This is a genomic window from Micromonospora sp. NPDC048871, assembly GCF_043198155.1.
Taxonomy (GTDB): domain Bacteria; phylum Actinomycetota; class Actinomycetes; order Mycobacteriales; family Micromonosporaceae; genus Micromonospora.
Genome location: NZ_JBICUM010000012.1, coordinates 1 through 84486, shown reverse-complemented (window position 1 = coordinate 84486; position 84486 = coordinate 1). Strand labels below are relative to the sequence as shown.

The following is an 84486-nucleotide window of genomic DNA, read 5'->3' as shown; positions in this document are numbered from 1 at the left end:
CCAGTCGCCCTTGTCTTCGCCGGGCTTCCAGTCGCCCTTGTCTTCGCCGGGCTTCCAGTCGCCCTTGTCTTCGCCGGGCTTCCAGTCGCCCTTGTCTTCGCCGGGCTTCCAGTCGCCCTTGTCCTTGCCGGGCTTCCAGTCCTTGCCGTTCGAGTCGCCTCGGTCCCACTTGCCGCCGTCGCGGGCCGGCTTAAGCTCGACCTTGCCGGTGACCTTGGACCAGACGAAGGGCTTCTCCTGCGGCTTCTCGCAGATCTCCACCAGCTTGATCTCTTCACCGGGCTTGCCGGCGTGCGGCTTCGCGAAGACCTTGCCCTCGGGCTCATGCGGCGGGCCGTCGGCGAACGCGACTCCCGGCGCGAACACCAGCAGGGAGGCACCGCCTAGCGCAGCGCCTGCCACGACCTTCCCGAGCATTTTCTTAGCCATGACCTGTGTCACTCCATCCCTGATTTGTCCTGCGGCCGGTTGCAACCGCGCCAGAACCGACGTTAGACCGGTTCATGACTTATGCAGGGAAAGATTCGTGTTTTCGCATTAGTCCGATAGGTGCGTCCGGTGGTAGGGATCGATCCCGCCGTGCCGGACTGTCCCCAGGTTGGCCTGGCGTCGCCGTTGAGAGGGTGTTCGCGCCGGTAAGGGGCTTGGGCGGTTTGTCCGCTAGACTTCCGAAAGTATCGAGCCATTGCCATGGAAGCGCTCCCATGCAAGAATCGCTCCACGCGGTTAGCGGAGCCACACCGCGCAGCAGGGAGTCGAGGGCACCGGTCAGACCGGACGACCACCCACTGAAACGACCGGGTCAGCCCCCGATCGTCGCACCACCACCACGCCCGTCCGGGTCGGGCGCTCAACAAGAATCCCGTTGGCACCGGCGGCTGTCCCGCGTAGGACGCCCTGGGGCCACGTGCCGGGCCGTACAGCGGATCCGGTCTCGCCCAAGGAGATCAGTGGCATGAACGTGTGGAGAAAACTGTCCGGCCCTCGCCGGGCGGTCGCGCTGGCCGGCGCGAGCGCGCTGGTCGCGGGCGGTTTGGTGACGTTGCCGGTCTCGGCTGCGTACGCGGCGACGCAATGCGACGTGGCCTACACGACCAACGACTGGCCGGGCGGATTCACCGCCAACATCACGATCAGGAACATCGGCGACCCGATCAACGGGTGGACCCTCGGCTTCACCTTCCCCGACGGCAACCAGCGGGTGCAGAACGGCTGGTCGGCCCGGTGGACCCAGTCGGGCCGCAACGTGACCGCCCAGAACGAGTCCTACAACGGGAACCTTTCCACCGGCGGCACCGCCAGCATCGGCTTCAACGGTGCGTGGAGCGGTAGCAACCCGCGTCCGACCTCGTTCACCATCAACGGCGTGGCCTGCAACGGCGGCAACCCGCCGCCCACGAGCCCTCCGCCGACGAGCCCTCCGCCCACGAGCCCCCCGCCGACCAGCCCGCCGCCCACGAGCCCTCCGCCCACGAGCCCTCCGCCCACGAGCCCCCCGCCCACCAGCCCGCCGCCCCCCGGCACCAAGGTGGACAACCCGTACCTGAACGCCAAGGGCTACGTGAACCCGGAGTGGAAGGCCAGGGCCGAGTCGGTTCCCGGCGGCAACCGGGTCTCCAACATCTCGACCGCCGTCTGGATCGACCGGATCGCGGCCATCGAGGGCACCGAGGACAGCCAGTCCAACGGCCCGATGGGCGTTCGGGACCACCTGGACGAGGCCGTGCGCCAGGGTGCCGACTACATCCAGTTCGTGATCTACAACCTCCCCGGCCGTGACTGCGCGGCGCTCGCCTCCAACGGTGAGCTGGGGCCGAACGAGCTGCCCAAGTACAAGGCCGAGTACATCGACCCGATCGCGGCGATCATGCGCGACACGAAGTACCGCAACGTCCGGATCATCAACGTCATCGAGGTCGACTCGCTGCCGAACCTGGTGACGAACACCTCGAACAACCCGGGTGGCACGGTCATGTGCGACACGGTGAAGGCCAACGGCGCCTACGTGAACGGTGTCGGCTACGCCCTGGCCACCCTGGGCTCGATCCCGAACGTCTACAACTACGTCGACGCCGGACACCACGGCTGGCTGGGCTGGGACAGCAACTTCGTCCCGACCGCCCAGGTCCTGAAGCAGGCCGCTACCGCCTCCGGCAGCACCGTCAACCACGTGCACGGGTTCATCACCAACACCGCGAACTACTCCGCGCTGATCGAGCCGTACGCGAAGATCGACGCCACGGTGAACGGGCAGACCGTCCGCCAGGCCAAGTGGATCGACTGGAACTGGTACAACGACGAGCAGAGCTTCGCTCAGGCCTTCCGGCAGGAACTGGTCCGGCAGGGCTTCCCCAGCGACATCGGCATGACGATCGACACCTCCCGTAACGGCTGGGGCGGCCCGAACCGGCCCACCGCCGCGGGTCCGACGACCAGCGTCGACGCCTTCATCGACGGCGGCCGGGTCGACCGTCGCTTCCACAAGGGCAACTGGTGCAACCAGGCTGGTGCGGGTATGGGCGAGCGCCCGAAGGCCGCGCCGGCGACCGGTATCGACGCGTACGTCTGGGCCAAGCCCCCGGGCGAGTCGGACGGCTCCAGCCGCGAGATCCCGAACAACGACGGCAAGGGCTTCGACCGGATGTGCGACCCGACCTACACCGGTAACGACCGCAACGGCAACAGCCGTAGCGGCGCCCTGCCGGACGCCCCGATCTCGGGCGCCTGGTTCGCCGCGCAGTTCGCCGAGCTGATGGCGAACGCCTACCCGCCGCTGTCCTGACGGTCAGGCACACCCGCCGCCAGCGGTAGGTGAGGCACTGCGGCGGCAGGTTACCCGGGCCCCTGGTCCGACCGCACCGGTCGGACCAGGGGCCCACCCCTGTGCACGGCGAGGAATCCCCGCCCTGGGGTGAGGTCAGGGCACGGTCTTCTCGACCGCCGCCCGACCGGTCTCGGCCAGCTCCCGCCGCGCCCGTTCGATGTTCTCCGGGGTGGGATCCTGGCCCCGGGCCGCCACCAGATCCTCCGGATCCCAGGGTTGTTCCGCCCCCGTGCGGATGTTGTCCTCGGCGGCCCCGGTGCCGGTGCCGGTGGCCCCGGTACCGGCGGCGTACGGATCACCGATGAGCTCGTCGGACGGGTCGTCCCGCCCGCCCGGTTCGGTGAAGGTCGGGGTGTCCGCGTCCGGGCCGCCCCCGGTCATCAGCTGGGGCACCCCGGAGTCGTCATCGACCGCTGCGGCCACCTCGGGGCTCTCCTCAAGCGGTCGTTTCCGCCCACGATCGGTCATCGTCGCCACCTCCCTGTCCGCAGCCGAATCACCTGGCCCCTGCCGGAATACCCGCCAGGTCAGCGGACATGCCGACGGCGGGTGCCCCCACAGGACACCCGCCGTCGGTGGTGGGTCTCAGCGACCGAGAACCCGGTCCAGGAAGTCGCGGTACTCGCGCACGGCGACCCGCAGCTGCTCGGTGTCGGTGGCACCGGCCTCCTGCCAGCTGCCGAGCTTCTCCTTGTGCTGGGTCAATGCGGCCGACAGCGCCTGCATGGCCTCGTCGACCAGGGTCTGGGCCTCACCGGCGGCCCCCCGGGGGTCGTCGACGAAACGCAGCTGGACATCGCGCCAGCGGTCCCGGAATCCCTGGGCCGTACTGTCGTCGAACAGGGTCGCCGCCCCCGCCGGTACGGCGGCGGTGGCACCGTTCGACCCGGCGGTCTCGGTGGTCTGGGTGTCCGGGTCGACCATCGCCGAGGTGGCGCTGCCGTAACCGGCCCCGCCGGCCGCCGCCGCCTTGGTGTCGGTCCCCGGCAGGGTGGACCGGTCCGAGTCCTCGTCGTCGGCGCGGTGGCTGCCCGCGTCGCGGTTGACGTCCTCGGCCTCCCGCACCTCGGCGGGGTCCACCTCGTCGTGACGTCCGTCGAACTCGGCCGTGGGGTCGGCCCGCAGCCCTTCGCCCGTACCGTCGGCGGCACCGTCGCCCGGTCGGGCGGTGCGCTCCGCGCGCGGGTCGGGCTGGTCCTGCGGAAGCGGGCTGGCCAGCGCGGAGGCGGCCACCGCCCCGCCGACCGTGGTCGCGCCGAAGGCCGACGGCACCGGGCCCGGCTCGTGGAACTCGGCCTGCTCGTCGTCGCCCGGTCGGCCGTCCCACGGTCGGTTCCGGTCGGTTTCGGACTCCGCGCGGACGGAACGCTCGTCCGTACCGTCGAACTCGTCCGTGCCGTCGATGTCGTCCCTGCGGTCGAAATCGTCCGTCGCCTGGTCGTCGGGGACCGGCACCGGAGCCGACCGTACGGTCTCGGGGTGGTCGTTGTTTAGCTGCTGTTCTTGCTGCCGCATGGTGGTCTCCTCAGCGGTTGGTGGCGTCGTGGGCGGCGTCAGGCTGGCGCTGTTCCGGCGTCCTGGAGGCCAGTTCCTCACCGAGCAGGTCGGCGAAGAGGGCGCGGTAGTGGACGAGGGCCTGGCGGAGGTCCTCCGTGCCGGCCTCGCCCCGGCTGTTGCGCAGGTGGATCTCGTGGGCGTCCCGGTAGTGGCTCAGGGTGCGGGCGTGCTCGACGGACAGGTGCGCGATCTGGTCGGAGAAGTCACCCGTGGGGTAGCCCCGTTCGGCGATCAGCCGGGTGACCAGTTCGTCGGCCTGTCCGACGGTCTCGGCGGGGGAGTCGACGAAACGGACCTGAAGCTCCTCCCAGGCCTCGGCGTACCGGGCCCGGGCGGCCGGGTCCAGGGGGACCAGCTCGAGTTCGGCGTGCCGGCGCTCGCGCTCGCGCAACTCCCGCTCGGCGGCGCTACGACTGTCCTGTTCGGCGATGACATGGTCGTACTCGGGGCCGAAGCGCTGCCGGAGGGCGCGGCGGCGGCTGGCCACCACCAGGGCCGCGACGACGGCGGCGACGACCAGGATGACGAGGACGGTGACGACTATCTGCGTGGGCGACATGGCTCCTCCTTCGCCTGCAGGTATTCCCTCCGTCCACTGATCGCCAATCCCGTTCCGGAGCACTTTCCTCGCCCAGGTTGCCCATTGCCGGTCCCGGTGCCGTCGGCGAGGGCCTGCACGGAAGACCGGTTCGCACGGATTCGGGCGCAATGGGGGTCAACCGAACGATCGTCAACGTACCGGTCGTCTCGACGGACGGTAGTGCGGCGAGCGCGGATTACGTATCCTGCCCAAGGCGCCCGAGCCGGCGCCCCGGGGGACAACTGGGGTGCATCCGGCAAAGGTGCTGCCCGGCCGTGCCGGAGCCCCTCCAGCCACCCTTCCGGGCGAGGTCCGATTGAACACCCGCGACTGGCCGATCCGCTCCAAGCTGACCGCCCTGGTCGTCGTGCCGGTGACCGCCCTGCTGGCCTTGTGGATCTTCGCCACCACCCTCACCTTCGGACCGGCCCTCGACCTGTTGTCCGCCCGGACCCTGCTCTACGACCTGGGGCGGCCCGGCGAGACCGTGGTGGCCGAGTTGCAGCGCGAGCGGCGGCTGTCCGTGGTGCACCTGGCATCCTCCCGGGCGGACTGCGCCAAGCAGTCGGCCGGGTGCGTGGTGCCGGCCCTGGGCGAGCAGCGGGACCGTACCGACGTCGCGGTGGAGCAACTGCGCCGCCGGGTGGCCGGAGAGAAGTTCCGAGAGGCCGCCGGTGAGTTGCTCGAAGCCCGACTGGACCGGTTGCTCGACAGGTTGGCGGGGCTGCCGGCGGGACGGGCGGCGATCGACCGCCGGGAGTTGGACCGGATCGGCGCGGTAGGCCTCTACAGCGACCTGGTCTCGGCCGCCTTCCACACCTTCGAGGCGTTGGCGAACCTGCCCGACCAGAATCTCAACCGGGAGGCGCGGGCCCTGACGGACCTGGGCCGCTCCCGGGAACTGCTCGGGCAGACCGATGCCCTGCTGGCCGGGGCTTTGGCCGCCGGGGGCTTCGCCAAGGGCGAGCACACCATGCTCGTGCAGAGCATCGGTAACCAGTGGTTTCTCATCCAGTCGGCGGTCGCCGACCTGCCCGGCCCGGAACAGGCCGCCTACCAGCGGCTGGCGGAGCAGGAGGGGTTCGGTCGGCTGCGCGCGATGCAGGACGAGCTGATCGCCGCCGGTCCGGCGGGCCGGATCACGGTCGACGCGCGGGCCTGGCAGTCCGGCTATGACACCGTGCAGCAGTCGTTGCGGGACTTCGAGCTGACCCAGGCCGACGGACTGGCCGACCGGTCGGTGCCGATAGCGGTGAGCATCCTGGCCCGGCTGGCCGGCGCCGGGGTGCTGGGTCTGATCGCCGTGGTGGTGTCGCTGGTGGTGGCCGTGCGGGTAGGCCGGTCGCTGGCCCGGCGGCTGACCCTGGTTCGCGGGCGGCTGACGGAGACCGCGGAGAAGGGCCTGCCGGAGGTGGTGGACCGACTGCGCCGGGGCGAACAGGTCGATGTCGACCGGGAGGCACCCGTGGTCGACGAGGGCACCGACGAGATCGGGCAGGTGGCCCAGGCCTTCACGGAGGTGCAGAAGGCCGCCATCCGGGCCGCCCAGGTCGAGGTCACCCTGCGCCGTGGGCTCAACGAGGTCTTCCTGAACATCGCCCGCCGTAGCCAGGGCCTGGTGCACCGGCAGATCGCCCTGCTGGATCGGCTGGAACGCGACGCGGAGGATCCGGACCATCTGGCCGAGCTGTTCCGGGTCGACCACCTGGCCACCCGGCTGCGCCGGCACGCGGAGGATCTGGTCATCCTGGCCGGGGCCATCCCGGGGCGCGGTTGGCGTGAGCCGGTGGCCATGGTGGATCTGATCCGGGGGGCGATCTCCGAGGTCGAGTCGTACGATCGGGTCGAGATCACCTCCTTGCAGTCCGCCGGCACGGCGGGGCGGGTGGTCGGGGACATCATCCACCTGCTCGCCGAGCTGATCGAGAACGCGACCACTTTCTCCCCGCCGCAGTCGCGGGTGACGGTCTCCGGTGAGCATGTCGCAAACGGGTACGCCCTGTCCGTCTCCGACCAGGGCCTGGGCATGACCGCGGCGGCCATCGAGGAGGCCAACCGCAAGCTGGCCCGGGCGCCGGAGTTCGACCCGGCCGAGACCGCCCGCCTAGGCCTGTTCGTGGTGGCCCGACTCGCCGGCCGGCACGGCATCCGGGTGCGACTGCGCCGGTCGGAGGGCGCCGGGATGACCGCAGTGGTGTTGATCCCCGCCGACCTGATCACCACCGAGCCCTCGCCGCTGCCCGCCCTGGACGCCGCGGACAGCGGCGACGAGGGCGCCATGGAGCAGCGGCGGCTGGCGCGGGCCAGCCGACTGGCCACCGTGCCCCGACCCCGCAGCCGAACGGCTGCTACCTCGAAGGGCTGGCGCTCACCGGCCGCGGAGAGCCGGGGCGGGCCGCGCCAGGCCTCGACCGTGGGGCCGGCCGAGTCCGACGGGCTGCCCCGGCGGATCCGGCGACGTCCGCCGGCCGGAGCCACGACCGGCCCCGGCGCCGAGCCGACGAAGGCCACGGCCGAGGAGGTCTCCGCAACCACGGCCGCACCCCCGCCCGGCACGGACCAGGCCTCCGCCGGGGTGAACTCACCCACCGTGCAACTGCCCGCGCTGGCCCAGCGACCGGCCGACCGGCGGCCGTCGGTGACGGCACCCCACGGCAGCACCGCCCGGGTGGGCGAGCCGACGCCGCGCAGCCCGCAGGAGGCGCGGCGGTTCATGTCCGCCTTGCAGTCCGGCACCGCCCGGGGCCGGCAGGCCGCCGCCGGTACGGCCGAGGGTCGACCGGCCCCGGTCGCCGGGGAGGCGGGAGGGGGCGCCCAGCCCCGATCGGACCAGAGCGCCGCCACCCGCCGGGAATCGACCACCGAGGAGGCTGGACCGTCGACCGGCGGACCGGTCACCGTGCAATCCCCGACCGTTACTGAGAGGGACGCCTGATGCAATCGACGAGGCAGAGTGCCAATCTCGACTGGTTGCTCGACGATCTGGTGGAGCGACTGCCCGCCGCGCGGCGGGCAGTGGTGCTCTCGGCGGATGGGCTGCTGCTCGGCTCCTCCGCCGAACTGGACCGTGCCGACGCCGAACATCTGTGTGCCCTGGCCTCCGGGCTGGCCAGCCTGGCGCGGGGTGCCAGCCGACAGTTGGGCGGTGGGCCGGTGCGGCAGACGGTGGTGGAGATGGAGTCGGCGTACCTGTTCGTGACCGCCGCCGGACAGGGCGCCTGCCTGGCGGTGGCCAGCGACACGGACGCGGACATCGGCCTGGTGGCGTACGAGATGGCCATGCTGGTGACCAGGGTGGGGGAGAACCTCCAGGCACCGGTGCGGGCGTCGATGGGTGCCGCCGATGCGGACTGAGTTGTCCGGGCACCGGCACGAGTGGCTTGACGGGGATGCCGGGCCGGTGGTCCGGCCGTACACCCTGACCGGTGGCCGGGTGCGCTCCTGCGCGGACGGTTTCGACCTGGTCGCGTACGTGTTGGCGAAGCCGAACCCGGATCTGGGGGCGTTCCCGGAACTGCATCCCGAGCACCGGCTGTTGGTGGCCCTGGCGGGCCGGGGCACCCCGGTGGTGGAACTCGCCGCCGACCTTGACCTGGCGGTGGGTGTGGTCCGGGTACTGCTCGGTGATCTGCTGTCCCGGGGACTGGTCGCCGTGCAACAGCCGCCGCGCGCCACGTACCTGCCCGACAACAACATCCTCAAGGCGGTGGTGGATGGACTCCGTGCGCTATGACGCCGATTATCGGGACCCCCGGGTCCCCCTGGCGTTGAAGATCCTCATCGCCGGTGGCTTCGGCGCCGGCAAGACGACCCTGGTCAGCGCGTTGAGTGAGGTGCGGCCGCTGCAGACCGAGGAGATCCTGACCGGGGCCGGCATCGACACCGACGACATCTCCGGGGTGGAGGGCAAGTCGACGACCACGGTGGCGATGGACTTCGGGCGGATCACCATCAACGAGGACCTCCAGCTGTACCTGTTCGGTACCCCGGGGCAGGACCGCTTCCGGTTCCTCTGGGACGAGTTGGCCTTCGGGGCGTTGGGGGCGGTGGTGCTCGCCGACACCCGGCGACTGGCCGACTGCTTTCCCTCGATCGACTACTTCGAGCAGCGGGGGGTGCCGTTCGTCGTCGGGGTCAACTGCTTCGACGGCTCGCAGCGGTTCAGCCTGGAGGCCGTACGCCGAGCCCTGGACCTGGACCCGGAGGTGCCGATGGTGCTCTGCGACGCCCGGGACCGGCAGTCCGGCAAGGCTGTGCTGATCTCCCTGGTCGAGCACGTGGCCCGGCAGCGGGGCGAACCGGTGCCGGCGGCCTGACCCGGCGAAGGCCGGCGGCGGCAGGTCTAACCGCCGGTGTCGGGGGGAAGGGGTCTGATGGGACCTAGGCAGTTCGGCGGAGAGGTGGCACCTGGTGGCAGGTCGAGGCGAGATCGTTCACATCGGCGGGTACACGGCGCACAGCGGCGGGCGGGGCACCGGGATCGTCGCCGCCTCGCGTGACCCGGAAACCGGCGAGCTGACCTCCCTGGGCACGGTCGCGGTCACCGCCTCGCCGTCGTTTCTCACCCGCCATCCCACCCGGCCCGTGCTGTACGCGGTCAACGAGCTGCCCGAGGGCACGATCAGCGCCTGGCGGGTGGGGCCCGAGGGGGACCTGACCGCGATCGGCTCGTGGGCCACCGGCGGAGCCGATCCCTGCCACCTGGCGGTGTCGCCGGAGGGTCGGAACCTGCTCGTGGCCAACTACGGCGGCGGGAGCGTGACGGTCTTCCCGCTGGATCCCGAGGGGGTGCCGGGCGACCGTAGTGACCTGGTGCAGCACACCGGCCACGGCCCGAACCCCGAGCGCCAGGAGGGGCCGCACGCGCACATGGTCGCCCCCGGGGCCGAGGGCCGACCGATCCTCGCGGTGGATCTCGGCACGGACTCCATCTACCGGTACGACCTCGACCCGGCCTCCGGGCGGCTGGTCCCCCGGGCACCCCGGGTGCGTACCCCCGCCGGGGCCGGCCCCCGGCACCTGGCCCGGCATCCCGACGGCCGGCGTTGCTACGTCTGCGGGGAGCTGGACGGCTCGGTGCTGGCCTACGAGCTGACCGAGGAGGGCGGGTGGCACCAGTCGGGGCGGGTCGAGGCCAGCGAACGGGCCGGGCACGTCCAACCGTCGGAGATCGCGGTGGACGCCGAGGGGCGCTTCCTCTACCTGGCCAACCGGGGGGTAGGCACCATCGCCGTCTTCGCGCTGGGGTCTGGGCTGCCGAAACTGGTCGAGGAGGTGGCTACCGGCGGCGAGTGGCCCCGGCATTTCGCGATGGTCGGGGACCATCTGTATGTCGCCGACGAGCGGGCGGACATGGTGCGTACCTTCCGGATCGACCGGGAGAGCGGGGTGCCGGTGGCGGTCGGGGAGCCGCTGACGATTCCCAGCCCTACTTGCGTTCTGCCCTGATCGTGGGTGTTGGACATTGATGAATCCACATTGCGCCGTTGAGTCATCACTCAGAGTTACTAAATCACGGTAAACTGTTTCTCCTCCGTAACTTTCGTCCGAACGGCCATGGCAGTCCCATGGTCAGGTCCGGAAGATGGTCAGCGTGTCAGCAGGCCGCCATCGCATGCGTTCAGGTTTCCACGGCGCCGCCGCCGCAGCCGCGGTCGGCGTGCTCGTCGTCACCGCCGGTGGGTGGGTGGGCTATCGGCAGCTTGCCGGCCCGGACTGCGCTGGCAAGATCGAACTGTCCGTCGCGGTCTCGACCGAACTCGCACCCGCTGTCGACGCGGCGGCCACCGAGTGGGAGCAGAACGGTGCCGCAGTCGACGGGACCTGCATCGACGTGACCGTGGCGGCGGCCGACGCGGTAGAGGTCGCCGCGGTGGTGGCGGCCAAGCACGGGGCCACCCTGGCCGGGGTCGGTCAGGCCAGCGGCACGGCGGTCAGCCCGGACGTCTGGATCCCGGACTCCTCCACCTGGTTGCTGCGGCTGCAGACCGGCGGCGCGGCCGCCTTCGCACCGGGCAACGGTGCCTCCGTCGCCAGCAGCCCGGTGGTGGTCGCCATGCCGGAACCGACCGCCGAGCGGTTGGGCTGGCCGCAGGAGGAAATCGGCTGGACCGAGCTGCTGACCCGGGTCAACAGCGACCGGCCGTTGAAGACCGGCATCGTCGAGCCGACCCGCGACGCCGCCGGCCTGTCCGGACTGCTGTCGCTGATGACGGCGGCCTCCTCCGCCGGGGGTGCGACCGCCGAGCAGGACCGCATCGGCGCCCTGCGGGCGCTGGCCTCCGGTGCCTCGGCCCTGCGCCAGGACCTGCTGGCCAAGTTCCCCACCGCCCCGGACGCCACCACCCTGGCCAGTGCCCTCGGGGCGGCGGCACTGTCCGAAGAGAACGTCATCCGGTACAACGCCAAGAAGCCGCCGGTGCCGCTGGCGGCGCTGTACCTGAAGCCGTCGCCGCTGCCGCTGGACTACCCGTACGCGGTGCTGCCGGGCATCGAACCGGCCAAGGCCTCCGCCGCGCGGGTGCTGTTCGAGGTGCTGACCACCCCCTCGTTCAAGGACCGGCTGGCCGCCCAGGGGCTGCGTGGGCCGGACGGCAACTGGGGCAGTGGCTTCCAGCCCCCGCAGGGCGCACCCAGCCCGGCCAGCGGTGACTCCTCCGCCGCGCCGCCTCCCCAGGGCGGCATCGCCGCCGGTGGCCTGGCCCCGGACGCGGTGGAGCGGGCCGTCTCCAGTTGGTCCATCGCCACCCTCTCCGGCCGGATGCTCTGCATCATCGACGTCTCCGGCTCGATGAAGAAGGCCGTGCCGACCGCCAACGGCGCCACCCGCCAGCAGGTCACCGCAGAAGCCGCCCGGCGGGGCCTGAACCTGTTCGACGATTCCTGGTCGATCGGTCTGTGGGTCTTCTCCACCAACCTGGACGGGGCGCGTGACTACCGGGAGGTCGTGCCGACCGGCCCGCTGTCCCGGCAGCGCAGCTCCCTGGAGCGCAGCCTGGACACGATCACCTCCTCCAGCGGCGACACCGGCCTGTACGACACCCTGCTGGCCGCGTACCAGAACGTGCAGCAGAACTGGGAACCGGGCAAGGTCAACTCGATCGTCCTCTTCACCGACGGCAAGAACGAGGACGCCGACGGTGTCTCGCAGCGGCAACTGCTCGCCGAGCTGAAGCGGATCAAGGACCCGGACCAGCCGATCCAGGTGATCATCATCGGCATCGGCACGGAGGTCAGCAAGGCGGAGCTGGACACCATCGCGCAGAGCGCCGGTGGGGGTGCCTTCATCGCCGCGGACCCGACTAAGATCGGGGACATCTTCCTACGAGCCATCGCCCTGCGGAAGGCGCCCGCCTAAGTCGTGCCTCAGTAAGAACCGTGGTGCGGGGGTGAATCCTATACCACAGACCAATTACGGCTGGTTTGCTGGGGCTGCAAGTGACGGCAATACGTCCGAAGCAATTGCTCGGCATAGTTCTCAGGAGAGGATGTCGTCGTGCACCGGCAGTTCCGGCTTACCGTCGAGCTGGAGCCGTGCCGTCGGCGAGCGAAGTGGGAGGGCTGGTGACCTCGGCGACGCTGTTGACCCCGGCCAGATCTTCAACACACCCTGACGGTACGTCGTCATCGAGCAGCTCGCTGCGCGGTGGGCAGCGGGCGTACGTGCGAACCCTGGTGGTGCTGGACGCCACCGTCCTCACCCTGGCCGTGCTCGCCGGCTACGCGGCCCGCTTCGGTGAGGCCGCCCCACGGGGCACCCACGTGCCCTACGTCCTGGTGGCTCCCGCCCTCGTCCTGGCCTGGTTGCTGTCGCTGAAGGCGATGCGCTGCTACGACGACCGGGTGATCGGCTACGGCGCGGACGAGTACCGGCGGGTCAGCATGGCCAGCCTCCGCCTGGCCGGGGCGGTCGCCATCGCCGGTTACATCGCCGACGTCGGGGTGTCCCGGGGCTTCCTGGCGATCTCGTTCGCGGTCGGGCTGGTCGGCCTTGAGCTGGCCCGGTTCGCCGCCCGCAAGCGCCTGCACCGGGCCCGCTCGACCGGGGCCGGCTGGTCCCGCCGGGTGCTGGTGGTCGGCGACACCGCGCACGTACTGGAACTGGTGCACACCCTGCGCCGGGAACCGTACGCCGGTTATCAGGTGGTCGGTGCCTGCATCCCGGACGCCCTGCTGGCACCGGTGGCCCAGCGACTCGGCGACGTGCCCGTGGTCGGCTCCTTCCGGGGCATCCCGGAGGCCGCCGCCGCGATCGGCGCGGACACGGTCGCCGTCACCGCCAGCGGGGAACTCACCGCCGCCCGCCTGCGTCGGCTGGGTTGGCAGTTGGAGGGCACCGGAATCGACCTGGTGCTGGCCCCGGCGTTGACCGATGTCGCCGGCCCGCGCATCCACACCCGCCCGGTGGCCGGCCTGCCGCTGATCCACGTGGAGGCCCCGGAGTTCCGGGGCACCCGCAAGCTGGTCAAGGGTTTCGTCGACCGGTCCATCTCGCTGGTGGCGGTGGCTCTGCTGTTGCCCCTGCTGGTGTTCATCGCTCTGGCCATCAAGCTGGACAGCCGGGGGCCGGTGCTGTTCCGGCAGACCCGGGTCGGGCAGGGGGGCGAGGAGTTCGGGGTCTTCAAGTTCCGGACCATGGTGGTCAACGCCGACGTCCTGCTGGCCGAGCTGGCCGCGCGCAACGAGACCGACGGCCTGATGTTCAAGATGCGCGACGACCCCCGGGTGACCCGGGTCGGGCGGCTGCTGCGCAAGTGGTCGCTGGACGAGCTGCCGCAACTGGTCAATGTGCTGCTGGGGCAGATGAGTCTGGTCGGGCCGCGTCCTCCGCTGCCCTCCGAGGTGGCCCGCTACGACGGCGATGTGGCCCGCCGACTGCTGGTCAAGCCCGGCATGACCGGTCTCTGGCAGGTCAGCGGCCGGTCGGATCTGAGTTGGGAGGACGGCATCCGGCTGGATCTCTACTACGTGGAGAACTGGTCGCTGGCGGCCGACCTGACGATCCTGTGGAAGACCTTCGGCGCGGTGGTCAACAGCCGGGGCGCCTACTGAGCCGTGGCGCTCACGGCTGGGGCCCGTACCAGTCCAGGCAGACGATCACCGCGTCGTCGGTGAGATCGGCCGAGACGAAGGCCCGCAGGTCCCCCAGGAGGGCCCGGACCGCGTCCAGCGGGCTCATCGGGGCGGTACGACGCAGCATCCGATCCAGCGCGCTCTGCCCGTAACGGACCTCCTGCCCGGTGGCGTCGAGCACCCCGTCGCTGATCATGAAGAGGCGGTCACCGGGCTCCAGTTGGAGGTGCTGCTCGCGATAGTGCGACCCCTCGAACATGCCCAGCGGGAACTGCTCCTCCAACGACTGCACCCTGACCTCGCCGGCCCGGAGCAGGACGAGCCGGGGAGAGCCCGCGTCGACCGCGGTGAGCAGTCCACTGTGCAGATCCACCTCGATCAGCAGGGTGGCCAGGTACTGCTCGCCCCGGTGCAGGGCGTAGATCGCCTGGTCGGCCAGGGCGGCCTGATCGGCCAGGGAGATGCCGGCCCGGCGGGCGTTGCGCAGGGCGCAGGTGGCCAGGGTGGTGAGCATCGAGGCGGCGACCCCCGAGCCCATGCCGTTGATGGTGGCGGTCCACACCCGGTTGCCGTCGTCGGACCAGTCGAAGCTGTCCCCGCGCACCGCGTACGCCGGTTCCAACTGCCCGGCCAGGCTGAAGGAGGGCCGCATCCGGCTGCGGCCCGGCAGCAGTTCCCACTGCATCTCGGCGGCGAGGGTGAGCCGCCGGGTACGCCGGGCGATGCGGTAGACGTCCGTGCCGGGGTCCACCGCGGTCAGCTCGTGGGCCAGGGCGGTGCCGATCTCGGCCAGCTCCGGCAGCAGGCTCTCGTCCGCGACCGGCCGCACCCGCAGCACGCCACGTCGTTCGCCGCGCATGCTGACCGGCAGATAGGCCGTGCCCTCGACGTACATCGGGCTCTGGTGGTCGAAGCACCGCCAGGCCGGGTGGCCCGGTTCGGTCACCGCCTCCCCGGCGGTGAGCGGCAGCAGGGCGGCCAGCCGGTAGTCGACCTGGAGCAGGTCGACCTCCACCATGCCGTACCGCTGGTCGAGCAGCTCTCTGATCCGGCTCAGCAGGAGATCCGCGGGGGCGGCGGTGAGCACGGTGCGGGCTTGATCGACCGGATCGCTCATGGGGCATCTCCTTGATCACAAGCCCATCGACCGACAGAATCGGAGTACGCTCAGGCGCACGATGGCGGAACTGCATGGTTTTCCAGGATCCGAGATGAGTATGGCTGCCGAGGTGGATGTCGCGGCGGGCGCCCTGCTGACCGTCTGGGACGGTGCCCGGGAGCGCACAGCGAACCGCATCTCCACCGCCCAGCTTCGTGCCGTGATGCTCGTCGAGCGGCAGGACGGGATCAACCTTCGCCGGCTGGCGGCCGGGTTGGACATGTTACTTTCCTCGGCCAGTCGCCTCTGCGACCGGCTGGTCGCCGCCGGGATGCTGGAGCGTGAGCCCGGCCGGGCGGACCGGCGGGAGATCTCCCTGCACCTGACCGCCGAGGCCCGCAGCCTCCTGACCGAGCTGCGCGAGGACCGTCGGCAGCACCTGGCCGCGATCCTGGGCGACATGACCCCGGAGGGGCGTACGGCCCTGCTGCGAGGTCTCCAGGAGTTCGACGAGGTGGCCCGGGCGCGGGTGGTCCGGCCGGTGTCCTCGCTGGTGCCGCAGCCGGAGGAGCCGGGCTCCGCGCACTGCGGGGAGGTCCGCGAGGTCGTCGACACTCCGCTGAGCTGGTCGAACGGGGACACCCCGGTCTCCCGTACGGCCTGACGCCCCCGCTGCTCGCGCGGCCTGACCCGCCCTGGCCGGGGGTCAGTCGGGCTTTCGGGGGGTCACCGCCAGCATCGCCACGTCGTCGTGCCGTTGCCCGGCGGACCATTCGTCGACCAGGCGCAGCACCCGCTCGACCAGGGCGCTGGGCGGCAGCCCGGCACCGGAGGCGAGGGCCTGGTGCAGCCGTCGCTCGCCGAACATCTCCGCACCGTGCGGCCCGCCGCGCGCCTCGGTGACCCCGTCGGTGTGGGTGAACAGCACCGCACCGGGCGGCAGCCGCAGTTCGACCTCGGTGAACCGGGCCTCCGGCAGGGCCCCCACCGGCATTCCACCCACCGGTACCCGGGTCACCGTGCCGTCGGGGTCGACCACCAGGGGCGCCGGATGCCCGCCCCCGGCGACCCGGACCCGCAGGCCGCCCTCGGGATCCTGGCTCAGGCTGCCCAGCAGCAGGGTGGTGAACTGGCTGCGTCGGGCGGCGTCCGGCATGTCCAGCAGGGCCCGGTCGAGCAGCCGCAGCAGCTTCAACGGCTGCTGTTCCACCAGCCGCAGGGTCTGCAGGGACTGCCGTACCCGGCCGGTCAGCACGGCCGCGCCGACCCCCTTGCCGCAGACGTCACCCAGGGCGAACAACACCCCGCCCTCGGAGGGTAGGAGGTCGTAGAAGTCGCCCCCGATCCGCAGGCTGTCCCCGGCGGCACGGTAACCCCCCGCGACCTCCAGCCCGGCCACCCGGGGCAGCTCCGGCGGCAGCAGGCTGTTCTGCAGCACCCGGGCCAGGTGGGCCTGCTCGTCGTACAACTCGGCCATGGTCAGGGCGGCGCCCGCCCGGGCGGCGAACTCACGGGCCAGCTCGACATCCCGGGGGTCGAAGCCGGTACGCCCGGGGTGTCGCAGCAGCACCAGGGCCCCGACCGTCCGGCCGGCCCCCGGCATCGGGCTGACCAGCAGGGTCGCCTCCCGGTCGAGGTCGGCGGCGAAGACCGGGTCCAGGTCCTGCTGCGCCGCCACCGACCAGGGGCCGGGCGCTGGGCATCCGCCGTCCAGGGCCTCGGCGAGCCCGGGTAGGGCTGCGGTCAGACTCCAGTCGGACTCCCCGGTCACCGGACCGGGCTGCCCCTCGGCGTACCGGATCCAGTGCGGCCGTTGCTCGGCGGGAACGGGCGGCAGGTGCACGACCAGGGCCAGGTCGGCCAGGTAGGGCACCGGGAGGGTGGCGGCGGCCCGCAGCGCCTGGTCGCGGTGCAGGGCCAGGCCCAGGCGTCGACCCGCGTCGGCGAGGAAGGCGGTACGGCGGCGTTCGGCTAGCAGCGCCTGGCTGCCGGCCCACTCCTCGGTGACGTCACGTACGTACCAGACCCAGCGGCCGGCGGGCAGGGCCCGGCGTACCCCGCGAAGGCGTCGGCCGCGGTGTTCCCCCTCGAAGTGGGGGTGCCCGGCGGCGGTCGCGGTCGCCAGTGCCGGCACCGCGCAGGTGGCCAGATCGGTGCCCGGGCCCACCTCGGGCAGCAGTCTCCGGGTGGCCGCGTTGGCGGTGCCGACCAGCCCGTCGCCGTCGACGGTCAGTATCGCCTCGGCCAGTCCGTCAAGGAGTTCACCGGCCAGGTCCAGGGATTCGGCCGACTCCGGTCGGTCCGATCTGCCCTGGCCGGCCTCGTCACGGCGGGCGGGGCCGGCGACTCGGCCCTCACGAGTGCTGGTCATTCCGGCTCGCGGTGCGCCCTGCGCTGTCGGGATGTGCGCATGCCGGTGGTGTCGCTCCTCCGGGTCACGGTCATGGTTGCCTGGGGGCAAGCGTACCGAAGTGCCCCCGGGACCCGCCTGGACGCAAGGGCGGCGGTAGGGCTACAGCCGGGCCAACCAGGCCACCGGCCGGGCGATGATCCGGCGTACCACCGAACCGGCCGCGCCGACGACGGCGGCCGTGGCCCCGAGGGTCGCCGGCCGGACGGTCACCGGGGACCAGGCCGCGGTCAGCACCCGGCGGTCGATCTCCGCGAGCATCGGCGGGCGCAGCCAGGGAGCCAGGGGGGCGTAGCCGCCGCCGAGCACCACCGTGTCCAGGTCCAGCAGGTTGACCACACTGGACACGGTCACCCCGAGGGCCGTCCCGGCCTCGTGCAGGGCCCGCAGCACCTGCGCGTCGCCCGCCTCGGCCAGCTCGGCCAGCCGGTTCGGGGCGGTGTCGGCCGGCAGGTCCGCCCCGGCCAGGCCGGCCGCCGCGAGGATCGACTCCTGGCCGGCGTACTGCTCCAGGCAGCCCCGGCCCCCGCACCGGCAGGCGGGCCCGTCCGGGCGTACCGGGATGTGGCCGATCTCCCCGCTCCAACCCCGGGCCCCCCGGTACAGGGCACCGTCGAGCACGATGCCGGCGCCGATGCCGACCTCACCGGAGATGTGCAGGAAGCTGCCCGGACCGGCGCCGGCGTGCAACTCGCTCAGCGCGGCCAGGTTGGCCTCGTTGTCCACCACCAGCGGCGGCACCCCGTCGATCATCTCGGTCAGCGGGGGATGCCCGGCCAGCAGTTCGGGCACCGGCACGTCACGCCAGCCCAGGTTGGGGGCCAGGCGGACCAGCCCGGCGTCGTCGACCAGACCGGGCACCCCCAGGGCGGCGCCGGCCAGGATGAGGCCCTGCGCCTCGGCGGCGGCCCGGGCCTCGGTGGCCAGCCGCACCAGCCGGCTCAGCGCGTCGGCGGGGGAGATCGGCCGCAGATCGGCGCGGTGCACGCTGTGGTGCCGGACCTCGCCGGTGAGGTCCACGACGCAGGCGGCCAGATAGTCGACATTGACCTCCAGCCCCAACCCGGCCGGGCCGTCACCGGCCAGCACCAGACCACGAGCCGGTCGGCCGGCCCCGGTACGCGGCTGGGGCTCCGCCTCGGTGACCAGTCGCCCGGCGACCAGGTCCTCCACCACGGCGGAGACCGTGGCCCGGGTCAGGCCGGTCTCGGCCGCCAGCGAGGCCCGTGAGGGGGGTCGGGGGGCGGCGGCGATCCGGCCGAGCACGAGGGCCAGGTTCAGTTCGCGGAGGCTGCCCTGGCGCACCGCGCCGGCCGGGGCTGCGGAGGGGATCACCTCTTGACACTGCCACATCACCACCATTTAATTCAACCACTGAACAAATAGCGGACGACACCACCGGAGGTCTGTCATGGCACCCCGTCCCACCCCCGCCGACAAGTTCTCCTTCGGGCTCTGGACGGTCGGCTGGCAGGGCCGCGACCCGTTCGGCCACGCCACCCGTACCGCCATCGATCCGGTGGAGTCGGTGCACCGGCTCGCCGAGCTGGGCGCGTACGGGGTGACCTTCCACGACGACGACCTCATCCCCTTCGGTTCGGACGCGGCCACCCGCGACGCCCAGATCGCCCGGTTCCGCAAGGCCCTGGACGAGACCGGCCTGGTGGTGCCGATGGTCACCACGGACCTCTTCCAGCAGCCGGTGTTCAAGGACGGCGGGTTCACCAGCAACGACCGTGAGGTGCGGCGGTACGCCCTGCGCAAGGTGCTGCGCAACATCGACCTGGCCGCCGAACTGGGCGCCAAGACCTTCGTCATGTGGGGCGGCCGGGAAGGTGGCGAGTACGACGTCGCCAAGGACGTCCAGGCGGCCCTGGAGCGCTACCGCGAGGCGGTCGACCTGCTCTGCCAGTACGTCATCGACCGGGGCTACGACCTGCGCTTCGCCCTGGAGCCCAAGCCGAACGAGCCGCGCGGCGACATCCTGCTGCCCACGGTCGGGCACGCCCTGGCCTTCATCTCCACCCTCGCCCACCCCGAGCGGGTCGGGCTGAACCCGGAGGTCGGCCACGAGCAGATGGCCGGGCTCAACTTCGTCCACGGCATCGCCCAGGCCCTCTGGCAGGGCAAGCTGTTCCACATCGACCTCAACGGCCAGCGGGGCATCAAGTACGACCAGGACCTGGTCTTCGGCCACGGTGACCTGCTCAACGCCTTCGCCCTGGTCGACCTGCTGGAGCACGGTGGCCCGGCCGGGGGTCCCGCCTACGAGGGGCCGCGGCACTTCGACTACAAGCCCTCCCGCACGGAGGACATCGACGGGGTGTGGGCCTCCGCGGCGGCCAACATGCGCACCTACCTGCTGCTCAAGGAGCGGGCCGCGGCCTTCCGGGCCGACCCGGAGGTGGCCGAGGCGCTGGCCGCCAGCAAGGTGGCCGAGCTGGCCGTGCCGACCCTCGGCGAGGGCGAGGGCTACGCCGAGCTGCTCGCCGACACCACCGCCTTCGAGGAGTTCGACGTCGAGGCCGTGGCCGCCCGTGGCTTCGGTTTCGTCCGGCTCAACCAGCTCGCCGTCGAGCACCTGCTCGGCGCCCGCTGAGGACGGACGGGATGCCGCTCGTCGCCGGGGTGGACTCCTCCACCCAGTCCTGCAAGGTGGTCGTCCGGGACGCGGAGACCGGTGCCCTGGTCCGCCAGGGCCGGGCCCCGCACCCGGACGGCACCGAGGTCGACCCGGAGGCCTGGTGGTCCGCCCTCCAGACGGCGGTCGAGGCCGCCGGTGGGCTGGCCGACGTCGCCGCGGTCGCCGTCGCCGGTCAGCAGCACGGCATGGTCTGCCTGGACGAGGCCGGGCAGGTGATCCGGCCGGCCCTGCTGTGGAACGACACCCGCTCGGCCCAGGCCGCCGCCGACCTGGTAGCCGAGGCCGGGGGCGGGAAGTTCTGGGCCGAGGCCGTGGGCAGTGTGCCGGTGGCCAGCTTCACGGTCACCAAGCTGCGGTGGCTGGCCCGACACGAGCCGGCCAACGCCGACCGGGTGTCGGCCGTCTGCCTGCCCCACGACTGGCTGACCTGGCGGCTGGCCGGTGCTCCCGGGCTGGAGGCCCTGCGTACCGATCGCAGTGATGCCAGCGGCACCGGCTACTGGTCGCCGGCCACCGGCGAGTACCGCCCCGACCTGCTGGAACGCGCACTGGGCCGAGTGGTACGGGTACCCACCGTGCTGGGTCCGGCCGAGTCCGCCGGTCGACTGGACCCGGCCGCCCTGCCGGGTGCCGCCGAGGCCCTGCTCGGTCCCGGGGCGGGGGACAACGCCGCCGCCGGCTTCGGGGTGGGGGCGGGCTCCGGTGACGTGCTGGTCTCGATCGGCACCTCCGGCACGGTCTTCAGCATCGCGGAGACCCCGGCCGCCGACGCCGGCGGCACGGTAGCCGGGTTCGCCGACCTGACCGGCCGGTTCCTGCCCCTGGTCGCCACCCTCAACGCGGCCCGGGTGCTGGATGCCGCCGCCGGGATGCTGCGGGTCGGCCTGGACGAACTCGCCGACCTGGCGCTGTCCGCCCCGCCCGGGGCGGAGGGGCTGGTGCTGGTGCCGTACCTGGAGGGGGAGCGCACCCCCAACCGGCCGACGGCCACCGGGGCGGTGCACGGGTTGACCCTGCGGACCTCGACCCCGGGGCACCTGGCCCGGGCGGCCGTGGAGGGCATGCTCTGCGCCCTGGCGGACGGTCTGGACGCGCTGGCCGCCCAGGGGGCGCAGGCCCGCCGGGTGATCCTGGTCGGGGGTGGGGCCCGCTCCGCCGCCGTACGCCGGATCGCCGCCCAGGTCTTCGGCTGCCCGGTCGTCGTCCCCCCGCCGGGGGAGTACGTCGCCGACGGGGCCGCCCGCCAGGCCGCCTGGCTGGCCCTGGGCACCACGGAGGCCCCCGACTGGACCCCGGCCGGCACCCGGGAGTACGCCGCCGAACCGGTCCCGGCCATCCGGGAGCGCTACGCCCAGGCCCGCGAACACCACCTGGACCGCCAGGCCCAGGGCTGAACCACCCTCGAAACCCGGATCGAGTGGCTGCGCTAGGGGGTGAAGCCACTCGATCCGGGGGTGGGGCCGGTGCACGGCCCGACATCCGGTCCTGATTGGCTGCCCGCATGACCTTGACCACGGGCGGAGCCGGGCGGGTGTGGGGCGGCGGCGCGGTGCACCGGTTCTACAGTGTCGTCGTCTTCGTGCTGCTCGCCTCGCTGGACAATGTGGCGATCGGCCTGGTGCCGCCGCTGTACGGCGCGATCGCCGAGTCCTTCGCGGTGTCGCAGCGCCTGCTGGGCCTGGTGACCGCGGTCAGCTTCCTGGTCAGCGCGGTGGCGGCGGTGGGCTGGGCCTACTTCGGCGACCGTACCCACCGCAAGCCCCTGCTCATGATCGGCACCCTGATCTGGGCGGTCGGGACCGGGGGCAGCGGGCTGGCCGGGAACTATCCCACCTTCCTGGCCGCCCAGCTGCTGGCCGCGGTGGGGCTGGGGGCGGTCGGCTCGGTCGGCTTCTCGGTGGTCACCGACCTGATCTCGCCCCGGCGTCGGGGCCTGGTGATGAGCTTCTGGGGGCTGTCCCAGGGGGCGGGCACCCTGGCCGGCACCCTGGTCGGCGGGCTGCTCGGGGCGGTCGACTGGCGGCGTCCGTTCCTGCTGCTCACCGTCGTCGGTCTGGTCGCCACCGCGGCCTACCTGCTCACGTACGACATCCGGCGCGGCCAGAGCGAGCCGGAACTGGCCGCCGCGCTGGCCGAGGGGGCGGACTACGACTACCGGATCAGCCGCCGGGACCTGCCGGTCATCCTGGGTCGGCGTACCAACCGGTGGCTGATCCTCCAGGGCCTCACCGCCCAGGCCGCCTTCGGGTCGCTGGTCTGGTTGCCGGTGCTCTTCGCCGAACGGGCCCGGGACCAGGGCTACTCGATGGAAACCGCGATCGTGGTCGGCAGCGTCTTCGCCACCCTGTTCCAACTGGGCGGGGTGCTCTCCATCGTCGGTGGTCTGATCGGGGACGCCCTGCAACGGCGTACCCTCTCCGGCCGGGCCACGGTGGCCGCGGTCGGCATCCTCGCCGCCCTGCCCTTCTACCTGGTGCTGTTCTTCGTGCCGATCCGCATCGAGGTGCCCGACGGGGCCGGCACCGGCACGGTGGTGCGGGCCGTACTGGCCAGTGTCGTCACCGAGCCCACCGTCGGGCTGAGCCTGCTCACCGCCCTGCTGGCCCTGGCGCTGACCTCGGCGAACTCCCCGAACTGGTTCGCCCTGATCGCGGACGCCAACCCTCCGGAGCACCGGGGCACGGTCTACAGCCTGGGCAACCTGGTCAACGGGGTGGGGCGGGCGGCCGGCAACGGGCTGGTCGGGGTCGCCTTCCACGCCCTGCGGGCGGCCTTCCCGCCCCCGTTGAACTACGCCGTCGGGCTGGCCGCCTTCCAGCTCTTCTTCATCCCCACCGGCATCATGTACTGGCTGGCCGCCCGCACCTCCCCCAAGGACATCACCGAGGTCAACCAGTTGCTGCACACCCGGGCGGAGAAGCTGTGAACCTCAGCCGGTGAGCACCCAGACGGTGACGTCCGTGGGGACCGAGCCGTCCTCGTCCAGGTGGGCGCTGCTGTGCAGCAGTTCCCCGTCGGGCAGCGGTACGCCGGTGGCACCGAAGTTGGTCAGCACCACCACCCGGCCGTTGCGGAAGGTCAGCACCTCGTCGCCGGAGGAGAGCCACTGCAACGTGCCACGACCCAGCCCGTGGGTACGCCGCAGACGCAGGGCGGTGCGGTACATCTCGTAGGTCGAGCCGGGCACCCCCCGCTGGCGGTCCAGGGCGTACTCGGCCCAGACCCCCGGCTGGGGCAGCCAACTGGCGTCGGTCGGCCCGAAGCCGTACGAGGGGGCGTCGGCCTCCCAGGGGATCGGCACCCGGCAGCCGTCCCGACCCCGCTGGGTGTGCCCACTGCGTTCCCAGGTGGGATCCTGGCGGGCCTCGTCCGGCATCCTGGTGTGCTCCGGCAACCCCAGTTCCTCGCCCTGGTAGAGGTAGGCCGAGCCGGGCAGGGCGAGCATCAGCAGGGTGGCCGCCCGGGCCCTGCGCAGACCGCTCGCGGCGTCCGGCTGCGGGTCGTCCGCCCCGATGCCGTTGGGGCGGGGGGTGCCGATCGGCAGGCCCAGCCGGGAGGCGTGCCGCACCACGTCGTGGTTGGACAGCACCCAGGTGGTGGGGGCGCCGACCGAGTCGGTGGCCTCCAGGGAGCGGGTGATGACGGCGTACTGGGCCGGGGCGGTCCAGGAGGCCAGCAGGTACTCGAAGTTGAAGGCCTGGTGCATCTCGTCGGGGCGGACGTAGCGGGCCAGCCGCTCGGCCGGCTCCACCCACGCCTCGGCCACCAGGATCCGTTCGCCGGGGTAGCCGTCCAGCAGCCGCCGCCAGTCCCGGTAGATCTCGTGCACCCCGTCCTGGTCCCACATCGGCGGGCGGGGCTTGTCCACCTCCTGACCGGAGAGGATCTCCTGCGGCTCCTGCCAGTCGGCCAGGTCCGCCTGCTTGATCAGGCCGTGGGCCACGTCCACCCGGAAGCCGTCCACCCCCCGGTCCAACCAGAACCGCAGCACCTCCAGGAACTCCGTGCGCACCTCGGGGGCGTCCCAGTTCAGGTCGGGCTGGGCGGTGTCGAACAGGTGCAGGTACCACTGACCGTCCTTCACCTGGGTCCAGGCCGGTCCGCCGAAGACGCTCTGCCAGTCGTTGGGCGGTTCGGCGCCCTCCGGTCCCCGTCCGTCGCGGAAGATGTAGCGCTGCCGCTCGGGGCTGCCCGGCCCGGCGGCCAGGGCCTGCTGGAACCACTCGTGGGCCGAGGAGGTGTGGTTGGGCACCAGGTCGACGATCACCCGCAGCCCTCGGGCGTGTGCCTGGGCGATCAGGTCGTCGGCGTCGGCCAGGGTGCCGAACAGCGGCTCGACGTCCCGGTAGTCGGCCACGTCGTACCCGGCGTCGGCCTGGGGTGAGGGATAGAACGGGGAGAGCCAGATCGCGTCGACCCCCAGCTCCCGCAGGTGGTCCAGGCGGGCGGTGATGCCGGGCAGGTCGCCGATCCCATCGCCGTCGGAGTCACCGAACGAGCGGGGGTAGATCTGGTAGATCACCGCCTCGGTCCACCAGGCGGGGGCCGCGACGGCGGGTGCGGTCTGCGGGGTCGGGTTCTCGTTCAGGGCGTACTCCCATGGTCGTCCGGACGAGGTCGGCGGCGGGCGATGGAGACCCGTCGGTTCAGTTTGCCCTCGGTGGGGCGGTCGATTCCCGCACGACCAGCCGAGTGGGCAGGATCACCAGGGTGGCGGCCGGGTCGGGGGCGGAGGCGCCAGGTCGGCAGAGCGGGTCCAGCAGCATCTCGGCGGCCAACCGACCCTGCTCGGCCGCGGGCTGGGCGACCGTGCTCAGCCCCAGCACCCCGGAGAGGGCATGGTCGTCGATGCCGATCACACTGACATCATGGGGTACCCGCAGGCCCGCGTCGCGCAGCGCGGTCAGCGCGCCCATCGCCATCTCGTCGCAGGCGGCGAAGATGGCCGTCGGCGGGTCACCCCGGCGCAGCAGTTCCTCCGTGGCCCGGGTGCCGCCGGCGATGTCGAATCCGGACTCCACATCCAGGCTCGGGTCCGGCCGCAGCCCGGCCGCACGCAGCGCCTCCTGGTAGCCCCGCCGCCGGTCCAGGTGGGCGGTGAAGGCCAGTTCGTCGTCCGGGTCACCGGAGATGTGCGCGATCCGCCGGTGACCGAGTTCCAACAGATAACGGGTGGCGGTGCGGGCGGCGGCCACGTCGTCGATGCGTACGCAGGGCCAGCCCGCCACGTCGGTGCCGGAGCTGACGGTCACCCCGGGCAGGGCCAGGGTGGTCAGGGCACCCAGATCGGCGGGGCGCAGCGGAGTGGCTACCAGCATCACGGCGTCCACCCGCTTGTGCAGGTTGGCCGGATGCAGCAGGCGCTGGCGGTTCTGCTCCCGTCCACCCAGGTTGTGCAGCAGCAGGTCGTACCCGGACTGGTGGAGGAAGTCCTCGACCGCCTCCACGACCACCCCGAAGAACCACCGGGTGATCCGGGGGACCACCACGGCCACCGCACCGGTACGCCCGCCGGCCAGTCGCGAGGCGCTCGGGGAGACGGCGTACTGCAACTGCTCGGCGGCGGCCAGCACCCGCCGACGGGTGGCCGCGGACACGGTGGGCAGTCCGCGCAACGCCCGGGAGACGGTGGCCGTGGACACCCCGGCCAGTCGGGCGACATCGTCGATCCTCGTCACGGTAACCCCACTCACTACCTCCGGTGGTGCCGCCACCTCAGGCGGCGGCACCACCGGTGGGTCAACCCTTGACGCTGCCGGCGAGCAGCCCTCGAACGAAGTAGCGCTGCAACGACAGGAACACGATCAGCGGTACGACGATCGAGACGAAGGCCCCGGCGGTCAACCGTTGCCATTCGTTGCCCCGGGTACCGGCCAGTTCGGCCAACCGCACCGTCAGGGGTGCGGTGACCTCGCTGCCCCCGGCGAAGATCAGCGCCACCAGCAGGTCGTTCCAGACCCAGAGGAACTGGAAGATGGCGAACGCGGCCAGGGCGGGTGCCACCAACGGCAGGACGATGGTGCGGAAGATCTTGGGGTGGGTGGCCCCGTCGACCCGGGCCGCCTCCATCAGGTCCCTGGGCAGTTGCGAGATGAAGTTGTGCAGCAGGAACACCGCGAACGGCAGCGCGAAGCAGGTGTGGGCGAACCACACCTGGGCGAAGTTCTGCGCACCGTCGAGGTTCCAGGCGGGCATCAGGGTGATCCCGCCCAGGTTGACTCCGCGCGAGAAGAAGCTGAGCAGCGGCACCAGGGCCATCTGCAACGGCACGATCTGGAGCGCGAAGATGGCGATGTAGAGCCAGTCCCGGCCGCGGAAGTTGATCCAGGCCAGGGCGTACGCGGCCAGGGCGGCGAACGCCAGCGGGAACAACACCGATGGAATGGTGATGACCAGCGAGTTGACGAAGTAGTTGGCCAGTTGCCCGGAGGAGGCGTTCTGCCCGAACAGCACGTCCTGGTAGTTCTGCAGGGTGAACTGCGGATCCCGGAAGGCCGTCCACCAGCCGGTGGTCTTCAGTTCCGCCTCCGGGCGGAAGGAGGAGATGAACAGGCCGAAGGTGGGGATGGTCCAGACCACCGCGATGACGATCGCGGCCACGGTCGCCGTGCGGCTGTTGAGCCGCTTGCGGACCCGTGACGCCCGGGTGGAACCCTTGTCGTCCTGCTGGGCACCGACCGCGGCCGGGGGAGTGGTGGTGGTCATCTCAGCCCTCCCGTCGCTGCTGACGCAGGTTCCGGATCTGGAAGATCACGATCGGTACCACCAGGAGGAAGAGGAACACCGCCAGCGCGGAGCCCTGCCCGTTCTGGCCGTACCGGAACGCCTGGTTGTACATCTCGTTGGCGATCACGCTGGTGTCGTAGTTGCCGTTGGTCGTGGTACGCACGATGTCGAAGACCTTCAGCGTGGCGATCGAGATGGTGACCACCACGACGATCAGCGCGGGCCGGATGCTCGGCATGGTGATCTGCCAGAACATCTGCCACGGGGTGACCCCGTCGAGGCGGGCCGCCTCCACGATGTCCGCGGGAATGGACTTGATCGCTGCGGAGAGCACCACCATGGCGAAACCGGCCTGGATCCACACCATGATCACGATCAGCAGCAGGGTGTTCAGCGGTGAGTCGAGCAGCCACTGCCGGGGTTCGCCGCCGAGGCTGACCACGATCTGGTTGAGCAGGCCGATCTGCTCCTGGTCCTCGCCCCGGTAGGCGTAGACGAACCGCCAGATGATGCTGGCGCCGACGAAGGAGATCGCCATCGGCATGAAGATCAGGGACTTGGCGAGGGCTTCCATGCGGGCCTTGTCCACCAGCACCGCGTAGATCAGACCGATGGCGGTGGCGGCCAGCGGCACCAGGGTCACCCAGACCAGGGTGTTGAGCAACACCCGGACGATCGCGTCATCGGCGAACATCCAACGGTAGTTGTCCAGGCCGACCCAGTTCTGGCTGCCGCCGTCCATGAAGGACAGCAGGGTGGTCCGCAGCGCCGGGACCACCAGTCCGATCAGCAGCAGCAGCACCGCCGGCATCAGGAAGAACAGCGCGAAGAAACCCTCGCGGGGCTTGGTCCGCCGGGGCGACGGCCCCCCGCTGGCGTACGCGGCCAGCACCTGCGCCTCGCGGCGCCGGGCGAAGTAGGACGGCACCGCGTCGAGTACGAAGAGCAGGCCGCCGACCACCACTGCGAAGGCGACCAGCCCCCACAGCAACATCATCATCTTCGGCGCCTGGTCGGCGAAGTCGAAGTTCATCAACCCTCCCAGGGGTTACTCCACGGAGCAGGTGGGCCGGTCCGCTGCTCGCGGACCGGCCCCACCGCTGGAATTACTTCCAGCTGCTCTCGATGCCCTGGAGGACGCTGGCGGTGTCCTTACCGTTGATCCAGTCGATCATGCCCTTCCAGAAGGTCCCGGCGCCGACGGCGGCGGGCATCAGGTCGGAACCGTCGAACCGGAAGACCGAGCTGTCGTCCTGGAGGATCTCCACGGAGAGCTTGTCGATCGGGTTGCTGACGTTGGCCAGGTCGAGCTTGTTGTTCGCCGAGACCCAGTCGCCGATCTTCGCGCGGCTGTTGGCGTGCTCACCGGAGGCCAGGTAGGTCTGCACCGCCTGCACCTCGGGACGGTCGGCGAAGGCTACGACGAACTCGCCGCCACCCAGCACCGGCTTGCCCCGGGAGGGGTCGATGGCCGGGAAGTAGAACGCGAACACGTCGCCGTCCTCGGCCACCTTGGTGTTCTCCGGCCACTGGTTGGCGTAGAACGACGCCTGCCGGTGCAGGGCGCACTTGCCGGAGGTGATCGGGATGCCGCCCTCCTGGAAGGAGGTGGTGGCGATGCTGCGGACCCCGCCGTAGCCGCCGTTGACGTACTTCTCGTTCTTCAGGATGGTGCCGGCCCGGTCTAGGGCGTCGGCGATCCGCGGGTCGTTGAACGGGATCTCGTGGGTCGTCCACTGGTCGTAGACCTCGGGGGTCTGCGTACGCAGCAGGACGTCCTCGATCCAGTCGGTGGCCGGCCAGCCGGTGGCGTCACCGGACTCGATGCCGGCGCACCACGGCTTGGTGCCGCTGTCAGCGATGGTGTCGCTGAGCTTGATCATTTCTTCCCAGGTGGTCGGGACCGACCAGCCCTTCTCCTGGAACGTCTTCGGCGAGTACCAGACGAACGACTTCACGTTCGAGCCCAGCGGCGCACCGTAGAAGGTGCCGCCGACCGTGCTGTACTTCAGCCAGTCGGCCGGGTAGTTCTCCTCGGCCATCGCCTTGGTGTCGGCGCTGGCGGCCTTGATCTGGCCCCGCTCGGCGAAACGCTGAATCAGACCGGGCTGCGGGATGAACGCGAGGTCGGGCGCGTTTCCGCCGTCGGCGCGAACCGGCAGCTGTGCCTCGAAGTCACCGGCACCCTCGTGGCTGATGTCGATGCCGGTGCACTCTTCGAACTGCTTCCACGACTGGTCGAGGCGGTCGGCCTCGATATCGCGGATTGACGAGTAGATGGCCACCTTCTTGCCGCTGTGGCCCTGGTACTTCTCGTACGGGGCGCACTCGGCAGAATCGGCGTTGTTGTTGTTAGTGCCGCTGTTGTCGCTGCTTCCGGTGCCGCACGCGCCGACGCCGAGCGCCAGCCCGAGCACGCCAGCGATCGCGAGGGCCTGGCGTGGCCTGGCAAAGACCGCCATGCCGTCCTCCTTTCTAGCCGGCGCTGACCGGACACATCCGGTCAACATGACGCCGGTCCGATGGGGCGTTTTCACATGTAAGCGCTTGCATCCAGTGGGGTCCACCCCTGGACGGGACACGGACAAGTAACAATCCCGAAACCCGTCGATCGGGCCGGTCGGGTTCTCCGCGAATACTCGGTCTATCGATATCCGAGGATTCCTGCCAGGCTTGTCCAAACCATTGACAGATTTCGACGTCGGAGGTGCTAGATGCATGATCGATGGCTGCGCCCCATCACCGCCCGGTTACTGGCGGCGGGTGCCCTGCTGATGTTGTTGGTCGCAGGGTTCCTGCTGCCGGCCTCGCCCGCGATGGCGGCGCCGACCTTCCGGGTGCCCTTCCCTTGTGGCCAGACCTGGTCCGGGCAGACCCGCAGCGGCCACAGCCCGGCCAACGCCATCGACTTCAACCGCACCGACGACCTGGGTGACCCCGTGGTGGCCAGCGCCCCCGGCACGGTAGACCGGGTGACCGACCTGGGCGGCAGCAGCTACGGAAAATACGTCCGGATCAACCACGGCAACGGCTATCACACCTACTACGCCCACCTGCGGGGCTTCAATGTCTCCGTCGGTCAGTCCGTGGGCTACGGCAAGGTGATCGGCTGGGTCGGCAACACCGGCAATTCCAGCGGCCCCCACCTGCACTACGAGCAGCGGCTCAACGGGGCCGACATCAAGGTCCGGTTCAACGGAACCCTGGCGCTGTACTGGGGCACCAGGAACTACACCAGCGGCAACGGCTGCTCCTCGGCCACCGGCTCCGGCACGGTACGCACCGCCGGTGCCAATCTGACCGTCCGCTCCGGCCCGGGCACCGGCTACTCGGCGGTCGACTCCCTGGCCACCGGTACGAAGGTCACCATCAACTGTCAGACCAACGGCACCACGGTGACCGGCACCTACGGCACCAGTTCGATCTGGAACCGGATCGGCGCCGGCCGCTTCATCGCGGACGCGTACACCTACACCGGCTACGACGGGTTCATCCCGAACGTGCCCCGCTGCTGAGCTCTCCTCGACCACCTGGGCGCGGTGCGGCTACCCGCCGCGCCCAGGCGGGAGGTCACCCGTTGAGCTGCCAGATCGAGTAGTTCAGGGCGGCGGCGAAGGTCACCCAGGCCCAGTAGGGCAGCAGCAGGGCCGCCGCCAGCCCGCTGACCCGCCGGAACAACAGCACGGTGACCCCGATCGCCACCCACATCACCAGGATCTCGGCGAAGGCCAGGCCGTACTGGCCGGCGCCGAAGAACAGCGGGGTCCAGGCGGCGTTCAGCAGCAGCTGCACCACCCAGGCGATCAGGGCGGGGCCGAGACCCACCCGACGCCAGACCAGCCAGCCGGACACCGCGATCATCACGTAGAGCACGGTCCACACCGGCCCGAACAGCCAGGAGGGTGGTGCCCAGCCGGGTTGGTCCAGGCTGGCGTACTCGGCCGTGGTGCCGGTGACGGCCAGGCTGCCCAGGGCCGCTGCGGCGAACACGGCCAACCCGAAGCCGGCCAGCGCCCACCACTGTCGCGCACCGCCGGTGGGCCGTTCGGTCTGTGCCGTAGTCATCCGCATGAGGGCTGCTTCTCCGCCCCGGAGGGTCGGCAAACCTCAGGGTCGCATGTCGGACACCGCAGGGAGGGTGGACAGCACGCCGGGGTCGCCATGCCCGGCGACTCCAGTCGGGAGGACGGAGTTCCGGTCATGACGACCCCGGCGGGTCCGGTGTGGGCGACGTCGTCGTCGCCACGTCAATTGAAGATGCTGACACCACCCGGGCCGACGAGAAGACCGACCACGATGAGGACGATGCCCCAGAGAATCTGCCGCCGGAACAGCGCGAGGATGCCGGCAACCACCAGTACGACTGCGAGAATCCAGAGAATCAGCTCCATGGTTGCGCAGTACCCGATGTCCCGACTGGGGAAACGTCGGCCTGATCGAGACCATCGCCCAGATAGAAGATGCTGTACGCCTGCTTGATCACCGGGTGGGCCACATTGCGCACCCGTACCCCGCCCGGGGTGACCCCCCGCTCCGAGCCGTGGTGGGCGTGCCCGTGCACGGCCAGGGTGGTCGGGGCGTCGTCGATCGCCTGACCCAGCTGGTAACAGCCGAGGAAGGGATAGATCTCCAAGGGCTCACCGGCCAGGGTGTCCGGCACCGGCGAGTAGTGGGTCAGGGCCACCAGCATGTCGCAGTCCAGCGACCGCAGGGCCGCCGACAGCCGTTCGGCGCTCTCGGTAGTGGTGCGTACGAAGGCCTTCATCTCCGGCTCACCGAAGTCACTGGCGCACCGGCCGGCGAATCCGCCGCCGAAGCCCTTGACCCCGGCCACCCCCAGCCGCCCACCCGCGCAGTCGAGCACCACCCCGGTGCCCTCCAGCACGGCGATCCCCGCCTCCTCCAGGACCCCGACCACCTGCGGTACCTGGTCGCACTGGTGGTCGTGGTTGCCGAGGACGGCGATCACCGGTACCCCCAGGCCACCGAACTCCCGGGCCACGCAACGGGCCTCGGCCTCGGTGCCGTGCCGGGTCAGGTCACCGGCGAGCAGCAGTACGTCGGCACGGTCGGGCAACTCCTCCAGTGCCGGCCGGAACCGACCGACCACGTCCTCGTCCAGATGCACGTCCCCCACGGCGGCGATCCGGATAACCATCGAACCTCCCTCAGAGTTGCTCGATCTCCGTGGGCGCCTGCGTGCGGGTCACCCCGATGTCGCTGTTGATCGACACCTCCGGGAAGCGCTCGGCCACCGCGCGCAGGATCTCCTCCCGCCGGTACGCGCTCTCCACCTCGCCGTACAGCATGAGGCCGCGTTCCGTGCGGACCACGGTGATGCCCTGTTCGGCCACGGCCGGGTCCTCGGAGAGCAGTCGTTGGATCTCCGCCTCGACGTACTCGTCCGGTGGCCCGGCGCCGGGGTCGCGGTACACGGTCACGGTGTTCCCCTCCCGTCGGTCGTGCCGACGAACGGCACGACTTCCAGCCTGTCCAGCAGCACCAGGAATGACTCCGCGTACGGCGAGTGCTGCGTGTCCTTATGTACCCGCTCCCAGTCGATCTGCTCCCGCAGCGACCGGGCCAACGGCAGACCCCGGGCGAAGTCGCAGTAGTGCTGGGAGAAGCTGAGCAGCTTGTGCACCATCAACTGGGTGGCCGACAACACCGGCATGTGGATGGCGTCGACCGGCCGCACCACCGTGTCCGTGAAGGTCTCCTCGGTCACCGGGGTCTCGATCGGTCGATGGATCAGGTCCACCATCCGGCCGCCGTCGTAGACCTTGACCAGCCAGTCCTCCGGCGGCCGCTCGGCGGTGAAACCGGCGGCCACCAGGGCCTCCAGGGCGGTATCGACATCGGTCTGGCGGATCAGGAAGTCGACGTCGTGCTCGCTGGAGTGCCCGCCGTGGGCGTAGACGGCGAAGCTGCCGCCTAGGGCGAACGGAATGTCGGCCTGCTTGAGCACGGCGGCGACCTTCTTCAGGGTGTGGAGAAGAGTTTCGTCGTCGCGCTCGGCCATCTCGACTCTCCTGTCGACTCGTTCGGGGCACCTCGGGGGTTCCCATCCGTACCCGGCATTCCGCCAACCCACACCTGTCACGCTGTTGGAACACCCCGAACCACCCCTAACCAGTAGGTAACGGGCAGGGGTGCTGCGGGGGTCGGATAATCTGTCGAGGGTGGTCAGTGCGACGAAAGCTCCTCTGCCGGCATGGTCGGCCCCCTCATCCGAGCGCGGTCGGACGAGCCGACTCCGCGCCGTGGCGCTGGTCGGCATCGACGGCTCCGGCAAGACCACCCAGGCACAGTTGCTGGCCGACGCCCTCAGCGCGGCCGGACATCACGCCACCTACCACCGCAATGCGGGCGGCCGACGCTGGTTGGGGCGGGCGGCCCACCGACTGGGTAGGGGGGAGGCCCACCGGCTGGTCGGGCGGGACGGCATGCTGCTGGTGGAGTCCGTACTGCGCTGGTTGGCCATCGCGGCGGCGTTGCTGGCCGGCTGGTTCACCGGCCGGACGGCGGTGATGGACCGCTACGCCGTCTGCCAGTACGCCAGCCTCCGGGCCCACGGTGGGCAGCGCTGGGAGCGGCTCGTCCGGGCGGCGTACCGGATCTTCCCGCAACCGCAGGTGACCTTCCTGATGGCGGTGCACCCGGCGGAGGCGTACCGGCGGATCGAGCGGCGCGGCACCGACCAGGAGAGCCTGGCCTACCTGACCGCAGCCGACCACGCCTACCGCACCCTGCCGGAATATCCGACCTTCGTCGTCGTGGACGCGAACCGGCCGGCGGAGGAGGTGGCCCAGGCGATCCAGGCCTACCTGACCGGGTGGTGGGCGGCGCAGGACCAGGCCTGGTGCGGGATACGGGTAGCGAACCCTGCCGCCCCGGTGGCGCCGGCTCAGGCCCGACCGTAGACCGGTACGGCGGCGCCGCTGGTCGGGGCGGACTCCTCGGAGGCCAGGAAACGGATCACCGAGGCGATCTCGGTCGGTGCCACCCACCGGGAATGATCGGCCTGCGGCATGTCCGCCCGGTTGGTCGGGGTGTCGATGATGCTCGGCAGCACGGTGTTGCAGCGCACCCCGGCCGACTTGTACTCCACCGCGACAGCCGAGGCGAAGGCGAGCACCGCGGCCTTGGCGGTGACATAGCCGGCGACCCCCGGGAAGGGGGCCACCGCCGCCCGGGAGGCCACACAGACCACCGCACCCCCGCCGGCCTCGATCAGACGCGGCAGGGCGGCCCGGGTGACCAGGTGGGTGGGGCGCAGATTGAGGGTCAGCATCCGCTCGAACTCCTCGATCGGGGTCTCGTGCACCAGACCGGCGCTGGCGTAACCGCCGACCAGGTTGACCACGGCCCGCAGCGGCGCCTGGGGATCCCCGGCGGCCACCTCGGTGACCCTGGCCACGTCGTCCGCCTCGGTCAGATCGGCGACCAGCCGTACCGGAGCGTTGCGGCCCGGATCGGGGCTCGGGGTCGGCTGGTGCCGTTGTGGCGCCACCACCCGCCAGCCCGCCTCGACGAAGGTCGCGGTCACCGCGGTGCCCAGCCCGCCGGTGCCTCCGGTGATCAACACGCTGCGTACGGCCATGGGGCACACGCTACTGCCGTCGCCCGTCCCGCGGGTCGGTCGGTGGTGGGGGACGCGAGCCCACGGCGGGGGGCAAACCCGGGCATAGAACGGGGGCACGGATTGTTCATCAGGGCGTGGGGTATTACCACCGGCGTGGATGAACCAACCGTTCCGCGTACGCGTATCTGGCAGTGACCAGCATCGCAGCACGGGGGTGACCCGGGTCGCTGTATCGGTCGGCCGGGCAGTGTTGCCATGGGCGGGTACGGTCAGCGATTCGTCGATCCGTCGACCTCACCGAGGTCCCTGTCTACCAGATCATTCGACAGGGTGCTGACAGCAAACGTGGACCGTGCTCTCAGCTGATTATCAGGCATTCGTGACACTTTCGACCCACGACATGGAATCCCCGATACGTCTCATCTGTTGTGTAGATGTCAGCACCGATGGGCACAGCGGAGGTTACGGGGGAGGGGCTGATGAGCGTGGGGATGGCAAGGAACCGGGCAACCGGCGCGATAGAGGGGACCGTGGGCAACGTGGACAAGAACATCGGGATGCGAACCGACGAGGTTGCCGAGGAGCGCGACCTGGTTGGAGTCTACCTGCACGAGATCTCCCGGACGCCTTTGCTGGACGCCGCCATGGAGGTCGACCTTTCCAAGGCCATCGAGGCGGGCCTGTACGCCGAGCACCTGCTCGGCGAGGACCGCGTGCCCGACGGTGCCACCCGGGAGGAACTGAGCCGACTGGTCGCCGAGGGCGAGCGGGCCAAGGACCTGTTCATCCGCGCCAACCTCCGTCTGGTCGTGTCGATCGCCCGGCGTTACGTCCGCTCCGGGATGCCGATGCTGGACCTGATCCAGGAGGGCAACACCGGCCTGGTCCGGGCGGTCGAGAAGTTCGACTACGAACGTGGCTACAAGTTCTCCACCTACGCGACCTGGTGGATCCGCCAGGCGATCAGCCGGGCGATCGCCCAGCAGGAACGCACCGTGCGGCTGCCGGTGCACCTGGTGGAGGACGTCAACCGGATGCGCAACGTGGCCCGGCAGCTCACCCGTGAGCTGGGTGGTGACCCCGAGCCGGAGCAGATCGCGGCAGCCCTGGGGGTGACCGTCGAGCGGGTCAACGAGTTGGTCCGCTGGTCGCAGGACACCGTGTCGCTGGACACCCCGGTCGGTGACGACGGTGACACCAACCTGGGTGACCTGGTAGCCGACAGCGACGCCCCCTCGCCGGAGGAGATCGTGCTCACCGGCCTGGAGCGGCAGCGCATCGAGGGCCTGCTCAACCACCTGGACGACCGGTCCGCCGGCATCATGCGGGCGCGGTACGGGCTGGAGGACGGCCGGGAGCACTCGCTGACCGAGGTGGCCTCGCGGTTCTCGCTGTCCCGCGAGCGGATCCGCCAGCTGGAGATCCAGGCGCTCGGGCGGCTACGTGAGCTGGCTCGCGCGGAGGGGCTGCAAGCGGCCTGACCTGGTAGGAATGACTAGCGAAGGGCCGGCGTCCGGTAGGGGGACGCCGGCCCTTCGTCATGAGCACCGGCCGGACCAGGTCTGACCGGGTCGCGCGGACTCAGCGCACCCGGCCGTAACCGTAGGGTGCCATCAGGTCGACGGCCCGCTTCTCCACATTCCGCCCGAAGGTGGGTGCGTGGATGACCTGTCCGCCGCCCACATAGATCGCCACATGCCCCAGGCTGCGGTAGAAGACCAGGTCGCCCGGGCGCAACTCGCTGCGGCTGATGTGGGCGACCACCCCCCACTGCATCCGGGTGTTGTGCGGCAACGACTTGCCGGCGGCCCGCCAGGCGGCGGAGGTCAACCCGGAACAGTCGTAGCCGTTCGGCCCGTCCTGGCCCCACGCGTACGGCTTGCCCAGGGCGCCGTAGGCGTACCGGACGGCTACACCGGCCTGGCCGGAGATGCTGGGGGCGTCCTTGGCGCTGTCCGGCCGGTTGGTGGCACGTTCGGTGGCCCGGCCGTACGCCTGCCGGCGTAGCTCGTACAACGTGGCCAGGTCCCGCTCGATCCGGCGCTTGGCGCTGGTCAGCTCCCGCGACCGCGCGGCCTGCTGAGTGAGGGTCACATCCAGCCGGGTCTTCTCGTCGAGCAGCCGCTGCTGGTCCGCGGTGTAACCGGCGATGGTGGCCTGGCGTTGCCGGGTCAGGTGATCCAGGGTGCCCAGCCGGTCCAGCACGGACGCCGAGTCCCCGCCGTGCAGCAGGGCGTCCACCGCGCCGAGGTTGCCGGTCTTGTATGCCGTGGTGGCCAACTCGGTGACATCCGCGCGACTCTGCTCGGCCTGCTGCTCCAGCGGACCGATCCGCTGCTGGAGTCGGCGTACGGCGGCCTGGTTCTTCTTGATCTTCTCGCGCAGCTCGTTGTGCGCCTCCACCACGTTCTCCAACTCGGTGGAGGCCTTGTCGATCCGCCGGGTCAACTCGGCGGGGGAGGGTTCGGCCCGAGCCACCGTGGCCGGTGCGATCAGCACCAGAGCGAACGCGGTGACGGTCAGGGCCCGCAGCGTGTGTAACAGGGGCGACAAGAGCTTGATGCTCCTCTCCCGTCGCCGACGCGGGCCTGCTGACGCTCCGCGGCGGCACCAGCCCGGTGCCGTCCGGGGCGGACGGCGGCCGACCGGGCCGACTCGGCCAAGGTAGTACGGGACGGGAGTCGGCGGCAGTGAAAGCCGGGACCAATGGTGATGGTGAGACGGAATCAGGTTTGCTTTCGTCGGTAATAAGCCGACATGGAGTGAAAGTGAGAATGGTCCGTTCCGGCACATGACGCCCGGGTCCTGGGGCGCCATATCCGACAAGCCGGAATCGGCATGGTGTTTCCGGCGCCCTGGCCCGCCACCCCGCCGCTGAGCACCGCAAACGGCCAGGCCAGGGTGGCGAGACGGGCACACAATAAGCGCACAGCCGGGATTCCCGCACATCTGCCTCGAGGAGCCGGCCGCCGGTCGCCTCGACACCAGCAGCGGAGGAGGGGCCGTGGAGCGTGAGGGTGCTAGGACACGACCACCCTGGTCACCGGGGGGTACCGCAGGTGGACAACCCACCCTGCTCTACGCCCGACCCGGGATCATCGTCACGGCCGACCGGTTCACGGTCGGCACCACCACTTGGCAGGTCGCGGAACTGACCCACCTACACACCACCCGGGGGCCCCACGACCGGATGGCCACCCGGGCCGCCCTGGTCTCCGCCGCAGTGATCGTCGGCATCGGGCTGGCCCTCGGCTTCACCGGCGGACTGCAACGGCTGACCGCCGGGGCGTACCTGCTGCTCGGTGCGGTGTTCCTGGTGCCGGTGCTGGTCGCGGCGGCCGGCGACCGGTGGCGACCCCCGGCGTACGAGCTGTGGGGGCAGCGGGCAGGTGCCACGGAGCTGCTGTTCGCCAGCGACGACGAACACCAGTTCGGCCAGGTCAGCCGGGCACTGCGGCGGGCCCGGGAGATCCACCGCCACGGCGGCTGGGAGGACCCCCTGGCCAACGCCGACCTGTGGCGGCCCCAGCGCTGAGTCGCCGGGGGTCAGCCGGCGACCGGCTGCGGGGCCGGCTCCGGCTGCTCGGCGAGGACCATGGCGCCCACCTTGCGCTCGGCCCAGAAGGAGAGGAAGGGCACGGTCCCGGCCAGCATCACCAGGACCATCCGCTTGAGCGGCCAGTTGACCCGCCGGGACAGGTCGAAGGTGGCTACCAGGTAGAGCATGTAGAGAAAGCCGTGCGCCTGACCGACCGTCTCCACCACGATCGGCTCGTCGAAGCCGTACTTCAACGGCATGCCGATGACGACCAACAGGATCAGCACCACACCGACGATCCAGGCGATCACGCGGTAACGGGTGAGGGCAGCGCGCACTTCTGGTGTCCTTCCGGGCCGGCTCAGCCGGGATAGTCGCCGGGCTTGGCGCCCGGATTGGCGTTCAACCATGACAGGTAGCGGTTGTATGCGGCCAGCTCAGGGTCGTCCTCGCCGGGGGTGTCGACCGTGCGGGTGACCCGTACCGGCCGACCGATGCCCGGCTGTGGTCGTACCCCGGTCGGCCCGGCGGACCGGCCCGCCGCAACGGCCTCGGCCGCCTCGACGACCGCGGAGTCGCCGGTCGCCGACGACGCCGGGGTGTCGCGCAGCGCGTGGCGGACCTCACGCCACCAGACGAAGACCACGAACCCCGCGAAGATCGGCCACTCGATCGCGTAGCCCCAGCTGATGGCGTTGCCGGCGGCGGCCCGACTGACCTGCCACCAGCCCAGCGCCAGGAAGGCCGTCACCAGTACGACCATGGCCGCGTGGCGGGCGATCCACGCCGGGGTCCAGAGCCGCTTCATGGCACCGAGGGTACCGGGACCTCGTTCTTCTCCGACACCGTGTCGTAGTGGTGGCGGTGGTTTGGTCGACCGGGGGGTGGGCAACCGTACAGACGCCAGCCCACTACGGACGAGGGGGCGCGAGATGACAGCATCCCGATCAGCGGACGGATTTCCCCCCGGCGGCACCGAGGTGAGCCCCGAGCAGCGGATGCCGCTGTGGGGTGACGGCCGGGTGGCCGCGGCCAACTCCGGCATCGAACCACTCGGTGTCGACCCGGAGGAGTTGACCGAGGAGGACCTCATCCGCGAGATGGAGAGCCTGCACCGGACCCGGTTGGACACCCTGCGGCACGCCACCGACTCGGCGCTCGCCACCCACCTGCGGCGTACCGCGGAACTGGAGACCGAGTACCTGGCCCGGCACCCCGGTCGGGAGGTCGACCCGACCCGGCTCCGGGAGGTCTGATGGTCTACGCCGAGCGGGGGATCTCCGCACCGCCAGAGGTGGTCTTCAACACCGCTACCGACCCGGACCGGAGTGCCGCCTGGCTGCCCGAGCCGCTGCGATCCGCCGTACGCGACGGGGACTCGGACGGGCTGCGGGCCCGCTGGCGTTCGCGCGACACGGACTGGACGGCGGAGCTGAAGGTGACCCCGCAGGACACCGGCGGCACCCGGGCCGGGCTGGACCTGTCCGGTGCGGGCCAACCCGACCGGCTGGCCGACGAAGCGCTGGCGAACCTGGCCCGAGAGGTGGCCGACAACCTCCAGGCCGGCTGACCGGCCGAATGAAACAGCTAGAGCGTGATCAGAAGGAGTCCGGGTGAGCTTGCTGAAACAGAAGGTGAACAGGCTGCGCCAGGCGTACGCCCCGCACGAGCATCGCCCGTTGGGCGGGTACCTGGCCGCCATGGGCACCTACGCCGGGGCGGCGGGAGCGATCGCCGCCCTGGTCAGGGCGACCGGACGGACCGTGCCGGAGCGGCCGGCCACCTCCGATGTGGTGCTCCTGTCGATCGCCACCCACAAACTCAGCCGGTTGCTGTCCAAGGACGCCGTGACCAGTCCCCTGCGGGCCCCCTTCACCCGCTACGACCATCCGATCGGCAGCGGGGAGGTGATGGAGCAGGTACGCGACTCCGGCAGCTCCACCCGGCACGCGATCGGCGAACTGCTCAGCTGCCCCTTCTGCCTGGCCGTCTGGGTGGCCACCGGGTTCACCGGGGGTCTGGTGCTGGCCCCCCGACTGACCCGGCTCGTCGCCACCGCCCTGACCGCGGTGGCCGCCTCCGACTTCCTCCAGATGGGGTACGCGATGGCCCAGCAGGGCGCGGAAGGGCGGCACCACGCCGAGCAGGAATGAGCCGTACCGCGAAGAACAGCCGCCGGCCCGGTGATCCGTCCGGGCCGGCGGTGTCTGGGTGCGAAGGGCGGTCAGCGCTGCATTCCCGACCAGCCGCGGGGGGACTCCGGTTCCCGCTCGTCCTCGTCGGCGCCGGTCAGGATGTCGTCGTCGACCGCGGTGGTCTCATGTTCGTTGGCGAAATCCACCTCGGGCAGGGTGTCCCTGCCCTTCGGGGGTTGGGCCAGGGCGGGCATCTCGTCGTCGTGTTGGTCCTCGGCGGGCTGCGACATCACGGTCCTCTCCTGGTCGCCACTGGGTCGGCTGAGGGGGTCGGCCGGTGCGGGGGGTCAGCCCGCCGAGCCGCCCAGCAGGTCGGTCACCTCGTCGACCGCGTACTCGCCCTGGGGTAGCGCGTTCAGCCGGGCCAGCAGCTGTGCGGGCAGCTCCGCCGCGAGCGCGCGGCGGTAGATGTCCACCTGGCTGATCCGCTCCTGACCGTGGTAGAGCTCGTCGAGCAACTCCTCCAGGGGGCGGGTGTCCACCGTCTCGACCTCGATCTCGTCCGGCACCGCGGCCAGGGAGCCCGGCAGGTCGGTGGTGGGCGGGTCGATCGCGGCGGTGTCGACCACCGGCACGTCGGCCAGTACGGCCTCCGGCAGGCGGGCCTGCGTCGTCGGCGCGGTGGGTGCCCCGGTCACGGGTACGTCGTCGGTCACCTCGGTGAGCTACCCGCGCCCCCTGCCCCCAAACACCCGTCCCGTCCCGCCCGGGCACACCGCCCCCGCCCCGGCTCGGTCGGCCAGAAGCGGGGAGGGGCGTGCGGGGGTGTCGTCGTCAGGCGGGGGTGGTCAGGACGTGCGGGTCCGCGCTGGGGCGGGTGGCCCGGCGGGCGCGTACCGCGGCGGCGAGTTCGGTGAGCACCTCGTCGGTGGTGTCCCAGCCGATGCAGGCGTCCGTGATCGACTGGCCGTAGGTCAGTTCCCGGGTGGGGTCGAGGTCCTGGCGGCCGGGGACCAGGAAACTCTCCAGCATGATTCCGACGATGCCCCGCTGACCGGCGGCGATCTGCCCGGCCACGTCGGCGACCACGGCCGGCTGGTTGCGGTGGTCCTTGCCGCTGTTGGCGTGGCTGGCGTCCACCACCAGCCGCTCGGGCAGGCCGGCGGCGCGCAGCAGGTCCAGGGCCCCGGCCACCGAGGCGGCGTCGTAGTTGGGTCGCCCGCCGCCGCCGCGCAGCACCAGGTGACCGTCCGCGTTGCCCCGGGTGTGCATGATCGCCGGGGTGCCGGAGACGTCGATGCCGGGGAAGACGTGGGGCACCCCGGCCGCCCGGATCGCGTCCACCGCGGTGGCGATGCTGCCGTCGGGACGGTTCTTCATGCCGATCGGCATGGACAGCCCGGAGGCCAGCTGCCGGTGCACCTGGCTCTCCACCGTGCGGGCGCCGATCGCCCCCCAGGCCACCGTGTCGGCGATGTACTGCGGGGTGATCGGGTCGAGGAACTCGCAGCCGACCGGAAGGCCGAGGCGAACCACGTCGAGCAGGAGGGCCCGGGCCAGCCGGAGGCCGGAGTTGACATCCCCGGAGCCGTCCAGGCCGGGGTCGTTGATCAGGCCCTTCCAGCCGACCGTGGAGCGCGGCTTCTCGAAGTAGACCCGCATCACCACTAACAGGTCCTCGGAGAGGCGGTCGGCCGCCGTACGCAGCCGGTGGGCGTACTCCAGGGCGGCGGCGGGGTCGTGCACCGAGCAGGGGCCGACCACCACGAGCAGGCGGTCGTCGACGCGGTCGAGGACCTGGGCGGTGGCGCGTCGGCCGGCGACCACGGCCGTGGTCAGCTCCTCGTCCAGGGGGAGTTCGTGGTGCAGCAGCGCCGGGGTGGTCAGCGGTACGACATGGTCGATCCGCTGATCGATGACGCGACGGTTTTCCGGGGTCGTCACGGTGGGCATCCTTTCGCCGACCGCACCCGGTGCCGGGACCCGGGACGAGCCGGCTGCTCGTAGGCAAAAGGGCAGGAAATCCATTCCTGCCCGGCCGGCTCGAAAACGGTGACGTCAGATCATGGTGAGGTCACCGGCTTACGAGCCGGCTGCCTAAACCATCGATACGACCGCGTCACGGTGCCAAGCCTACCCGACGGTGGGTGAGCGCTCACCCACCGGTCGGCAAAGCCTTCCCTCGAAGTTTACCTGCGTCGATGGAGCCCTCGGTAACTTCGCCGACACCGAACGCCGCAATCTGGAGGTATCCGATGGACGCCCTAGCCCGGACGAGATCGTGGCACGAGTGGGGAGCGGGGGTGGGGGGTATGGGAGCAGTCATGAGTGACGCGAAGAGCGATCAGGAGCGAATCGAGTCCCGAGCCCACCTGCTGCCCGAGGAGGCGGCCGCCGGCAGCGAGGATCCCGAGGCCCAGGCCGACGCGATCCTGACCGAGTCCGACATCCGGGAGGACAACCCGGCAGCCGCCCCGGACACCGTGCTGGAACGGCGTACCTCGGAGCAGACGGTGACCCCGATCGAGCCTCCCGACTGAGCCGAACCTGCGGTGGGGCGCGGCACGCCCGCGTCCCGACCGCACCGGTCGGCGTAGATCGGATAGCGTCGGAGCCATGCCCGACAGCGGTTACCCCTGGCCCATCTCCACGACCCGACTCGACAACGGCCTACGTGTGGTGGTCAGCGAGGACCGCACCGCACCCGCGGTCGCGGTCAACCTCTGGTACGACGTCGGCTCCCGCCACGAGCCGACCGGACAGACCGGTTTCGCCCACCTGTTCGAGCACCTGATGTTCGAGGGCTCGGTGAATGTCGCGAAGACCGAGCACATGAAGCTGGTGCAGGGGGCGGGCGGTTCGCTCAACGCCACCACCAATCCGGATCGGACGAACTACTTCGAGACCGTCCCGGCCGAGCACCTGGAGTTGGCGCTCTGGCTGGAGGCCGACCGGATGGGCGGTCTGGTGCCGGCCCTGACCCAGGAGACGCTGGACAACCAGCGGGAAGTGGTCAAGAACGAGCGCCGGCAACGCTACGAGAACGTGCCCTACGGCGACGCGTGGCTGCGGCTGCTGCCGCTGCTCTATCCGCCGGGGCATCCGTACCATCACGCCACCATCGGCTCGATGGCCGACCTGAACGCCGCCGACCTGGCCACCTTCCAGGCCTTCCACCAGACCTACTACGCACCGAACAACGCGGTGCTGACCGTGGTCGGTGACACCACGGTGGACGAGGTGGTCCGGCTGGCCGAGAAGTACTTCGGCGGCCTGGAGCCCCGGGTGGAGATCCCCCCGGCCCCGGACGGCCGCACCGTGCCGGCCACCGGGGTTCCGGCGGTCGAGGAGGTGGTCACCGAGGTGCCGGCACCCCGGGTGTACGTGGCACACCGGACCCACCCCTTCGGCAGCCCCGGCTACGACGTGGTGACCGTGCTGGCCACCGTCCTCGGCAGCGGTCGGGGCAGCCGGCTCTACCAGCGGCTGGCCGACGGCGAACGGATCGCCCAACCGGACCTGGTCGGGGCGTACGGGGTGGATCTGGCGCACGCCCCGGCACCCCTGATCGCCACCGTCACCGCCCGCCCCGGGATCGGCAGCGAGCGGCTGACCGAGGGGCTGACCCAGGTGGTCGACGAACTGGCCACCGTGCCGGTGACCCCCACCGAACTGGAGCGCGCCAAGGCGTTGCTGACCACCTCCTGGTGGCGGCAGATGTCGACTGTGGATGGTCGGGCGGACGTGCTGGGCCGCTACGCCACCCAGTTCGGCGACCCGGCCACCGCGGCCGAGCGGCTGCCGGCCTGGCAGGCGGTCACCGCCGAGCAGATCGCCGAGGTGGCCGCCGAGGTGCTGACCGCCGACGACCGGGTCACCCTGATCTACCGCCCCGAGGAGAAGCTGTGAGCGCCAGCAGTGAGCGGCGCGGCCCGGTGGGGCGCCGCGACCTGGCACCAGCGAGCCCCGCAGTCGCTAACGAAAGGTTGGCCCAGTGACTCTGATCGCCGAACGTCCCGGTCCGGGCGCGGCTCGTCCGTACCGGTTCCCGCAGGTGGTCCGTCGGACCGTGGCCGGCGGTCAGGTGATCGCCGCGCATCTGCCCGGGCAGAACCTGGCCGTGGCGGTGCTGCTGCTGGACGCGGGAGCGGGCCGGGAGCCGGTCGGCAAGGAGGGGCTGGGCGGGGTGCTGTCCAAGGCCCTGGAGGAGGGCACGAGTCAGCGGGACGCCACCGCGTACGCCCTGGCCATCGAGGCCCTGGGCACCGAACTGGTGACCGGGCTGGACTGGGACAGCTTCCAGGTCAGTGTGCAGGTCCCGGTGGAGCGGCTGGGCGCGGCCGTGGAACTGCTCGCCGAGGCGGTGCGTACCCCGAAGTTGGACCCGGACGATGTGCGGCGGGTCCGGGACGACGAGGCGACGGCGTTGCGGATGGACTGGGCCAACCCCGGCCCGCGCGCCGACGCGGTGCTGCGCGCCGACCTGTTCGGCATCGACAACCGGTTGGGCCGGCCCTTGTACGGGGACCCGGACTCGGTGGCCGCCCTGGACGTCGAGGACGTCACCGTCTTCCACTCGGAGTGGTTCATCCGCCCCGGCACCCTGGTGGTCGCCGGTGACCTGGACCGGATCGACCTGGACGCCCTGGCCGCGACCGCCTTCGCCGGCACCGGGGGTGGGCCGGTGGACCGGGGTGGGCCGATCGAGGTCCCGGTGCGTACCGGTCGTCGGATCATCCTGGTGGACCGACCGGGGTCGGTGCAGTCGACCCTGCGCCTGGGCCACCCCGGGCCCCACCGGGGGCACCCGGACCATGTGCCGATCGTGCTGGCCGGCACGGTGCTCGGTGGCGCCTTCACCTCCCGGCTGAATCACCTGATCCGGGAGGTACGGGGCTACACGTACGGCATCCGGGGTGATTTCGCCTCCTCCCGCCGCTACGGCCGGTTCGCGGTCAGCTCCGGGGTGCAGACCGCGGTCACCGCGCCCGCCCTGGTGGAGTCGGTCGGGGAGATCGCCCGCACCCAGGCCGGTGGGGTGACCGAGGACGAGCTGGCGGTGGCCCGGTCCTGGCGGGCCGGGCAGCTGTCGGTGGAGTTGCAGAGCCCTCGGGCGATCGCCGGGGCCCTGACCACCCTGGCGGTGCACGACCTGCCGGACGACTACCACGCCCGGCTGCGTCAGGCCCTGCTCGACGCCGACGTGGCGCAGGTGTCGGCGGCCGCCGCCACCCACCTGTACCCGGAGGCGCTGACCCTGGTGGTGGAGGGGGACGCCGCCCTCATCCGGGACGAACTGGTGGCCACCGGGCTGGGGGAGGTGATCGACCACGCGTCGGCGTAGCCGATGTGATGTCGGTCGCCGATGGGTGGGAAAGCGTTCCCAGCCGCCCTGCCTGGCTGGGTAGCCTCGCGGGCATGAGGATCGGCATTGTGGGGGCCACCGGCCAGGTCGGTGGCGTTATGCGGCAGGTGTTGGCGGATCGGGAGTTCCCGGCGGAGCAGGTGCGGCTTTTCGCCTCGGCCCGCTCGGTCGGGCGCACCCTGCCGTGGCGGGGCGGGGAGGTGGCCGTCGAGGACGCGGCCACCTCGGACTACTCGGGGCTGGACATCGTCCTCTTCTCGGCCGGTAAGGGCACCGCCACGGAGCTGGCCCCCCGGGTCGCCGCGGCCGGTGCGGTCGTCATCGACAACTCCTCGGCCTTCCGGACGGACCCGCAGGTGCCGCTGGTCGTCGCCGAGGTCAACCCGCACGCCATCGCCGTACGCCCCAAGGGCATCATCGCCAACCCGAACTGCACCACCATGGCCGCGATGCCGGTGCTGCGTCCGCTACACGAGGAGGCGGAGCTGGTCAGCCTGGTCGTCTCCACCTACCAGGCGGTCTCCGGTGCCGGCCTGGCCGGCGTCGCCGAGCTGGACGAGCAGGTCCGCAAGGTGGCCGAGGGCGCTACCGGCCTGACCTACGACGGTGCCGCAGTGGAGTTCCCCGCGCCGCGTTCGTTCGCCCGCCCGATCGCCTTCAACGTGCTGCCGCTCGCCGGTTCGATCGTCGAGGACGGTTCGGCGGAGACCGACGAGGAGCAGAAGCTGCGCAACGAGAGCCGCCGGATCCTGGAGATCCCCGGCCTGAAGGTCTCCGGCACCTGTGTCCGGGTGCCGGTCTTCACCGGGCACTCGCTGCAGATCAACGCCCGGTTCGCCCGGCCGATCAGCCCGCAGCGCGCCGCCGAGCTGCTCGACGGCGCCCCCGGTGTGGCGCTCAGCGAGGTACCCACCCCGTTGCAGGCGGCCGGGCAGGACCCGACCTTCGTGGGCCGGATCCGGGCCGACGAGACCGTCGAGCACGGTTTGGCGCTGTTCTGCTCCAACGACAACCTGCGCAAGGGTGCCGCCCTCAACGCCGTGCAGATCGCCGAGCTGGTCGCCGCCGAACTCTAGCCTTCCCCCGGCCCCGGCCAGGTGCGTTACTGGTCGGGGCCCTCGGGTAGACGCATGGTCGCCCCTACACCGAGAGGGAGGCACCATGACAACGGTCGGAGAGTTCATGACCACCCGGTTGGTGACCATGGACGGCAACGACACCCTTGTCGCGGCCGCCCAGGAGATGCGTGACGCTGCGATCGGCGACGTGGTGGTGACCGATGGCGACAACGTGATCGGCATCATCACGGACCGGGACATCACGATCCGGGCGGTGGCCGAGAACCTGGACCCGAACACCACCCGGCTGCACCAGCTCACCACCAAGGACGTGATCACGGTCAGCCAGTACGACAACGTGATCTCCGCCGCCGACCTGATGCGTACCTACGCCATCCGGCGGCTACCGGTGGTCGAGGACGACCGGCTGATCGGTCTGGTGTCCATGGGTGACCTGGCCGTCGAGCGGGAACCCCAGTCCGTGCTGGCCGACATCAGCGCCGACGACCCGAACAACTGACTCCGTACGCCCGTAGGCCGGCTCCCCGATCTTCCGGGGGGCCGGCTTCCGGCTGTCTCACCCCGGGGGTCGGGTGTGCCTCACCCGATTCGGGCTAGATTGCCCGTCCACCAGCCGGGGACCCTGCTGCGACGGTGCGGGCAGGTCGCCGCGGGACCTGCGCCGCCCGCACGGACTCCGGACCTGCCGACCGGGAGGGAGAGGCCCGATGGGGGAAGCGACCGTGCGGTTCTTCGAGGAACTCGACCAGCAGGGGTACGATCCCCTGCTGGCGAAGCTCTCCGGAACCGTGCGCCTGGACCTGCACGAGGGGCCCCAGACCACGCACTGGCTGATTCGGATCGACCGGGGTCAGGTGCGGATCAGCCGGGAGGACATGGCGGCGGACACGGTGGTCGGCACCAGCCCGGAACTGTTCGATGACATGGTCCTCGGACGGGAGAACGGGCTGGCCGCGTTGCTGCGGGGAGACATGACCATCACCGGTGACGCCCGCCTGGTCGTGCAACTGGATCGGATCCTCCCCGGGCCTGCGGACAGCCGGGGACCGCGTCGCTACCGGAAGGAGAGGCCCTGATGGTGCGGAGCAACACCGTGCGGATCCTGGACGGCAACACCTTCGTGGTGTCCGAGACCACCGGGGACATCGAGGCGAACCCGACCGAGCCGACCGGGCTCTTCTCCATCGACACCCGGTTCCTGTCCAAGTGGCTGCTCACCGTCAACGGCGAGCGGCTCAACGCTCTCTCCTACGACGACCTCCAGTACTACGAGTCGCGTTTCTTCCTGGTGCCGGGGATGGCCACCCACTATGTCGACGCCAAGTTGTCGATCATCAGGGAGCGAGTTGTCGGGGGCAGCTTCCGGGAGAGCATCACCATCCTCAACCATGACGAGAAGGCGGTCGATCTGGAGGTCCGGATGGAGGCCGCCGCCGACTTCGCGGACCTGTTCGAGGTCAAGGACGAGATCCTGAACAAGAAGGGCGAGACGTACGCCGAGGTGGGCCTGGACCGGTTGCGGCTGGGCTACCGGCGGGGCAACTTCCGGCGAGAGACCGTCATCTGCTCCTCCGAGCCGGCGACCTACGACCGCGACGGCTTCGCCTACCGGCTGCACCTGGAGCCGAACGAGCAGTGGAGCACAAGCATCGACGTGCGCACCCACGCCCTCGGTCCCGGCGGCCGGGACCTGCGGTTCGGGCTGCGGGTGCACGACACCGAGCGGCTGGCCCTGCACCACGATCTCCAGGAGTGGATCGCCAAGGCCCCCAAGGTCAACAGCGAGCACGGTCAGGTCGCCGCCACCTACCAGCGGTGCCTGGTGGACCTGGCCGCGTTGCGGTTCACCCCGCTGTCGCTCGGCGGGCAGACCCTGCCCGCCGCCGGCCTGCCCTGGTTCATGACCATGTTCGGCCGGGACAGCATCCTGACCTGCCTGCAGACCCTGCCGTTCACGCCGGAGCTGAGCGTGACCACCCTGCGGATCCTGGCCTCCCTGCAGGGGTCCCGATTCGACGACTTCCGGGAGGAGGACCCGGGCCGGATCCTGCACGAGATGCGCTACGGCGAGAGCGCGGCGTTCGAGGAACAGCCCCACTCGCCGTACTACGGATCGGTGGACGCCACCCCCCTGTTCGTGGTGCTGCTCGACGAGTACGAGCGGTGGAGCGGCGACGTGGCGCTGGTCCGGGAGTTGGAGCAGGAATGTCGTCGGGCGGTGCGGTGGATCGACGAGTGCGCCGACCTGGTCGGCAACGGCTACATCTGGTACGAGCGGCGCAACACCGAAACCGGCCTGGAGAACCAGTGCTGGAAGGACTCCTGGGATTCCATCTCGTACGCCGACGGCACCCTGCCCCCCTTTCCCCGGGCCACCTGCGAGGTGCAGGGCTACGCGTACGACGCGAAGCTGCGCGCGGCCCGCCTGGCCCGCCTGTTCTGGGACGACCCGGAGTACGCGGAGCAGTTGGAGCGGGAGGCCGGTGAGCTGAAGGAGCGGTTCAACCGGGACTGGTGGGTGGCCGACGGGGGCTACTACGCCCTGGCCCTGGACCCGGACGGCCGGCAGTGCGACGTGCTCAGCTCCAACATCGGGCACCTGCTGTGGAGCGGCATCGTCGCCGAGGAGCGGGCCGCACAGGTGGCCGCGCACCTGGTGGGTGACCGGCTCTTCACCGGCTGGGGGGTGCGGACCCTGGCCGAAGGGGAGGTCCGGTACAACCCCATCGGCTATCACAACGGCACGGTGTGGCCCTTCGACACCTCCTTCTGCGCCTGGGGCCTGCGCCGCTACGGCTTCGTGGAGGAGGCCGCCACCCTGGCCAGCGGGATCCTGGACGCCGCCCGCTACTTCGACGGCCGGTTGCCGGAGGCCTTCGGCGGCTATCCGCGTGAGCAGACCAAGTTCCCGGTGGAGTACCCCACGGCGTGCAGCCCGCAGGCCTGGTCGACCGGGGCCCCGCTGCTGCTGCTGCGCACCATGCTGGGCCTGGAGCCGCACGACGGGCACCTGACGGTGGAGCCGCGGCTGCCGGTGGGCATGGGCCGGATCGAGGTGCTGGACATCCCGGGGCGCTGGGGGCGGGTGGACGCCTTTGCCCGTGGCCGCCTTGACCTGCACAGACTCGCCGACTGAGGGCTCGGCGAGTCTGCCTGGTCGGGCTCCACTGCGCCCGACCCTGGTCCCTACCCGCGCGTAACCTACTGGTTGTAAAGTTGGCGCATGCCGGAACTCGTGTATCCGCCCGTGATCGCCGCCGCCAAGACCATGTTCCGGGTGCTCGATCTACGACTGAACGTGGAAGGAAGTCACCATGTGCCCCGTACCGGCGGGGCGGTCATGGCCAGCAACCACGTCAGCTACCTGGACTTCATCTTCTGCGGGCTGGGTGCCCTGGATTCTCGGCGGCTGGTCCGCTTCATGGCCAAGGAGTCCGTGTTTCGGCACCGGGTGTCCGGCCCGCTGATGCGCGGCATGCGACACATTCCGGTGGACCGGGGCGCCGGTGCCGAGTCGTACGCCGCCGCCCTCACCGCCCTGCGCGCCGGCGAGGTGGTCGGCGTCTTCCCGGAGGCGACCATCAGCCGATCCTTCACCGTCAAGGAACTCAAGAGCGGTGCCACCCGGCTGGCCGGCGAGGCGGGGGTCCCCCTGCTGCCGGTGGCGCTGTGGGGCACTCAGCGGCTGTGGACCAAGGGCCGCCCCCGCACCCTCACCCGCCGGCACACCCCGATCACCATCCTGGTCGGCGAACCCCTGGAACCGGCCGACTATCCGGACCCCACCGCGATGAACGCCGACCTGAAGATCCGGTTGTCGGAGCTGGTCGACCGGGCCCAGCGGGAGTACCCGGACCAGCCGGCCGACCCCGAGGACCGGTGGTGGCTGCCGGCCCACCTCGGCGGCACCGCGCCGACCCCGGAGCAGGCCACCGCCCTGGACACCGCCGAGCGCCAGACCCGGACGCGCTGACCGCCTCCGGCGGCCCTACCGGTGGCCGGAGGCCGCGTCGTACCGCATCGGGTAGGTGCTGCGGGGGCGGTAGTAGTCGTCCCGGGAGCGGAACTCGACCGGCAGTGACCCGGGCAGGATCACCCGCGGCTGACCGGGGTGGGGCGAGACCAGGGCGTGCCGGGACAGCGCGTCCCGCTCCGGCGGGGACAGGTCCACCAGTTCGGGACGGGTCAACCGGAAGGTGGCGACCGCCCGGCGGATCTCCTGGCTCAACCGCTCGATCTGCGGGCCCGGCCCGATCAGGGCCAGCGCCGGCTGCTGGATGGTGCGCAGCGCGTCGCAGACCACCAGCAGCCGGGCCGCCGAGCCCGCACCGGTGCTCGACAACTCCAGCCGGGACGGCCACTGCCAGCGGATCTGCCCGCTGATCAGGGTCGAGGCCCCCCGGCGTGGCCGGGCGCCGACGACGGCCATACGCGGGGTGCTGCCGACGTACACCAGCCGGTGGTCGGTGACGGTCACGGTGACCGCCTCAGGCAGCGCCCAGGTCCGCCGGGCCTCGGTGGGGCCGAGCAGATGGCCGGCCACCTTCACCTGGTGCCGGGCGAGCACCCACTCGTCCTGGGCCGGCACCAGCTCGTGGCGCCGGTCCAGGGTCGGGCTGGTGTCGTCCGTGGCGTCGAAGCGGTGCGGCGCGACGAAGAAGGGGGACGCGTCATCGTGCATCCTGACGAACCTCCGGTGCAGACGGCATCTGCGCATCAGCCTCGCCCAGTGCCACCTGCGGTGTCATGACGCCCGTTAGGGGGTCGGCCACTCGGTCGACGCCTGCGACCGGTAGATGCCGATCTCCTCCGGTCGGATGAGACCGTCCTCGATCGCCCGGGCCAGCAGGGCCGCCTTAGTGGCCGCCGGCCTACCCATCCGGCTGTATTTGATCCGCGCCCGGTCGACGTACTGCTTGACGGTGTGCTCGCTGATCCGCATCCGTCGCGCGACCGAGGCCTTGGACATCGACTGGAACCACAGCAGCAGCGCCTCACGTTCCTTGTCCGACAACACCGGTCGGCCCGGCCGTGAGTCGCCGACCATCGCCCCGGCCAGTGCGGGCGCCACGTACGGGCGGTCGCTGGCCGCGGCCAGCACGGTAGCCACACAGTGCTGCCGTCCCTCGTGCTTGGCGAGGAAGGCCACCGCTCCGGCGTCCAGTGCGGCGAGCATGGTCGGCGGATCCGAGTGCTCCGAGTAGACCACCACCCGTCGGCCGGTGGCGCTGAGCTCGGCCAGCTTGTCCAGCACCAGGCGGCCGTGCAGCCGCAGGTCGAGCAGGACGACATCGGCATGGGGGGCGGCCCGCAGCACCGCGTCGGGATCGTCGCCGGTGGCCAGTACGGTCAGCCGCGGCTCGATGGCCAGCCAGGCGCGGATGCCGTCGATGACCACGGGGTGGTCGTCGACGATCGCCACCCCGACCGGCCGCCCCGGCGTCAACGACGCCAGCGGGTCTGCGTCCATCTGATCTCCCCGTCCCGTTCGTAGAGGTGCTCCACCTGCTCGTCGTCCTGCTCCGGTGCCGGCCCGGCGGTGTCCGGGCCGGGCCGGTCCGGGACGACCAGGCTGACCACCACCTCCTCCGGCCCGGCGACGATGGTCAACCGCGCCCAGTCCCGCTCGTCGGCGAGGGTGCTGGTGAGCGGTTCGGCCAGCCGACGACGAACCTGCACCGGAAGTGCTGGTGGTGTACCGATTGTGACAAGATCGATCGACAGGCCCTCGCGCTCGGCCAGGTCGGCTGCCGCCCGCAGTTCGTGCAGCAGCGGATGGGGCACGTCGTCGGATTCGACGATCAGCCGCCGCAGCCGGGCCGCCGCCCGCACGCAGCGGCGCTGGACCTGCGGGTCGGAGGGATCCGCCCGCCCCTGGGCCAACTCGGTCAACACCTCGGTGGCGGCCTCGCTGGCCACGGCCAGCCGATCGTGCCGTTCCCTGCGGGCCTGCTCGGCGGCCTCCCGTTCGGCCAGCATCACATTGGCCGCGGCGGCGTTGGCCGCCCGGTCCCGGGAGAGCAGCCCGAGCGCCCGAGCCCCGGCGAAGACCGCCACCGGCAGCGACGAGGTGCCGTAGAGCGCCATAGCGGCGCGAGCCAGGTCGGCCGCCCCGGTGGCGTCGTACCAGACGACCGCGCCCAGCGCGGTGACCCCGTGCGCGGCCAGCAGGGCGAGCAGCCACCGCACCGGCCGGCCCCAGAGCACCACCAGGAAGAACCAGGCCAGGGTGCCCCAGACCCAGTTGGCCGGGCCGAACAGGTGCGCGCGTCCCACCGCGGCGAACACCGCCACGTCGACCGCCAGCAGCAGCCCGGCCAGCGGCGGCAGCGGCAACGGGTTGTCCCGCAACAGCCGCACCCCGGCCAGCAGCCCGACGGCCCCCACCAGCACCCATCCGCCGAGCACCACCTGGGGTGCGGCCAGTTCCGCACGGGTGCCCAACACGGCGGGCAAGGCGATCGTCAGGTGCCAGACCAGCGCGATGGTGACGGCCACGATCCGGGCACCCCGGTCGGAGATGCGGGCCACCGCAGCCGCCGCCTGCCCCACCCCGACCTTCACCGCCGTGGTCGCCGCCCTGCCGTCGTACGCGCCGGCGGTCGGCATGACGGCAGCGGAGAGGCGGACGGCCTCCGGGTCAGCCGACATCGGACCACTCCAGCCGGATCCGGGTGCCCTGTCCGGGGGCGGAGTCCACCTCGGCCCGACCGTCGATGCTGGCCATCCGGCCGATGATGGACTCGCGCAGCCCGTACCGGTGGGCGGGGACGGTGGCCGGGTCGAAGCCCGGACCCTCGTCGCGTACCTCGACCATCACCTGGCCGGCGCGGCTGCGCAGGCGCAGCGTGGTGGCGGCACCGGGGGCGTGCCGGGCCGCGTTGGCCAGCGCCGCGTGGGCGCTCTCCGCGATCACCTCGGCGACCGCGGCCGGGAGGGTGCACGGCGGCAGGTCCGCGTTGACCGGCAGGCTCGGCAGGCGGGCGAGAACCTCCCGCAGCCGTTCGTCCAGCCGCCGGGTGGCGTCCGCCGGCACCGACCGGGCCTCGGCCAGGGCGGCCAGGGTACGCAGGTCGGCGGCGCACCGCTCGCGCAGCGCCGTCGAGGGGCCGGTGACCACCCCCTGTCCGACCATGGTCAAGGTGGCCAGGACGGTGTCGTGCAGGTCCCGGTTCTGCTGGCGTTCCGCCTCCCGGGCGTTACGGGCGACCAGTGCGGCCCGGGAGGCGCGCTGGGCGGCCACGAAGTCGGTGTCCGCCCGTGCCATCCGGCGGCGCATCACCGCAGTCAACATCGCGGTGATGGCGGTCTGGGCCAGCAGGGTGGCCGCGTGGGCCCGCGCCTCGGTGGGATTGCCGGCCGCCTGGGCGCCGGTCGCGTAGGCCACGGTGACCAGCAACCCCGCCGGGATCGACCAGCGGGCCGGAGCGGTGGCCTGGGTGTTGATCACAGTGCCGCTGGCCAGCACCGCGATCCAACTGGCCTCTCCGGGCAGCACCTCCGGCGCGACGAGCACCGGGATGGCCAGGCAGGCGGCCACGGTGAGCGCGACTTCCCCGACGATCAGGGGTGCGCCGACGCCGTGGTGCCAGGCGCGGGCGGCGTACCAGATCGACCAGGCGGTCAGCACCGCCACCGCCGGCACGAGCAGGTCGGTGTGCACCGGTGGGGTACGCACGGCGAGGGCCACCACCGCACAGACCAGCCCGCAGGTGAGTCGCAGCAGTGCCGGTAACCGGGTGAAGACGAAGGCGAAGGCCCCGGTCGCCGGAGGATCGACTGTGGAGGGCGGTGCGGTCAGTGGGGCCAGTGCCGGCATCGGGTGAAGGCGTCCTTCGCGACAAACGACCCGATCCGGGTACGCGCTGAGAAATCGACGTCGGAGAATAACATAATGCGACCGTGGGAGTGCCGTTCGGCTTCGGCGGCGGAGTGTCGAACCCGCGCGTCAGGAGGCGACCCGCCGCAGGTTGTTGATCGTGGCCTCGGTTCGCGGGCAGCCCGCACCTGACGTAATATGCATTGATCAATCTCGATGTGTCAGGGGGTGGCATGAAGATCCGACTAGCAGTCGGAACCGCACTCACCGCCGGTCTGGTGGCCGGCAGTGTCGGCCTCGCCGGGCTGGCCGGTGCGGTCCCGGGTGCCGAAGGTCCGTCCGCCGCAGTCGCCGCCGGGGCGCCGGCCGCGCTCGCCGTCGGCGATTTCGACTTCTCCCGGCCGGAAACGGTCGCCACCGGGCTCCAGGTGCCCTGGGGGATGGACTTCCTCCCGGACGGTAGCGCGTTGGTGGCCCAACGTCCCACCGGGCAGATCGTCCGGGTGCGGCCGGGTCAGCAGCCCGAGGCGGTCGTCCAGATCTCCGGGGTGAGTGCCACGAGCGAGGGGGGCCTGCTGGGCCTGGCGGTCTCCCCGACCTACGCCCAGGACGGCTGGATCTACGTCTACTTCACCACCGCGACCGACAACCGGATCTCCCGCTTCCGGTTGACCGCCCCGCAGACCCAGCAGCCCATCCTCACCGGGCTGAGCCGGGCCTCGATCCACAACGGCGGCCGGATCGCCTTCGGGCCGGACGGCATGCTCTACGTCGGGGTCGGTGACGCCGGACAGACCGCCACCGCGCAGAACCCGCAGAGCCGCAACGGCAAGATCCTGCGGATCCGACCGGACGGCACGGTGCCGCCGGACAACCCGATCGCGGGCTCGCCGGTCTACAGCCTCGGCCACCGGCACGTACAGGGGCTGGCCTGGGACGCCCAGGGACGCCTGTACGCCACCGAGTTCGGCCAGAACACCTGGGACGAGGTCAACCTGATCGTGGCGGGCGGCAACTACGGCTGGCCCACCGTCGAGGGGCGGGCCGGCGACCCCCGCTTCCGGGACCCACTGATCACCTGGACCCCCGCCGAGGCCTCACCGAGCGGCGCCACCATCGCCGGAGACCGGCTCTTCGTGGCCGCCCTGCGCGGCAACCGGCTGTGGAACGTGCCGCTGACCGGATCCGGGTCGGTGGGCACCCCGACCGCGGAACTGCTCGGCACCTACGGTCGACTGCGGACGGTCGAATACGGCCCGGACGGCTGGCTCTGGGTCACCACCAGCAACCGCGACGGCCGGGGCACCCCGGCGGCAAGTGACGACCGGATCCTGCGCTTCCCGCCCCGGGACACCACCCCGCCGCCCACCACGCCCCCGCCGACGTCGCCTCCGCCCACCACCCCGCCGCCGACCACGCCTCCGCCGACCACCCCGCCGCCCACCTCCGGGCCGGCGGCCTGCACGGTGAGTTGGACGGTCAACCAGTGGAACACCGGCTTCACCGCCGAGGTACGGGTCACCAACCGGGGCGCCGCCCTCAACGGTTGGACCCTGACCTGGTCCTTCACCGGTAACCAGCAGGTCACCGGAGGATGGAACGCCGAGATCACCCAGTCCGGGCGTACCGTGACCGCACGCAATGCCGGATGGAACGCCGCCCTGCCGACGAACGGCACGGCGAGCTTCGGCTTCCAGGCCACCTACTCCGGCACCAACAACCCGCCCAACGACTTCCGGCTCAACGGCACGACCTGTCAGGTCGGCTGACCACCAGCGATCCTCGACGTACCCTGGTGCGGCCCAGCCCGCCACCGCCCGGTCGGCGGTGCGGGCCGGGCCGCACCTTGTTGCCCACCCCGGACAGTCGATGTGACGGCGGTCACGCCGAATCGGGACCCGAAGCCGGTACGCCGGTCGTCTTACCGGTTGTGAAAGCAGGCATGGACGCGGCTGACGAGGGAGAACTCGTACGTCGGATCGCCCGGGGAGATCGGCGGGCGTTCGACGAGCTCTACCGGCGTACCGCGCCGTGGCTGGAGGTGCGCCTCCGCCGCCGGTGCGCCGATCCCGACCTGGTCGCCGAGGTGTTGCAGGACACCTACCTGACCGTGTGGCGGGCCGCGGGCAGCTTCGCCGGCCGCGGGGGCGGCGGGGCGCGGGGCAGCGCGGTGGGCTGGCTGTGGACCATCGCCGCCCACCACCTGGTCGACGCCTTCCGCCGCCGGGCCCGCCGGGCCCAGCGGCCGCAGGTACCCCTCATGCCGGCCACCGCCCCCGCGGCGGAGGACGAGGTGATGGCCGCCCGGGTCGGGCAGGAACTGGAACAGGCCCTGCTCGCCCTGCCGGCCGAGGTACGTGCCGCCCTGCGGGCCACCGTCCTCGACGGACTCTCCTCCCGTGAGGCGTCGGTGCTGCTGGGGGTACCGGAGAACACCGTCAAATCCCGGGTCCGCCGAGCGCGGATCGCCCTGCGGGAGGCCCTGTCATGAGCACCCACGTCTCCCTGTCACAGCTCGACCGGTACGCCGCCGGGGATCCCGCCCTCGACGAACCCAGCGTCTGGGCGATCGAGGTGCACCTGGAGGAGTGCGCGGACTGCCGGGCCCGGTTGGCCGGTAGCACCACCGGCGACAGCCGGGCGGTGATCGAGCGGGTCGCGGCCGGCCTGGCCCGGGAGATCGCCGCGTCACCGGCTCCGGACACCCGTACCCGACCCTGGTCGGTGCTGCGGCACCGGTGGCTGGTCGGCACCCTGGCGCCCTGGCTGGCGATGACCGCCGCGGTGATCGCCTGCGCCGCCCTGCTCAGCGGGCTGCGGACCGGGCTGCCCTCCCTGGTGCTGCTGATCGCACCGCTGGCCCCGCTGCCCGGGGTGGCGGTCGCCTGGCACCGCCGGGCCGATCCGGCCTGGGAAGTGGTCGCCGCCACACCCGCCGCCGGCCTGATCACCCTGCTGCGGCGTACCGCTGTGGTGTTGGCCTTCGTCATTCCCGGGCTCGCTCTCGTCGGTGCCGGGACCGGGGTGTCGTTGGCGCTGATCCTGCTGCCCTGCCTGGCCTTCACGGTCGCCACCCTCCTGCTGGGAACCCTCGTCGGGGTACGGCGAGCCGCGATCGGGCTGATCCTGACCTGGACGGTCGTCGTGGTCGCACCCAGCCTGGCCACCGCCCGGATACCGGTGCTTCTGGAACCGGAAAGCGCCACCGTGTGGGCGCTGGCCACGGCGGTCCTGACCGTCGGCGCGATCCTCCGGGTCAACGGATTCCGGCGGCTGTCCCACCACGACTAGGGCCGACCCGCCGACCACCGAACTGAGAAGAGACGATGATGCGTGCCCTGAGTACGGCCGAAACGACCCCCACCACCCATCCCTGGGTCATCCACGCGGAGGGCCTGCGGGTCCGCGCCGGACGGCACCTGGCCGTCGACGGCCTGGACCTGACCCTGAACCCCGGGGTGCACGGGCTGCTCGGCCCCAACGGCGCCGGGAAGACCACCCTGATGCGGGCCCTGGCGACCGTCCTGGCCCCGTCCGGCGGTCGGCTGACCCTGCTCGGGCAACCGGTCGACGGCCGCGCCGACCTGCGATCGGTCCGCCGTACCCTCGGCTACCTGCCGCAGCACTTCGGCTTCTACCCCCGGTTCACGGTGCGGGAGTTCGTCGCGTACATGGCCTGGCTCAAGGAGATGCCCAAGGCGCGCATCCCCGCCGCCGTACAGCGGTCCATCGACCGGGTAGGGCTGACCGCCAAGGCCGACGCCCGACTCAAGACCCTCTCCGGCGGCATGTTGCGCCGGGCCGGCATAGCGCAGGCCATCGTCAACGATCCGCAGATCCTGCTGCTCGACGAGCCGACCGTCGGCCTGGACCCGGAACAGCGACTGGACTTCCGCGAACTGCTGCGGGAGATCGGCACCGACAGCTGCGTGCTGGTCTCCACCCACCTGGTCGAGGACGTGGCGGCGGCCTGCACGGACGTCCTGCTGGTCAACGCGGGCCGGCTGGAGTGGCAGGGCACCCCGGAGATGCTGATCGCCCAGGGCGGCCAGGAGTACGCCGGCGACAGCGCGGCCGAACGCGGCTACACCGCCATCCTGCGCCGCAGCCGTACGGAGGCCGCCCGATGAGCATCCTCGGCATCGAGATACGCCGTTCCGTCGCCCTCGGCGCGGCCCTGGCCACGGTGGTGATCGGGGTCGGCGCGCTCTATGGCGCAACCGGTCGCTGGTCGAGTGGCTGGATGCCGCTGGCCATGGCCATCCGGGAGTACCTGCTCCTGCTGTGGCCGCTGGCCCTGGCCGCCGGTGCCTGGCAGGGCCGCCGGGAGCACCGGGCGAAAGTCGGCGAACTGTTCACCACCACCGCCCGGCCCCGCGCCCAGCGGATGCTGCCGGTCCTCGGCGCGATGGCCATCACCCTCGCGGGCGCCTACCTGCTGGTGACCGGGGCGGGCATCATCGGGATCATCACCACCGCCCAGCACCTGCCCGTGCTGAACTTCGCCGTCGTGACCGGAGTCGGCGCGCTGTCCCTGATCGCCGCGGCGTGGCTCGGACTGGGGATCGGGCGCATGCTCCCCGCCCTGGTGACCGCCCCCGCCCTGGCGGTGGCCGGCGTCCTGCTGGTCTTCCTCAGCGCCATCCGGCTGGACGACTGGCTGGCTGCGGCGTTCACCCCGGTCCACGGTTCGAGCATGTTCCACGCCTATCAGACGATCGACAACCGGGTCAGCGGTGCGCTCGCGATCTCGATGGCCGCGCTCGCCGTCACCGGCCTGCTGCTGTTCGTGGCCGGTGGCTGGCGTGCCCGTACGGCGGCGGTGGTGCCGTTGGTGCTCGGGCTCACCGCGGCGATCGCGGTCGTGCCCCGGGATGAAGACGTACTGAACTGGCCGGTCGACCCGGTAGCGCGGGAGTTGGTCTGTACCGACGACACCCCGACGGTGTGCGTCAGTCGGATGCACGCCAACGTGCTCGACGCGCTGACCCCGTTGGCCCGGGAGGGCCTGACGGTGCTGGCGAAACTGCCGAACGCGCCGACCGCCGTGCACGAGGACACCCGCACGTTCATGCTCGACGAGGTCAGGCCGCGCCGCAGCGATGCCGTCACGATCCCGGTCCGGATCGACGAACGTGGCAAGCTAGCCCACCCGGACGCCGTGCTGATCGAGATCGTCAAAGGGCTGGGAGTCTCGTCCGACCTGCAGTGCCAGAACCGCGATGAGGTGGTCGAACGGGCGGCGGCCTACTGGCTCCTGGGCCGTGAGCCGCAGTCGGATGTCGGAGTGATTCCTGGATTGATCTTCGAGGAACCAGGGATCAACGCCGAGGCGGTCACGCTCTGGCAGGGGCTGCGTGAGCTGCCCGACGACGAGGCGCTGGCCCGGGTCACGGCGGTCCGCGACGCCCTCCTGGACTGCGCGGACATCAGCGGGATCCTGCCCGGGAGCGCCCGGTGACCTGGACGATGCTGTACCTGCGCTCGCGGCGGGTACCCCTGGCTCTGGCTGCGGCCCTCGGCGGCGCGACAGTGGTCTGGGCCCTGTGTCTGGCCTTTGCCGAGGAGCGGGACGTCGCCTCGACGGTGGTCGTCATGACCGTCCTGCTGATGGTCGCGGTGCTGGCACCGACCCTCGCCGGCCCGGACGACGACCTGGACCGGACCGCCTCGATGCGGTGGCCCTGGCGACGCGCGGCACACCTGCTCGCCGTACTGCTTGTCGCGCTCGGGGTCCTGCTCGTCACCCGGTACACCGGCGCCCGGTTCGGGCCGGTCGCCCTGGTGGTCCGCGACGCCGCCGGTCTGCTCGGGCTCACCGCCCTGTGCGCGACAGTGGTCGGTGCCGCCCGGTCGTGGTTCCTGCCGCTGGGCTGGACCACCGTCGCGGCCCTCTATCCGATGACCGGCAGCTGGGGAGCCGCCGCGACCTGGCAGAGCCAGCCACCCGACAACGACGCCGCCACCCTTGTCGCCGCGATACTCGCCCTGGGCGGCCTGGTCACGTACTCGATCGTCGGCCCGGCCCGCCGGGAGGTGTCCGAGAACCCCTGAGCGGTGCGCCAGCCCGCAGGGCCGGCTCGTCCATGCCGTGTAATCCCGATCCGCCGGGGTAACCGCCCGCAGCTTGGGCGACCCATGGTCGAGGGGAGACGGTGATGGGTGTAGGAGTGGCGCTGGCTGTCGCGGCTGGGACTGCGGGCATCAACGAGGCGTCGAAGAGGGTGGCGGACCTGCTCCACGGCTCCCGTTCGTGTCTGATCGAGTTGACGAACCGGACAGGGCATGTGCTGCGAGTGCAGTCCCACACCCACGATCACGGCGGGTTCGCGGAACCCCCGAGTGCCGAGGTGCCGGCTGAGACGATCGACATCTTCGGTTCGCAGAGCAAGGGCGGCTCCTTCGCCACCGGAACGAACGGTTCGGTCACCTACCGCCTCGGCGACTCCAACACGACGGTGCGAATCGGTTGGAACCATCCGTTCGTCGGCGAGGTGGATTGCGACGCCCGTCTTGACGGCGCCGACAGGTTGGCGTTCCACCTGGACTGCATCGCGGGGTCGGGCGACATGGCGCACGTGAAGTACCACCTACGCCCGGTGGACACGAGGGGCCACGCCGTCTTCGGCGCCATTCTGGAGAAGTGGGCGTCGATGGGATATTCGAACAGTCCGCTCAAGTTCCCGGTCATGAGCGAGGGCGCCGTGGCCGACGGAGTCGGTAGGTTCCAGAACTTCGAAGGCGGAATGATCTACTGGCACCCCCAGATCGGGGCCTTCGTCATCTGGGGCCTGATCGGCGAGCGCTGGCTCCAGATCGGCAAAGAGCAGTTCGGCTACCCCATCACGGACGAGACGGCCACCCCGGACGGGATCGGTCGGTTCAACCACTTCCGCGCGTTCACGCCGAACGGCCCCGTCGACGCGTCGATCTACTGGACGCAGCAGACCGGTGCCCACGAGGTGTACGGCGGGATCCGCCAGAAGTGGGCGGAGATGGGCTTCGAGAAGAGTCATCTCGGATACCCGGTCTCCCACGAGGAAGACCACGAAGGGGGCCGCATCCAGCGGTTCCAGGGCGGTGCGTTGTTCTGGAACGGCCAGCAGGTGGTGGTCCGCTGAGCATCTGGCCACCAGAGCCGCTGCGGCTCTGGTGGCCCTCAGCAGAAGACCGGGGAAGGCGTCAGCACACCGGCGGCCAAATCGGTGGGCGGCTACCCGGCTGCTGCCTACGCCTCGGGTTGACGCTCCGTCACGTACGTTCCGCGTTGCGGCATGGTCATGACCAACCCCCGCTCCCGCAACAGCGCGATCGCAGCGCGGACCGTGCCGCGCGCCACGCCGTACTCCTGCTGTAGCCGGAGTTCGCTCGGCAGTGGCTTGAGGGGCTGCAACTCTCCCGACTCGATGCGCTTGGTGATCAGGTCAGCGAGCTGCACGTACAGGGGCGTCGGCGAGAACTGATCGACCATCACCTCAACCTACGTACGACCAGGAAGCACCAGTCATCGAGTAAGTCTTGTACGTACTAGACAAGTTGTACCTCCTGGACTTCTAGGGCCAGCTGCATTACCTTTTGCGTGCGCGGTAAACAACGGAGAGGACTCGAATGCTCACGCTGCGTCCGGTGATCAAACGTGTCCTGCGCCGACTGGTCGGCTGCCCAGCGCAGTCGCCGCCGCTGGACCGGACCGGCCCGGCCACCGTCTATCCGGATCGAACTGGCGCTTGGGCTCCGACCTCCCCACCCTCGCTGGAGGTCGCCCGTGCCCGGATCAGGGTGTGGCGCAGATTCCGCCACCTCTGGGGATGGCGATGAGTTCCCAGCTACCGAGGGCCGGCGACCTGGTGCGAGTGACCGGCTCGGCCAGCGTGCAGTTCATCAAGCCGATCATGTGCCGAGTCATCCGAGTGCTCGACTGGACCACGTACGACGGGTGGTGCTGGCTCGATGTGTATGAGCTGAACGCCAAGGGCGACGCCGTGGTCCGCCGATCGATCTTCGTACAGCCGGCCGGACTACGGCTACAGCGCCCCGCGCCCACACCTCGTAGGCCGACGCGGTCGGCCGCCATACCGAAAGTTGCGCGGCCCTGACCCGGCTCGACATGCGTCGCCACGCTGGCGGACCGCCGCGAGTAGTGCTGGCGCGGCAACGGTGCTACTGGCGCACGGATGGCGCGGCAGCAGCCGGAAAAGCAGCTAGCTCGAACCCGTTCTCAGCCTGCGGTGGGCTACGGCGACGTAGGCCGCAGTAGGGCCAAGCACAGCGCCCGCGCTGAAAAGGCACACCCACAGTGTGGCAACGACCGTCGATCCGTTGGTCAGTGCTGCGATGCCTGCTACGTAGAACGTTGCCAGCACTGCGGCGACGACGAACGCGACCAGCAACTTCACGTAAAGCCGTCCGCTCTTCGCGGAAATCTCGCCGACCCAGACCGCCGGCACGAACAGCAGCGGCACCAGGGCGGCACCCAAGCACGCCACCGAGCAGCAGATCGCCGGAAGGGCGAGTGGGCCACCGGGATCCCCATCGGTGATCCACACGTACACGAGCAGTCCGGCGTAGATGACGGGCACCTGCGCGACGAACACCACCCAGGCGACAACCGCGCCGACAGCGTGGCGATCAATCGGTCTGCTCATGATGCCTCCGGTGCGACGGCTCCAGGAAGGTATGCCACTCTGCCATGTTGCTGTTGCCCGGTGTGCCCTTTGCACTGCGCAGCGAGAGGACTCCGAGACCTGAGTGGCGGATCAGATTGCCGTCTTCGATGTGCCTACGCGCAACCTGTTGCCGTCCGGGTCGGTCACCTCAAAATCGCGTCCCCACTCCATGTCATCGACCTCCGAGATGCCACAAGCGGCGGCCATCGCATCAACGTCTCCGACGTAGAGGTAGACCAATGTGCCGGGGCGGGCATCACCTGTGTGCTCGGACAGGTGCAGGTGCATGCCTCCTCGGGCGATTCCGACGTAGCGTGGCAGTTCAGGCGCGAACCTTGTTCCCACTGCTTGACGAAGCCGAGCCCCTCGTGCCACCGGGCGGAGGCGTCGGCATCGGTGACCCGAAGAACCGGTGCGAGATGTTCGTCCATTGGCCAAGTATCGGTGCCTGCCCGCAGGCCTGCGCGGCCCGCCTGCGGACCGCCTTGATCTGATAGAGATGCCGGCCTCGCGGAGGAGGCATTCCACGCTCCGGACGATGTGCGATTCCCTGTCGGCGTTCACCGGCTCGCAGCCGGCCCGCGTCCACTGGACGCCACCGAAACGATCTTCAAGTTCCTCCGCTGATGCAGTGGTGATCGCCGTCGAACGCCTAGCCCGTCCGCTTACCTGAGGAGTGCCAGGCGGCCAACACCTGCTCCTCTTTCTCCCTGCCAATGCCGATCTCGGCGGCCTGATCGTGGTTGCCGGCCTCGCCGCTCTCCACCATCCAGCGCCAGGTGTCGCGTACGGTCAGGGAGAGCGGCCGGCAGCGCAGGCCGGCTGCCTGCGCCCTGGTCGTGTCGACGCGCCACACGCCGCCGGACGTGCGCCAGAGGGGCAGCTCGGACCACTGCCGTACGCCATGGCTGAGCAACACCTCGTCGGGCACCCAGTCGAAGATGGCGTCAGCCCGGGTCGCGTGGGCGCAGTCCGCCAGTAGTCCTGCGAAGGTGGCGCCACCCATGGGGGCGCAGACGTTGAACGCGCCGGAGGATTCTTCGGTGATGGTGTGGAGTGCGAACGCGGCCAGGTCGCGTACGTCGATCGGCTGGATGGTGCGGTCGGGGGAGCCGGGGGCCAGGACTTCTCCACCGGCAGCCACGCGGCGCAGCCACCACGGCAGGCGGCCGACGTACTCACGCGGACCCAGCACGACACCAGGGCGCAGGATCGTTGTCCGGTCAGCTCCGAATGCGGCGACGGCAGCTGCCTCACAGCCGGCTTTCCGGTAGCCGTACCGGGCCGGTCCGTCCTCAGTGTCGGGGCCGGCGTCAGGCGGACAGTAGAGCACCTCCGACTGCTCGCTGAGGGGCTTCAGCGGCCAGTCTCGGTAGACGCTGACCGTGGACATGAAGACGTAGCGATCGGCGACGGGAGCGAGGGCGCGAGCCACGTCAAGGACATTCCTCGGCACGTAGCCCGAGGTATCGACCACGGCATCCCAAGGGCCAACAGCGGCGAGGGCAGCTACGTCCTCAGGATCGGTCCGGTCACCCCGGATAGGCCGTACGGCTTCCAGAAAGGGATCTGAGGTGCCTCGGTTGAACGTCGTGACCTCCCAGCCAGCATCGATCGCAGCGGTGACGATCGCGTGTCCTATGAACCAGGTTCCGCCGAGCACCAGCAGACGCATACGCCCATCATGCCGAGCAGGGCCGACCGGCCGGTCCAGCTAAGGCTTTCGATCTTGCCGCGCTGATGCTTGCTGCGTCCGTTCGAGGCGGCTGCAGGCGGGCCACCGTAGCTCGCTTGCCCCACGAAAAGGCCCGCGCGAGGCGCTCGAAGGAGGAAAGTGGCTGTGCGCCCGGCAGGATTCGAACCTGCGGCCTTGGGATTAGAAGTCCCCTGCTCTATCCGCTGAGCTACGGGCGCGCCGTGGTATCGCGCGAGAAGGGTACCGCCGCCCCGGCCCCCCGCGGCGGAATGGGTGGCCGGGTCAGCGTCGCACGCGTCGGGGTGTCGCGCACTCGGTTACTCGGGGCTGTCGGCCGTGTTCAGGGCGTCGCATCGGCCTGCGCGGGCTCGCCCACGGCGTCGTCGTCAAGGGCGGCGCGGCGGGGGTCGGGCACGGGCGGGTCGGTCGGCGTCGGTCCGGCGCCCAGGAAGGCGTCGGCCCAGCGTCCGACCTCGGCGAAGACCTTCTCGCGTACGGCGGGGCCGGAGAGGGTCAGGTCGTGCAGGCCGCCGTCGAAGCGGGCCAGGGTGACGTGCGGGCCGAGGCGGGGGGCCCACCGGACCATGTGTTCCACGTCGAGTACGGCGTCGGCCAGGGTGGCCGACTCGTGCCACTTGGTGCCGCGGAAGGAACGGGTGGAGCAGGCGAGCAGCACCGGCACCTGGATGTCGAGTCCGGCCCGCAGGCGGCGTTGACCGGTGCGGACGGCGTTGATCCAGCCGGCCCGCACGGGGAACCCGGCCAGCGGCTTCCAGGCCAGGTCGTACCGCCATTCACCGCGATGGTCGGCGTGCAGGCTCTCGCCGTACACCGTGCCCAGGCTGAACGGGAGGATGCGCTGCGGCGACCGGCGGCCCAGGCGCGCGACGGCGGCCACGAGGGGCCGACGCACCAGCCAGGGGGCGTTGAGGTCGAAGAAGGGGCTGTTGAGGACGATGCCGTCGACCAGGCCGGCGTCGCGGCGGTCGTGCGCCCAGAGCGAGACGATCAGGCCGCCGGTGGAGTGGCCCATGGCCAGCAGGGTGTCGTGCCCGTCCTCATTGCGGATGATCTCGGCGGCGGCGTCCAGTTCGGGGAAGTAGTCGCCGAGGTCGCGGCAGAAGTTGGGGGTCTGGTGCGGCAGCAGACTGCGACCGTACTTGCGCAGGTCGAGGGCGTAAAAATCCCAGCCTCGGGCGGCGAAGAAGTCCGCCACATGGGTCTGGAAGAAGTAGTCGACGAAGCCGTGCACGTACAGCACGGCCCGCCGGCTCGGGCTCTCGGCCCGGCGGCGGACCAGGGTGGCGACCACCCGGCCCTCATCGTCGTTGCCCAGGTCGATGACGTGCCGCTCGTACGGCGGTCCCAGCAGATCCGGTTCCACATCGCCGACGGTACGCCGCCCCACCTACCGAGTGGTAGCCCCGTCCGCCCACGGCTGACGGACGGGGCTCACCTCGGGCTTTCCGAAGGGCGCCGGGGCGACCGTCTCACCTCTCGTCGGTCGTCGTCCCCGCCTCGATCAACTCCTCGCCCTCGACCGGGGTGTCCGGGCCGGGCGGGGTGGTGACCCGCAGGTGCTTGTTGTTGCGCGGCTCCTGCCGGGTCTTGGCGTCGTTGAGCTTGCGGCGCAGGTCGTCGCGGACGTCGTGGAGCGCGGCGCGCAGGTCCTCCTCCGAGGAGGTGGTGACGATCTTCTCGCGGCCCGCGATCCGGCACTCCAGGGTGACCCGCTGGCCCCGCGCCTCCCGGTTCTTGATCGACAACTCCAGGTCGGTGGCGTCGGCGTGGAAGCCGGCCAGCCGGGCGTCGAGGGTGGCGAACTCTTCGGCGATCCAGTCCCGGTCGGCCTGCGAGAAGCCGGCGTTGAGCCGCAGGCACTGCGCCACGGTGGCCGGGTTGGCGGTCATCGCCGCACCTCACCGTGGACGCGGGTGCAACGGCTGATGGTCATCCTCATGATCGCTGACCTTTCGTTCGACGTCGCGGTTGGGGAGATCCCTACCCCGTCGAGAGTCATCCGGAACGTTGGTGCGTCTCGATCATTGCCCGGTCGGGCGGGCGGGTGACAGGGCCGGGTGGCCTACCACACCGGGACCTTGATCAGGCGTTTGTCCACAGGGGTCGTGGCTGTCCACAGATCCTCCGTACGGGGCTGACCGACGGCGGACGGCGGCGCAGGCTCGGTGGCGAGTCGGCTCACGCAGGTGAGCCCCGGACCCCGGTGGAGGGGCGATGTTCGATACCTATGTCACCATCGTCGGCAACGTGCTGACCGCGCCGCAGTGGCGTCGTACGACCCAGAGCAACACCCTGGTGGCCAACTTCAAGGTCGCCTCGACCGCCCGGCGCCTGGACCGGGACAGCGGCCGGTGGGTAGACGGCAACAGTCTGCGGGTACGCGTGAACTGCTGGCGCAAGCTCGCCGAGGGGGTGGCCTCCTCGGTGATGGTCGGCGATCCGGTGGTCGTCTGCGGGCGCCTCTACACCCGGGACTGGACCGACGAGGCCGGCAACCACCGCACCCTCTACGAGTTGGAGGCCGTCGCCGTCGGGCACGACCTGTCCCGGGGGCGGGGTCGCTTCCTGCGTAACCGGCCCAGCCTGAGCACCAGTGCGGTCTCCGACGCCGAGGCCGAGCAGCGGGTGCACGGCGAGCCGACCGAGTCGGTACCGGACGAGGAGGCCCCCGCCCGCTTCGACCAGGGCCCGGTCGACGAGGACTTCGAGGTGCCCGGCTTCGATTCGCCGCGTACCGGACTGTCGGGAACCGGCAGCTACGGCGAGGGCGTCGGCCCCGACGAGGGCGACCTGCTTCCGTCCGATCCGTTCGACGAGCTTGCCGACAGCGAGCAGGCGTCCACCGACGAGTTGGCGCCGTCGCCCCCCGAGGGCGCGGAACCCGAGGCGGATTCGGCGGAGGCGGACGTCGCGATGGCCGGGCGAAGCCGGCGGGGTCGCGGACGGTTGCCGCAGCCAGCCTGACCGCGCTGGTCCGGGTGGTGCACGGCCCGGCGACCCGCGCGGCCAGCGACCTGCGCGCCGGGGCATCTCGGCGCGCGGGCCCCGCCCCGGACCCGTGAACGGGGGAAGCCACGGGCCCGGGGCGGGTGGGTAGTCAAACGTCCCCGGTGGCAACCTGCCTATCCGTGTCGCCGGAGGGTCCGCCCGTGCGAGTCATGGCGCTAGCAGAGGTCGCCGACCACCTCGGCGTATCGCGCCAGCGTGCCGCAATCCTGGTCGACCGACCGGACTTCCCCGCGCCTATCGACACCCTGACCGTTGGCCGGATCTGGGATGCTGCCGACGTGCGCGCCTACGCCGAACGGCGTGGCCGGCGGCTGGCCGACGAAGAGACGCAGTAACTGCATCGGGCTGATCGCCTCTTGTCGACTGCCGGTCGGGCTGTCGTGACCTGGCATCGGGCTAATCGACGTGTCGGGCTCGGTTAGGCTGCCGGCCGGAGGTGGTGTGGTGCGGCACGCGGGTGCGGTGGCCAACGCGGCGGGACTCGTCGCCGGGTACGCGCTGGACGCGTTGCTCGGTGACCCTCGACGCGGGCATCCGGTCGCCGGGTTCGGCCGGGCCGCCGCCGCCCTGGAGCGCCGCCTCTACCGGCCCCACCGGCTGTCCGGTGCCGCCTTCACCGCGCTCGCCGTCGGCGCGCCGGTGCTGGTGGGCGCCGCCGCTGCCTACGCCACCCGACACCGGCCGATCGCCCGCGCGACCCTGGTCGCCGCCGGGACCTGGGTGGTGCTCGGCGGGCGCAGCCTGCGCCACGAGGCGAAGGCGATGGGTCGCGAACTGCGCGCCGGTGACGTGCCGGCCGCCCGGCAACGGCTCGGCAACCTCTGCGGGCGGGACCCCTCGACCCTGGACGAGCCCGAGTTGGCCCGGGCCACGGTCGAGTCGGTGGCGGAGAACACCTCGGATGCCGTGGTGGCCCCCCTGGTCTGGGGTGCGGTGGCCGGGCTGCCGGGGCTGCTCGGCTACCGGGCGGCTAACACCCTGGACGCGATGGTCGGTCACCGCTCAGCCCGGTACGCCCGGTTCGGCACCCCGGCCGCCCGCCTGGACGACCTGCTCAACCTGGTGCCGGCGCGACTGACCGGCCTGCTGACGGTCGCCCTTGCCCCGGTCGGGCACGGCGACCGGCAGCGGGCCTGGCGGGTGTGGCGGCGGGACCGCGCCGACCACCCGAGCCCCAACGCCGGGCAGTGTGAGGCGGCGATGGCCGGGGCCCTGGGCGTACGGCTGGGTGGGCGCAATGTCTACTTCGGTCGCTCGGAGGCGCGTCCCTTCCTCGGTGACGGGCCACGTCCGGAGGCCCGTCACCTGCCCCGGGCCGCCCGGATCTCCGGCGCGGTAGGGCTGGCGGCGCTCGGGCTGGCGGCGGCCTACCCGCTGACGGTCGGCCGGCTGACCGCCGCCGTAGCCCGCCGGGCTGTCGGGGCTAGGGCCGGCCGGGCAGGGCATCGGGGATGACCGGGGGTCTGCTGGTCGCCGGTACGACCTCGGACGCGGGCAAGAGCGTGGTGACCGCCGGCATCTGTCGCTGGCTGCACCGCCAGGGTGTGCGGGTAGCGCCGTTCAAGGCGCAGAACATGTCCAACAACTCCGCCGTGGTCGTCGGTCCGGACGGGCGGGGCGGCGAGATCGGGCGGGCCCAGGCGATGCAGGCGGCGGCCTGCGGACTGGCCCCGGATCTGCGGTTCAACCCGGTGCTGCTCAAGCCGGGCAGCGACCTGTCCAGCCAGGTGGTGCTGCTCGGCGAGGCGGTCGACACGATGACCGCGGACACCTTCCCGGCGCTGCGTCCGCGCCTTGCCGAGACCGCCTACGCCGCGCTGGCCGAGCTGCGGTCGGCGTACGAGGTGGTGGTCTGTGAAGGGGCCGGCAGCCCGGCGGAGATCAACCTGCGGGAGGGTGACTACGTCAACATGGGCCTGGCCCGGCAGGCCGGGCTGCCGACCATCGTGGTCGGTGACATCGACCGGGGTGGGGTGTTCGCCGCCATGTTCGGCACCCTGGCTCTGCTCGATCCCGCCGACCAGGCACTGATCGCCGGTTTCGTGGTCAACAAGTTCCGTGGCGACCGGGGCCTGCTGGAACCGGGGCTGGCGATGCTGGGACAGCTCACCGGACGCCCGACCTACGGCGTGCTGCCCTGGTCGGTGGACCTGTGGTTGGACGCGGAGGACTCCCTCGCCTACGGCCGGGCGCTCGGTCGACCCGCCGCCCCGCACGGCACCGAGTGGCTCGACGTGGCCGTGGTGCGGTTGCCCCGAATCAGCAACGCCACCGACGTCGAGGCCCTGGCGACCGAGCCCGGGGTACGGGTGCGGCTGACCGTCGAGCCGGCCGAGTTGGCCGCCGCCGATCTGATCGTGCTGCCCGGATCCAAGTCGACCGTGGCGGATCTGGCCTGGCTGCGGCAGACCGGCCTGGCCGAGGTGGTCACCGCTCATGTGGCGGCGGGTCGGCCACTGCTGGGCATCTGCGGCGGCTTCCAGATGCTCGCCCGCGCCATCCACGACCCGGTGGAGAGTCGACACGGCACCGTACCCGGCCTGGGTCTGCTCCCCATCGAGATCACCTTCGCTCCCCGCAAGACGGTCCGCCCGGCGGCCGGCACCTTCTCCGATGACCGGCCGGTCCACGGGTACGAAATCCACCACGGGTACGTCTCGGCCGCCGATGCGCAGCTGACTCCGCTGCTGCGGGACCTCGACGGCGCGGGAGAGGGTGCGGCCCACGGGGTCGTGCACGGCACCCACTGGCACGGCGCCTTCGAGTCCGACGAGTTCCGCCGCTGGTTCCTCACCCGGGTGGCCCGCCTCGCCGGGCGTACCGGGTTCCGGGTCGCCCCGGACACCTCCTTCGCCACCGCCCGGGAACGCACCCTCGACCTGCTGGGTGACCTGGTCGAGGAACACCTGGACACGACCGCCCTGTGGCGGCTGATCGAGTCCGGCCCGCCGACCGGCCTCCCGTTCGTCCCGCCAGGAGCACCCCTCGTCGTCCCGCCAGGAGCACCGCTCGCAGGAACGCTGGGCTGACCTCGTACCGGAAAGCGTGACATGATCTTGCCGTGACGTTTCCCAGCCGTCTGCCACGGCGTGCCGTCGTGCTGCTGCCCGCGCTGTTCGGCACCCTGCTGGCCGGTTGCGCCGGCCCCCCGTCGGAGCTGGCCACCCCGCAGCCGTCTCCGCCGACCTATCAACTGGTGGACGAGCTGTGCGCGAAGCTCGACCCGCAGCCGTTGATCGATCTGTATGGCGGCACCACGGCTACCCGGGACTGGCCGTCGCGGGCGGATGATCCGGCGCGTAAATGCGCGCTCGGGGTCATGCAGCGGGATCCGACCGCACTGCACGACCTCACCGTCTTCATGGTGCTCGCCGATTCCCCGCAGGACGCCCGGGAAGCCGTGCCGGAGCAACCGGTACGGGACATCCTCGGCACCTGGCATGAACTGCCGCAACTCGGTGACGGCGCCTGGATATGGCTCATGCCGGTCGAGAAGGAGGAGATCCCCGAGTACGGACCGATGGCGGGCCGGAGGGCGAAGGTGCACGTGGCGCGCGGTGACGCGTACGTCATGGTCGAACTCTTCACGGCCGGACCTGAGGCGCCCGGAGATGCCGAGATGGAGGCGCTGATGGTCGCGTATGTGGAGGAGACGTTGACGCTGATGACGGCCTGAGCAGCCGCCGCGTCGACGCCCGCGCGCCGGACGGCTCAGAGACGTACGTCGGCCGGCTGATCGGAGAAGGGGAGGCCCGCCGCACGCCAGGCGTCGACTCCGCCGATCATGTCGGTGGCCCGGTGCAGGCCGAGGGCGCGCAGGCTGGCGGCGGCGAGGCTGGAGCTGTATCCCTGGCGGCACACCACGACGACCTCGATGTCGTACCCGGTGGCCTCGGGGATGCGCCAGTCGCTGGCCGGGTCGAGCCGCCACTCCAGCACCGTCCGGTCGATCACGAGAACGCCGGGTAGTTCGCCCTGTTCCCGACGTTGGGCGTCGGTACGGGTGTCGATCACGAGCGCGCCGCGGGCCGCGGCCTGCACCGTCTCCTGCGGGGTCAACCGGGTCATGCCCGCGCGGGCCTGCTCCAGCAACGCCTCGACGCCGGGACTCATCACGGAATGGGACACGATCCGATCGTGCCGTCTGGGTAGGCGATTAGCGGCCGGAAGCGGTGTGGGACAACACGAACGGTAACGTTCCTGCCCGTGGTGGTGATCTTCGCGGCGTACGCCGATCTGGCCCGACGGGTGCTGGCCCGGCCGGCCCGGTTGGGGGGTACCCGGTTGGTGGCGATCGACGGTCCCAGCGGGGCGGGCAAGACCGCCTTCGCGGCGCGGCTTGCCGACGCCCTGGCCGCCACCGACGCGGGCCACCCACCGGTGGTGCACACCGACGATCTGCTCGACGGGTGGGACGACCAACTCACCTTCTGGCCCCGCCTGGAGTCCGGCGTGCTGGCCCCGGTCCGGGCCGGTCAGGCCGGCGCCTACCAGCGGTACAGCTGGGTCCGGCAGGGGTTTCTGCCCCACCCGGTGCCGGTGCCGGTGGGGCCGGTGCTGATCGTGGAGGGGGTCAGCGCGGCCCGGGCCGAGGCACAGCCCGACCTGAGCCTGGCGGTCTTCGTCACCGCCCCGCAGCCCCTGCGGCTGACCCGGGCGGTGGCCCGGGACGGCCCGGCCATCCTGCCTGAGCTGCGGCGGTGGCACCTCGGCGAGCAGGAGCACTTCGAGGCCGACCGCACCGTCTCCCGCGCCGACCTGGTGGTCGACGGCGCACCGAGCCTGCCGCACGATCCGGACCGCTACTACCTGGCGGCGGGGTCGACTGCGGGCGGCGGGACCGGAGTCGGTGATGTGGGCGTCGGGGTGCGGTAAGGCCGGAATACGATGCCGGTCATGACCACACCGATCATGACCGAGGCCGAGCTGCACGCCGCCGTGCAGCGGGAACTGCCCGGGGTACGGGCCGACCTGGAACGCCTGGTGTGTATCCCCGGCATCGCCTTCGAAGGGTTCGACCACACCCAGGTGGAACGCTCCGCCGAGGCGGTGGCGCAGCTGCTGCGCGACTGTGGCCTGGAGGTGGACATCGTGCGGGCCGGTGGGCAGCCGGCGGTGATCGGCCGCAAGGCGGCCCCGGCCGGTGCGCCGACGGTCATGCTCTACGCCCACCACGACGTGCAGCCGGTCGGTGATCGGACCCTGTGGGAATCCGACCCCTTCGAGCCGGTGGAGCGCGAGGGACGGCTGTACGGCCGGGGTGCCGCCGACGACAAGGCCGGCATCATGGCCCACATCGCCGCGCTGCGGGCCTTCGGCGACCGGCTGCCGGTAGGGGTGGTGCTGTTCATCGAGGGCGAGGAGGAGTACGGCTCCGACTCCCTCGAACGGCTGCTGGCCGAGCACCGCGACACCCTCGAGTCCGACGTGATCGTGATCGCCGACTCGACCAACTGGGATGTCGGGGTACCGGCGCTGACCACCTCGCTGCGGGGCATCGTCAACTGTTTCGTCGAGGTGCGCACCCTGGAGCACGCCGTGCACAGCGGCATGTTCGGCGGGCCGGTGCCGGACGCCCTGACCACCCTCGTGCGGCTGCTGGCCACCCTGCACGACGACGCCGGCAATGTGGCGGTGCAGGGCCTGACCGGCCGGGAGGGCGCCACGGTCGACTATCCCGAGGACCGGTTCCGCGCCGAGGCCAGCCTGGTCGAGGGGGTGGGCCTGCTGGGTACCGGCAAGATCACCGACCGGCTCTGGACCAAGCCGGCCCTCGCCGTGCTCGGCATCGACGCCCCGGCCACCGCCGAGGCGCCCAACGCCCTGGTCCCGGCGGCCAAGGCGAAGGTGAGCGTACGGCTGGCCCCGGGTGACGACCCCAAGAAGGCGTACGCGGCGCTGCGCGACCACCTGCACCGGTACGCCCCCTGGGGCGCCCAGGTCCAGGTCACCCTCGAACACGACGGGGCGCCCTGCGTCATCGAGGCCAGCGGCCCGATGTTCGACGCGGCGCGGTCGGCCTTCCGGACGGCCTGGGAGGGCACCGATCCGGTGGACATCGGCGTCGGCGGCTCGATCCCCTTCATCGCCACCTTCCAGGAGATGTTCCCCGAGGCGGCGATCCTGGTGACCGGTGTGGAGGATCCCCACGCCCGGGCGCACGGGCCGAACGAGAGCCTGCACCTGGGGGAGTTCGCCCGGGTCTGCCTGGCCGAGGCGTTGTTGCTGGCCAAGGTGGCCGAGGCCGGTTCACGACGCGACCCGTAACTTCCGACGATTGGTGGCCGTTTCCGGTGTGTCGGACGCGGGGCTGTTGTAGCCTCTCGAACATGCGTACGAACGAGGAGATGGCCCGCCTGGGGGCCGCCGTCAGCGCTCTGGGAGACATCGACGTCTCCGCGTGGTCCGAGGACACGCTCAAGGAACAGCTCGCGGAGCTGTCCGCCGCCCTGGTAGCCCTGGACGCCTCGCTGTCCCGCATCGCTGAGGGGGTCCGTGCCCGGGGCCTGCGCGTCGAGGAACCGGTGGCGGCCTGACCGGCGGGTCGGCCGCACCGGCTGAGCGGCGGCTCGGCTGACCGGCGGGTCTGCGGCACCGGCTTCCGGCTGGCGGGCCGGTGGTGAGCGGATTCGTCGCCCCCTGGGGGATCGACGGCGCGGCGATCGGCGGCTGTTGTCGGAGGTGGCTGGCAGGATCGGGGTCGTGCGATTCCTCGACCTGGCCGCCACCTCCGCAGCCGTCGGCGCCACCACCGGCCGACTGGCCAAGGTCGAGTTGCTGGCCGAGGCGTTGCGCCGGCTGGACCCGGTCGAGGTTCCGGCCGGGGCCGGCTGGCTCGCCGGTGAGCTGCGCCAACGGCAGACCGGAGTCGGCTGGGCCGGTCTGCGTGACCTGCCCCCGCCGGCGGCGGAGCCCACCCTGACGGTCGGTGCGGTCGACGCGGCGATCGACGAGATCGCCGCGGTGCACGGCAGCGGATCGCAGGCCCGTCGGCGTGCCCTGGTGCACCGCCTCTACGCGGCGGCGACCGCCGACGAGCAACGGCTGCTGACCGGCCTGTTCCTCGGCGAGCTGCGCCACGGCGCCCAGGCGGGGCTGCTCGCCGACGCGATCGCCCGGGCCGCCGAGGTGCCGGTGACGGCCGTACGCCGGGCCCTGCTGCTCGCCGGTGACCTGCGGGAGGTGGCGGTGGCCGCCCTGGCCGGTGGGTCCGCCGCCCTGGCCGGATTCGGGCTGCGGGTCGGGCGGCCCCTGGCCCCCATGCTGGCGCAGAGTGCCGCGACGGTCGACGAGGCCTTGACCGCCACCGGCCTGCCCGCCGTGGTCGATGTCAAGCTCGACGGCATCCGCATCCAGGTGCACCGCAGCGGGTCGGACATCGCGGTCTACACCCGCAGCCTGGACGAGATCACCACCCGGCTGCCCGCGGTGGTCGAGGCGGTGCGGGCCCTGCCGGCCCGGGAACTGGTCCTCGACGGGGAGGCCATCGGGCTGGACGAGACCGGCCGGCCGCTGCCCTTCCAGCAGACCTCCAGCGCGGCCGCACGGCGCACCACCGGATCAGCCGAAGTCGCCCCGGCGGTGCGCGCTGTCGCCGCCCGCACCGGCGCGGCCGTGCTCACCCCGTACTTCTTCGATCTGCTGCATCTGGACGGGACGGATCTGATCGACCTGCCCGGACGGGAGCGGTGGGCGGCGCTGGGTGACACGGTCGACCCCGCCCTGCTGGTGGGACGGATGGCGGTTACCGGGCCGCAGCAGGCCGGCCAGGCGATGGCCGCCGCCCTGGCCGCCGGTCAGGAGGGTGTCGTGGTCAAGGCACCCGAGGCGCCGTACGAGGCCGGTAGGCGAGGCGCGGCCTGGATCAAGGTCAAGCCCCGGCACACCCTGGACCTGGTCGTGCTGGCCGTCGAGTGGGGCAGTGGCCGACGCACCGGCTGGCTGTCCAACCTGCACCTGGGGGCACGCGATCCGGGTACCGGCGACTTCGTGATGCTCGGCAAGACCTTCAAGGGCCTTACCGACGAGATGCTGCGCTGGCAGACCGAACGCTTCCTGGCCCTGGCGGTCCAGCGGGGGGAGTGGGTGGTCCGGGTCCGCCCCGAACAGGTGGTGGAGATCGCCTTCGACGGGGTGCAGACCAGCACCCGCTATCCCGGCGGCGTGGCGCTGCGCTTCGCCCGGGTGGTGCGCTACCGCGAGGACAAGTCCGCCGCCGAGGCCGACACCATCGACACCGTTCGCGCCATCCGGGCGGGCCGCCCGCCGGCCGGGTAGCCGTAGCGGGCGGTCAGGCGGGGGAGGGGTCGGCGGCGCGGTCGCGGGGCCGGTCGTCGGTCACCCCGGCCAGGCGGCGGGCCTCCCGACGGGCGATCCACCCGAAACCGAAGACGGTCATCCCCCCGAAGATCCACCACTGGACCACGTAGCCCAGGTTCTGCCAGTTGTTGGCGTGCCCCACCGGCACCGCCTTGAACACCGGATCGGCGGCCGGGGTCTGCTCGTCGAGCAGCACGTACCCCCCGTGCAGCGGGTACGGCAGTTGGGGGGCGAGCTGGGGCAGGGAGACCCGGCGGCTCTCCAACCGGCCCTCCCGGCGGGACACCTTGGCGTCCCCGCTCTCGCTGGCGCGTACCCGACCCTCGACGGTGACCTCGCCCGTCGGGGTGGTCGGCAGCACCGGCTGGGCCAGCGCCCCACCCGGGGCGGGCGGGATCCAACCCCGGTTCACCACCACGGCGGTGCCGTCGGTCAGCACCAGCGGGGTGAGCACCTCGAAGCCGACCTTGCTGTCGACCGTACGACCCCGGACGAACACGGTGTTGTCGGTGTCGTACCGGCCGGTCAGGGTGACCCGGGTGAAGGTCCGCTCCTCGGCCGGCGGGGGCCCTACCGTGCCCGGACCCCCGGTGGGGGCGGGCAGGGCGTCCCGCAGCGGCACCGCCGCCATCCGCAGGCCGGCGTCGATCCGCTCGTTGATCGCGGTACGACCCCGGTAGCGGTCCAGTTGCCAGTTGCCCAGCAGCACCATCACCGTGGCGGCGACCAGAGTCAGCGCGAGAATGCCCAGCCAGCGTGGGGTCAGCAGGAACCGGTACACGCCAAGAGGCTACCCGGTCGGCCATCGCCGCCATGCTGCGCGGTGACGCACCGTACCGGTGCCGCGATGGGCGCTAGGGGTGGGAGGTCGGAATGGGAGGGGTACCGGCCGGTGCGTGCCAGTCGTCCGGTTCGGCTATCGTCACGCGGGCGGAGCGCGCCGACGGTCGGCACGCCCGTCCGTACGCGAGGAGTCGATGATGACTGTCGTGCCGCGTCTGGTGCTCAGCGCCCCCTCGTCCGGGCACGGCAAGAACGCGTTGGCGATCGGCCTGCTCGCCGCGCTGGCCGACCGGGGGACCGAGGTGGCAGGCTTCAAGATCGGCCCGGATCAGGTCGACGCGGCCTACCTGGGGCTGGCCTCCGGCCGACCCGGGCGCAACCTGGACGCGCGACTGGTCGGCCTGGAGCGGATCGCCCCGCTGCTGCTGCACGGTGCCGCCGGCACCGGCCTGGCGCTGGTGCAGGGCAGCATGGGCCTGTACGACAGCCTCAGCGGCCGGGGCGACACCGAGTCGACCGCCGCGGTCGCCACCGCCCTGCGCAGCCCGGTGGTGCTGGTGGTCGATGTCGCCGCGATGGGTCAGTCGGTGGCGGCTCTGGTGCACGGCTTCCGGGCGTACGACGAGCAGTTGTGGATCGGCGGGGTGATCCTCAACCGGGTCGCCTCCTCCCGACACGAGGCGTTGCTGCGCGAGGCGCTGGACGACATCGGCATGCCGGTCTACGGGGCCCTGCGTCGGCAGGATCTGCCGGCGGTGTTGCCGTCGCGGCGGCACCAGGTGGGGCCGGTGGTGACCGGCTCCGGGGAGGCCACCCGGGCGGTCCGGCGACTCGGCGAGGCGGTCGCCGCCACGGTCGACCTGGAACGGCTGCTCGGGTTGGCCCGGTCCGCCCCGGCCCTGGGCCTGACGCCCTGGTCACCCCAGCCCGCCGAGGCGCCGCCCTCGGGTACCCCCGGCCCGATCATCGCGGTGGTCGGCGGGCCGGGCGGCACCTACAGCCAGGTCGAGACGATCGAGTTGCTGCGGGCGGCGGGGGCGCAGGTGGTGACGGTCGACCCCTTCGCCGACGAGGCGCTGCCGACCGGTACCGGGGCCCTGGTGGTCGGTGGCGCCCTGCCCGAGTCGTACGTCGAGCAGTTGTCCGCCAACCGGCGGCTCTGCATCGCGGTAGCGGAACTGGCCCGCATCGGGCGGCCGGTGGTCGCCGAAGGGGCCGGCCTGCTGTGGCTGGCCCGGGAGGTGGACGGGCTGCCCATGTGCGGGGTGCTGGACGCGGTCGGCAGCCTCCGCGACGGACTGGTGGTCGGCTACCGGGAGGCCACCGCCCAGAGCGACAGCATCATCACCACCCGGGGTGAGGTGGTCGTGGGGCACAAGGAACACCGGGGGGTGCTGTCCCCCCGGGGTGGCCCGCGCCCGGCCTGGAGTTGGGCCGGTGGCGCCCCGGAGGGATTCGTCTGGCGTGGCGTGCACGCCTCCCAACTGGTCCCGCACTGGGCCGGGTACCCCCACCTGGCGACCCGCCTGGTCACCGCCGCGACCGCCGGCCCACCCGCCGTACCCATGGGCCCTGCCGCCGTGCCCGCTGGCTCGCCCGCCGTACCTGCTGGCCCACCTGCCGTACCTGCTGGCTTGCCTGCGGTGGCTGGCGGACCGCCGGCCGGTTCCGGCGGACCGGCCCTGGTATCCGGCGGGTCGGTGGCGGGGACGGAGGGCCCGGCGCCCGAGTCGGACGCCGGGCCGGTGGTCAGCCCACTATCCGGTCCGATGGTGGGGTGAACTGCCGGACGGGTTGGCCCTTCAGGGCGTCGCGGAGGGTGTTGGCGACCGCGGCGATCGGGATCTGTGACTGGCCGTCACCCACCGCGTTGAACGGGTTGTCCGGGTCGGAGATGAAGCTGGCCGCGGCCAGTTCCGGGGTGTAGCCGACGAACCAGGCCGACCGGGTGCTGTCCGTGGTACCGGTCTTGCCGGCCACCGGGCGCCCCACCGTGCCCCGCACACTGTCCGCGGTCGACCAGCCACCGCAGCCACCCTTGGCCGGGGTGTCACCGGTCGGGCAGCGGGCGGCGTCCGTGGCGGCCCGGGCGGCGTCCGCGCTGACCACCTGGCGGCAGCGGGGCTTGGCCACCTCCCGGGCGATGCCACCGGGAGTCGTGTAGGTGGCCGGGGTGCCGTCCCGGTTGTAGATCGCGGTTACCGGCATCGCCTCGCAGTACCGCCCGTCGGCGGCTACGGCGGCGTACGCGTTGGCCATCTCCAGCGGGGTGGCGTCGGAGACCCCCAGGGTGAAGGCCCCCCACTTGTTGGCCTTCGAGGGGGAGGCGTGGTCGCGGTCCACGTCGGTACGCCAGCGCAGCCCCAACTGCTCGGCCAGCCGCACGGCCCGCTCCGCGCCGACCTGCTCCTCCAGCCAGACGAAGTAGGTGTTGACGGACTTGCCGAATCCGGACCACATGGTCTGCATGCCGCTCATCGCGCCACTGGCGTTGGTCGGTGCCCAGCCGTCGTAGATCTCCGACTGGTACCGGTGCGGTGCGTTGAAGGCGGTGTTCAGGGTCATGCCGGCGTCCAGCGCGGCCAGCATGGGGAACATCTTGAAGGTCGATCCGGCCTGGTAGCCGGGCAGGTCGCCGCCGCCCATCAGGGGTGCGACCGTGTTCGGATAGTTGGCCCGTACCTTCGGGCCCGCCTCCGGGTTGGAGCTCAGCGGGTTCTCGTCCACCTGCAACGAGTATCTGCGGTTCACCGCCATCGCCTTGATCCGCCCGGTGCCCGGTTCGGCCAGCACGATGCCGTTGGCGAAGGGGCTGCCGGTGTTGCCCTTGGTGCCGACGTTGTCCTCGGCCGCCGACTGGATCTTCGGGTCCATGCTGAGCACGATCCGATAGCCGCCCCGTCGTAGCTTGTCCAGGCGCTCCAGCCGGTTGTCTCCGAAGGCCGGCTGAGCACTCCACCAGTTCTTCAGGTAGTCGCAGAGGAAGCCCCAGCTGTTCCACTTCTCCGGCACGGAGGCGCAGTCGTTCGGCGGGTAGGTCAGCCGCAGCCGGATCGGCTCGCTCTTCGCCGCCTGCACCGAGTCCGGGGACAGGTAGCCCAGCCGGGCCATGTTGTCCAGCACGTAGTTGCGCCGGGCGGTGGCCTCCTTCTGGTCCGAGCTGGCCGGGTCGTACTGGGAGGGGGACTTCACCAGGCCGGCCAGGGTGGCCGCCTCGACCGGGGTGAGTTCCTTAGGGGTCTTGGAGAAGAAGATCTCGCTGGCGGCGTAGATGCCGTACGCCCGGTGCCCGAAGTACGCCGAGTTGAGGTAGCGCTCCAGGATGTCCTCCTTGCTCAGCTCCTTCTCCAGGTCGACCGCCATCCGCATCTCCTTGACCTTGCGGACCGGGGTCTGGGCGGTGGCCTCCTGCACCTCCTTGGGAGTGCTCGCGCTGTCCCGCAGCGCCATCCGGACGTACTGCATGGTCAGGGTCGAGGCACCCTGGGACACCCCGCTGGAGCGGGCGTTCGCCACGAAGGCGCGGGCCACCCCCTTGGGGTCGACGCCGTGGTGCCGGTAGAAGCGGTTGTCCTCGGCCGACACGATCGCCTGCTGCATGTGCGGCGAGATGTCCGACAGCTTGGTGTACTGCCGGTACTCCTCGAAGAACATGGTCAGCACGGTCTTGCCGTCGGGCGCGTAGAGGTAGGAGGTCTCGGCGGGCAGGGCGGTGGTCAGCAGTCTGGTCTTGTTCTCCACGGCGTGCGCGGTCGCCTTGGCCCCGACACCGGTCAGGGCGACCACGGGGTACGCCACGGCGGCGACGACGAGGCCGGCGATCAGCCCGGCACGGAGCAGGGGAACGAAACGACCAGCGGCAGCAAGGGGTCGATTGCTCACACCGATAAGTTATGACATTTCCGAATCATCCATGAGAAATACTCATGAAGTGATCGGTGGTGATGCGGTGGTGATGCGGCCCACCCCTCGGGTTGCTGTCCCCGGTGCCGCCTTCCCGGCAGGATCGCGGACATGCACGCACCCCTGATTCCGGCCACCGAGCCGGACCTCACCCATCACGGTGACGCGGAGGTGGGTGCCGGGCTGGTCGACCTGGCCGTCAACGTACGGCGGGCGCCGATGCCGAGCTGGCTGGCCGAACCGATCACGGCGACCCTGACCGACCTGGCCGCGTACCCGGATCCTGGCCCGGCCCGGGCCGCGGTAGCCGCCCGGCACGGTAGGCCCCCGGAGGAGGTACTGCTGACCGCCGGTGCCGCCGAGGGGTTCGTGCTGATCGCCCAGGCGCTGCGCGGCATCCGTCGACCGGTGGTGGTGCACCCCCAGTTCACCGAGCCGGAGGCCGCCCTGCGGGCCGCCGGACACCAGGTGCAGCGGGTACTGCTGGACCCGGCGGACGACTTCCGGCTGGATCCCGACCGGATCCCCGCCGACGCCGACCTGGTCATGATCGGCAATCCCACCAACCCCACCTCGGTGCTGCATCCCGCCGCCGACCTGGCCGGCCTGGCCCGGCCCGGTCGGGTGCTGGTGGTCGACGAGGCCTTCGCCGACACCACGGCCGCGCCCGGACACCACGGCGAGCCCGAATCCCTGGCGGCCCGCCGCGACCTTCCCGGGCTGCTGGTCGTGCGCAGCCTCACCAAGACCTGGGGGCTGGCCGGGCTGCGGATCGGCTACCTGCTCGGCCCGGCGGACCTGTTGCGCCGACTGGCCGCCGTACAACCCCTCTGGGCGGTCTCCACCCCCGCCCTGGCCGCCGCGACCGCCTGCGCCGGCCCCACCGCGGTCCAGGCCGAGCGCGCCATCGCCGCGCAACTGGCCGCCGACCGCGACCACCTGGTGACCCGCCTGTCGGCCCTGCCCGGGGTACGCGTGGTCGGGCGACCGACCAGCGCCTTCGTACTGATCCATCGGCCGGGCGCGGACCGGCTCCGCGCCGTCCTACGCGATCATGGCTGGGCGGTACGCCGAGGAGACACCTTTCCCGGGCTCGGCCCGGACTGGCTGCGGATCGCGGTGCGGGACCGGGCCTGCACGGACGCGTTCATCGAGGTACTGGCGAAATTTCTGGAGGCATGATGCTGGAGACCACGATCGCGGCGATCGGCCCGCTCGACGAGGCGGCGATGAGCACGGCACGGCAGTTGCAGGCCCGGCTGACCAAACCCGCCGGCTCGCTCGGCCTCCTGGAGGAGCTGTCCGTACGCCTGGCCGGTCTGGCCGGCACCTGCCCGCCGCCGCTGCCCAGCCCGGCGGCCGTGGCCATCTTCGCCGGTGACCACGGGGTGCACGCCCAGCAGGTGACCCCCTGGCCGCAGGAGGTCACCGTCCAGATGGTCGGCAACTTCCTGGCCGGAGGTGCGGTCGTCAACGCCTTCGCCCGCCAAGCCGACGCCACGGTCACCGTGGTCGACGTCGGGGTGGCCACCCCCCTGCCCACCCCCGACGACATGCCGCGGCTGGTCGACGTGCCGCGGCTGGTCGAGGCCAATGTCCGGCGGGGTACCCGGGACATGACCGTCACCGCCGCGCTCACCCGGGACGAGGCGCGGTCCGCCGTAGCGGTCGGCATCCGGATCGCCGGGGAGCTGATCGACTCCGGGGCGGCCCTGTTGATCACCGGGGACATGGGGATCGCCAACACCACCCCGGCCGCCGCGCTGATCGCCGCCTTCACCGGAGTCGACGCCGCCGAGGCCACCGGGCGGGGCACCGGCATCGACGACCCCACCTACCAGCACAAGATCGAAGTGGTCCGGGCGGCACTGGCCCGGCACACACCCGACCCGACAGATCCCCTCGGGGTGCTGGCCGCCGTGGGTGGACTGGAACACGCCGCGCTGACCGGGCTGCTCCTCGGCGCCGCCGCGCGACGCGTACCCGTGCTGTTGGACGGGGTCATCGCGGTCTCCGCCGCGCTGGCCGCCGCGGCCCTCGCCCCGGAGGCGGTCGGCGCGATGATCGCCGGGCACCGCTCCGCCGAGCCCGGGGCCACCGTAGCCCTGCAGCGACTCGGCCTCACCCCGCTGATCGACCTCGGCCTGCGCCTCGGCGAGGGCACCGGCGCCCTGCTGGCCCTGCCCATGGTCACCGGCGCCGTGCGGGTACTGCACGAGGTCGCCACCTTCGACTCAGCCGGCGTGACCGAGAAGTGAGCAATCCGTACCCCCTCGGGCTTCGACTGGCCGGCCTGCGGGTCGTCATGGTGGGCGGGGGAGCCGTGGCCACCCGGCGGGTACCGGCCCTGCTCGACGCGGGCGCCGAACTCCTGCTGGTCGCACCGGAGATCACCCCGGCGCTGCGGGCCCACGCCGACGCCGGCCGACTGCGCTGGATCCCCCGCCCGTTCGACCCCGAGGACCTGGAAGGCGCCTGGCTGGTCCACGTCGCCATCGACGACCCGCAGGCCGCCGCCGCCGTCAGCGCCGCCGCAGCCCAGCGCCGCATCTTCTGCGTACGCGCCGACGACCGGGAGGCGGCCACCGCCTGGACCCCGGCGGTGACCCGACACGGCCCGGTAACCGTGGCCGTCCTCGGTGGCGGCGACCCCCGCCGCGCCATGACCATCCGCGACGCCATCCGCCCCCTCCTGCGCGAAAGTGAAAGGAAGGGCCCCCTGTTAACGGATTCGGTAGAGCAGGGGTCCCCTGTTAACACCGAGGCCGGGTCACCTGGGCGAGTTGCTCTGGTGGGGGCCGGGCCGGGGGACCCGGAGTTGATCACCCTCCGGGGTTGGCGGTTGCTCACCGAGGCCGACGTGGTGGTCGCCGACCGGCTGGTGCCCGGCCTGCTCCTCGACGAACTGCGTACCGGCGTGGAACTGGTGGACGCCTCGAAGATCCCCTACGGCCCGGCCCGCGCCCAGGAGGAGATCAACCGGATCCTGGTGGACCGGGCGTTGGCCGGTGCCTTCGTGGTCCGCCTCAAGGGCGGTGACCCGTACGTCTTCGGACGCGGCGGGGAGGAGTTGCTGGCCTGCGCGGAAGCTGGCGTACCGGTGACCGTGGTACCGGGGGTGACCAGTTCCGTCGCCGCCCCGGCGGCGGCCGGGATCCCGGTCACCCACCGGGGAGTGGCGCACGAGTTCACCGTGGTCTCCGGGCACGTAGCGCCCGACTCGGCGGCCTCGCTGGTGCGCTGGGAGGCGCTGGCCGCCCTGCGCGGCACCCTGGTGATCCTGATGGGGCTGAAGAACCTATCGGCGATCACGGCCACTCTGCTTCAACACGGGCGACCGGCGGACACCCCGGCGGCAGTGGTCCAGGAGGCCACCACCGGGGGGCAGCGAACCCTGCGGTCGACGCTAGGTTCGGTGGCAGAGGACGTGGCGGCTGCGGGGGTACGGCCGCCGGCGGTCGTGGTGGTGGGGGATGTGGTCGGCGTTCTTCCCCTCCTTTGATCGTCCCTGGGGTGAATTGTGCTCGGCTCTGCGGCTTTGTTCTTGGGTGGTTGCGGTTTGGGCTGGGGCGACCGTGCCCGGCTTCGGGCGGTCAGGCTTGATCCCTACGCCGGGCACGGTCGCCCCAGCCTGACCTGGTCGGCCTTCGTTGATC

Annotated in this window: 83 protein-coding genes, 1 tRNA gene and 2 pseudogenes; 48 read left to right on the top strand and 38 right to left on the bottom strand. The window is 71.4% G+C overall.

The window, feature by feature from the left end:
* A pseudogene (locus ACGFIK_RS22805) lies at positions 1 to 429 on the bottom strand (hypothetical protein); the annotation flags it as partial.
* A gap of 526 nt (positions 430 to 955) precedes the next feature.
* Here ACGFIK_RS22805 and ACGFIK_RS22800 point away from each other — a divergent pair.
* Positions 956 to 2782: a glycoside hydrolase family 6 protein gene (locus tag ACGFIK_RS22800; RefSeq protein WP_327024365.1), complete on the top strand. Its 1827-nt coding sequence runs from the start codon at positions 956 to 958 to the stop codon at positions 2780 to 2782.
* 135 nt (positions 2783 to 2917) lie between these two features.
* On the opposite strand, the gene ACGFIK_RS22795 is transcribed toward ACGFIK_RS22800, so the two are convergent.
* The 3 genes from ACGFIK_RS22795 to ACGFIK_RS22785 form a co-directional block, all read right to left on the bottom strand.
* A complete protein-coding gene (locus ACGFIK_RS22795) occupies positions 2918 to 3292 on the bottom strand; it encodes a hypothetical protein (RefSeq protein WP_327024366.1) in 375 nt (124 codons plus the stop codon).
* Between the two features lie 117 nt (positions 3293 to 3409).
* A complete protein-coding gene (locus ACGFIK_RS22790; protein ID WP_327024367.1) occupies positions 3410 to 4339 on the bottom strand; it encodes a hypothetical protein in 930 nt (309 codons plus the stop codon).
* 10 nt (positions 4340 to 4349) lie between these two features.
* On the bottom strand, positions 4350 to 4940 hold the full coding sequence (locus ACGFIK_RS22785) for a hypothetical protein (RefSeq protein ID WP_327024368.1): 591 nt from the start codon (positions 4938 to 4940) through the stop codon (positions 4350 to 4352).
* Between the two features lie 337 nt (positions 4941 to 5277).
* On the opposite strand from ACGFIK_RS22785, the gene ACGFIK_RS22780 reads away from it, so the two are divergent.
* From ACGFIK_RS22780 to ACGFIK_RS22750, 7 genes are all read left to right on the top strand, one after another.
* Complete coding sequence (locus ACGFIK_RS22780) at positions 5278 to 7896, top strand: nitrate- and nitrite sensing domain-containing protein (RefSeq protein WP_327024369.1); 2619 nt, start codon at positions 5278 to 5280, stop codon at positions 7894 to 7896.
* Positions 7896 to 8315: a roadblock/LC7 domain-containing protein gene (locus ACGFIK_RS22775; protein WP_327024370.1), complete on the top strand. Its 420-nt coding sequence runs from the start codon at positions 7896 to 7898 to the stop codon at positions 8313 to 8315. The genes ACGFIK_RS22780 and ACGFIK_RS22775 overlap by 1 nt, the downstream gene beginning before the upstream one ends.
* Complete coding sequence (locus ACGFIK_RS22770; protein ID WP_327024371.1) at positions 8305 to 8694, top strand: DUF742 domain-containing protein; 390 nt, start codon at positions 8305 to 8307, stop codon at positions 8692 to 8694. The genes ACGFIK_RS22775 and ACGFIK_RS22770 overlap by 11 nt, the downstream gene beginning before the upstream one ends.
* Positions 8675 to 9277, top strand: a complete 603-nt coding sequence (locus ACGFIK_RS22765; RefSeq protein WP_327024372.1) for an ATP/GTP-binding protein — start codon at positions 8675 to 8677, stop codon at positions 9275 to 9277. Before ACGFIK_RS22770 ends, ACGFIK_RS22765 begins: the two co-directional genes overlap by 20 nt.
* A 94-nt stretch (positions 9278 to 9371) precedes the next feature.
* Complete coding sequence (locus ACGFIK_RS22760) at positions 9372 to 10409, top strand: lactonase family protein (protein ID WP_327024373.1); 1038 nt, start codon at positions 9372 to 9374, stop codon at positions 10407 to 10409.
* A gap of 145 nt (positions 10410 to 10554) precedes the next feature.
* Positions 10555 to 12318: a substrate-binding domain-containing protein gene (locus ACGFIK_RS22755; protein WP_327024374.1), complete on the top strand. Its 1764-nt coding sequence runs from the start codon at positions 10555 to 10557 to the stop codon at positions 12316 to 12318.
* Between the two features lie 206 nt (positions 12319 to 12524).
* Positions 12525 to 14012 (top strand): sugar transferase, encoded by a 1488-nt coding sequence (locus ACGFIK_RS22750; protein ID WP_327024375.1) that lies wholly within the window; start codon positions 12525 to 12527, stop codon positions 14010 to 14012.
* 10 nt (positions 14013 to 14022) lie between these two features.
* Here the strand turns inward: ACGFIK_RS22750 and ACGFIK_RS22745 are convergent, their stop codons facing one another.
* Positions 14023 to 15150, bottom strand: coding sequence for a PP2C family protein-serine/threonine phosphatase (locus tag ACGFIK_RS22745; protein WP_327024376.1), 1128 nt, complete (start codon positions 15148 to 15150; stop codon positions 14023 to 14025).
* Positions 15151 to 15244: 94 nt separating this feature from the next.
* On the opposite strand from ACGFIK_RS22745, the gene ACGFIK_RS22740 reads away from it, so the two are divergent.
* Positions 15245 to 15796 (top strand): MarR family transcriptional regulator, encoded by a 552-nt coding sequence (locus ACGFIK_RS22740; RefSeq protein ID WP_327024377.1) that lies wholly within the window; start codon positions 15245 to 15247, stop codon positions 15794 to 15796.
* 42 nt (positions 15797 to 15838) lie between these two features.
* Here ACGFIK_RS22740 and ACGFIK_RS22735 read toward each other — a convergent pair whose 3' ends face one another.
* Positions 15839 to 17503 (bottom strand): PP2C family protein-serine/threonine phosphatase, encoded by a 1665-nt coding sequence (locus ACGFIK_RS22735; RefSeq protein ID WP_393341206.1) that lies wholly within the window; start codon positions 17501 to 17503, stop codon positions 15839 to 15841.
* A 141-nt stretch (positions 17504 to 17644) separates the two neighbouring features.
* Complete coding sequence (locus tag ACGFIK_RS22730) at positions 17645 to 18904, bottom strand: ROK family protein (protein WP_393341203.1); 1260 nt, start codon at positions 18902 to 18904, stop codon at positions 17645 to 17647.
* A 49-nt stretch (positions 18905 to 18953) separates the two neighbouring features.
* Here ACGFIK_RS22730 and xylA point away from each other — a divergent pair, with 49 nt between their 5' ends.
* The 3 genes from xylA to ACGFIK_RS22715 all read left to right on the top strand — a co-directional run bounded on the left by xylA (position 18954) and on the right by ACGFIK_RS22715 (position 23112).
* Positions 18954 to 20141: a xylose isomerase gene (xylA, locus tag ACGFIK_RS22725; protein ID WP_393341202.1), complete on the top strand. Its 1188-nt coding sequence runs from the start codon at positions 18954 to 18956 to the stop codon at positions 20139 to 20141.
* Positions 20142 to 20152: 11 nt separating this feature from the next.
* Positions 20153 to 21580, top strand: coding sequence for a xylulokinase (gene xylB, locus ACGFIK_RS22720; protein ID WP_393341199.1), 1428 nt, complete (start codon positions 20153 to 20155; stop codon positions 21578 to 21580).
* A gap of 107 nt (positions 21581 to 21687) precedes the next feature.
* Positions 21688 to 23112: an MFS transporter gene (locus tag ACGFIK_RS22715; protein WP_393341197.1), complete on the top strand. Its 1425-nt coding sequence runs from the start codon at positions 21688 to 21690 to the stop codon at positions 23110 to 23112.
* A gap of 3 nt (positions 23113 to 23115) precedes the next feature.
* On the opposite strand, the gene ACGFIK_RS22710 is transcribed toward ACGFIK_RS22715, so the two are convergent.
* The 5 genes from ACGFIK_RS22710 to ACGFIK_RS22690 all read right to left on the bottom strand — a co-directional run bounded on the left by ACGFIK_RS22710 (position 23116) and on the right by ACGFIK_RS22690 (position 29374).
* Positions 23116 to 24774, bottom strand: coding sequence for an alpha-amylase family glycosyl hydrolase (locus ACGFIK_RS22710; RefSeq protein ID WP_393341270.1), 1659 nt, complete (start codon positions 24772 to 24774; stop codon positions 23116 to 23118).
* Between the two features lie 58 nt (positions 24775 to 24832).
* On the bottom strand, positions 24833 to 25864 hold the full coding sequence (locus ACGFIK_RS22705) for a LacI family DNA-binding transcriptional regulator (protein ID WP_327024385.1): 1032 nt from the start codon (positions 25862 to 25864) through the stop codon (positions 24833 to 24835).
* 61 nt (positions 25865 to 25925) lie between these two features.
* Positions 25926 to 26891, bottom strand: a complete 966-nt coding sequence (locus ACGFIK_RS22700; RefSeq protein WP_327024386.1) for a carbohydrate ABC transporter permease — start codon at positions 26889 to 26891, stop codon at positions 25926 to 25928.
* 1 nt (position 26892) lies between these two features.
* Positions 26893 to 27945: a sugar ABC transporter permease gene (locus tag ACGFIK_RS22695; protein ID WP_327024387.1), complete on the bottom strand. Its 1053-nt coding sequence runs from the start codon at positions 27943 to 27945 to the stop codon at positions 26893 to 26895.
* A gap of 73 nt (positions 27946 to 28018) precedes the next feature.
* Positions 28019 to 29374, bottom strand: a complete 1356-nt coding sequence (locus tag ACGFIK_RS22690) for an ABC transporter substrate-binding protein (protein ID WP_327024388.1) — start codon at positions 29372 to 29374, stop codon at positions 28019 to 28021.
* A 252-nt stretch (positions 29375 to 29626) separates the two neighbouring features.
* Here ACGFIK_RS22690 and ACGFIK_RS22685 point away from each other — a divergent pair, with 252 nt between their 5' ends.
* Positions 29627 to 30427, top strand: coding sequence for a peptidoglycan DD-metalloendopeptidase family protein (locus ACGFIK_RS22685; RefSeq protein ID WP_327024389.1), 801 nt, complete (start codon positions 29627 to 29629; stop codon positions 30425 to 30427).
* Between the two features lie 55 nt (positions 30428 to 30482).
* Here the strand turns inward: ACGFIK_RS22685 and ACGFIK_RS22680 are convergent, their stop codons facing one another.
* From ACGFIK_RS22680 to ACGFIK_RS22660, 5 genes are all read right to left on the bottom strand, one after another.
* Positions 30483 to 30983, bottom strand: a complete 501-nt coding sequence (locus ACGFIK_RS22680; RefSeq protein WP_327024390.1) for a TspO/MBR family protein — start codon at positions 30981 to 30983, stop codon at positions 30483 to 30485.
* A 176-nt stretch (positions 30984 to 31159) separates the two neighbouring features.
* Positions 31160 to 31303 carry a GPGG-motif small membrane protein gene (locus ACGFIK_RS22675; RefSeq protein ID WP_007464364.1) on the bottom strand — a complete coding sequence of 48 codons (144 nt, stop codon included), beginning with the start codon at positions 31301 to 31303 and terminating at the stop codon, positions 31160 to 31162.
* Positions 31294 to 32070 carry a metallophosphoesterase gene (locus ACGFIK_RS22670; RefSeq protein ID WP_327024392.1) on the bottom strand — a complete coding sequence of 259 codons (777 nt, stop codon included), beginning with the start codon at positions 32068 to 32070 and terminating at the stop codon, positions 31294 to 31296. The genes ACGFIK_RS22675 and ACGFIK_RS22670 overlap by 10 nt, the downstream gene beginning before the upstream one ends.
* Positions 32071 to 32080: 10 nt before the next feature.
* Entirely contained in the window at positions 32081 to 32353 is a 273-nt protein-coding gene (locus tag ACGFIK_RS22665) for a hypothetical protein (RefSeq protein ID WP_327024393.1), read from the bottom strand.
* Complete coding sequence (locus tag ACGFIK_RS22660; RefSeq protein ID WP_327024394.1) at positions 32350 to 33192, bottom strand: nucleotidyltransferase family protein; 843 nt, start codon at positions 33190 to 33192, stop codon at positions 32350 to 32352. The genes ACGFIK_RS22665 and ACGFIK_RS22660 overlap by 4 nt, the downstream gene beginning before the upstream one ends.
* Between ACGFIK_RS22660 and ACGFIK_RS22655 the strand changes: the two genes are divergently transcribed.
* Complete coding sequence (locus ACGFIK_RS22655; RefSeq protein ID WP_393341192.1) at positions 33176 to 33835, top strand: dTMP kinase; 660 nt, start codon at positions 33176 to 33178, stop codon at positions 33833 to 33835. The genes ACGFIK_RS22660 and ACGFIK_RS22655 overlap by 17 nt on opposite strands.
* Here ACGFIK_RS22655 and ACGFIK_RS22650 read toward each other — a convergent pair.
* Complete coding sequence (locus ACGFIK_RS22650; RefSeq protein WP_357529904.1) at positions 33820 to 34515, bottom strand: SDR family NAD(P)-dependent oxidoreductase; 696 nt, start codon at positions 34513 to 34515, stop codon at positions 33820 to 33822. The two genes, ACGFIK_RS22655 and ACGFIK_RS22650, sit on opposite strands and share 16 nt — an antisense overlap.
* Positions 34516 to 34988: 473 nt before the next feature.
* Between ACGFIK_RS22650 and ACGFIK_RS22645 the strand changes: the two genes are divergently transcribed.
* Entirely contained in the window at positions 34989 to 35978 is a 990-nt protein-coding gene (locus tag ACGFIK_RS22645; RefSeq protein ID WP_357530018.1) for a sigma-70 family RNA polymerase sigma factor, read from the top strand.
* 100 nt (positions 35979 to 36078) lie between these two features.
* Here ACGFIK_RS22645 and ACGFIK_RS22640 read toward each other — a convergent pair whose 3' ends face one another.
* Positions 36079 to 37050, bottom strand: a complete 972-nt coding sequence (locus ACGFIK_RS22640; RefSeq protein WP_393341188.1) for an NlpC/P60 family protein — start codon at positions 37048 to 37050, stop codon at positions 36079 to 36081.
* A gap of 451 nt (positions 37051 to 37501) precedes the next feature.
* Between ACGFIK_RS22640 and ACGFIK_RS22635 the strand changes: the two genes are divergently transcribed.
* Positions 37502 to 38032 (top strand): DUF6232 family protein, encoded by a 531-nt coding sequence (locus ACGFIK_RS22635; RefSeq protein ID WP_327024399.1) that lies wholly within the window; start codon positions 37502 to 37504, stop codon positions 38030 to 38032.
* Positions 38033 to 38043: 11 nt separating this feature from the next.
* On the opposite strand, the gene ACGFIK_RS22630 is transcribed toward ACGFIK_RS22635, so the two are convergent.
* Positions 38044 to 38373 carry a DUF3817 domain-containing protein gene (locus ACGFIK_RS22630; RefSeq protein WP_327024400.1) on the bottom strand — a complete coding sequence of 110 codons (330 nt, stop codon included), beginning with the start codon at positions 38371 to 38373 and terminating at the stop codon, positions 38044 to 38046.
* A gap of 23 nt (positions 38374 to 38396) precedes the next feature.
* Complete coding sequence (locus ACGFIK_RS22625) at positions 38397 to 38843, bottom strand: hypothetical protein (RefSeq protein WP_327024401.1); 447 nt, start codon at positions 38841 to 38843, stop codon at positions 38397 to 38399.
* A 124-nt stretch (positions 38844 to 38967) separates the two neighbouring features.
* Here ACGFIK_RS22625 and ACGFIK_RS22620 point away from each other — a divergent pair, with 124 nt between their 5' ends.
* From ACGFIK_RS22620 to ACGFIK_RS22610, 3 genes are read left to right on the top strand one after another with little or no spacing between them, the layout of a single operon-like run.
* Entirely contained in the window at positions 38968 to 39291 is a 324-nt protein-coding gene (locus ACGFIK_RS22620; protein ID WP_393341186.1) for a DUF6158 family protein, read from the top strand.
* The gene (locus ACGFIK_RS22615; RefSeq protein WP_327024402.1) at positions 39291 to 39605 is read left to right on the top strand and encodes an SRPBCC family protein; all 315 of its coding nucleotides are present in this window, start codon (positions 39291 to 39293) and stop codon (positions 39603 to 39605) included. The genes ACGFIK_RS22620 and ACGFIK_RS22615 overlap by 1 nt, the downstream gene beginning before the upstream one ends.
* 43 nt (positions 39606 to 39648) lie before the next feature.
* Positions 39649 to 40188, top strand: coding sequence for a DUF1360 domain-containing protein (locus tag ACGFIK_RS22610; protein WP_327024403.1), 540 nt, complete (start codon positions 39649 to 39651; stop codon positions 40186 to 40188).
* Positions 40189 to 40259: 71 nt separating this feature from the next.
* Here ACGFIK_RS22610 and ACGFIK_RS22605 read toward each other — a convergent pair whose 3' ends face one another.
* The 3 genes from ACGFIK_RS22605 to ACGFIK_RS22595 form a co-directional block, all read right to left on the bottom strand.
* Positions 40260 to 40460 (bottom strand): hypothetical protein, encoded by a 201-nt coding sequence (locus ACGFIK_RS22605; RefSeq protein ID WP_327027457.1) that lies wholly within the window; start codon positions 40458 to 40460, stop codon positions 40260 to 40262.
* A gap of 57 nt (positions 40461 to 40517) precedes the next feature.
* A complete protein-coding gene (locus tag ACGFIK_RS22600) occupies positions 40518 to 40748 on the bottom strand; it encodes a hypothetical protein (RefSeq protein WP_393341267.1) in 231 nt (76 codons plus the stop codon).
* 256 nt (positions 40749 to 41004) lie between these two features.
* Positions 41005 to 42123, bottom strand: coding sequence for a 3-deoxy-7-phosphoheptulonate synthase (locus ACGFIK_RS22595; RefSeq protein ID WP_327024404.1), 1119 nt, complete (start codon positions 42121 to 42123; stop codon positions 41005 to 41007).
* 371 nt (positions 42124 to 42494) lie between these two features.
* Here ACGFIK_RS22595 and ACGFIK_RS22590 point away from each other — a divergent pair, with 371 nt between their 5' ends.
* The 8 genes from ACGFIK_RS22590 to ACGFIK_RS22555 all read left to right on the top strand — a co-directional run bounded on the left by ACGFIK_RS22590 (position 42495) and on the right by ACGFIK_RS22555 (position 50587).
* Positions 42495 to 42710 (top strand): hypothetical protein, encoded by a 216-nt coding sequence (locus ACGFIK_RS22590; RefSeq protein ID WP_327024405.1) that lies wholly within the window; start codon positions 42495 to 42497, stop codon positions 42708 to 42710.
* A gap of 76 nt (positions 42711 to 42786) precedes the next feature.
* The gene (locus ACGFIK_RS22585; RefSeq protein ID WP_393341182.1) at positions 42787 to 44079 is read left to right on the top strand and encodes a M16 family metallopeptidase; all 1293 of its coding nucleotides are present in this window, start codon (positions 42787 to 42789) and stop codon (positions 44077 to 44079) included.
* A gap of 85 nt (positions 44080 to 44164) precedes the next feature.
* A complete protein-coding gene (locus tag ACGFIK_RS22580) occupies positions 44165 to 45514 on the top strand; it encodes a M16 family metallopeptidase (RefSeq protein ID WP_393341179.1) in 1350 nt (449 codons plus the stop codon).
* A gap of 74 nt (positions 45515 to 45588) precedes the next feature.
* Entirely contained in the window at positions 45589 to 46611 is a 1023-nt protein-coding gene (locus tag ACGFIK_RS22575) for an aspartate-semialdehyde dehydrogenase (protein WP_327024409.1), read from the top strand.
* An 85-nt stretch (positions 46612 to 46696) separates the two neighbouring features.
* Positions 46697 to 47113 carry a CBS domain-containing protein gene (locus tag ACGFIK_RS22570; protein ID WP_327024411.1) on the top strand — a complete coding sequence of 139 codons (417 nt, stop codon included), beginning with the start codon at positions 46697 to 46699 and terminating at the stop codon, positions 47111 to 47113.
* Positions 47114 to 47321: 208 nt separating this feature from the next.
* Positions 47322 to 47690, top strand: coding sequence for an SCP2 sterol-binding domain-containing protein (locus ACGFIK_RS22565; protein WP_393341176.1), 369 nt, complete (start codon positions 47322 to 47324; stop codon positions 47688 to 47690).
* A gap of 2 nt (positions 47691 to 47692) precedes the next feature.
* Entirely contained in the window at positions 47693 to 49750 is a 2058-nt protein-coding gene (locus tag ACGFIK_RS22560; protein WP_393341265.1) for a glycogen debranching N-terminal domain-containing protein, read from the top strand.
* 87 nt (positions 49751 to 49837) lie between these two features.
* Positions 49838 to 50587: a lysophospholipid acyltransferase family protein gene (locus ACGFIK_RS22555; protein WP_327024413.1), complete on the top strand. Its 750-nt coding sequence runs from the start codon at positions 49838 to 49840 to the stop codon at positions 50585 to 50587.
* A 15-nt stretch (positions 50588 to 50602) separates the two neighbouring features.
* Here ACGFIK_RS22555 and ACGFIK_RS22550 read toward each other — a convergent pair whose 3' ends face one another.
* From ACGFIK_RS22550 to ACGFIK_RS22535, 4 genes are all read right to left on the bottom strand, one after another.
* The gene (locus tag ACGFIK_RS22550) at positions 50603 to 51295 is read right to left on the bottom strand and encodes a hypothetical protein (RefSeq protein WP_393341172.1); all 693 of its coding nucleotides are present in this window, start codon (positions 51293 to 51295) and stop codon (positions 50603 to 50605) included.
* Between the two features lie 75 nt (positions 51296 to 51370).
* A complete protein-coding gene (locus ACGFIK_RS22545; RefSeq protein ID WP_327024415.1) occupies positions 51371 to 52084 on the bottom strand; it encodes a response regulator transcription factor in 714 nt (237 codons plus the stop codon).
* Positions 52057 to 53265, bottom strand: a complete 1209-nt coding sequence (locus ACGFIK_RS22540) for a hypothetical protein (protein ID WP_393341169.1) — start codon at positions 53263 to 53265, stop codon at positions 52057 to 52059. Before ACGFIK_RS22540 ends, ACGFIK_RS22545 begins: the two co-directional genes overlap by 28 nt.
* Positions 53255 to 54433 carry a sensor histidine kinase gene (locus tag ACGFIK_RS22535; protein ID WP_393341166.1) on the bottom strand — a complete coding sequence of 393 codons (1179 nt, stop codon included), beginning with the start codon at positions 54431 to 54433 and terminating at the stop codon, positions 53255 to 53257. The genes ACGFIK_RS22540 and ACGFIK_RS22535 overlap by 11 nt, the downstream gene beginning before the upstream one ends.
* Before the next feature lie 233 nt (positions 54434 to 54666).
* Here ACGFIK_RS22535 and ACGFIK_RS22530 point away from each other — a divergent pair, with 233 nt between their 5' ends.
* The 7 genes from ACGFIK_RS22530 (at position 54667) to ACGFIK_RS22500 (ending at position 61554) form a co-directional block, all read left to right on the top strand.
* Positions 54667 to 56202 (top strand): PQQ-dependent sugar dehydrogenase, encoded by a 1536-nt coding sequence (locus tag ACGFIK_RS22530; protein WP_327024418.1) that lies wholly within the window; start codon positions 54667 to 54669, stop codon positions 56200 to 56202.
* Positions 56203 to 56375: 173 nt separating this feature from the next.
* Positions 56376 to 56924: an RNA polymerase sigma factor gene (locus ACGFIK_RS22525; RefSeq protein WP_327024419.1), complete on the top strand. Its 549-nt coding sequence runs from the start codon at positions 56376 to 56378 to the stop codon at positions 56922 to 56924.
* Positions 56921 to 57724 carry a hypothetical protein gene (locus ACGFIK_RS22520; RefSeq protein WP_327024420.1) on the top strand — a complete coding sequence of 268 codons (804 nt, stop codon included), beginning with the start codon at positions 56921 to 56923 and terminating at the stop codon, positions 57722 to 57724. Before ACGFIK_RS22525 ends, ACGFIK_RS22520 begins: the two co-directional genes overlap by 4 nt.
* Before the next feature lie 35 nt (positions 57725 to 57759).
* Complete coding sequence (locus tag ACGFIK_RS22515) at positions 57760 to 58563, top strand: ABC transporter ATP-binding protein (RefSeq protein ID WP_393341163.1); 804 nt, start codon at positions 57760 to 57762, stop codon at positions 58561 to 58563.
* Positions 58560 to 59894: a hypothetical protein gene (locus tag ACGFIK_RS22510; RefSeq protein WP_393341160.1), complete on the top strand. Its 1335-nt coding sequence runs from the start codon at positions 58560 to 58562 to the stop codon at positions 59892 to 59894. The genes ACGFIK_RS22515 and ACGFIK_RS22510 overlap by 4 nt, the downstream gene beginning before the upstream one ends.
* Positions 59891 to 60487 carry a hypothetical protein gene (locus ACGFIK_RS22505; RefSeq protein ID WP_393341158.1) on the top strand — a complete coding sequence of 199 codons (597 nt, stop codon included), beginning with the start codon at positions 59891 to 59893 and terminating at the stop codon, positions 60485 to 60487. The genes ACGFIK_RS22510 and ACGFIK_RS22505 overlap by 4 nt, the downstream gene beginning before the upstream one ends.
* Before the next feature lie 116 nt (positions 60488 to 60603).
* The gene (locus ACGFIK_RS22500) at positions 60604 to 61554 is read left to right on the top strand and encodes an LGFP repeat-containing protein (RefSeq protein WP_393341155.1); all 951 of its coding nucleotides are present in this window, start codon (positions 60604 to 60606) and stop codon (positions 61552 to 61554) included.
* Positions 61555 to 61661: 107 nt separating this feature from the next.
* Here ACGFIK_RS22500 and ACGFIK_RS22495 read toward each other — a convergent pair whose 3' ends face one another.
* Positions 61662 to 61904 carry a winged helix-turn-helix domain-containing protein gene (locus ACGFIK_RS22495; RefSeq protein ID WP_327024424.1) on the bottom strand — a complete coding sequence of 81 codons (243 nt, stop codon included), beginning with the start codon at positions 61902 to 61904 and terminating at the stop codon, positions 61662 to 61664.
* Between the two features lie 343 nt (positions 61905 to 62247).
* Between ACGFIK_RS22495 and ACGFIK_RS22490 the strand changes: the two genes are divergently transcribed.
* A complete protein-coding gene (locus ACGFIK_RS22490; protein WP_327024425.1) occupies positions 62248 to 62529 on the top strand; it encodes a hypothetical protein in 282 nt (93 codons plus the stop codon).
* A 105-nt stretch (positions 62530 to 62634) separates the two neighbouring features.
* Here ACGFIK_RS22490 and ACGFIK_RS22485 read toward each other — a convergent pair whose 3' ends face one another.
* The 6 genes from ACGFIK_RS22485 to ACGFIK_RS22460 form a co-directional block, all read right to left on the bottom strand.
* Positions 62635 to 63078 carry a hypothetical protein gene (locus ACGFIK_RS22485; protein ID WP_327024426.1) on the bottom strand — a complete coding sequence of 148 codons (444 nt, stop codon included), beginning with the start codon at positions 63076 to 63078 and terminating at the stop codon, positions 62635 to 62637.
* A gap of 111 nt (positions 63079 to 63189) precedes the next feature.
* A complete protein-coding gene (locus ACGFIK_RS22480) occupies positions 63190 to 63444 on the bottom strand; it encodes a glyoxalase superfamily protein (RefSeq protein WP_393341152.1) in 255 nt (84 codons plus the stop codon).
* 307 nt (positions 63445 to 63751) lie between these two features.
* Positions 63752 to 64774 carry an NAD-dependent epimerase/dehydratase family protein gene (locus ACGFIK_RS22475; protein ID WP_327024428.1) on the bottom strand — a complete coding sequence of 341 codons (1023 nt, stop codon included), beginning with the start codon at positions 64772 to 64774 and terminating at the stop codon, positions 63752 to 63754.
* Between the two features lie 166 nt (positions 64775 to 64940).
* A tRNA-Arg gene (locus ACGFIK_RS22470) sits at positions 64941 to 65013 on the bottom strand.
* A gap of 122 nt (positions 65014 to 65135) precedes the next feature.
* The gene (locus ACGFIK_RS22465; protein ID WP_327027461.1) at positions 65136 to 66179 is read right to left on the bottom strand and encodes an alpha/beta hydrolase; all 1044 of its coding nucleotides are present in this window, start codon (positions 66177 to 66179) and stop codon (positions 65136 to 65138) included.
* 106 nt (positions 66180 to 66285) lie between these two features.
* The gene (locus tag ACGFIK_RS22460) at positions 66286 to 66705 is read right to left on the bottom strand and encodes an HPF/RaiA family ribosome-associated protein (RefSeq protein ID WP_327024429.1); all 420 of its coding nucleotides are present in this window, start codon (positions 66703 to 66705) and stop codon (positions 66286 to 66288) included.
* Between the two features lie 325 nt (positions 66706 to 67030).
* Between ACGFIK_RS22460 and ACGFIK_RS22455 the strand changes: the two genes are divergently transcribed.
* From ACGFIK_RS22455 to ACGFIK_RS22435, 5 genes are all read left to right on the top strand, one after another.
* Positions 67031 to 67780 (top strand): single-stranded DNA-binding protein, encoded by a 750-nt coding sequence (locus tag ACGFIK_RS22455; RefSeq protein WP_327024430.1) that lies wholly within the window; start codon positions 67031 to 67033, stop codon positions 67778 to 67780.
* 194 nt (positions 67781 to 67974) lie between these two features.
* A complete protein-coding gene (locus ACGFIK_RS22450; RefSeq protein WP_327024431.1) occupies positions 67975 to 68160 on the top strand; it encodes a hypothetical protein in 186 nt (61 codons plus the stop codon).
* Positions 68161 to 68269: 109 nt separating this feature from the next.
* Positions 68270 to 69280, top strand: a complete 1011-nt coding sequence (locus ACGFIK_RS22445; protein ID WP_327024432.1) for a cobalamin biosynthesis protein — start codon at positions 68270 to 68272, stop codon at positions 69278 to 69280.
* Positions 69277 to 70854 (top strand): cobyric acid synthase, encoded by a 1578-nt coding sequence (locus ACGFIK_RS22440; protein WP_327024433.1) that lies wholly within the window; start codon positions 69277 to 69279, stop codon positions 70852 to 70854. Before ACGFIK_RS22445 ends, ACGFIK_RS22440 begins: the two co-directional genes overlap by 4 nt.
* A gap of 32 nt (positions 70855 to 70886) precedes the next feature.
* Entirely contained in the window at positions 70887 to 71501 is a 615-nt protein-coding gene (locus tag ACGFIK_RS22435) for a hypothetical protein (protein WP_327024434.1), read from the top strand.
* A gap of 35 nt (positions 71502 to 71536) precedes the next feature.
* Here ACGFIK_RS22435 and ACGFIK_RS22430 read toward each other — a convergent pair whose 3' ends face one another.
* Positions 71537 to 71938 carry a rhodanese-like domain-containing protein gene (locus ACGFIK_RS22430; RefSeq protein ID WP_327027462.1) on the bottom strand — a complete coding sequence of 134 codons (402 nt, stop codon included), beginning with the start codon at positions 71936 to 71938 and terminating at the stop codon, positions 71537 to 71539.
* Between ACGFIK_RS22430 and ACGFIK_RS22425 the strand changes: the two are divergent.
* The 4 genes and pseudogenes from ACGFIK_RS22425 to ACGFIK_RS22410 form a co-directional block, all read left to right on the top strand.
* Positions 71873 to 72744 (top strand): annotated as a pseudogene (locus tag ACGFIK_RS22425) (hypothetical protein); the annotation flags it as partial. The gene ACGFIK_RS22430 and the pseudogene ACGFIK_RS22425 sit on opposite strands and share 66 nt — an antisense overlap.
* Entirely contained in the window at positions 72722 to 74092 is a 1371-nt protein-coding gene (locus ACGFIK_RS22420) for a dipeptidase (RefSeq protein ID WP_393341148.1), read from the top strand. The pseudogene ACGFIK_RS22425 and the gene ACGFIK_RS22420, both read left to right, overlap by 23 nt.
* A gap of 62 nt (positions 74093 to 74154) precedes the next feature.
* On the top strand, positions 74155 to 74361 hold the full coding sequence (locus ACGFIK_RS22415) for a hypothetical protein (protein WP_327024436.1): 207 nt from the start codon (positions 74155 to 74157) through the stop codon (positions 74359 to 74361).
* A gap of 166 nt (positions 74362 to 74527) precedes the next feature.
* Positions 74528 to 76102: an ATP-dependent DNA ligase gene (locus ACGFIK_RS22410; protein WP_327024437.1), complete on the top strand. Its 1575-nt coding sequence runs from the start codon at positions 74528 to 74530 to the stop codon at positions 76100 to 76102.
* A gap of 13 nt (positions 76103 to 76115) precedes the next feature.
* On the opposite strand, the gene ACGFIK_RS22405 is transcribed toward ACGFIK_RS22410, so the two are convergent.
* Positions 76116 to 76925, bottom strand: a complete 810-nt coding sequence (locus tag ACGFIK_RS22405) for an SURF1 family protein (RefSeq protein WP_327024438.1) — start codon at positions 76923 to 76925, stop codon at positions 76116 to 76118.
* A 199-nt stretch (positions 76926 to 77124) separates the two neighbouring features.
* Between ACGFIK_RS22405 and ACGFIK_RS22400 the strand changes: the two genes are divergently transcribed.
* On the top strand, positions 77125 to 78708 hold the full coding sequence (locus ACGFIK_RS22400; RefSeq protein ID WP_327024439.1) for a cobyrinate a,c-diamide synthase: 1584 nt from the start codon (positions 77125 to 77127) through the stop codon (positions 78706 to 78708).
* Here the strand turns inward: ACGFIK_RS22400 and ACGFIK_RS22395 are convergent.
* Positions 78677 to 80809 carry a transglycosylase domain-containing protein gene (locus ACGFIK_RS22395; RefSeq protein ID WP_327024441.1) on the bottom strand — a complete coding sequence of 711 codons (2133 nt, stop codon included), beginning with the start codon at positions 80807 to 80809 and terminating at the stop codon, positions 78677 to 78679. The two genes, ACGFIK_RS22400 and ACGFIK_RS22395, sit on opposite strands and share 32 nt — an antisense overlap.
* A gap of 132 nt (positions 80810 to 80941) precedes the next feature.
* Between ACGFIK_RS22395 and cobC the strand changes: the two genes are divergently transcribed.
* Genes cobC through cobA form a run of 3 tightly spaced genes read left to right on the top strand, consistent with a single transcriptional unit; the run spans position 80942 to position 84332 of the window.
* Positions 80942 to 82012, top strand: coding sequence for an Rv2231c family pyridoxal phosphate-dependent protein CobC (gene cobC / locus ACGFIK_RS22390; RefSeq protein ID WP_327024442.1), 1071 nt, complete (start codon positions 80942 to 80944; stop codon positions 82010 to 82012).
* Positions 82012 to 83088, top strand: coding sequence for a nicotinate-nucleotide--dimethylbenzimidazole phosphoribosyltransferase (gene cobT, locus ACGFIK_RS22385; RefSeq protein WP_327024443.1), 1077 nt, complete (start codon positions 82012 to 82014; stop codon positions 83086 to 83088). The genes cobC and cobT overlap by 1 nt, the downstream gene beginning before the upstream one ends.
* Positions 83089 to 83135: 47 nt before the next feature.
* Positions 83136 to 84332, top strand: a complete 1197-nt coding sequence (gene cobA / locus ACGFIK_RS22380) for a uroporphyrinogen-III C-methyltransferase (RefSeq protein WP_327027463.1) — start codon at positions 83136 to 83138, stop codon at positions 84330 to 84332.
* Positions 84333 to 84486 lie beyond the last annotated feature (154 nt).

Bases quoted from the DNA above. Each gene is read 5' to 3' on its own strand.
- ACGFIK_RS22545 (WP_327024415.1), bottom strand. From the start codon at position 52,084: ATGGACGCAGACCCGCTGGCGTCGTTGACGCCGGGGCGGCCGGTCGGG.
- ACGFIK_RS22415 (WP_327024436.1), top strand. From the start codon at position 74,155: ATGCGTACGAACGAGGAGATGGCCCGCCTGGGGGCCGCCGTCAGCGCT.
- ACGFIK_RS22520 (WP_327024420.1), top strand. From the start codon at position 56,921: ATGAGCACCCACGTCTCCCTGTCACAGCTCGACCGGTACGCCGCCGGG.
- ACGFIK_RS22555 (WP_327024413.1), top strand. From the start codon at position 49,838: ATGCCGGAACTCGTGTATCCGCCCGTGATCGCCGCCGCCAAGACCATG.
- ACGFIK_RS22730 (WP_393341203.1), bottom strand. From the start codon at position 18,904: ATGGTGGTGATGTGGCAGTGTCAAGAGGTGATCCCCTCCGCAGCCCCG.
- ACGFIK_RS22460 (WP_327024429.1), bottom strand. From the start codon at position 66,705: ATGACCGCCAACCCGGCCACCGTGGCGCAGTGCCTGCGGCTCAACGCC.
- xylB (WP_393341199.1), top strand. From the start codon at position 20,153: ATGCCGCTCGTCGCCGGGGTGGACTCCTCCACCCAGTCCTGCAAGGTG.
- ACGFIK_RS22745 (WP_327024376.1), bottom strand. From the start codon at position 15,150: ATGAGCGATCCGGTCGATCAAGCCCGCACCGTGCTCACCGCCGCCCCC.
- ACGFIK_RS22525 (WP_327024419.1), top strand. From the start codon at position 56,376: ATGGACGCGGCTGACGAGGGAGAACTCGTACGTCGGATCGCCCGGGGA.
- ACGFIK_RS22400 (WP_327024439.1), top strand. From the start codon at position 77,125: ATGACTGTCGTGCCGCGTCTGGTGCTCAGCGCCCCCTCGTCCGGGCAC.
- ACGFIK_RS22715 (WP_393341197.1), top strand. From the start codon at position 21,688: ATGACCTTGACCACGGGCGGAGCCGGGCGGGTGTGGGGCGGCGGCGCG.
- ACGFIK_RS22455 (WP_327024430.1), top strand. From the start codon at position 67,031: ATGTTCGATACCTATGTCACCATCGTCGGCAACGTGCTGACCGCGCCG.
- ACGFIK_RS22595 (WP_327024404.1), bottom strand. From the start codon at position 42,123: ATGCCCACCGTGACGACCCCGGAAAACCGTCGCGTCATCGATCAGCGG.
- ACGFIK_RS22440 (WP_327024433.1), top strand. From the start codon at position 69,277: ATGACCGGGGGTCTGCTGGTCGCCGGTACGACCTCGGACGCGGGCAAG.
- ACGFIK_RS22685 (WP_327024389.1), top strand. From the start codon at position 29,627: ATGCATGATCGATGGCTGCGCCCCATCACCGCCCGGTTACTGGCGGCG.
- cobC (WP_327024442.1), top strand. From the start codon at position 80,942: ATGCACGCACCCCTGATTCCGGCCACCGAGCCGGACCTCACCCATCAC.
- ACGFIK_RS22620 (WP_393341186.1), top strand. From the start codon at position 38,968: ATGACAGCATCCCGATCAGCGGACGGATTTCCCCCCGGCGGCACCGAG.
- ACGFIK_RS22450 (WP_327024431.1), top strand. From the start codon at position 67,975: ATGGCGCTAGCAGAGGTCGCCGACCACCTCGGCGTATCGCGCCAGCGT.
- ACGFIK_RS22690 (WP_327024388.1), bottom strand. From the start codon at position 29,374: ATGGCGGTCTTTGCCAGGCCACGCCAGGCCCTCGCGATCGCTGGCGTG.
- xylA (WP_393341202.1), top strand. From the start codon at position 18,954: ATGGCACCCCGTCCCACCCCCGCCGACAAGTTCTCCTTCGGGCTCTGG.
- ACGFIK_RS22615 (WP_327024402.1), top strand. From the start codon at position 39,291: ATGGTCTACGCCGAGCGGGGGATCTCCGCACCGCCAGAGGTGGTCTTC.
- ACGFIK_RS22420 (WP_393341148.1), top strand. From the start codon at position 72,722: ATGACCACACCGATCATGACCGAGGCCGAGCTGCACGCCGCCGTGCAG.
- ACGFIK_RS22695 (WP_327024387.1), bottom strand. From the start codon at position 27,945: ATGAACTTCGACTTCGCCGACCAGGCGCCGAAGATGATGATGTTGCTG.
- ACGFIK_RS22535 (WP_393341166.1), bottom strand. From the start codon at position 54,433: ATGCCGGCACTGGCCCCACTGACCGCACCGCCCTCCACAGTCGATCCT.
- ACGFIK_RS22625 (WP_327024401.1), bottom strand. From the start codon at position 38,843: ATGAAGCGGCTCTGGACCCCGGCGTGGATCGCCCGCCACGCGGCCATG.
- cobT (WP_327024443.1), top strand. From the start codon at position 82,012: ATGCTGGAGACCACGATCGCGGCGATCGGCCCGCTCGACGAGGCGGCG.
- ACGFIK_RS22675 (WP_007464364.1), bottom strand. From the start codon at position 31,303: ATGGAGCTGATTCTCTGGATTCTCGCAGTCGTACTGGTGGTTGCCGGC.
- ACGFIK_RS22785 (WP_327024368.1), bottom strand. From the start codon at position 4,940: ATGTCGCCCACGCAGATAGTCGTCACCGTCCTCGTCATCCTGGTCGTC.
- ACGFIK_RS22765 (WP_327024372.1), top strand. From the start codon at position 8,675: ATGGACTCCGTGCGCTATGACGCCGATTATCGGGACCCCCGGGTCCCC.
- ACGFIK_RS22660 (WP_327024394.1), bottom strand. From the start codon at position 33,192: ATGCCGACCAGCGCCACGGCGCGGAGTCGGCTCGTCCGACCGCGCTCG.
- ACGFIK_RS22740 (WP_327024377.1), top strand. From the start codon at position 15,245: ATGAGTATGGCTGCCGAGGTGGATGTCGCGGCGGGCGCCCTGCTGACC.
- ACGFIK_RS22770 (WP_327024371.1), top strand. From the start codon at position 8,305: ATGCGGACTGAGTTGTCCGGGCACCGGCACGAGTGGCTTGACGGGGAT.
- ACGFIK_RS22800 (WP_327024365.1), top strand. From the start codon at position 956: ATGAACGTGTGGAGAAAACTGTCCGGCCCTCGCCGGGCGGTCGCGCTG.
- ACGFIK_RS22540 (WP_393341169.1), bottom strand. From the start codon at position 53,265: ATGTCGGCTGACCCGGAGGCCGTCCGCCTCTCCGCTGCCGTCATGCCG.
- ACGFIK_RS22680 (WP_327024390.1), bottom strand. From the start codon at position 30,983: ATGCGGATGACTACGGCACAGACCGAACGGCCCACCGGCGGTGCGCGA.
- ACGFIK_RS22550 (WP_393341172.1), bottom strand. From the start codon at position 51,295: ATGCACGATGACGCGTCCCCCTTCTTCGTCGCGCCGCACCGCTTCGAC.
- ACGFIK_RS22510 (WP_393341160.1), top strand. From the start codon at position 58,560: ATGAGCATCCTCGGCATCGAGATACGCCGTTCCGTCGCCCTCGGCGCG.
- ACGFIK_RS22735 (WP_393341206.1), bottom strand. From the start codon at position 17,503: ATGACCAGCACTCGTGAGGGCCGAGTCGCCGGCCCCGCCCGCCGTGAC.
- ACGFIK_RS22475 (WP_327024428.1), bottom strand. From the start codon at position 64,774: ATGCGTCTGCTGGTGCTCGGCGGAACCTGGTTCATAGGACACGCGATC.
- ACGFIK_RS22490 (WP_327024425.1), top strand. From the start codon at position 62,248: ATGAGTTCCCAGCTACCGAGGGCCGGCGACCTGGTGCGAGTGACCGGC.
- ACGFIK_RS22670 (WP_327024392.1), bottom strand. From the start codon at position 32,070: ATGGTTATCCGGATCGCCGCCGTGGGGGACGTGCATCTGGACGAGGAC.
- ACGFIK_RS22495 (WP_327024424.1), bottom strand. From the start codon at position 61,904: ATGGTCGATCAGTTCTCGCCGACGCCCCTGTACGTGCAGCTCGCTGAC.
- ACGFIK_RS22790 (WP_327024367.1), bottom strand. From the start codon at position 4,339: ATGCGGCAGCAAGAACAGCAGCTAAACAACGACCACCCCGAGACCGTA.
- cobA (WP_327027463.1), top strand. From the start codon at position 83,136: ATGGTGGGCGGGGGAGCCGTGGCCACCCGGCGGGTACCGGCCCTGCTC.
- ACGFIK_RS22515 (WP_393341163.1), top strand. From the start codon at position 57,760: ATGATGCGTGCCCTGAGTACGGCCGAAACGACCCCCACCACCCATCCC.
- ACGFIK_RS22575 (WP_327024409.1), top strand. From the start codon at position 45,589: ATGAGGATCGGCATTGTGGGGGCCACCGGCCAGGTCGGTGGCGTTATG.
- ACGFIK_RS22645 (WP_357530018.1), top strand. From the start codon at position 34,989: ATGGCAAGGAACCGGGCAACCGGCGCGATAGAGGGGACCGTGGGCAAC.
- ACGFIK_RS22775 (WP_327024370.1), top strand. From the start codon at position 7,896: ATGCAATCGACGAGGCAGAGTGCCAATCTCGACTGGTTGCTCGACGAT.
- ACGFIK_RS22585 (WP_393341182.1), top strand. From the start codon at position 42,787: ATGCCCGACAGCGGTTACCCCTGGCCCATCTCCACGACCCGACTCGAC.
- ACGFIK_RS22530 (WP_327024418.1), top strand. From the start codon at position 54,667: ATGAAGATCCGACTAGCAGTCGGAACCGCACTCACCGCCGGTCTGGTG.
- ACGFIK_RS22700 (WP_327024386.1), bottom strand. From the start codon at position 26,891: ATGACCACCACCACTCCCCCGGCCGCGGTCGGTGCCCAGCAGGACGAC.
- ACGFIK_RS22570 (WP_327024411.1), top strand. From the start codon at position 46,697: ATGACAACGGTCGGAGAGTTCATGACCACCCGGTTGGTGACCATGGAC.
- ACGFIK_RS22565 (WP_393341176.1), top strand. From the start codon at position 47,322: ATGGGGGAAGCGACCGTGCGGTTCTTCGAGGAACTCGACCAGCAGGGG.
- ACGFIK_RS22485 (WP_327024426.1), bottom strand. From the start codon at position 63,078: ATGAGCAGACCGATTGATCGCCACGCTGTCGGCGCGGTTGTCGCCTGG.
- ACGFIK_RS22605 (WP_327027457.1), bottom strand. From the start codon at position 40,460: ATGTCGCAGCCCGCCGAGGACCAACACGACGACGAGATGCCCGCCCTG.
- ACGFIK_RS22795 (WP_327024366.1), bottom strand. From the start codon at position 3,292: ATGACCGATCGTGGGCGGAAACGACCGCTTGAGGAGAGCCCCGAGGTG.
- ACGFIK_RS22650 (WP_357529904.1), bottom strand. From the start codon at position 34,515: ATGGCCGTACGCAGCGTGTTGATCACCGGAGGCACCGGCGGGCTGGGC.
- ACGFIK_RS22590 (WP_327024405.1), top strand. From the start codon at position 42,495: ATGAGTGACGCGAAGAGCGATCAGGAGCGAATCGAGTCCCGAGCCCAC.
- ACGFIK_RS22430 (WP_327027462.1), bottom strand. From the start codon at position 71,938: ATGAGTCCCGGCGTCGAGGCGTTGCTGGAGCAGGCCCGCGCGGGCATG.